General features: G+C 57.7%; 120 protein-coding genes, 6 tRNA genes and 1 pseudogene (1 of these 127 running past the window's edge). 42 read left to right on the top strand and 85 right to left on the bottom strand.

The genetic code is table 11. The features are described 5' to 3' along the window. Positions 1-360: the 3' portion of a PilZ domain-containing protein gene (locus RBQ93_RS04605; protein ID WP_320370846.1), read on the top strand. It extends 333 nt beyond the left edge of the window; only the last 360 of its 693 coding nucleotides appear in the window; its start codon lies beyond the left edge, outside the window; it ends in the stop codon at positions 358-360. Between the two features lie 18 nt (positions 361-378). Here RBQ93_RS04605 and RBQ93_RS04600 read toward each other — a convergent pair whose 3' ends face one another. Genes RBQ93_RS04600 through RBQ93_RS04590 form a run of 3 tightly spaced genes read right to left on the bottom strand, consistent with a single transcriptional unit; the run spans position 379 to position 2,512 of the window. After that, entirely contained in the window at positions 379-1,938 is a 1,560-nt protein-coding gene (locus RBQ93_RS04600; RefSeq protein WP_320370845.1) for an ABC1 kinase family protein, read from the bottom strand. A 13-nt stretch (positions 1,939-1,951) separates the two neighbouring features. After that, positions 1,952-2,245, bottom strand: a complete 294-nt coding sequence (locus tag RBQ93_RS04595) for a hypothetical protein (RefSeq protein WP_320370844.1) — start codon at positions 2,243-2,245, stop codon at positions 1,952-1,954. A gap of 15 nt (positions 2,246-2,260) precedes the next feature. Then, complete coding sequence (locus RBQ93_RS04590) at positions 2,261-2,512, bottom strand: hypothetical protein (protein ID WP_320370843.1); 252 nt, start codon at positions 2,510-2,512, stop codon at positions 2,261-2,263. A gap of 84 nt (positions 2,513-2,596) precedes the next feature. On the opposite strand from RBQ93_RS04590, the gene RBQ93_RS04585 reads away from it, so the two are divergent. Further along, positions 2,597-3,508, top strand: coding sequence for a MerR family transcriptional regulator (locus RBQ93_RS04585; RefSeq protein WP_320370842.1), 912 nt, complete (start codon positions 2,597-2,599; stop codon positions 3,506-3,508). Between the two features lie 109 nt (positions 3,509-3,617). Next, the gene (locus RBQ93_RS04580) at positions 3,618-4,733 is read left to right on the top strand and encodes an SPFH domain-containing protein (protein ID WP_320370841.1); all 1,116 of its coding nucleotides are present in this window, start codon (positions 3,618-3,620) and stop codon (positions 4,731-4,733) included. A 40-nt stretch (positions 4,734-4,773) separates the two neighbouring features. On the opposite strand, the gene RBQ93_RS04575 is transcribed toward RBQ93_RS04580, so the two are convergent. Continuing rightward, on the bottom strand, positions 4,774-5,370 hold the full coding sequence (locus RBQ93_RS04575) for a 50S ribosomal protein L11 methyltransferase (RefSeq protein ID WP_320370840.1): 597 nt from the start codon (positions 5,368-5,370) through the stop codon (positions 4,774-4,776). Positions 5,371-5,471: 101 nt separating this feature from the next. Here RBQ93_RS04575 and RBQ93_RS04570 point away from each other — a divergent pair, with 101 nt between their 5' ends. Together RBQ93_RS04570 and RBQ93_RS04565 are read left to right on the top strand one after the other, a co-directional pair. Next, the gene (locus RBQ93_RS04570; protein WP_320370839.1) at positions 5,472-6,662 is read left to right on the top strand and encodes a Xaa-Pro peptidase family protein; all 1,191 of its coding nucleotides are present in this window, start codon (positions 5,472-5,474) and stop codon (positions 6,660-6,662) included. Between the two features lie 149 nt (positions 6,663-6,811). Next, positions 6,812-8,134, top strand: coding sequence for a citrate (Si)-synthase (locus RBQ93_RS04565; protein ID WP_320370838.1), 1,323 nt, complete (start codon positions 6,812-6,814; stop codon positions 8,132-8,134). A gap of 156 nt (positions 8,135-8,290) precedes the next feature. Here the strand turns inward: RBQ93_RS04565 and RBQ93_RS04560 are convergent, their stop codons facing one another. Both RBQ93_RS04560 and RBQ93_RS04555 read right to left on the bottom strand, forming a co-directional pair. Continuing rightward, positions 8,291-9,658, bottom strand: coding sequence for a sigma-54 dependent transcriptional regulator (locus RBQ93_RS04560; protein WP_320370837.1), 1,368 nt, complete (start codon positions 9,656-9,658; stop codon positions 8,291-8,293). Between the two features lie 16 nt (positions 9,659-9,674). Continuing rightward, positions 9,675-11,900, bottom strand: coding sequence for a sensor histidine kinase (locus RBQ93_RS04555; RefSeq protein ID WP_320370836.1), 2,226 nt, complete (start codon positions 11,898-11,900; stop codon positions 9,675-9,677). Between the two features lie 128 nt (positions 11,901-12,028). Here RBQ93_RS04555 and RBQ93_RS04550 point away from each other — a divergent pair, with 128 nt between their 5' ends. Continuing rightward, entirely contained in the window at positions 12,029-12,481 is a 453-nt protein-coding gene (locus RBQ93_RS04550; protein WP_320370835.1) for a YaaR family protein, read from the top strand. 90 nt (positions 12,482-12,571) lie between these two features. Here RBQ93_RS04550 and rplQ read toward each other — a convergent pair. The 52 genes and pseudogenes from rplQ to RBQ93_RS04290 all read right to left on the bottom strand — a co-directional run. After that, a pseudogene (rplQ, locus tag RBQ93_RS04545) lies at positions 12,572-12,952 on the bottom strand (50S ribosomal protein L17); the annotation flags it as partial. Positions 12,953-12,996: 44 nt separating this feature from the next. Next, on the bottom strand, positions 12,997-14,019 hold the full coding sequence (locus tag RBQ93_RS04540; RefSeq protein ID WP_320370834.1) for a DNA-directed RNA polymerase subunit alpha: 1,023 nt from the start codon (positions 14,017-14,019) through the stop codon (positions 12,997-12,999). A gap of 73 nt (positions 14,020-14,092) precedes the next feature. Beyond that, entirely contained in the window at positions 14,093-14,719 is a 627-nt protein-coding gene (gene rpsD / locus RBQ93_RS04535; protein ID WP_320370833.1) for a 30S ribosomal protein S4, read from the bottom strand. A gap of 43 nt (positions 14,720-14,762) precedes the next feature. Then, positions 14,763-15,155, bottom strand: coding sequence for a 30S ribosomal protein S11 (gene rpsK / locus RBQ93_RS04530; RefSeq protein ID WP_320370832.1), 393 nt, complete (start codon positions 15,153-15,155; stop codon positions 14,763-14,765). A 30-nt stretch (positions 15,156-15,185) separates the two neighbouring features. Further along, positions 15,186-15,554: a 30S ribosomal protein S13 gene (gene rpsM / locus RBQ93_RS04525; RefSeq protein ID WP_320370831.1), complete on the bottom strand. Its 369-nt coding sequence runs from the start codon at positions 15,552-15,554 to the stop codon at positions 15,186-15,188. Positions 15,555-15,572: 18 nt separating this feature from the next. Next, on the bottom strand, positions 15,573-15,686 hold the full coding sequence (rpmJ, locus tag RBQ93_RS04520; protein WP_320370830.1) for a 50S ribosomal protein L36: 114 nt from the start codon (positions 15,684-15,686) through the stop codon (positions 15,573-15,575). 23 nt (positions 15,687-15,709) lie between these two features. Continuing rightward, positions 15,710-16,459, bottom strand: coding sequence for a type I methionyl aminopeptidase (gene map, locus RBQ93_RS04515; protein ID WP_320370829.1), 750 nt, complete (start codon positions 16,457-16,459; stop codon positions 15,710-15,712). Between the two features lies 1 nt (position 16,460). Then, positions 16,461-17,105: an adenylate kinase gene (locus RBQ93_RS04510; RefSeq protein WP_320370828.1), complete on the bottom strand. Its 645-nt coding sequence runs from the start codon at positions 17,103-17,105 to the stop codon at positions 16,461-16,463. Between the two features lie 10 nt (positions 17,106-17,115). Then, positions 17,116-18,429 carry a preprotein translocase subunit SecY gene (secY, locus tag RBQ93_RS04505; protein ID WP_320370827.1) on the bottom strand — a complete coding sequence of 438 codons (1,314 nt, stop codon included), beginning with the start codon at positions 18,427-18,429 and terminating at the stop codon, positions 17,116-17,118. Next, entirely contained in the window at positions 18,423-18,872 is a 450-nt protein-coding gene (gene rplO, locus RBQ93_RS04500; RefSeq protein ID WP_320370826.1) for a 50S ribosomal protein L15, read from the bottom strand. The genes secY and rplO overlap by 7 nt, the downstream gene beginning before the upstream one ends. Positions 18,873-18,887: 15 nt before the next feature. Beyond that, complete coding sequence (gene rpmD / locus RBQ93_RS04495) at positions 18,888-19,064, bottom strand: 50S ribosomal protein L30 (protein WP_320370825.1); 177 nt, start codon at positions 19,062-19,064, stop codon at positions 18,888-18,890. Positions 19,065-19,100: 36 nt separating this feature from the next. Then, a complete protein-coding gene (gene rpsE / locus RBQ93_RS04490) occupies positions 19,101-19,589 on the bottom strand; it encodes a 30S ribosomal protein S5 (RefSeq protein ID WP_320370824.1) in 489 nt (162 codons plus the stop codon). A gap of 26 nt (positions 19,590-19,615) precedes the next feature. After that, on the bottom strand, positions 19,616-19,984 hold the full coding sequence (gene rplR / locus RBQ93_RS04485) for a 50S ribosomal protein L18 (protein ID WP_320370823.1): 369 nt from the start codon (positions 19,982-19,984) through the stop codon (positions 19,616-19,618). A gap of 25 nt (positions 19,985-20,009) precedes the next feature. Continuing rightward, a complete protein-coding gene (gene rplF / locus RBQ93_RS04480; RefSeq protein WP_320370822.1) occupies positions 20,010-20,549 on the bottom strand; it encodes a 50S ribosomal protein L6 in 540 nt (179 codons plus the stop codon). A 33-nt stretch (positions 20,550-20,582) separates the two neighbouring features. Next, positions 20,583-20,981 (bottom strand): 30S ribosomal protein S8, encoded by a 399-nt coding sequence (rpsH, locus tag RBQ93_RS04475; RefSeq protein WP_320370821.1) that lies wholly within the window; start codon positions 20,979-20,981, stop codon positions 20,583-20,585. A gap of 27 nt (positions 20,982-21,008) precedes the next feature. After that, positions 21,009-21,194, bottom strand: a complete 186-nt coding sequence (locus tag RBQ93_RS04470; protein ID WP_320370820.1) for a type Z 30S ribosomal protein S14 — start codon at positions 21,192-21,194, stop codon at positions 21,009-21,011. A gap of 30 nt (positions 21,195-21,224) precedes the next feature. After that, positions 21,225-21,764, bottom strand: coding sequence for a 50S ribosomal protein L5 (gene rplE, locus RBQ93_RS04465; RefSeq protein ID WP_320370819.1), 540 nt, complete (start codon positions 21,762-21,764; stop codon positions 21,225-21,227). A 17-nt stretch (positions 21,765-21,781) separates the two neighbouring features. Beyond that, entirely contained in the window at positions 21,782-22,108 is a 327-nt protein-coding gene (rplX, locus tag RBQ93_RS04460) for a 50S ribosomal protein L24 (protein WP_320370818.1), read from the bottom strand. A gap of 19 nt (positions 22,109-22,127) precedes the next feature. Then, a complete protein-coding gene (gene rplN / locus RBQ93_RS04455; RefSeq protein ID WP_320370817.1) occupies positions 22,128-22,496 on the bottom strand; it encodes a 50S ribosomal protein L14 in 369 nt (122 codons plus the stop codon). Positions 22,497-22,519: 23 nt separating this feature from the next. Continuing rightward, positions 22,520-22,777 carry a 30S ribosomal protein S17 gene (rpsQ, locus tag RBQ93_RS04450; protein WP_320370816.1) on the bottom strand — a complete coding sequence of 86 codons (258 nt, stop codon included), beginning with the start codon at positions 22,775-22,777 and terminating at the stop codon, positions 22,520-22,522. A gap of 7 nt (positions 22,778-22,784) precedes the next feature. Next, a complete protein-coding gene (gene rpmC, locus RBQ93_RS04445) occupies positions 22,785-22,973 on the bottom strand; it encodes a 50S ribosomal protein L29 (protein ID WP_320370815.1) in 189 nt (62 codons plus the stop codon). Then, positions 22,963-23,385, bottom strand: coding sequence for a 50S ribosomal protein L16 (gene rplP, locus RBQ93_RS04440; protein ID WP_320370814.1), 423 nt, complete (start codon positions 23,383-23,385; stop codon positions 22,963-22,965). The genes rpmC and rplP overlap by 11 nt, the downstream gene beginning before the upstream one ends. Positions 23,386-23,403: 18 nt before the next feature. Continuing rightward, complete coding sequence (gene rpsC, locus RBQ93_RS04435) at positions 23,404-24,036, bottom strand: 30S ribosomal protein S3 (RefSeq protein ID WP_320370813.1); 633 nt, start codon at positions 24,034-24,036, stop codon at positions 23,404-23,406. A 15-nt stretch (positions 24,037-24,051) separates the two neighbouring features. Next, on the bottom strand, positions 24,052-24,393 hold the full coding sequence (gene rplV, locus RBQ93_RS04430; protein ID WP_320370812.1) for a 50S ribosomal protein L22: 342 nt from the start codon (positions 24,391-24,393) through the stop codon (positions 24,052-24,054). Positions 24,394-24,408: 15 nt separating this feature from the next. Then, positions 24,409-24,687, bottom strand: coding sequence for a 30S ribosomal protein S19 (rpsS, locus tag RBQ93_RS04425; protein WP_320370811.1), 279 nt, complete (start codon positions 24,685-24,687; stop codon positions 24,409-24,411). Positions 24,688-24,708: 21 nt separating this feature from the next. Further along, a complete protein-coding gene (gene rplB / locus RBQ93_RS04420) occupies positions 24,709-25,533 on the bottom strand; it encodes a 50S ribosomal protein L2 (protein ID WP_320370810.1) in 825 nt (274 codons plus the stop codon). Positions 25,534-25,566: 33 nt separating this feature from the next. Continuing rightward, positions 25,567-25,848, bottom strand: coding sequence for a 50S ribosomal protein L23 (gene rplW, locus RBQ93_RS04415; RefSeq protein WP_320370809.1), 282 nt, complete (start codon positions 25,846-25,848; stop codon positions 25,567-25,569). Then, positions 25,845-26,468, bottom strand: a complete 624-nt coding sequence (gene rplD / locus RBQ93_RS04410) for a 50S ribosomal protein L4 (RefSeq protein ID WP_320370808.1) — start codon at positions 26,466-26,468, stop codon at positions 25,845-25,847. Before rplD ends, rplW begins: the two co-directional genes overlap by 4 nt. Before the next feature lie 20 nt (positions 26,469-26,488). Beyond that, positions 26,489-27,124 (bottom strand): 50S ribosomal protein L3, encoded by a 636-nt coding sequence (rplC, locus tag RBQ93_RS04405; protein WP_320370807.1) that lies wholly within the window; start codon positions 27,122-27,124, stop codon positions 26,489-26,491. Between the two features lie 29 nt (positions 27,125-27,153). Then, positions 27,154-27,462 carry a 30S ribosomal protein S10 gene (gene rpsJ / locus RBQ93_RS04400; RefSeq protein ID WP_320370806.1) on the bottom strand — a complete coding sequence of 103 codons (309 nt, stop codon included), beginning with the start codon at positions 27,460-27,462 and terminating at the stop codon, positions 27,154-27,156. A gap of 18 nt (positions 27,463-27,480) precedes the next feature. Continuing rightward, on the bottom strand, positions 27,481-28,671 hold the full coding sequence (gene tuf / locus RBQ93_RS04395) for an elongation factor Tu (protein ID WP_320370792.1): 1,191 nt from the start codon (positions 28,669-28,671) through the stop codon (positions 27,481-27,483). Positions 28,672-28,707: 36 nt separating this feature from the next. After that, positions 28,708-30,783, bottom strand: a complete 2,076-nt coding sequence (gene fusA, locus RBQ93_RS04390) for an elongation factor G (protein ID WP_320370805.1) — start codon at positions 30,781-30,783, stop codon at positions 28,708-28,710. Positions 30,784-30,809: 26 nt separating this feature from the next. Next, positions 30,810-31,280: a 30S ribosomal protein S7 gene (gene rpsG / locus RBQ93_RS04385; RefSeq protein WP_320370804.1), complete on the bottom strand. Its 471-nt coding sequence runs from the start codon at positions 31,278-31,280 to the stop codon at positions 30,810-30,812. Between the two features lie 36 nt (positions 31,281-31,316). Further along, positions 31,317-31,688, bottom strand: a complete 372-nt coding sequence (gene rpsL / locus RBQ93_RS04380; protein WP_320370803.1) for a 30S ribosomal protein S12 — start codon at positions 31,686-31,688, stop codon at positions 31,317-31,319. A 425-nt stretch (positions 31,689-32,113) separates the two neighbouring features. After that, complete coding sequence (gene rpoC, locus RBQ93_RS04375) at positions 32,114-36,280, bottom strand: DNA-directed RNA polymerase subunit beta' (protein WP_320370802.1); 4,167 nt, start codon at positions 36,278-36,280, stop codon at positions 32,114-32,116. Between the two features lie 75 nt (positions 36,281-36,355). Continuing rightward, positions 36,356-40,840: a DNA-directed RNA polymerase subunit beta gene (rpoB, locus tag RBQ93_RS04370; protein WP_320370801.1), complete on the bottom strand. Its 4,485-nt coding sequence runs from the start codon at positions 40,838-40,840 to the stop codon at positions 36,356-36,358. Positions 40,841-41,003: 163 nt separating this feature from the next. Continuing rightward, the gene (gene rplL, locus RBQ93_RS04365) at positions 41,004-41,387 is read right to left on the bottom strand and encodes a 50S ribosomal protein L7/L12 (protein WP_320370800.1); all 384 of its coding nucleotides are present in this window, start codon (positions 41,385-41,387) and stop codon (positions 41,004-41,006) included. Positions 41,388-41,461: 74 nt separating this feature from the next. After that, positions 41,462-41,986 carry a 50S ribosomal protein L10 gene (gene rplJ, locus RBQ93_RS04360; RefSeq protein WP_320370799.1) on the bottom strand — a complete coding sequence of 175 codons (525 nt, stop codon included), beginning with the start codon at positions 41,984-41,986 and terminating at the stop codon, positions 41,462-41,464. A gap of 159 nt (positions 41,987-42,145) precedes the next feature. Continuing rightward, complete coding sequence (gene rplA, locus RBQ93_RS04355) at positions 42,146-42,847, bottom strand: 50S ribosomal protein L1 (RefSeq protein WP_320370798.1); 702 nt, start codon at positions 42,845-42,847, stop codon at positions 42,146-42,148. Positions 42,848-42,892: 45 nt separating this feature from the next. Then, positions 42,893-43,318 carry a 50S ribosomal protein L11 gene (gene rplK, locus RBQ93_RS04350; protein WP_320370796.1) on the bottom strand — a complete coding sequence of 142 codons (426 nt, stop codon included), beginning with the start codon at positions 43,316-43,318 and terminating at the stop codon, positions 42,893-42,895. Positions 43,319-43,364: 46 nt separating this feature from the next. Then, complete coding sequence (nusG, locus tag RBQ93_RS04345) at positions 43,365-43,892, bottom strand: transcription termination/antitermination protein NusG (RefSeq protein WP_320370795.1); 528 nt, start codon at positions 43,890-43,892, stop codon at positions 43,365-43,367. Positions 43,893-43,905: 13 nt separating this feature from the next. Then, the gene (secE, locus tag RBQ93_RS04340) at positions 43,906-44,088 is read right to left on the bottom strand and encodes a preprotein translocase subunit SecE (RefSeq protein WP_320370794.1); all 183 of its coding nucleotides are present in this window, start codon (positions 44,086-44,088) and stop codon (positions 43,906-43,908) included. Between the two features lie 75 nt (positions 44,089-44,163). Then, positions 44,164-44,240: transfer RNA gene (locus tag RBQ93_RS04335), tRNA-Trp, on the bottom strand. A 19-nt stretch (positions 44,241-44,259) separates the two neighbouring features. Continuing rightward, positions 44,260-44,409: a 50S ribosomal protein L33 gene (gene rpmG, locus RBQ93_RS04330; RefSeq protein WP_320370793.1), complete on the bottom strand. Its 150-nt coding sequence runs from the start codon at positions 44,407-44,409 to the stop codon at positions 44,260-44,262. A 72-nt stretch (positions 44,410-44,481) separates the two neighbouring features. After that, complete coding sequence (tuf, locus tag RBQ93_RS04325) at positions 44,482-45,672, bottom strand: elongation factor Tu (RefSeq protein WP_320370792.1); 1,191 nt, start codon at positions 45,670-45,672, stop codon at positions 44,482-44,484. Between the two features lie 80 nt (positions 45,673-45,752). Continuing rightward, positions 45,753-45,828: transfer RNA gene (locus RBQ93_RS04320), tRNA-Thr, on the bottom strand. A 19-nt stretch (positions 45,829-45,847) separates the two neighbouring features. After that, a tRNA-Gly gene (locus RBQ93_RS04315) sits at positions 45,848-45,924 on the bottom strand. 112 nt (positions 45,925-46,036) lie between these two features. Continuing rightward, positions 46,037-46,122: transfer RNA gene (locus RBQ93_RS04310), tRNA-Tyr, on the bottom strand. Between the two features lie 26 nt (positions 46,123-46,148). Next, a tRNA-Thr gene (locus RBQ93_RS04305) sits at positions 46,149-46,224 on the bottom strand. A gap of 143 nt (positions 46,225-46,367) precedes the next feature. Then, entirely contained in the window at positions 46,368-47,222 is an 855-nt protein-coding gene (gene rpoH / locus RBQ93_RS04300; RefSeq protein WP_320370791.1) for an RNA polymerase sigma factor RpoH, read from the bottom strand. 168 nt (positions 47,223-47,390) lie between these two features. After that, positions 47,391-48,257, bottom strand: a complete 867-nt coding sequence (locus RBQ93_RS04295; RefSeq protein ID WP_320370790.1) for an NAD(P)-dependent oxidoreductase — start codon at positions 48,255-48,257, stop codon at positions 47,391-47,393. Positions 48,258-48,388: 131 nt separating this feature from the next. Next, positions 48,389-49,045 carry an endonuclease III gene (locus RBQ93_RS04290; protein ID WP_320370879.1) on the bottom strand — a complete coding sequence of 219 codons (657 nt, stop codon included), beginning with the start codon at positions 49,043-49,045 and terminating at the stop codon, positions 48,389-48,391. Between the two features lie 94 nt (positions 49,046-49,139). On the opposite strand from RBQ93_RS04290, the gene RBQ93_RS04285 reads away from it, so the two are divergent. Further along, complete coding sequence (locus tag RBQ93_RS04285) at positions 49,140-50,012, top strand: PHP domain-containing protein (protein ID WP_320370789.1); 873 nt, start codon at positions 49,140-49,142, stop codon at positions 50,010-50,012. Position 50,013: 1 nt separating this feature from the next. Here the strand turns inward: RBQ93_RS04285 and RBQ93_RS04280 are convergent, their stop codons facing one another. Further along, the gene (locus RBQ93_RS04280; protein WP_320370788.1) at positions 50,014-50,841 is read right to left on the bottom strand and encodes a cytidylate kinase family protein; all 828 of its coding nucleotides are present in this window, start codon (positions 50,839-50,841) and stop codon (positions 50,014-50,016) included. A 120-nt stretch (positions 50,842-50,961) separates the two neighbouring features. Between RBQ93_RS04280 and RBQ93_RS04275 the strand changes: the two genes are divergently transcribed. Further along, positions 50,962-51,543 carry a methyltransferase family protein gene (locus RBQ93_RS04275; protein WP_320370787.1) on the top strand — a complete coding sequence of 194 codons (582 nt, stop codon included), beginning with the start codon at positions 50,962-50,964 and terminating at the stop codon, positions 51,541-51,543. Here RBQ93_RS04275 and RBQ93_RS04270 read toward each other — a convergent pair. Genes RBQ93_RS04270 through nadC form a run of 8 tightly spaced genes read right to left on the bottom strand, consistent with a single transcriptional unit; the run spans position 51,530 to position 59,745 of the window. Next, entirely contained in the window at positions 51,530-52,216 is a 687-nt protein-coding gene (locus RBQ93_RS04270) for an MgtC/SapB family protein (protein ID WP_320370786.1), read from the bottom strand. The two genes, RBQ93_RS04275 and RBQ93_RS04270, sit on opposite strands and share 14 nt — an antisense overlap. Beyond that, positions 52,197-53,018, bottom strand: coding sequence for a hypothetical protein (locus RBQ93_RS04265; protein ID WP_320370785.1), 822 nt, complete (start codon positions 53,016-53,018; stop codon positions 52,197-52,199). Before RBQ93_RS04265 ends, RBQ93_RS04270 begins: the two co-directional genes overlap by 20 nt. A 28-nt stretch (positions 53,019-53,046) precedes the next feature. Beyond that, complete coding sequence (locus tag RBQ93_RS04260) at positions 53,047-53,961, bottom strand: hypothetical protein (RefSeq protein ID WP_320370784.1); 915 nt, start codon at positions 53,959-53,961, stop codon at positions 53,047-53,049. An 11-nt stretch (positions 53,962-53,972) separates the two neighbouring features. After that, positions 53,973-54,968 carry an SPOR domain-containing protein gene (locus RBQ93_RS04255; RefSeq protein WP_320370783.1) on the bottom strand — a complete coding sequence of 332 codons (996 nt, stop codon included), beginning with the start codon at positions 54,966-54,968 and terminating at the stop codon, positions 53,973-53,975. Between the two features lie 34 nt (positions 54,969-55,002). Further along, positions 55,003-57,087 carry an elongation factor G gene (gene fusA / locus RBQ93_RS04250; RefSeq protein WP_320370782.1) on the bottom strand — a complete coding sequence of 695 codons (2,085 nt, stop codon included), beginning with the start codon at positions 57,085-57,087 and terminating at the stop codon, positions 55,003-55,005. A gap of 49 nt (positions 57,088-57,136) precedes the next feature. Further along, positions 57,137-57,901, bottom strand: coding sequence for a type III pantothenate kinase (locus RBQ93_RS04245; protein ID WP_320370781.1), 765 nt, complete (start codon positions 57,899-57,901; stop codon positions 57,137-57,139). 21 nt (positions 57,902-57,922) lie between these two features. Next, entirely contained in the window at positions 57,923-58,906 is a 984-nt protein-coding gene (locus tag RBQ93_RS04240; protein ID WP_320370780.1) for a biotin--[acetyl-CoA-carboxylase] ligase, read from the bottom strand. 8 nt (positions 58,907-58,914) lie between these two features. After that, the gene (gene nadC, locus RBQ93_RS04235) at positions 58,915-59,745 is read right to left on the bottom strand and encodes a carboxylating nicotinate-nucleotide diphosphorylase (protein WP_320370779.1); all 831 of its coding nucleotides are present in this window, start codon (positions 59,743-59,745) and stop codon (positions 58,915-58,917) included. A 198-nt stretch (positions 59,746-59,943) separates the two neighbouring features. Here nadC and RBQ93_RS04230 point away from each other — a divergent pair, with 198 nt between their 5' ends. Further along, positions 59,944-60,951 carry a cytochrome c3 family protein gene (locus RBQ93_RS04230; RefSeq protein ID WP_320370778.1) on the top strand — a complete coding sequence of 336 codons (1,008 nt, stop codon included), beginning with the start codon at positions 59,944-59,946 and terminating at the stop codon, positions 60,949-60,951. Positions 60,952-61,040: 89 nt separating this feature from the next. Here RBQ93_RS04230 and RBQ93_RS04225 read toward each other — a convergent pair whose 3' ends face one another. The 7 genes from RBQ93_RS04225 to RBQ93_RS04195 form a co-directional block, all read right to left on the bottom strand. Next, positions 61,041-61,961 (bottom strand): diguanylate cyclase, encoded by a 921-nt coding sequence (locus RBQ93_RS04225; RefSeq protein WP_320370777.1) that lies wholly within the window; start codon positions 61,959-61,961, stop codon positions 61,041-61,043. Next, complete coding sequence (locus tag RBQ93_RS04220; protein ID WP_320370776.1) at positions 61,945-62,805, bottom strand: HDOD domain-containing protein; 861 nt, start codon at positions 62,803-62,805, stop codon at positions 61,945-61,947. The genes RBQ93_RS04225 and RBQ93_RS04220 overlap by 17 nt, the downstream gene beginning before the upstream one ends. Continuing rightward, complete coding sequence (locus RBQ93_RS04215) at positions 62,786-63,124, bottom strand: hypothetical protein (protein ID WP_320370775.1); 339 nt, start codon at positions 63,122-63,124, stop codon at positions 62,786-62,788. The genes RBQ93_RS04220 and RBQ93_RS04215 overlap by 20 nt, the downstream gene beginning before the upstream one ends. 82 nt (positions 63,125-63,206) lie before the next feature. Beyond that, positions 63,207-64,760 (bottom strand): 4Fe-4S binding protein, encoded by a 1,554-nt coding sequence (locus RBQ93_RS04210; protein ID WP_320370774.1) that lies wholly within the window; start codon positions 64,758-64,760, stop codon positions 63,207-63,209. Further along, entirely contained in the window at positions 64,757-65,680 is a 924-nt protein-coding gene (locus RBQ93_RS04205) for a DMT family transporter (RefSeq protein WP_320370773.1), read from the bottom strand. Before RBQ93_RS04205 ends, RBQ93_RS04210 begins: the two co-directional genes overlap by 4 nt. A gap of 78 nt (positions 65,681-65,758) precedes the next feature. Next, positions 65,759-66,037, bottom strand: coding sequence for a cupin domain-containing protein (locus RBQ93_RS04200; protein ID WP_320370772.1), 279 nt, complete (start codon positions 66,035-66,037; stop codon positions 65,759-65,761). After that, positions 66,037-66,390 (bottom strand): cupin domain-containing protein, encoded by a 354-nt coding sequence (locus RBQ93_RS04195; RefSeq protein WP_320370771.1) that lies wholly within the window; start codon positions 66,388-66,390, stop codon positions 66,037-66,039. Before RBQ93_RS04195 ends, RBQ93_RS04200 begins: the two co-directional genes overlap by 1 nt. A gap of 115 nt (positions 66,391-66,505) precedes the next feature. Here RBQ93_RS04195 and RBQ93_RS04190 point away from each other — a divergent pair, with 115 nt between their 5' ends. Then, the gene (locus RBQ93_RS04190) at positions 66,506-67,222 is read left to right on the top strand and encodes a GGDEF domain-containing protein (protein WP_320370770.1); all 717 of its coding nucleotides are present in this window, start codon (positions 66,506-66,508) and stop codon (positions 67,220-67,222) included. A gap of 9 nt (positions 67,223-67,231) precedes the next feature. Here RBQ93_RS04190 and RBQ93_RS04185 read toward each other — a convergent pair whose 3' ends face one another. The 6 genes from RBQ93_RS04185 to RBQ93_RS04160 all read right to left on the bottom strand — a co-directional run bounded on the left by RBQ93_RS04185 (position 67,232) and on the right by RBQ93_RS04160 (position 73,623). Continuing rightward, on the bottom strand, positions 67,232-67,861 hold the full coding sequence (locus tag RBQ93_RS04185; protein ID WP_320370769.1) for an arylesterase: 630 nt from the start codon (positions 67,859-67,861) through the stop codon (positions 67,232-67,234). Continuing rightward, positions 67,851-69,350 carry an alpha-amylase gene (locus RBQ93_RS04180; protein WP_320370768.1) on the bottom strand — a complete coding sequence of 500 codons (1,500 nt, stop codon included), beginning with the start codon at positions 69,348-69,350 and terminating at the stop codon, positions 67,851-67,853. Before RBQ93_RS04180 ends, RBQ93_RS04185 begins: the two co-directional genes overlap by 11 nt. Positions 69,351-69,383: 33 nt before the next feature. Then, the gene (locus tag RBQ93_RS04175) at positions 69,384-70,265 is read right to left on the bottom strand and encodes a DUF362 domain-containing protein (RefSeq protein WP_320370767.1); all 882 of its coding nucleotides are present in this window, start codon (positions 70,263-70,265) and stop codon (positions 69,384-69,386) included. Positions 70,266-70,394: 129 nt separating this feature from the next. Then, positions 70,395-71,300, bottom strand: coding sequence for a hypothetical protein (locus RBQ93_RS04170; protein ID WP_320370766.1), 906 nt, complete (start codon positions 71,298-71,300; stop codon positions 70,395-70,397). A gap of 36 nt (positions 71,301-71,336) precedes the next feature. Continuing rightward, positions 71,337-72,542, bottom strand: a complete 1,206-nt coding sequence (locus RBQ93_RS04165) for an S-layer homology domain-containing protein (RefSeq protein WP_320370765.1) — start codon at positions 72,540-72,542, stop codon at positions 71,337-71,339. A 124-nt stretch (positions 72,543-72,666) separates the two neighbouring features. Beyond that, on the bottom strand, positions 72,667-73,623 hold the full coding sequence (locus tag RBQ93_RS04160; protein ID WP_320370764.1) for an ROK family protein: 957 nt from the start codon (positions 73,621-73,623) through the stop codon (positions 72,667-72,669). A 181-nt stretch (positions 73,624-73,804) separates the two neighbouring features. Here RBQ93_RS04160 and RBQ93_RS04155 point away from each other — a divergent pair, with 181 nt between their 5' ends. The 3 genes from RBQ93_RS04155 (at position 73,805) to RBQ93_RS04145 (ending at position 77,992) form a co-directional block, all read left to right on the top strand. Then, positions 73,805-76,063, top strand: a complete 2,259-nt coding sequence (locus RBQ93_RS04155) for an NADP-dependent malic enzyme (protein ID WP_320370763.1) — start codon at positions 73,805-73,807, stop codon at positions 76,061-76,063. Between the two features lie 161 nt (positions 76,064-76,224). Then, positions 76,225-77,184, top strand: a complete 960-nt coding sequence (locus RBQ93_RS04150; protein ID WP_320370762.1) for a GTPase-activating protein — start codon at positions 76,225-76,227, stop codon at positions 77,182-77,184. A 31-nt stretch (positions 77,185-77,215) separates the two neighbouring features. Then, on the top strand, positions 77,216-77,992 hold the full coding sequence (locus RBQ93_RS04145) for a hypothetical protein (RefSeq protein WP_320370761.1): 777 nt from the start codon (positions 77,216-77,218) through the stop codon (positions 77,990-77,992). Between the two features lie 93 nt (positions 77,993-78,085). Here the strand turns inward: RBQ93_RS04145 and RBQ93_RS04140 are convergent, their stop codons facing one another. Further along, positions 78,086-79,930, bottom strand: coding sequence for a tetratricopeptide repeat protein (locus RBQ93_RS04140; protein WP_320370760.1), 1,845 nt, complete (start codon positions 79,928-79,930; stop codon positions 78,086-78,088). 229 nt (positions 79,931-80,159) lie between these two features. Here RBQ93_RS04140 and RBQ93_RS04135 point away from each other — a divergent pair, with 229 nt between their 5' ends. From RBQ93_RS04135 to RBQ93_RS04105, 7 genes are all read left to right on the top strand, one after another. Beyond that, positions 80,160-81,116, top strand: a complete 957-nt coding sequence (locus RBQ93_RS04135) for a GTPase-activating protein (protein WP_320370759.1) — start codon at positions 80,160-80,162, stop codon at positions 81,114-81,116. Between the two features lie 28 nt (positions 81,117-81,144). Beyond that, positions 81,145-81,885, top strand: coding sequence for an RNA methyltransferase (locus RBQ93_RS04130; RefSeq protein ID WP_320370758.1), 741 nt, complete (start codon positions 81,145-81,147; stop codon positions 81,883-81,885). Then, entirely contained in the window at positions 81,882-82,169 is a 288-nt protein-coding gene (locus tag RBQ93_RS04125; RefSeq protein ID WP_320370757.1) for a SemiSWEET transporter, read from the top strand. The genes RBQ93_RS04130 and RBQ93_RS04125 overlap by 4 nt, the downstream gene beginning before the upstream one ends. 48 nt (positions 82,170-82,217) lie before the next feature. After that, the gene (locus tag RBQ93_RS04120; protein WP_320370756.1) at positions 82,218-83,330 is read left to right on the top strand and encodes a hypothetical protein; all 1,113 of its coding nucleotides are present in this window, start codon (positions 82,218-82,220) and stop codon (positions 83,328-83,330) included. 30 nt (positions 83,331-83,360) lie between these two features. Further along, the gene (locus RBQ93_RS04115; RefSeq protein ID WP_320370755.1) at positions 83,361-84,488 is read left to right on the top strand and encodes a hypothetical protein; all 1,128 of its coding nucleotides are present in this window, start codon (positions 83,361-83,363) and stop codon (positions 84,486-84,488) included. Positions 84,489-84,559: 71 nt separating this feature from the next. Continuing rightward, complete coding sequence (locus RBQ93_RS04110) at positions 84,560-86,158, top strand: hypothetical protein (protein WP_320370754.1); 1,599 nt, start codon at positions 84,560-84,562, stop codon at positions 86,156-86,158. A 54-nt stretch (positions 86,159-86,212) separates the two neighbouring features. Then, positions 86,213-87,061 carry a hypothetical protein gene (locus tag RBQ93_RS04105; protein WP_320370753.1) on the top strand — a complete coding sequence of 283 codons (849 nt, stop codon included), beginning with the start codon at positions 86,213-86,215 and terminating at the stop codon, positions 87,059-87,061. 56 nt (positions 87,062-87,117) lie between these two features. On the opposite strand, the gene ruvA is transcribed toward RBQ93_RS04105, so the two are convergent. From ruvA to RBQ93_RS04085, 4 genes are read right to left on the bottom strand one after another with little or no spacing between them, the layout of a single operon-like run. Then, the gene (ruvA, locus tag RBQ93_RS04100) at positions 87,118-87,717 is read right to left on the bottom strand and encodes a Holliday junction branch migration protein RuvA (RefSeq protein ID WP_320370752.1); all 600 of its coding nucleotides are present in this window, start codon (positions 87,715-87,717) and stop codon (positions 87,118-87,120) included. Beyond that, entirely contained in the window at positions 87,714-88,250 is a 537-nt protein-coding gene (ruvC, locus tag RBQ93_RS04095) for a crossover junction endodeoxyribonuclease RuvC (RefSeq protein ID WP_320370751.1), read from the bottom strand. The genes ruvA and ruvC overlap by 4 nt, the downstream gene beginning before the upstream one ends. Further along, positions 88,251-88,718, bottom strand: a complete 468-nt coding sequence (gene msrA, locus RBQ93_RS04090) for a peptide-methionine (S)-S-oxide reductase MsrA (RefSeq protein WP_320370750.1) — start codon at positions 88,716-88,718, stop codon at positions 88,251-88,253. It abuts the gene before it with no gap. A 44-nt stretch (positions 88,719-88,762) separates the two neighbouring features. Then, positions 88,763-89,506 (bottom strand): YebC/PmpR family DNA-binding transcriptional regulator, encoded by a 744-nt coding sequence (locus RBQ93_RS04085; RefSeq protein WP_320370749.1) that lies wholly within the window; start codon positions 89,504-89,506, stop codon positions 88,763-88,765. 169 nt (positions 89,507-89,675) lie between these two features. Here RBQ93_RS04085 and RBQ93_RS04080 point away from each other — a divergent pair, with 169 nt between their 5' ends. The 22 genes from RBQ93_RS04080 to RBQ93_RS03975 all read left to right on the top strand — a co-directional run bounded on the left by RBQ93_RS04080 (position 89,676) and on the right by RBQ93_RS03975 (position 113,752). Beyond that, a complete protein-coding gene (locus RBQ93_RS04080; RefSeq protein WP_320370748.1) occupies positions 89,676-90,050 on the top strand; it encodes a hypothetical protein in 375 nt (124 codons plus the stop codon). 51 nt (positions 90,051-90,101) lie between these two features. Continuing rightward, a tRNA-Cys gene (locus tag RBQ93_RS04075) sits at positions 90,102-90,176 on the top strand. A 100-nt stretch (positions 90,177-90,276) separates the two neighbouring features. After that, a complete protein-coding gene (gene rnr / locus RBQ93_RS04070) occupies positions 90,277-92,511 on the top strand; it encodes a ribonuclease R (protein WP_320370747.1) in 2,235 nt (744 codons plus the stop codon). 62 nt (positions 92,512-92,573) lie between these two features. Next, positions 92,574-93,431 carry a twin-arginine translocase subunit TatC gene (tatC, locus tag RBQ93_RS04065; RefSeq protein ID WP_320370746.1) on the top strand — a complete coding sequence of 286 codons (858 nt, stop codon included), beginning with the start codon at positions 92,574-92,576 and terminating at the stop codon, positions 93,429-93,431. A gap of 96 nt (positions 93,432-93,527) precedes the next feature. Beyond that, positions 93,528-93,932, top strand: coding sequence for an Rrf2 family transcriptional regulator (locus RBQ93_RS04060; RefSeq protein WP_320370745.1), 405 nt, complete (start codon positions 93,528-93,530; stop codon positions 93,930-93,932). 351 nt (positions 93,933-94,283) lie between these two features. After that, positions 94,284-94,928, top strand: coding sequence for a transglycosylase SLT domain-containing protein (locus RBQ93_RS04055; RefSeq protein ID WP_320370744.1), 645 nt, complete (start codon positions 94,284-94,286; stop codon positions 94,926-94,928). Positions 94,929-95,179: 251 nt separating this feature from the next. Beyond that, positions 95,180-97,339 carry a methyl-accepting chemotaxis protein gene (locus tag RBQ93_RS04050; protein WP_320370743.1) on the top strand — a complete coding sequence of 720 codons (2,160 nt, stop codon included), beginning with the start codon at positions 95,180-95,182 and terminating at the stop codon, positions 97,337-97,339. After that, complete coding sequence (gene trpA / locus RBQ93_RS04045; protein ID WP_320370742.1) at positions 97,336-98,142, top strand: tryptophan synthase subunit alpha; 807 nt, start codon at positions 97,336-97,338, stop codon at positions 98,140-98,142. The genes RBQ93_RS04050 and trpA overlap by 4 nt, the downstream gene beginning before the upstream one ends. Before the next feature lie 19 nt (positions 98,143-98,161). Beyond that, the gene (gene accD, locus RBQ93_RS04040) at positions 98,162-99,010 is read left to right on the top strand and encodes an acetyl-CoA carboxylase, carboxyltransferase subunit beta (RefSeq protein WP_320370741.1); all 849 of its coding nucleotides are present in this window, start codon (positions 98,162-98,164) and stop codon (positions 99,008-99,010) included. Between the two features lie 3 nt (positions 99,011-99,013). After that, positions 99,014-100,300 carry a folylpolyglutamate synthase/dihydrofolate synthase family protein gene (locus RBQ93_RS04035; RefSeq protein WP_320370740.1) on the top strand — a complete coding sequence of 429 codons (1,287 nt, stop codon included), beginning with the start codon at positions 99,014-99,016 and terminating at the stop codon, positions 100,298-100,300. Positions 100,301-100,336: 36 nt separating this feature from the next. Next, positions 100,337-102,412, top strand: coding sequence for an LPS-assembly protein LptD (locus RBQ93_RS04030; protein WP_320370739.1), 2,076 nt, complete (start codon positions 100,337-100,339; stop codon positions 102,410-102,412). A gap of 11 nt (positions 102,413-102,423) precedes the next feature. Next, positions 102,424-103,740 (top strand): radical SAM protein, encoded by a 1,317-nt coding sequence (locus RBQ93_RS04025; RefSeq protein WP_320370738.1) that lies wholly within the window; start codon positions 102,424-102,426, stop codon positions 103,738-103,740. Then, positions 103,725-104,942 (top strand): radical SAM family heme chaperone HemW, encoded by a 1,218-nt coding sequence (gene hemW, locus RBQ93_RS04020; protein WP_320370737.1) that lies wholly within the window; start codon positions 103,725-103,727, stop codon positions 104,940-104,942. Before RBQ93_RS04025 ends, hemW begins: the two co-directional genes overlap by 16 nt. Positions 104,943-104,963: 21 nt before the next feature. Then, a complete protein-coding gene (locus RBQ93_RS04015; protein ID WP_320370736.1) occupies positions 104,964-105,869 on the top strand; it encodes an AEC family transporter in 906 nt (301 codons plus the stop codon). A 135-nt stretch (positions 105,870-106,004) separates the two neighbouring features. Beyond that, positions 106,005-106,472, top strand: coding sequence for a 6,7-dimethyl-8-ribityllumazine synthase (gene ribE, locus RBQ93_RS04010; protein ID WP_320370735.1), 468 nt, complete (start codon positions 106,005-106,007; stop codon positions 106,470-106,472). Continuing rightward, positions 106,472-106,894 carry a transcription antitermination factor NusB gene (nusB, locus tag RBQ93_RS04005; RefSeq protein ID WP_320370734.1) on the top strand — a complete coding sequence of 141 codons (423 nt, stop codon included), beginning with the start codon at positions 106,472-106,474 and terminating at the stop codon, positions 106,892-106,894. The genes ribE and nusB overlap by 1 nt, the downstream gene beginning before the upstream one ends. Before the next feature lie 5 nt (positions 106,895-106,899). Then, the gene (locus tag RBQ93_RS04000; protein ID WP_320370733.1) at positions 106,900-108,219 is read left to right on the top strand and encodes a homoserine dehydrogenase; all 1,320 of its coding nucleotides are present in this window, start codon (positions 106,900-106,902) and stop codon (positions 108,217-108,219) included. Positions 108,220-108,305: 86 nt separating this feature from the next. Then, positions 108,306-109,661 carry a TrpB-like pyridoxal phosphate-dependent enzyme gene (locus tag RBQ93_RS03995; RefSeq protein WP_320370732.1) on the top strand — a complete coding sequence of 452 codons (1,356 nt, stop codon included), beginning with the start codon at positions 108,306-108,308 and terminating at the stop codon, positions 109,659-109,661. An 11-nt stretch (positions 109,662-109,672) separates the two neighbouring features. Then, positions 109,673-110,287 (top strand): phosphoribosylanthranilate isomerase, encoded by a 615-nt coding sequence (locus RBQ93_RS03990; protein WP_320370731.1) that lies wholly within the window; start codon positions 109,673-109,675, stop codon positions 110,285-110,287. A gap of 2 nt (positions 110,288-110,289) precedes the next feature. Further along, positions 110,290-111,480: a tryptophan synthase subunit beta gene (trpB, locus tag RBQ93_RS03985; protein WP_320370730.1), complete on the top strand. Its 1,191-nt coding sequence runs from the start codon at positions 110,290-110,292 to the stop codon at positions 111,478-111,480. Positions 111,481-111,738: 258 nt separating this feature from the next. Next, complete coding sequence (gene pta, locus RBQ93_RS03980) at positions 111,739-112,740, top strand: phosphate acetyltransferase (protein ID WP_320370729.1); 1,002 nt, start codon at positions 111,739-111,741, stop codon at positions 112,738-112,740. A gap of 400 nt (positions 112,741-113,140) precedes the next feature. After that, positions 113,141-113,752 (top strand): hypothetical protein, encoded by a 612-nt coding sequence (locus tag RBQ93_RS03975; RefSeq protein WP_320370728.1) that lies wholly within the window; start codon positions 113,141-113,143, stop codon positions 113,750-113,752. The last annotated feature ends 130 nt before the right edge of the window (positions 113,753-113,882 follow it).

The following is a 113,882-nucleotide window of genomic DNA, read 5'->3' as shown; positions in this document are numbered from 1 at the left end:
TGCAGCAGCTTTGAGCCCCGTCAACTGCGCCGAAACCGCCGTCGCGACATCATCATGGCCGCCCAGCTCCACGGACCTGATTCCAGCGACCGGACCTTCACCCTCAATCTTTCCTGGGGAGGATTCTTTCTCCTGCACACCTTTCCGGAGCGTTTTACCATCGGCGAGCCGCTTGACATCTACCTGCCTGAGGCTGAGCTGCTGGTGCCGACCACCATCCGCTGGCTGCGGCCATGGGGTGAGCGCCACTTGTCGGGACTCGGACTGGCATTCGACCGGGTCGACGATCAACTGCACGAAGCCCTGACCATCCTGCTTAAATCAGACCCTGCTAACGACCGGGACCGACTGGTGGCATAACCGGCAGCTCCCACAACCCTATCTTTTCCACCAGATCAGCTTGACCGCCGCCAACCCCAGACAGCCCAACGATAGCCAGCCTGCCAACGGGTGCGGCATGTCACGCAGATAAAAGGCCGTCGCCACCAGCAGACCAATCCAGGCCAGCTGCCGCAACCACTGCTGCAGGGGGCGCAGCAGGAGCCGACGATCGTCCTCCGCCAGATGGACCACCAGATCACCCTGCTGCAAGGTATCCACCAGATGCCGAGCCTTTACCAGGGTCAAGGGCAATTGGGCCAGCTCGTGGGTAACCACCCCCCAGACGCTGTCCCGTTCGCCCAGGGCACGGGTCAGGTTGGCCCGCAAGACCGGCAGCACATCCTTGACGCCGTTATAATTTTCTATGTAGCTGGTGCCTAGCCCCTCAATGATCGAGCTGGCCCGCATGACGTAGATGATCTCCTGGGGCAGCTTAAAGGGGTAGTCCTTCAGCGTGTCCATAACACCGAAGGCCAGTTCCTGCATACTGGTGGCGCTCAACTGGTCATTGTCAAAGATGCGGAACATCTCCTCGGCCAGGCCGGTCAGCTCATCCTGGGGGGCGCTGTCAGTGATGATGCCCAGCTTACGGGTGGCCTGCACCAGCAGCTCGAAGTCACGTTCATAGGCCGCCTTGACCGTATTGATCATGGCCAGCCGGGTGGCGTTAGGAATCCGGCTGACCATGCCGAAATCCAGCAGCACCAGCGTCCCATCCGGCGCAACCAGCAGGTTGCCGGGGTGCGGATCGGCATGAAAAAAGCCCTTGACCAGCATCTGTTCGGTGTAGAACAGCACCAGCCGTTCCATCAGGGCCGGAAACGACACCTCCAGACGGGCCAGCTGCTCCTGATCGTCAAACCGCACCCCCTGCTCAAAGCTCATCACCAGGGCATCACGGCTGCTGCACTCCGGATAGGGAACCGGCATTCTGACACCGCTATCGGGATAGGCCTGACGGAACCGTTCCAGGTTGGACAACTCGGCCTGCATGTCGACTTCCTGCACAATAGTCCGCCGGAAGGCCTGCAGCACCGCCTCGATGGAGTTGCGGGTATACTCGGAAAAAAGCGGATGCAGAATTGCCAGAAACCAGCCCAGCAGGCGTATATCCTCCCGCACCACCCGCTCAATACCGTTACGGCGTAACTTTACCGCGACCTGCCGACCGTCCTGCAACACGGCACGATGCACCTGACCGATGGAGGCACAGGCCAAAGGTTGCTGTTCAAAACTGCTGAAACAGTCACCGGCTCCGAACGCCCTGGCAAACACCTGCCTGAAATCGCCGGCCGCCATGGCAGGCAAACGGTCATGCAGATACCGTAGCGGCTCCAGGTAACTGCTGTCGAAAAAATCGGAACGGGTGGCCAACACCTGAGCCAGCTTGATAAAACTGGCGCCCAGCTGTTCAATGGCCGTCACCAGCTGGTTCGGCTTGAGCGGTTCTATGCCGAGCCAGCTGGCCCGCTTTCTGATCAGCAGGAAGACCGTCAGCAACACCCTGAACACCCGATACACCCGCACCGGATGGTACTGACGCATAAGCACGAGCACGAACGGCACCGGTTTAGGATTGTCCCTGACGTTGTCTGGCTAACTCCTCCCGCAGGGCATCCAGATCAGCCTTGCTGGCCAGACCCAACTCATCGATGGCCTCTTTAAGCAATTGCTTGACCTCTTCTTTCAGCCTGCCACGCTCCTCACTACCCTTGGCCACGGCCTGATCGAAAAACTCGCGGGCCTTGCGTTCATTCTCCTCTTTGAGTCCCTTGGCTGACTCTCCGGCCTGCTCCAGCTTTTCCTTGGCCATCAAGGCGCTGCCCAATCCGAAATAAAACAGTTGCTCCAGTTTGTCTTTCATCGCTCATACTCCTTTCTATGCAGTAGCGCTTGCCGACAGCTCAGCCAATACCGCTTCATGTGCCGCAACCGAGGCATCCAGCCCCGCATTGCCGATATCACCGCGTCCGGTCCAATCGTTGCCCTGCCTGACATACAGATATTTCAGGGTCTGCCGGATATGCCGCTCTGTCTTGTCTGGTGCCAGACGGGCCATCTCAAGCAGCGCTGCATACACCGACATGTAGGTATCATCATACCGCTCATTAAGGTAATTCGTCATTGACATAGCGCTCAACTCCAGCTTTGCTCTAGACAGTAATTTTCTTTAATGCTAGTTTTGCTCAAAATATTTATTTTGTCTAGGACAAATATGCGCCATCTGTATTCCATATCTGACGTTGAACAACAAACCGGCATTGGACGCGACACCTTGCGCGTCTGGGAGCGACGCTACGGCTTTCCAACGCCGCAGCGTAATCAGCGGGGCGAACGGGAGTACAGCCGTGAACAACTGGAACGGCTATGTCTGATCAAACAGTTGCTGGACAACGGCCAACGCCCCGGCAAACTGCTGTTGCTCAACCTGCCACACCTGCAACAACTGGCACAGCAGTCCAAACCGAAGCAGTCATTAAGTGCCGATGTCGAACAGATGCTGAACCTTCTGGCTACAACCGACAGCAGTATCGTGCGGGAGAGACTGAAACAGCTGCTGCACCAGCATGGTTTACGCCATTTCCTGACCGAGTTGGTGGCCCCCCTGAATCAGGCTGTCGGCGAGGCCTGGTTTCACGGCAGGCTGGGTGTACTGGAAGAGCACCGCTACGTGGAAGAGCTGCGCTCATTGCTGGCCGTCACCACACAGTCACTCGCCGTTCCCCGGACCGGACTGCGGGCCCTGCTGACGACCCTGCCTGGCGAACAGCACGGCGTCGGGCTACTGATGGCAGCCTGCATCCTGGAGCTGGAAGGGGTTGAAGTGCTACAACTCGGTGTACAGACGCCACTGGAGGAGATTCGACGTGGCGCCGTTGAAAACCACTGCCGACTGGTGGGCATATCCTGCAGCAGCTACCTGCAACGCCGTGCCACAGCCTCTCAGCTGGTTCGCCTGCGGGGTATGCTGCCCAAGGAGATCGCCTTGTGGGCCGGCGGCAGCGGCGCACAGGGGGTCACCGCGCTACCGGACAGCATCCAGCTGTTTCACGATCTGCAGCAGATACCGGCTGCGGTCACTAAACTCAGCACTCACGTCACGCCAGCGGCAGCAAGCCCGGACTGACGGTTCGCGCATCACTGTCCAGCGATCAGCCGCTTGCATTGTGCTGAAAACCGTCTACACTTAAGGCCCGCGCAGCAAAGAATTCACTCGAACCAGGAGGCACCGACAGATGGCATTGTGGGACAAACTCAAAGGCGAGCTGATCGATATCATCCAATGGCTGGACGACAGCAACGACACCCTGCTGTATCGCTTCCCCCGCTATAATAACGAGATCAAATACAACGCCAAACTGGTGGTGCGCGAAGGCCAGATGGCGGTCTTCATCAACGAGGGCCAGATCGCCGACGTCTTCGGTCCCGGCACCTACACGCTGACCACCCGTAACCTGCCGGTGCTGGCCACCCTCAAAGGCTGGAAATACGGTTTTGAATCCCCTTTCAAAGCCGAGGTCTATTTCTGCTCAACCCGCCAGTTCACCAACCTGAAATGGGGCACTCCTGGCCCCTGCACCATGCGGGACCCCGAGTTCGGCGCCGTGCGGGTAACCGCCTTCGGCCTTTACGCCATGAAGATCAAGGACCCAACGGTCTTCATCCGTGAGATCGCCGGCACCGACAGCGACTTCAGCATCGACGAAATTCAGGAAAACCTGAAGGGCAAGATCGGTCTGCGGATCAAGGAGCTGTTGCCGGAGTTGCAGATCCCGGTGATCGAACTGGAGAGCAAGGTGGTTACCTTGGGCAAGATGCTTCAGGAACGGATTGCCCCGGCCTTTGAGGGCTTCGGCATCAGTCTGACCGAGGTACAGGTGCAGGATGTGGGACTACCGGAAGAGGTGGAACGGGCCATTGACAAGGCAGGCGCCATGCGGGTCATCGGCAACCTGCAGACCTTTACCCAGTATGAGACCGCCAACGCCATCAAGGATGCCGCCAACAACCCGGGCGGGCTGGCCGCTGCCGGCGCCGGTGTGGGAATCGGGCTCGGGATAGGCGGGCAGATGGCAGGTGCCATGGGCAGCATGGCCACTTCACAGCCACAGCAGGCAGCGGGTATGACCCCGCCACCACTGCCTGAGCAGGTACAGCTGTTTGTGGCCCTGGACGGAAAGCAGGCCGGGCCCTTTGAGCTGCCAACCCTGCAGCAGATGGTCCAGGCCGGACAGCTGACCCGTGAAACGCTGGTATGGAAACAAGGTATGGATGCCTGGTCTGCCGCCGGCAACCTGACTGAACTAGCCTCCTTGTTCGCCAGTGCGCCACCGCCGCTGACAACAGCCTGATTGTCCCAGGCATCGACGCAGCGTCTACCGGAAGAGTTGGTTAGGGTCTGCTCAGGAGGTAGGTGACGAAGTCTTCGCCGATGCGGCTGTCGCTTATCCGGCAGCCAAGGGAGGTGTAGCGCTGCACAATATCGAACTTGTCCTGCAGTGGGATGCCAGACAACAACAGCTGCCCGCCGCTGCGGGTCATGGCCACCAGCTGGTCGGCCAGCGGCAGCAGGATGTCGATATAGATGTTGGCCAGCACCAGGTCAAAGCTACGGTCTGCAACAGCTGAAAGCTCTCCGCACACTGACTGCACCCGGTCTTCCAAGCCGTTCAGCACAGCATTTTCAGCGCAGGAACGGGCTGCGGCATGTTCCAGATCAACCGCTGCCACGGCGGCTGCCCCCAAACGGGCTGCAGCAATGGCCAGAATGCCGGTGCCGCTGCCAAGATCCAACACGCGGCTGCCCTGCAAAAATGGTATGGCAGGCAATAGCTCAAGGCAGGAGGCGGTGGTTTCATGGTCACCGGAGCCGAAGGCGCCCTGCCTGCCCAGCAGGATCGGAATGCCACAGGGCTGCGGGGCTGGATCGCCGGCCGGAATGATGGTAAAGAGACCGATATTGAATGGTTTAAAGATACGTCCTGACATGGACCGGCACCCTAGCCGGTTCCAGCTGCGAGGTCAAGCGTCTGATCTTTCTGCCAGCAATCAGGACCGGGAATTTTTCATAGAAAGGACCACTGCCCGCCATGCGCCTGACCCCCGCCGTAGAACTTGAATACCGCTGCAAACGCCTGCAGGATTTGATGGCCGAAAACGACCTGGATGCAGCAATCATTACCCAGAATGCCGACCTGTTCTATTTTACCGGCACCGTGCAGAACGGCTGCTTGTACCTGCCGGCCCAGGGCCAACCGCTCTACCTGGTGCGCCGTGATGCGGCCAGGGCGCGGATGGAATCAGGACTGAAAGAGGTGCTGGCCTTCAGTTCCCCCAAGGATATCCCCGGTCTGGTGGCCAGCTTTGGCTACCCTGAGCCGAAACGGATCGGCATGGAATTCGACGTGTTGCCGGTTGGCCTGTTCGAACGCTACCGCAAGGTCTGGCCAACGGCCGACTTTACCGATGTCACACCGCTGATCCGCCAGGTACGGATGATCAAGAGCCACTATGAGATTCACCTGATGCAGGACGCTGCCGACCAGGTCGACAAAGTCTACCAGCGGGCCAAGGAGGTAATCCGGGCCGGCATGACCGATCTGGAACTGGCGGCCGAGCTGGAGTATGTCGCCCGCAAGCATGGCCACCTGGGCCTGATCCGGATGCGGGTCTACAATGGCGAGATGTTTTTCGGCCACACCTTCTCCGGCTGCGACAGTGCCGTACCGGCCTACACCGACACCCCCTTCGGCGGCGTAGGACCTTCCCCCTGCTTTGGTCAGGGTGCCAGCTACAAACCGATCGAGCGCAACGAACCGATCATCATCGATTTTGCCGGCAATATGGACGGTTACTTGGTGGACCAGACCCGGGTCTTTGCCATCGGCTGCCTGTCGGACCGCCTACGTAAAGGGTTCGACGACATGCTTAAGGTACAGGACCTGATGAAGCAACTGGCGGTTGAAGGGATCGCCTGGGGCGAGCTTTACGAACGCTGCCACGACCTGGCCTGCGAGATGGGCTACGCCGACAGCTTTATGGGCGCCAAGGGTTCCCAGGTCTCCTTCATCGGACATGGCCTGGGGGTAGAAATCGACGAATACCCGTTTATCGCACGGGGCTTTATGGAGCAAACCCTGCAGATCGGCATGGCCTGGGCCTTTGAACCCAAAGTCGTCTTTCCCGGCGAGGGTGCGGTTGGCATCGAAAACACCTTCTACCTGAGCAACGAGGGGCTCAAACAGCTGACCCGTTCTGATGACGCCTTGGTCATTTTATAATCATGTTTGAGCGTTAAAAAAATCTGTTGTAATTGGCTCGTGGCGGTGCTATAAGGGGCCACAATTTTGTATACAGTATTTCAAAACCGTTCGTGTAAACCCAGTGCAGATGATGCAAAATGCACTATCATCCTGAAAGGAGAAGAAGCATGGCTCTGAAGGAAACTCTCAAGCAGAAGATTGAAGAGCACCGTCCCCGTACCACCCGTCTGGTGAAGGAATTTGGCAAGGTTAAGATCGACGAGGTTACCATCGATCAGTGCATCGGCGGCGCCCGCGACATCCGTTGCATGGTAACCGACATCTCCTACCTTGATCCCCAGGAAGGTATCCGTTTCCGCGGCAAGACCATCCCCGAGACCTTCGAGGCGCTGCCCAAGGCTCCCAACTCAAAGTATCCGACTGTTGAGTCCTTCTGGTACTTCCTGCTGACCGGCGACGTACCGACCGATGCCCAAGTGGCCGAAGTCGCTGCCGAGTGGAAGACCCGCCAGCAAGTGCCGCAGTATGTTTTCGACGCCATTCGCGCCCTGCCCCGCGACAGCCATCCGATGGTCATGCTGTCCGTTGCTCTGCTGACACTGCAGAAGGACTCCAAGTTTGCCGGTTTCTACAACTCCGGCAAGTTCAACAAGATGACCGCATGGGAGTACGTGTACGAAGATGCCAGCGATATCGTGGCTCGTATCCCGATCATCGCTGCCTTCATTTACAACCTGAAATACCGTAACGACAAGCAGATTGCCATCGACCCGAGCCTGGACATGGGCGCCAACTTCGCCCACATGATCGGCCAGAAGGAAGAGTACAAGGACGTTGCCCGTATGTACTTCATCCTGCACTCCGACCACGAGTCCGGCAACGTGTCGGCCCACACCACTCACCTGGTGCATTCCGCCCTGTCCGACCCGTACTATGCCTACTCTGCTGGCCTGAACGGTCTGGCTGGCCCGCTGCACGGCCTGGCCAACCAGGAAGTGCTGGACTGGACCCTGAAGTTCCAGGAGAAGTACTGCAAAGATGTAGAGCCTACCGAAGAGCTGATCAAAGCTGCTCTGTGGGATACCCTCAATGCCGGTCAGGTCATCCCCGGCTACGGCCACGCCGTTCTGCGCAAGACCGACCCGCGCTACACCTCGCAGCGTGAGTTCTGTCTGAACACCCCGGGCCTGAACGAGTACCCGCTGTTCAAGGTTATCGCCAAGATCTTCGAAGTTGCTCCTGGCGTTCTGACCGAGCACGGCAAGACCAAGAACCCCTGGCCGAACGTCGACGCACAGTCCGGCGTTATCCAGATGTACTACGGCCTGACCGAGTACGACTTCTACACCGTGCTGTTCGGTGTAGGCCGCGCTCTGGGCTGCATGGCTAACATCACTTGGGACCGCGGCCTGGGCTATGCCCTCGAGCGTCCGAAGTCGGTTACCACTGCTATGCTGGAGAAGTGGGCTGAGGCTGGCGGCCGCAACTAAGCACCGCCTGCAGCACCTGAAACACCAAGGGGGATGCGATTTCGCATCCCCCTTTTTTTCGTTCCTCACTCACCACCTGACACACCCAAATAAATGGGGCAGCTGTTACCCGCTGCCCCCGGTGGTGTTATGTATTCTCTCCTGCTCCAACCAGTCTCAGTTGTGTTCCGCAGGGTTCAGCCCATACTGCAGCAGCTTGCGCTGCAACTGGGTCCGTTCCAGATCGATGGCTCGGGCGGTTGCATCAATATCCCAGCGGTGCAGCGCAAGCTGTTCCTGCAGGAATTGACGCTCAAACCGTTCCTTGGCGCTATGGAAGCTGGTAAGGCCATCCGCACTGCCTCGCTCGGACAAGGGGGTGACGCCAGTCTGCAGTAAAGGAATATCCTCCGCCGTTATCACCGCCTGACTGGACATGATCAGAGCCCGCTCGACGGTATTTTTCAACTCTCTGGCGTTACCGGGCCAACCATACTCCCTGAAGAGGCTTAAGGCCCGTTCATCAAACTGCCGGGCTGCGCCACCTTCCCGGCGTTGAAACTGGGCGCTGAAATGCCGCACCAGGTGTTGGATATCATCACGTCTCTCTCGCAGCGGCGGCACCATCAGCGGCACCACATTCAGCAGCTGAAACAGGTCGTTGTTAAACAGGCCGCGCTCCACAAGCTCAACCAGCCTGGCCGAGGTAGCGGCGAGCACCCGTGCATTGACGCGAACCGTACGGATACCGCCAGGACGCTCAAACTGATGTTCCCGCAGGATATGCAGCAAGACACCCTGTAGCTTGTGGGGCATCTCGTGAATCTCATCCAGAAAGATGGTGCCACCGTCGGCAAGGTCGAGCTTGCCGTTTCGCTGGCTGCTGCCGTCGCTGCCGGTCACTTTTTCATAGCCGAACAGCTCCCCCTCCAGTAATTCACCGGGGATGGCTGAGCAGTTGACCACGATAAAGGGCTTGGCGCTGCGTGGACTGTGGTGATGGATGGAACGAGCCACCACCTCCTTGCCGACGCCAGCCTCGCCACAGATCAGAACCGGGGTGGCGGTTGGCGCAACACGTTGCACCTGTTCACGCAGCTGCTGAACAGCCGCCGAAGAGCCGACCAACTCATGATCCTGATGAGAAGACAGACGCAGGGCCTCGTTTTCCCTGCGCAACTCCTGATAATTCAAGGCATTGGCAATGGTGATCAAGACCTTGTCCAGGGAGAACGGCTTCTCCACGAAGTCGTAGGCACCCAGCTTGGTGGCCTTGACTGCGGTCTCGATGGTGCCGTGACCGGACATCATCACCACGGTCAAGTCAGGCATCAGAGCCTTTAGTTGTTCCAGAGTCTGCAAGCCGTCAAGACCGGGCATCCAGATATCCAGCAGCACCAGGTCCGGCATCTCTTCTCGGGCCAACTCGATGGCGTCGCTACCGTTGTCAGCCGTCAGCACCTGGTAACCTTCATCTTCCAGAATACCGGACAGCGAACGCCGGATATCCTCTTGGTCATCCACAATCAGTATCAGATCAGACATGGGTCACACTCCTCGGTCAGGCCGACTGGACGGCCGGCAGTTCGATCACAAAACAGGCCCCCTGAGGGCGATTATCGCGCACACGGATAAAGCCGTTGTGGTCACTGATAATGCTGGCAACAATGGCCAGCCCCAGTCCAGTACCGTGTTTTTTGGTGGAGATATAGGGTTCAAAGATGCGCGCCTTCATTTCAGCCGGAATACCGGGACCCGTATCGGCGATGCTGCAGGACGCCATGCGTAGCTCGGCGTCGTAGCGGGTCGTGATAGTCACGCTGCCCTTGCCATCCATGGCAGACACGGCGTTTTCAAACAGATTGATCAACACACGCTTGATCTGATCACGGTCCAGCTTGATCGGAGGCAACTGTTCGTCAGGGGCAAAGGAAAAGCTGACCTGGCGATGGGCCTCCTGATAGAGCGTCAAGGTCTCACGCACAAGACCGTTCAGATCATTAGGGGTTGGCTGAACCGCCGGCATGCGGGCAAAATTTGAAAACTCGTTGACCAGCACCTTCAGTTCATCCACCGACTTGCTGATCATGGCGGTGCATTCATCAAAGACAAGCCCCTCCGGGTCGTTGTTGAACCGCTCCAGAAAACGCTTGCGCAACCGCTGTGCAGATAGCTGGATAGGTGTCAACGGGTTCTTTATCTCATGGGCAATCCGTCGGGCCACCTCGCGCCATGCCGCCATCCGCTGACCTTTCATCATCTGGGTCAGATCGTCAAGCACCAGCACCGATCCAAGAAACTCGCCCTGCTCATCCCGCAGCATTGTCAGGTTCATCTGCAGCACCCGTCGCTCACCACGCATCTCCAAGCCGATCTGACGGGTCATGGAATCCTGGCGGGTCACCGCCATATCGCGTAACGATTCCATAACAATATCCAGATGTGCATCCCGCAACACATCCCTGAAGTTTTTGCCCAGCACCGCCGAGGTGTCGATGTGCAGCAGACGTTCGGCAGACTTGTTGATAGTGGTCACCGCACCGACCTGATCAACTGAGATGACGCCGGCTGCCACGTTCCGCAGCACGATCTCCATATAGCGACGCCGGGATTCTATCTCATGGTTGATGCGGGTCAGCTCTTCGTTGGAACTGTTCAGCGCCCGCTGCTTGGCGCGCAGATCGGCTGCCATGCGGTTGAACGAACGCACCAGCATACCGATCTCGTCATCCCCCTCGGCGTCGATCCGAACGTCCAGATCCCCCTCGGCCACGGCACGGGTCCCCTCCACCAACTCCTGGATCGGCTTGGTCATGCTGTTGGCCAGATAAATGCCGATCCAGAAAGACAAAAAGACAATTACCGAGGCGATCAGAAACAAGGTCAGCAGATACCCACTGGTGATCGGACTTTTCAACAGCTTCAGGCGCCTGAACTCCTGATACGAAGATGAGATTTCCTGCATCTTGCTGACCAGCGAATGGGGCACGTAGTAGTTAACCACCACCACCCCGACCACATCTCGATCGTTGTAGGTTGAGTAGATCGGCACGATGCCGCGAATCAGATCGGCCTTGCCCGCCGAGTTGACCTTGGTCAGCTCTTTTCCGGCCAAGGCCTGTTTGATATCTTCAGAGTTAGGGCTGGTATTCTCAGCACGGGGCACCTCAGGGTTGGAGGCGCGGACCAGCTCCTCCCGTTGCGACGAAAAGACCTCTACGATGCCCAGGTTATATTCTTTCTGTTTTTCACGTACAAACGACTTCAGGCGCGGCAGACTGTCATCATTTAACAGTCGTTCGCGCTGGATCACCTCGCTGAGACGGCGGGCAAACAGTAGTGCGTTGCTTGCGGACGTCTTGTAGTAGGTCTGCGCCACCTCCAGGGATTCGTTGAGCGATGTCTCCACCTGCACGTTGAACCAGTTTTGCACGCTATTGGTGATAAAGCTGGCCGAGGCGAAGAACAACAACATAGTGGGGACAAGCGAGAGACCGACGAAGGAGATAACCAATTTGGTGCGCAGGCGCTTTGCCAGGGGGTTAGAGCGGTTTTCTACCAGTAATTTTACAATATTGCGGCTGATCAGGTAGACCAGCAGCACCACCAGCAGAATGATAACATTGATCATCCCGAAGATAACCACGTTGCTGGAAAGCGGCGCGTTTGAACTCAACTGTGTCAGGCGTATTTCAACACCAGTCAGCAGCACGATCAGCAGGATCGCCAGGACGATTATTGACGCTTCACGTACCCGTTTTTTGCGCTCTTGGCCACTCAACTGCATGCCGTATATCACCCCGCACCCACCTGCTGATATTGCTGCCAACAGTAGCACATCAGGATTGCCTTGCAAACCGTAAAGCGGCTGATATACTGTCTTCGCAGCGACCAAACAGTAGCAAGGACCCCTTGATGAAGATCCGCGACGCGACTCTGGATCAGCTCAGAAAAAACAGCACCCCGACTCCTTCCGCACGCAAAGCCGGCAGTGGCCTGCTTTCGCTCTTTTCCTCCGAACTCACGTCAGTACAGGCTGAAAATGTTGCCTATGATCGAGATATCAGCGACCTGCGCACCGAGATAGATGCTGCTGGACAGATGCTCGAACGCGAGCCGACCGTACCTAACTTCAAACGTTTCCGAGAACTTTTGAGCCGCTTGGCGAAACGGGTTTCAAACGAAGCCTACCGGCTTGAAAAAATTGGCGGCACGCCGATGAACCCGCGCTACTATGAGATAATCACCGTGATCGACAAGGAGGCTGACAAACTCTACCAGTTGATCATCAGTGAACAGAAGGACCGCATGGCCATCACCGCATCGGTGATCGGCATCAAGGGTCTGGTGGTAGATCTGGTAACCTGACGCAAACACGCGGATGCCACAGATCACAAAAAAAGAGCCCGACAGCTGTTGCTGACGGGCTCTTTCGATTGCAATGAAATGGTGTTAGGCGGCTTTATTCGCCTTGGGAGTCAACTCTTCCTCAACCAGTTCGATCACCGACAGCGGCGCTGCGTCACCCAGACGTTGCCCCAGCTTGATGATCCGGGTGTAACCACCTTGACGGTCCTTATAACGGGGAGCGATGGTGCTGAACAACTTGGTCACCACCGACTTCTCACGAATATAGGCTGCAGCCTGACGCATGGCATGCAGATCGCCGCGCTTGCCGAGGGTAATCATCTTCTCGGCAACCGAACGGATCTCCTTGGCCTTGGCATCGGTGGTCACCACACGCTCATGATTGAGCAGCGAAGTTACCATATTCCTGAACATTGCAATCCGGTGGCTGGTGGTACGGCCAAGCCTTCTGCCTGCTTTATTGTGACGCATCGGTTCTTCCTTTCTGCTGTTGGTACGTACTGTAGGTCACAGACCTATTCTTCGTCCTTCTGCTCACCGCGCAGACGCTTGATCACTTCGGGGTCAGGAAAAGTATCCAGACGCATACCGAAGGTAAGGCCCATCTCGGTCAGGATATCTTTAATTTCGTTCAGTGATTTGCGGCCAAAGTTCTGGGTCTTGAGCATCTCCGCCTCGGTCTTCGAGACCAGTTCGCCGATCAGTTTGATACCGGCATTCTTGAGGCAGTTTGCGGAACGGACCGATAACTCCAACTCATCAACCGTACGGTACAGATTCTCGTTGACCTTGGACTCGTCGTCGGCTGATTCCTCGAGAAGCTGCGGCTCAGACTCTTCATCGAAGTTGATGAAGATGGTCAACTGCTCCTTGACGATCTTGGCGCCGAACGCAACGGCATCCTCAGGCTTGACACTACCATCGGTCCATATTTCCATGGTCAGCTTATCGTAATCGGTCATCTGACCAACCCGAGCATTGGAGACCACGAAGTTCACCTTGATGATCGGCGAGAAGATGGCGTCGATCGGAATCGTACCCACCGGGGCCTTCTCATCACGGTTACGATCGGCAGACACATAGCCCTTGCCCATCTTGACCGTCATCTCCACCTCAAACACGGCATCTTTGCCGCAGGTGGCGATGTGGTGATCAGGATTCATGATCTCCACATTGTGCGGAACCATGATATCAGCAGCCTTGATAACGCCGTCACCTTTGTGAATGATCCGGATGGTGGCCTGATCAGCACCGTGTAGACGCAGGCGAACACCTTTCAGATTCAGAATGATATCGGTTACGTCCTCGGTAACGCCAGGGACGGAAGAGAATTCATGTTGTACGCCTTTGATACGAACTGCAGTTATGGCCGCACCCTGCAGCGATGAAAGCAGTACGCGCCGCAGGGAGTTGCCCAGGGTAGTACCAAAGCCGCGCTCAAAAGGTTCTGCGTAAAACTTGCCGTAGGTGGCAGTAAGGGTATCTTTCTCAACCTGGAGTTGTTTCGGTTTGATCAGATCACGCCAGTTTTTATACATTTATGTCCTCCCCTCGAGGGGTCATACCATGATTTTTTCGCGATCTTCGTACGCCAGCAGACGCTACCGCGACTTACTTGGAGTACAGTTCTACAATCAGCTGCTCCTGGATCGGCGTCACGATATCTTCGCGAACCGGCAGCGACTTGACTGAACCTTTGAAGGCATCACGATCCAGTTCCAGCCACTGAGGTACCCCGCGACGAACAACGGCATCAAGCGCGTCGCTGATGGCTGCAACGGTACGGCTCTTCTCACGCAGTTCGACCAGATCACCAGCCTTGACCTGCATGGAGGGGATGGTAGCCTTACGACCGTTCAGGGTGAAATGGCCGTGACGCACCAGCTGACGTGACTCAGCGCGGGACGACGCGAAACCAAGGCGATAGACAACGTTATCAAGACGGCGCTCCAACAGCGACAGCAGGTTAGCGCCGGTAACACCCTTCATACGATCGGCACGACCAAAGTAGCTGCGGAACTGCTTCTCAAGCAGGCCGTACAGACGCTTGACCTTCTGCTTCTCACGCAACTGCACACCGTAATCGGAAGTCTTCGAACGGCCTTGGCCATGCTGACCCGGGGGGTAATTGCGGCGCTTCAGGGCGCATTTGTCGGTGTAGCAGCGGTCCCCTTTCAGGAACAGCTCCATGTTTTCTCTTCTGCACAAACGGCAGGATGGTCCAGTATACCTAGCCAAGGCAACCTCCTCTTACAGTATCAGGCAAAGGGTAGCGTATGAATTAAACTCTTCTGCGCTTGGGGGGACGGCAGCCGTTATGGGGAATCGGCGTCACGTCGCGAATAAAGCTGATCGAAAACCCGGTAGCCTGCAGCGCGCGCAGGGCGGATTCGCGGCCGGAGCCGGGCCCTTTGACAAACACTTCCAGGTTGCGCATACCATGCTCTTGGGCCTTGCGTGCACAATCCTCTGCAGCCACCTGGGCAGCAAACGGCGTGCTCTTACGGGAGCCTTTAAAGCCTTTGGCGCCGGCAGTGGACCAAGCCACCACGTTGCCGACGGGGTCGGTAATGGTGATGATGGTATTGTTAAACGTTGCCTGAATATGGGCTACGCCATTGGTAATGTTCTTTTTTTCTTTTTTCTTCCTGACTACCTTCTTGGGAGCAGCCATGCTTCCTCCAGATTTACATTCAGTGGTTAATTACTTCTTCTTGCCGGCAACAGTACGGGCCGGACCTTTACGGGTACGGGCATTGGTCTTGGTACGCTGACCGTTGCACGGCAGGCCCTTACGATGACGCAGGCCGCGATAGCAGCCAAGGTCCATCAGGCGCTTGATATTCATTGACACTTCACGCCGCAGGTCACCTTCTACCTTGGCGGTCTTGTCGATTTCGTCCCGCAGCTTACCGATTTCTGCCTCGGTGAGCTTGTCAGTACGTGTGCTGCCATCTACCTTAGTAGAGGCAAGGATATTTTGCGCGGTGGTCCGCCCGATCCCGTAGATGTAGGTCAGGGCGATCTCTATACGCTTGTTCTTTGGTAGGTCAACACCTGCAATACGTGCCACTGCTCGTCCTCCCCTTGGTTAACCTTGACGTTGAGAATGCTTAGGAGTATCGCAGATGATCCGCACCACTCCCTTACGCTTGATAATCTTGCACTTATCGCAGATCTTCTTGACAGACGCCCGAACTTTCATGTGCATTCACCTTTCAACCACGCCTAGGCCAGGCGTGTCAGTATTTCCGGTCCATGTTCCGTCACTGCGACGGTGTGTTCAAAATGTGCCGACAGCGAACCATCTGCCGTCACTGCTGTCCAGCCATCCTGTAAAACCTTGACGGCATAGGTGCCACAATTAACCATCGGTTCTATGGCCAGTACCATGCCTGGCTTCAATGAGATGCCACGACCGGCCACGCCATAATTAGGAACCTGAGGATCTTCGTGCAGTTGCTTGCCGATACCGTGGCCAACAAAATCCCGCACTATCGAATAGCCGCGAGCTTCTACATGCCTCTGCACGGCACTGGATATATCGTACAGCCTACCGCCAGCCACCGCCTGCTCGATGCCACAATACAGTGACTCTTCAGTGGCAGTCATCAAAGCTCTTGCCGTATCGCTTATGGCGCCTACCGGCAAGGTTATCGCGGAATCACCATAAAATTCGTCGTACAGCACGCCAAAATCGATACTCAGTATATCGCCTTCCTTGAGCGGAGTGGCGTTTGGCATGCCGTGAATCACCCGATCGTTGGGCGAACAGCAGAGGGCATACGGATAACCTGCATACCCTTTAAAGGCCGGAACAGCCTTGTGTTTTTTCGTCTCGCGGATGGCCAGCTCTTCAAGCTCTAGCGTGGTCACACCAGGCTTGACCGATTCGCGCAACAGTCCGAGAATTTCAGCGACTATCCTACAGGGAACCCGCATCCTTTCAATCTCGCGCGGGGATTTGAGGACAATCACGCTACCCTGCCAATGCTGCCGTTATGCGCTGCTGAACCTCAGCTATCGGCCCCATACCAGGGATAGTCCTCAGCAACTGCTGAGAACGATAGTACTCTTTGAGTGGAGCAGTCTGCTGCTCATAGACAGCCAAACGATTACGCACCGTCTGCTCACGATCATCATCGCGCTGAACCAGTGCAACACCACAGACATCACAAACATCAACCCGCTTGGGTGCATCGTAGGTTACGTGATAGCCCTTGCCACAATCAGGGCAGGATCGACGACCGGAGAGACGCTTGACGATCTCCTCGTTATCAACCTCAAGAGAGACCACGTGCTCTATCGAACGACCGCAACGCTGCAGAATTTCAGCCAAGGCATCGGCCTGCGGAATCGTGCGCGGAAAACCGTCCAACACGAAACCACTACGGCAATCATCCTGAGCAAGACGCTCCTCAACGATACCGAGCACAATCTCATCTGACACCAGACCGCCCTGCTGCATGATTTCCTGAGCCTTCAATCCAAGCGGCGTCTGCTGCCTTACAGCTACCCGCAGCATGTCACCCGTGGAAATCTGGGGGATCTTGTACGACTCCACCAAAAACTGTGCCTGGGTACCTTTGCCAGCACCTGGCGGTCCGAAGAGGATCAGGTTCATAGACATACCCTTATCGACGCCCACGAATCCGAACACCCTTAAGGAACCCTTCGTAGTTCCTGGTGATCAGATGGGACTCTATCTGCGAAACCGTGTCCATACCAACACCAACAGCAATCAAGAGTGAAGTGCCGCCAAAATAAAAAGGCAGATTCATCTTGAAGCCATCAATCAGTATGGTCGGAAACACACAGACCAGCGAAATATAGATCGAGCCAGCAAAGGTCAGCTTGGTCAGGACGCTGTCCATGTACTCTGACGTCTCTTTACCGGGACGGATGCCAGGGATATAGCCACCGTGCCGCTTGATGTTTTCAGCCACATCTACTGGGTTAAAGGTGACAGCCGTGTAGAAATAGCAGAAGAAGACGATGAAGGCAACATAAAAAATATTGTACATCCAATGCCCCGGCGACAACATCTTAGCAACTTGCTGTACTGCCGGCACGTTGATGAAATTAGCCACCGTTGCTGGAAACATGATGATCGAAGAGGCAAAGATCGGCGGTATGACGCCGGCCATATTCACCTTGAGCGGCAAATGCGATGTCTGAGGACTGAAGGTCTTCAGACCGGTGACCCGTTTGGCATAATGGATCGGCAAACGACGTTGACCACGCTCTACAAAGACAATTGCCGCCACAACTGCTGCCATCAGTGCACCGACGAACAGTACGGTGAACAGAGACAAGTTGCCGCTATTGATCAGTTTGCCGGTATTACCCAAGGCAGCCGGAATACGTGCCACGATGCCGGCAAAAATGATCATTGAGATACCGTTGCCGATGCCGCGCTCAGTCATCTGCTCACCAAGCCACATGATAAAAGCGGTGCCTGCTGTCAGCGTGATGATGGTCATCAGACGAAACGACCAGCCCGGGCTGGGAACCACCAGCTCACCGGCCGGGCCACGCATACTCTCAAGGCCAATGGCAATACCTGCACCCTGCACCATGCTCAGCACGACAGTGCCGTAACGGGTGTACTGGGTTATTTTCTTGCGACCAGCCTCGCCCTCCTTGGAGAGCTTTTCAATGGCCGGTACTACCACCGTCAACAGCTGAAAAATAATCGATGAAGAAATGTAAGGCATGATGCCTAAGGCAAAGACAGACATCCGCTCCAGCGCGCCACCGGAAAACATATCAAACAGACCGAGCAGGGTACCCTGGGCCTGTTTGAAGAAATGAGACAGCGCAACCGAATCAATCCCCGGAGTCGGGATATGGCATCCCACCCGGTAAATCGCCAGCATCCCGAGAGTAAAGAGCACACGCTTCTTCAACTCCGGGATGCGGAAGATGTTCTGAAAAGCCTCTAGCATGCGCCGAGTTCCTCGACGGAGCCACCGGCAGCCTTAATCTTTTCAATAGCAGCCTTGCTGAACTTGTCAGCCTTGATGGTCAACGCCTTGGCGATATCACCATTTGCCAGCACCTTAACCGGCAGACAGGACTTCTTCAGCAGGCCTTTGGCATCCATGGCGTCACGGTCAACGCAGGCGCCGTCCTCGAAGACATCCAACTGGCTCAGGTTGATCAACACGTATTCAGCGCGGGCCAACGGACGGAAGCCTCGTTTGGGCAGTCGACGCTGCAGAGGCATCTGACCACCCTCAAAACCGGGCTTTACACTGCCGCCGGAGCGAGCCTTCTGACCTTTGTGACCTTTGGTGGCGGTTTTACCATGGCCGGAGCCGATGCCGCGACCGATACGTTTTCTATCTTTTGTGGACCCCAGAGCGGGCCGCAGAGTGTTCAGTTCCATGGGGGTCTCCGTTAGTTACTTAACCTTCAGCATGTGGCTAATCTTAGTGACCATACCCCGTATCTCGGGGGTGTCCTGCAGAGTAACCGTCTGATGCAGTTTGCGCAGACCAAGGCCACGCACGACTGCACACTGTTTTTTTGAGGCACTGATAGTGCTCTTTACCAGGGTAATTTCCAGCATGTTGCTCATGGCATCTGTTCCTTGTTCAGGGATTCAGCGGGGCGACTATTCAGCAATGCCGCGCCGCGCAGTGAGCTCTTCAGGGGTCTTCAGCAGACGCAGGCCTTCAAAAGCCGCTTTGACCACGTTATGGGGGTTGTTGGACCCCAGACATTTGGACAGGATGTTGTTGACACCTGCCGCTTCAAAGATGGCTCGGGCAGCGCCACCGGCGATGACGCCGGTACCGGGAGAAGCAGGTTTCATCAGGATACGACCAGCACCGAAACGACCGATGATTTCATATGGTATCGTTTGCCCCTGGTTGACCGGTACCTTGATCATATTTTTCTTTGCCTGCTCAACACCCTTGCGGATCGCCTCGGGCACTTCATTCGCCTTGCCCAGACCGTATCCGACATGACCATTGGCATCACCCACCACTACCAGCGCCGAAAAGCTGAAACGACGGCCACCTTTAACAACTTTGGCAACGCGGCTGATGTGGACGACCCGATCAGTCAGGTTTAATTCGTTCGGATTAATCCTGCTCACTACCGACCTCCCTGATGAGTAAAAACTTAGAATTGCAGACCGGCTTCACGCGCAGCGTCGGCGAGAGCCTGAATGCGACCATGATACAGGAACCCGTTACGGTCAAAGACCACGCAACGGATATCCTTTGCCAGGGCAGCCTTGGCAATTGCCGTACCCACCGCTGCAGCGGAACCCTTGTTACCGGTATGGCTGCCGGCAACGGCAACACCATCTGTCAAGGTCGAGGCTGCAGCCAGGGTTACCCCTTTGGTATCGTCAACCAGCTGCGCATAGATATGGTTGGCGCTCTTGAATACGTTCAGGCGCGGGCGCTCTGCATTGCCCTTGATCTTCTTACGGACCCTGACCTGACGCTTGAGACGCGTAACGGTTTTTTGTGCTGTCTTTCCCACGGTATGCTCCTTACCTTACAGGTGGCTATTTCTTGCCAGTCTTACCGGCTTTGCGCAGGATCGTCTCGGTGGCGTACTTGATACCCTTGCCCTTGTACGGCTCAGGACCACGGAACGAGCGGATCTTGGCAGCTGTATGACCCACCAGCTCCTTGTCGATCCCCTTGACCGAGAGCTTGGTCATCTTGTCGATATCTACCGTAATACCCTCAGGCAGTGCATAGACCACCGGATGGGAGTATCCCAGACTCAGGTGCAGGTCAGTGCCCTTGAGCTCGGCACGATAGCCGACGCCGTTGATCTCAAGGTCAGTCTGGTAGCCGTTGGTCACACCGATTACCATGTTGTTAACCAGGGTGCGGGTCAGACCGTGGGCTGCACGGGATGCAATAGAATCATCGGGACGCTCGACGGCGACCTGATTGTCCTTGATGACAACGGAGACGGCAGGCATGATCTGACGGCTCAACTGGCCTTTGGGGCCTTTAACGGTAATGACCGAGTCAGCTAAGGTGACCGTCACTCCTTTAGGTACTTCAATCGGCAATTTCCCGATGCGTGACATTGCTGTGGCTCCTTTACAGAACGGTTGCGTCGATTACCAAACGGTGCAGAGCAGCTCGCCGCCGATACCGGCCTGACGTGCAGCAGCATCAGTCATAATCCCCTGCGACGTGGAGAGGATCGCGATCCCGAGACCGTTTTTGACGGTCGGAATTGACTCAGCGTTCACATACGAACGGCTGCCCGGCTTGCTGGCCCGGGTGATTTCGTTGATCACCGGCTCTTTTTCGTCAATGAACTTCAGGTAAACCCTCAGTACACCCTGACGATTATCGGCGATAACCTTGTAGTTTTTAATATAGCCTTCCTGCTTCAACACCTGGGCGATGTTCACCTTGACGTTGGAGGAAGGGATATCGACCTTTTGCAGCTTGACCATGTTCGCATTGCGAATCCGGGTCAGCATGTCGGCGATGGGATCAGTCATTGACATCGAGACGCACTCCTTCTGGACTCAGCCTTACCAGCTGGACTTGATAACGCCGGGGATCTGACCGGCAGATGCATATTTGCGCAGACAGATACGGCACATCTGGAATTTCCGGTAGTATGCCTTGGGCCGTCCGCAGACCGGACAGCGATTGTGCTGGCGGACCTGGAACTTCGGCGTGCGCTGCGATTTGTTGATCATCGAGACCTTTGCCACGAAATCCTCCCGTTGGTTCTCGTTCTTCTATTAGTTCCTGAAGGGCATCCCGAAATGCTTGAGGAGCGCCTTGCCTTCTTCATCGGTCTTGGCCGAGGTCACGATGGTGACGTTCATGCCCTTGATCTTGTCGATCTGATCGTAGTTGATCTCGGGGAAGATCAGCTGCTCCTTGATACCCAGGGTATAGTTGCCCTGACCGTCAAAGGCCTTGCCGGAAACCCCTTTAAAGTCACGCACCCGAGCCAGGGCAACGTTCATCAGGCGGTCAAGAAACTCGTACATGCGATCACGACGCAGGGTCACCATGCAACCGATCGGCATACCTTCGCGCAGCTTGAAGCTGGCGATGGATTTCTTGGCCTTGGTGATGACCGCTTTCTGGCCGGTAATGGCGGACAGTTCTGCAGCGGCGGAGTCAAGGATCTTGACGTTCTGGATCGCCTCGCCCAGGCCCATGTTGACAACAATCTTCTCGATGCGCGGGACTTCCATCAAGTTCTTGTAGTTAAACTCGGTCCGCAGCTTCGGGACGATCTCGTTCTGGTATGTCTCTTTCAATCTGGCCATTGGTCTGGTTCCTCCGATTATTTCTCCAGAGAGATGCCGCACTTCACGCAGGTACGCTGCTTGTCGCCATTTTCCAGCACCGTAACTTTAGTGCGGACCGGCTTGGCACACTTGGAGCAGTACAGTTGGACATTGGAGATGTGAATGGCTGCCTCTTTCTCAACAATGCCACCAGGCTCGTTGCCACGAGCACGCACATGGCGCTTGACCATGTTGAGACCCTCGACAATCACCCCGTCCTTCTTGGGCAGAACCTTCTGTACCGTACCGGTTTTGGTCTTCTCTTTACCGGTAATGACCATTACCGTATCGCCCTTGGCTACATGGAACTTTTGAGCTTGCATCTGTATCTCCAGTTAACGTTTAAAGTACTTCAGGAGCGAGGGAAATGATCTTCATGTACTTCTTGGCACGCAGTTCCCGTGCGACCGGCCCGAAGATACGGGTACCGACCGGCTCCTTGGCGTTGTTAATAACGACGCCGGAATTATCATCGAAGCGGATGTAGGAACCGTCGGCACGGCCGAGCTCCTTGGCGGTACGAACTACTACCGCCTTAACCACATCGCCCTTCTTGACTTTCGAGTTGGGCAGTGCCTCGCGGACTGAACAAACGACGATATCGCCAACCCCTGCATATTTGCGCTTTGAGCCGCCGAGTACCTTGATGCAGAAAAGCTTCTTCGCACCGGAGTTATCGGCAACATCAAGTATGGTTTGCATCTGAATCATGCTCGTATCCTCTCTGGGGGCTGCTAGGCAGCGCTTTCAAGAATCTGGCGCAGCGTCCAGCGCTTGTCCTTGCTTAAGGGACGGCACTCTTCGATCTGTACCTTGTCGCCGGCCTTGCAGCTGTTCTGTTCGTCGTGAACCTTATACTTTACGCTCCGCTTGATGTACTTATTGTAGAGCGGATGTTTCACCAGGCGGTCAACCTTCACGACCACGGTCTTTTCCATCTTGTCGCTGACGACAACACCGGTCTGTGTCCGTCTGTTTCCTTGCTCACCCATGACCGTACTAACCCCTGCTTTCTGTAAGAATGGTATTGATCCGGGCGATGTCGCGGCGGATCTGGCCAAGCTTGGCAGTGTTCTCAAGGCGGCCGGTGTTCATCTGAAACTTCAGGTTGAATAGCTCCTGAGTCAGTTCGGCACGCTTCTTCTGCAGCTCAGCACCATTTAATTTACGGATATCATTAGGCTTCATTCTGAGCCTCCCGAATGATGAACTTGGTGGAGAGGGGCAGTTTATGGGCAGCCAGACGGAACGCCTCACGTGCAATCTCTTCGGTAACCCCTTCCATCTCATACAGGACCATGCCCGGCTTAACCACGCAGACCCAGGAATCAGGCGAACCTTTACCTTTACCCATCCGGGTCTCGGCAGGTTTTGCAGTCAACGGCTTGTCCGGGAACATCCGGATCCAGATCTTACCACCCCGCTTGATGTAGCGGGTCATGGCGATACGGGCAGCCTCGATCTGGCGGGAATCGATCCAGCCACACTCGGTGGCCTGCAGGGCAAACTCGCCAAAGGCGATGGTTACCTTGCGACAGGCGGCGCCAGTCATCCGCCCTTTCATCTGTTTTCTATGCTTAACCCTTTTCGGCATTAACATGTGACATGCACCTCAAGCTTATTGTCCGGGAAGTACTTCGCCCTTGAAGATCAGAACCTTGACACCGATGATGCCATAGGTCGTCTTGGCTTCGGCGAAACCATAATCGATATCTGCCCGCAGGGTGTGCAGCGGTACCCGGCCTTCGCGGTACCACTCGGTGCGGGACATTTCAGCACCACCAAGACGGCCTGAACAGGTGATACGAATACCTTTGGCGCCGAACTTGAGGGTGGAGGTCACGCTCTTCTTCATGGCGCGACGGAAGGCAATCCGGCGCTCCAGTTGCAGGGCTACGTTTTCAGCCACCAACTGGGCATCAAGCTCAGGCTTGCGCACTTCGTTGATGTTGATGAAGACCTCTTTAGTGGTGATGCCAGCCAGGTCCTTCTTCAGCTGCTCCACCTCAACGCCCTTTTTGCCGATAATCAAGCCTGGACGAGCGGCATGGATGTTGATCTTGGTCTTGTTGGCAGCGCGCTCAATCTCGATCTTCGAGATGCCGGCGCTGTACAGACGCTTCTTCAAAAACTGGCGAATCTTGAGGTCCTCGTGGAGGTTCTTGGCATAATCTGCCTCAGCGTACCATTTCGAGTCCCAGGTCTTGATGACGCCGAGTCTGAAACCTATCGGATTTACTTTCTGTCCCAAGACTACACCTCCGCCTTATCGCGTTTTCGTATCAGACAGCACCACGGAAATGTGGCTGGTCGGCTTGCGGATCTTACTGGCACGGCCCATGGCGCGGGGTACAAAGCGCTTCAGAACGGCACCGCCATCCACATAAATTGTTTTGACAAACAGCTTGTCCACATCGCTGACGCCCTTTTGCTCGGCATTGGCCACCGCAGACTTGAGCAGCTTCTGGATGATCTGGGCCGACGAATTAGGGAGAAAGCCGAGGGTATTCAGGGCATCCTGAATCCCCTTGCCGCGTACCAGGTCGGCTACCAGCCGGGCCTTACGCGGTGACAGGCGTGCTAAGGTCAATTTGGCACTGGATTCCATTCCATCACTCCTTTATTACTTCTTAACCTTGCTTTTCTTATCGGCCGCGTGGCCGTGAAAGGTCCGGGTGGGGGAAAATTCACCCAGCTTGTGACCAACCATGTTTTCCGTAACAAACACCGGCATGAATTTTTTGCCGTTATGTACGGCGAAGTTCAGCCCGATGAAGTCAGGGGTGATGGTGGAACGACGAGACCAGGTCTTGATGATTTTCTTGGAGTTGGGGCCTTCGGCCACCACCTTCTTCATCAGATGCTCATCGACAAAAGGACCTTTTTTAATTGAACGTGCCATAGGGTACGAGCCTCTTTAATGTTATTTCGTACGTTTTTTCACAATGAAGCGGTCTGACGTCTTGTTGGTACGGGTCTTGTAGCCCTTGGTCGGGATACCCCACGGGGTAACCGGATGACGACCACCGGAAGTACGACCCTCACCACCACCATGGGGGTGATCGACCGGGTTCATGGCCACACCACGAACCTTAGGACGCTTGCCCAACCAACGTGCACGACCGGCTTTACCCAGATTGACGTTTTCGTGGTCGATGTTGCCAACCTGACCGATGGTAGCGTAGCAATCCTGCAGGATCAAACGCACTTCACCGGAAGGCAGCTTCACCTGGGAGTACTTGCCCTCTTTGGACATCAGTTGGGCGAAGGTACCGGCACTACGGGCCAGTTGAGCACCCTTGCCGATCTTCAGCTCGATATTATGGATGATAGTACCCAGCGGTATCGAACGCAGCGGCAGGGAGTTACCCGGCTTGATATCGGCCTCAGGGCCGCTCAGTACTGTATCGCCGACCTTCAGGTCAAGCGGTGCCAGGATGTAGCGCTTCTCGCCATCGATGTAATGCAGCAGAGCAATACGTGCGCTGCGGTACGGGTCATACTCGATGGTGGCAACCTTGGCAGGAATACCGCGCTTATCACGACGGAAGTCGATGATGCGGTACTTCTGCTTGTGTCCGCCGCCCTGATGACGGGAGGTAACGCGACCGAAGCTGTTACGGCCACCGGTCTTCTTCAGTTTTACCAGCAGGGACTTCTCCGGCGTTGTGGAGGTAATCTCCTCAAACGTCGAACAGGTCTGATGTCTGCGCCCCGCGGATGTGGGCTTATAGCTCTTTATTGCCATGCCTGAACCCCAATTCAGTAATGAGTTAGTCCGTTACACTTCGAAAAAGTCGACGGTCTGGCCTTCTTGCAGCGTGATATAGGCCTTCTTCCAGTTCTGCCGCTTGCCGTAGGTACGGCCGAAGCGCTTGACCTTGCCGGCAACGTTTACGGTGCGCACACCGGTAACATTTACCTTGAACAGGGTCTCAACCGCCTGCTTGATCTCAATCTTGTTGGCATCGCGATCAACCACCAGGGTGATGGCGTTGACTGCGGCACCCATGGAAGTCTTCTCGGTCACGTGGGGCCGTTTAATGATCGAATAGATTTTCATTGCTGCAGTGCTCCTTCCACGAGACGAACAGCGGACTCGGTGAGGACGAGATGCTTATACTTGAGCATATCGAAGATATTGAGACCGTCAGCCTTGAGCAGCTTTACGTACGGTACGTTGCGCGAAGAAAGCTGCAGGTTGGCCGAGGGCTCGTCGGTGATGATCAGTGAGCGCTCCAGGTCAAACTTCTTCATGAAGCCGGAGAAATCCTTAGTGGAAATCCGCTCGAAATCCAGCTTGTCCAGCACGGTGATCCGGTTGCTCTGCAGCTGCATGGAGAGCATGGAGCGCAGGGCGGCCTTACGTGCCTTTTTGTTGATGCTCAGGGCATAGGTCTTCGGCTGAGGACCGAACACGGTACCACCGCCAGGATACTGGGGGGCACGTGAACAACCTTGACGTGCATTACCGGTACCTTTTTGCTTGAACGGCTTTCTGCCGCCGCCGGAAACCTCGCCACGGGTCTTGGTCTTAACGGTGCCCGCGCGACGATTAGCCAGCTGGATCTTGAGGGCCTGGTGAATCAGAGGCTCTTTGACCTCGGCAGCGAAGATCTGCTCATTCAGCTGCACTTCACCGACCTGCTCACGGTTCATGTTATAGAGTGCTATGGTAGGCATACGTCACTACTCCGGTCTGATTACTTGATTGCTTTAACGCTGTTTTTGATCACAACGACGTTGTTGGTGCCGCCGGGGATCGCCCCTTTGATCAACAACAGGTTCTGGTCGGCATCGACACGCACCACCTGCAGGCGCTGAATGGTTACCCGCTCATTACCTAACTGACCGGGCATCTTCTTGTTTTTGAAGACCCGCGACGGCGTTGCCGAGCAGCCAATGGAACCCGGGGCACGGTGAAAGCGGGAACCGTGGGAAGCACGGCCACCCTTGAAGTTGTGGCGTTTGATGACACCCTGGAAACCTTTGCCAATGCTGGTGCCGGTCACGTCAATCAGGTCGCCGGCTTCAAACTGAGCAACGGTTAATGCATCGCCGATGTTCAACTCTGCCGCCTGCTCCATCTTCAGCTCACGCAGGTGGCGGAACACGCCCTGGCCAGCCTTGACACAGTGACCACGCTCAGCGGCGTTTGCCTTAGCAGCAACAACGGTCTCGAAGCCTACCTGCACGGCGCTGTAGCCATCAGTGGGCTCAGATTTTTTTTGCAGGACGACACAGGGACCGGCCTGGACTACCGTAACCGGTACGCGGGTGCCATCTTCGAGGAAGATCTGGGTCATACCCAGTTTTATTCCAATAATCCCTTTGTTCATGACAGACAATCCTATCTGGATGTTTTCGGTTACAGCTTGATCTCAACGTCGACGCCGGCAGACAGGTCAAGCTTCATCAGGGCGTCTACGGTCTGCTGAGTCGGATCGAGAATATCGATCAGCCGCTTGTGGGTCCGGATCTCGAACTGGTCGCGGGACTTCTTGTCAACGTGGGGTCCACGCAGCACGCAGTACTTGTTGATTACGGTCGGCAGCGGAATCGGGCCGGCAACCCGGGCACCGGTACGCTTGGCAGTATCAACGATCTCAGTCACGGATACGTCAAGTAACTTGTGGTCATAAGCCTTAAGGCGGATTCTTATCTTCTGGCTCTGCATCGGTTCCTCGCTTGATCCTTACTCGATAATTGCGCTAACGACGCCGGCGCCGACGGTACGGCCACCCTCGCGAATCGCGAAACGAAGGCCTTCGTCCATGGCGATCGGGGTGATCAGATTGACGGTCATGGCAACGTTGTCACCAGGCATCACCATCTCGGTGCCGGCAGGCAGTTCGGCCACACCGGTCACGTCGGTGGTACGGAAGTAAAACTGCGGACGATAGCCGTTGAAGAACGGGGTGTGACGACCGCCTTCTTCCTTGGTCAGGATGTAGGCCTCGGCCTTGAATTTGGTGTGCGGGGTGATGCTGCCCGGCTTGGCAAGCACCTGGCCACGCTCAACGTCTTCACGCTTGACACCACGCAGCAGGGCACCGATGTTGTCGCCGGCCTGACCTTGGTCAAGCAGCTTGCGGAACATCTCAACGCCGGTGACGGTGGTCTTGGCGGTAGCCTTGATACCGACGATCTCGACTTCTTCACCAACCTTGACGATGCCGCGCTCGACACGACCGGTGGCAACGGTACCACGACCGGAGATGGAGAAGACGTCTTCAACCGGCATCAGGAACGGCTTATCAATGGCACGCTCAGGATCGGGGAAGTAGGAGTCAACGGCTTCCATCAGCTTGAGGACGGATTCTTCACCCAGTTCGTCTTTGTCGCCATTCAGCGCCTTCAAAGCGGAACCCTTGACGATCGGAATGTCGTCGCCGGGGAAGTCGTAGCTGGAGAGCAGTTCGCGAATCTCGAGCTCGACCAACTCCAGCAGCTCGGCGTCGTCTACCATGTCGGCCTTGTTCAGGAACACGACGATGTAGGGAACGCCAACCTGACGGGCAAGCAGGATGTGCTCACGGGTCTGGGGCATGGGGCCGTCAGCGGCTGACACAACCAGAATCGCGCCGTCCATCTGGGCTGCACCGGTGATCATGTTCTTGACGTAGTCGGCGTGGCCCGGACAGTCAACGTGGGCATAGTGACGCTTGTCGGTCTCATATTCAACGTGCGAGGTGGCGATGGTGATACCACGCTCACGCTCTTCAGGGGCGTTGTCGATCTGGTCATACCCCTTGAATTCGGCACCACCACGCTGGGAAAGAATCTTAGTGATCGCTGCGGTCAGCGTAGTCTTACCGTGGTCAACGTGACCGATCGTTCCAATATTTACGTGCGGCTTCGTACGCTCAAATTTCGCCTTGGCCATGGCCTCGCTCCTCCTCGTTTCTCAGACGCTTAATTGTTAGCCTTTAACTTTAGCTACGATCTCTTCAGACACCGACTTAGGAACCGGCTCATAGTGATCGAAGGTCATCGTATAGTTTGCGCGCCCCTGGGTAGCGGAACGCAGGTCGGTGGCATAACCGAACATGTTGGCCAGTGGCACCATGGCACTAACCACCTGGGCGCCGGCACGGGAATCCATCCCCATGATCCGACCGCGGCGGGAGTTCAGATCGCCAATCACATCGCCCATGTACTCTTCCGGAACCACCACCTCAACCGACATGATCGGCTCAAGCAGGATCGGCGCAGCCTTCTGACAGCCTTCCTTGAAGCCCATGGAACCGGCGATCTTAAAGGCCATCTCCGAGGAGTCAACCTCGTGATACGAACCGTCGATCAGAGTAACCTTGACATCAACCACCGGGAACCCAGCCATCACACCATTATCGAGGGCTTCCTGAATACCCTTGTCAACGGCAGGAATATATTCACGGGGGACAACGCCGCCCTTGATGGCATCAACAAACTCATAGCCCTTGCCCGGCTCTTGCGGCTCAAGCTCCAGCCAGACGTGACCATATTGACCACGACCACCTGATTGACGCACGAACTTGCCTTCAACCTTGACCTTCTTGCTGATGGTCTCGCGGTAGGCAACCTGGGGCTTGCCCACGTTGGCCTCAACCTTGAACTCACGCATCAGACGGTCAACGATGATCTCCAGGTGCAACTCGCCCATGCCGGCAATGATGGTCTGAGCGGTCTCTTCGTTGGTGAAGGTGCGGAAAGACGGGTCTTCGCTGGCCAGCTTCTGCAGCGACATACCCAGCTTCTCCTGGTCTGCCTTGGTTTTAGGCTCGATGGCGATGGAGATAACCGGCTCAGGGAACTCGATCGACTCGAGAATAACCGCCTTACCCTCATCACACAACGTATCACCAGTCGTCGTATACTTGAGGCCAACCGCAGCGGCGATATCGCCAGCGTAGACTTCCTTGATCTCTTCACGCTTGTTGGCGTGCATCTTCAGCAGGCGGCCGATCCGCTCCTTCTTACCCTTGGTGGCGTTATAGACATAGGAGCCGGACTGAAGCACACCAGAATAGACACGAATGAAGGTCAGCTGACCAACAAAGGGGTCGGTCATGATCTTGAAGCCCAGGGCAGAGAACGGCTCACTGTCGTCGGCCTTACGCTCAACCTCTTCACCGCTTTCATCCACACCCTTGATAGCGGGGATATCAAGCGGAGACGGCATATAATCAACCACAGCATTCAACAGGTTCTGTACACCCTTATTCTTGAATGAAGAACCGCACACAACCGGTATAATAGAGATATTGATAGTGCTGGTACGGATGGCGGCCTTGATCTCGGCCTCAGTCAGCGCCTCGCCGGCCAGATACTTCTCCATCAAAGCGTCATCGTGACTGGATATCTCTTCGATCAGCTTGTCGCGCCACTCCTGAGCTTCATCCAGCAAGTCACCAGCCAATTCTTCCTCACGGTAGGAGGCACCCAATGTATCCTCATCCCAGATGATGGCCTTCATGGTAACCAGATCAACGACACCCTTAAAGTGCTCCTCTTTGCCAACCGGAATCTGAATCGGAACCGGGTTAGCCTTGAGGCGGTCCTTGATCATCTGGACGCCACGGAAAAAATCGGCGCCAACGCGATCCATCTTGTTGATAAAGGCGATACGCGGAACACAATACTTATCGGCTTGACGCCACACGGTCTCGGATTGGGGCTCGACGCCACCGACCGAACAGAACACCGCTACAGCACCATCCAGCACACGCAGCGAACGCTCTACCTCGATGGTGAAGTCCACGTGGCCCGGAGTATCAATGATGTTGATACGGTGATCATTCCACGAACAGGTAGTGGCAGCAGAGGTGATGGTAATGCCACGCTCCTGCTCCTGCTCCATCCAGTCCATGGTAGCGGTACCTTCATGCACTTCACCGATTTTATGAGAAACACCGGTGTAGTACAGAATACGCTCTGTGGTAGTGGTCTTACCGGCATCGATATGGGCCATAATGCCGATATTACGATATTTATCAAGCGGTGACAGACGAGACACGAACTAATCCTCCAGCGTAATGACGCTTACCAGCGGTAGTGGGCAAAGGCGCGGTTGGCCTCGGCCATCTTGTGGGTGTCTTCCCGCTTCTTCACGGCAGCACCACGATTATTGAAGGCATCCAGAATCTCGCCAGCCATCTTTTCAGTCATGGTCTTCTCTGAACGGGCAACTGAATACTTGATCAGCCAGCGCATGGCCAGCGACACACGTCGATCGGCACGCACCTCAACCGGAACCTGATAGGTAGAACCACCCACCCGGCGCGACTTCACCTCAAGAGTAGGCTTGATGTTATCAAGACACTTCTTGAGCGCCTTGACCGCCTCTTCGCCCGTCTTGTCGGCAACAATATCAAGGGCACGATACAGAATAGACTCGGCCACACTCTTCTTACCACCGACCATCAAGATGTTGATCAGTTTGGCAACGGTCTTGTCATTATATTTGGGATCCGGCAGGATGACCCGCTTGGGGACTTCACGTCTCCTCGGCATAAGCTACCTCTCTCGCTTGACTGAATATCTTTATAGTTACTTGGGCCGCTTGGCGCCGTACTTGGAACGAGCCTGCTTACGGTCCTTAACACCCACCGAATCCAGGGTTCCCCGCACGATATGATAACGAACACCCGGCAAGTCCTTTACCCGGCCGCCACGAATCAGCACCACCGAGTGCTCCTGCAGGTTGTGACCAACACCAGGGATATAAGAACTCACCTCGATACCATTGGTCAGGCGCACACGAGCCACCTTACGCAACGCGGAGTTCGGCTTCTTAGGGGTCGTGGTGTACACCCTGGTACAGACCCCGCGCTTCTGGGGGCAACTTTTCAAGGCAGGGGAGTCCGACTTTGACTTCTTCTTCTCTCTCCCCAGGCGGATCAGCTGATTGATCGTTGGCATACCAGTACCTATCTCCCGACTTAAAAAATCCTCGGCGCCAAAAGACGCGAATTGCGAACCTAACAAAGCCCGACAAGACTTGTCAACACATTTTTAACAGACAACAATAATTTGCACAGCAGCGCAACTAAAGGCGCCTGCTGCCAAACCCCTTATACTGCCTATGTCCTACTACGGGTCGACCTGATGACGTCGCTTCCTGGTGGGGGATGGAATAGGTGTAGGGCCGGAATCAATACCGACAGCTCCATCCACAGACTTCTTACTGCTTTGAGTGCACGCGGCACATTACGTCATCGGTCTTGCAAAGAGACGCTGAAGATAGATGTTAGCCTGCAGCTTGTCAACAACTTTTTCGCAGGCGAGCATTTTTCTGTGGGAGGGGGTACGCCCCTCCCACAGAAAATCAGATGCATGGCTAGAGATTACGCAGCTTCTTGCTCATCATGTTGCTCATCATCACGCTGCTGCGGTTCATCTACAACCCCTTCAGACTGAAGTTCAGGCTCATCAAGTTGCAGCCGCAGATGACGATACCGTGCCAGACCGGTGCCGGCTGGAATCAGACGGCCCATAATCACGTTTTCCTTAAGTCCGCGCAGGAAGTCAATCTTACCCTCAATGGCGGCCTGGGTCAGCACCTTGGTGGTCTCTTGGAAGGAGGCCGCCGAGATGAACGACTCCGTTGAGAGCGAGGCCTTGGTGATACCCAGCAGCAGAGGCTCTGCAATAGCTGGCCGCTTGTCTGCGGCAAAGGCCTTCTCGTTCTCTTCTTCAAAGACCCAGCGCTCAACCTGGTCGTCGATCAGCAGGTTGGTGTCGCCAACCTCCTTGATCCGAACACGGCGCAGCATCTGGCGCACAATAACCTCAATATGCTTGTCGTTAATCTTCACGCCCTGCAGACGGTAGACTTCCTGCACCTCGTCCACCAGATACTTGGCCAGCTCCTTGACGCCCAACACCCGCAGGATGTCATGGGGGTTGGAGGAGCCATCCATCAGCGGTTCGCCGGCCTTGACGTAATCTCCCTCGTGAACGCTGATGTGCTTGCCCTTCGGAATCAGGTACTCTTTCGGCTCGCCCATTTCCGGGGTCACGATTACCTTACGTTTGCCTTTGGAGTCCTTACCAAAGTTGACGCGGCCGTCGATCTCGGTGATCACGGCAAAATCCTTCGGCTTGCGAGCCTCAAACAGCTCGGCAACCCGTGGCAGACCGCCGGTGATATCCTTGGTCTTGGTGGTTTCGCGCGGGATCTTGGCGATAACGTCACCGGCGCTGACCATGGTGTCTTCCATTACGTTGATCAGGGCCCCCACCGGCAGGAAGTAACGGCCGATGGTTCCACCACCTTCGGCGCCATCTTTGATGGCGATACGGGGACGCTTGTCGGAATCCTTGGTCTCGACGACCTCTTTGCGGGAAAGGCCGGTAACTTCGTCCAGCTTTTCCTCCATGGTCACGCCTTCGAGGATGTCGCCGAACTTCACGCGACCGGCAACCTCGGTCAGGATCGGCATGGTGTAGGGGTCCCATTCGGCCAGTACATCACCGGCCTTGACCGCCCCCTCAGGCGCGATCTTCAGCTTGGCGCCGTAGACCACACCGTAGCGTTCACGCTCACGACCGGTTTCGTCCACCACGGCGATCTCGCCGTTACGGTTCATGACAATATGGAACCCTTCGGCGTTGACAACGGTATTCAGGTTAATGAACTTCAGCTTACCTTCATAGCGAGCCTCCAACGAGGTCTGCTCAGCAGCCCGGGAAGCAGTACCACCGATGTGGAAGGTACGCATGGTCAGCTGGGTGCCCGGCTCACCGATCGACTGGGCCGCGATAACACCAACCGCCTCGCCCATATTGACGATATGACCACGGGCCAGGTCACGACCGTAACACTTAGCGCAGATACCGCGACGGCTCTGGCAGGTCAACACGGAACGGATCTTGATCTTCTCCAGGCCGGCATCCTCGATCTTCTTAACCAGGGTTTCATCGATATCCTGGTTGGCTTCCACCAGCACATCACCGGTCACCGGATCAAGGATATCATCCAGGGCCACCCGGCCGAGGATCCGGTCGCCGATCTGCTCGATCACCTCGCCGCCTTCGGTCAGCGAAGAGACAATCAGTCCGTCCAGCGTACCGCAATCGTCCTCAGTGATGATCGCATCCTGGGCCACATCCACCAGACGACGGGTCAGATAACCGGAGTTGGCGGTCTTGAGCGCGGTATCGGCCAGACCTTTCCGGGCACCGTGGGTCGAGATGAAGTACTGCAACACGGTCAGACCTTCGCGGAAGTTGGCGGTGATCGGCGTCTCGATAATCTCGCCTGACGGCTTGGCCATCAGGCCCCGCATACCGGCCAGCTGACGAATCTGCTGGGCGGAGCCCCGGGCACCGGAGTCAGCCATCATGTGGATGGCGTTGAAGGAGGGGATTTCCTGCTCCTTGCCATCACGATCCACCACAATCTCCTTGGAGAGGTTACCCAGCATCTCCTTGGCGATCTCTTCTGTTGCCTTGGCCCAGATGTCGATCACCTTGTTGTAACGCTCACCGTCGGTGATCAGACCTTCGGTATACTGATTCTGGATCTCCTGCACCTCTTCGTTGGCCCTCTCGATGATGGCCGGTTTCCCTTCCGGGATGACCATGTCGTCGATGCAGATCGAGATACCGGCCAGGTTGGCGTAGCGGAAACCGGTTTCCTTCAGGCGGTCAGCCAGGATGACGGTCTCCTTGTTGCCTGCCAGACGATAACAGACGTCGATCAGGTTGGAGAGCTCCTTCTTGTTCATCACCTTGTTTATGGTGCTGAACGGCACCTGCGACGGCAGCACCTCGCGCAGGATCACGCGGCCGACCGTGGTTTCGGTCAGCAAGGTCGGACAGTCGGCATCGGCGGGTATATCCTTGACACGCACCTTGATCCGGGCCTGCATATCGACTTCACCGTGGTCAAAGGCGATACGGACCTCCTCCGGGGAGGCGAAGACGTGGCCTTCTCCCTTAGCGCCGATCCGGTCGCGGGTCATATAGTAGGTACCCAACACCATATCCTGGGACGGCACAATAATCGGCTTGCCGTGGGCAGGAGACAGGATGTTGTTGGTGGACATCATAAGTACGCGGGTTTCAACCTGGCTCTCAACCGACAGCGGCAGGTGAACAGCCATCTGGTCACCGTCGAAGTCGGCGTTGAAGGCGGTACAAACCAGCGGGTGGAGCTGAATCGCCTTGCCCTCGATCAACACCGGTTCAAAGGCCTGAATACCAAGACGGTGCAGGGTCGGTGCGCGGTTCAGCATCACCGGGTGTTCCTTGATCACCTCTTCCAGCACGTCCCACACCTCGGGACGTTCCTTCTCCACCATCTTCTTGGCGCTCTTGATAGTGGTAACGTAGCCGCGCTCCTCAAGCTTGTTGTAGATGAACGGCTTGAACAGTTCCAGGGCCATCTTTTTGGGCAGGCCGCACTGGTGCAGGCGCAGCTCAGGACCGACAACGATAACCGAACGGCCGGAATAGTCGACCCGCTTACCGAGCAGGTTCTGACGGAAACGGCCCGACTTGCCTTTGAGCATGTCGGACAGCGATTTGAGCGGCCGCTTGTTGGGGCCGGCAATGGCGCGACCGCGACGACCGTTATCGAACAGGGCGTCCACCGCCTCCTGTAGCATCCGCTTCTCGTTACGGATAATCACCTCAGGGGCCTGCAGGTCGCACAGCCGCTTCAAACGGTTGTTACGGTTGATCACCCGACGGTAGAGGTCGTTCAGATCAGAGGTGGCGAAACGACCGCCATCCAACGGCACCAGTGGGCGCAGTTCCGGCGGCAGCACCGGAATACACTCAAGGATCATCCACTCCGGGCGGTTGCCGGACTGTTTGAAGGCCTCCACCACCTTGAGACGCTTGGCAACCTTCTTGCGTTTGGCCTCGCTGGTGGACTCGGTCATCTCCTGACGCAGCTGCACCGCCAGCTCGTCCAGCTCCAACGCCCGCAGACATTCACGAATCGCCTCGGCCCCCATACCGCCTTCAAAGGCGTCAATGCCGTACTCTTCCTTGGCCTTAAGGAACTTGTCCTCCGACATGACCTCGCAGAACTTGAGCGGGGTCAGGCCGGGAGAGGTAACCACAAAGGCCTCGAAGTACAGCACCCGCTCCAGGTCTTTCAGCGAGATATCCAGCAGGTTACCGATCCGGGACGGCAACGACTTGAGGAACCAGATGTGAGCGACAGGGGTGGCCAGATCGATATGACCGAGCCGCTCACGGCGGACCTTGGAGGGGATTACCTCAACGCCGCACTTTTCGCAGACGATGCCGCGGTGCTTCATTCGTTTATATTTACCGCAGTTGCACTCATAATCCTTGGTGGGACCAAAGATCTTGGCGCAGAACAAACCGTCACGCTCTGGCTTGAAGGTCCGGTAGTTAATAGTCTCCGGCTTCTTTACCTCGCCATAGGAACGCTCGCGGATCTTCTCCGGTGAGGAGATGGAGATCCGGATTGCGGAAAAATGCAGGGGATCTTTCGGTTTATCGAAGAAGCTGCCAGTGAAATAATCTTCCACGGTCTTTCCTCCAGTAGAATCGTCTCGTATATCAAAGGGGCTACAAACCTAGCCCGGTACAGTGGGGCTGATCCCCTACTCTTCGCCCTCAAGCAGCTCCACATCCAGACAGAGTGACTGGAGTTCCTTGATCAGGACGTTGAAGGATTCGGGCAGGCCCGGCTCCAGGGTATGCTTGCCCTTGACGATCGCCTCGTACATCCGGGTACGGCCAGAGACGTCGTCCGACTTGACCGTCAGGAATTCCTGCAGCGCGTAAGAAGCGCCGTAGGCCTCCATGGCCCAGACCTCCATCTCACCCAGACGCTGACCACCGAACTGTGCCTTACCACCCAGCGGCTGCTGGGTAACCAGGGAGTACGGACCGATGGAACGGGCGTGGATCTTATCATCGACCAGGTGGTGCAGCTTGAGCATGTACATCACGCCTACGGTGACATTGTGCTTGAACCGCTCGCCGGTGCGCCCGTCGTACAGAGTTACCTGACCATTGGTGGCAAAGCCGGCCGTGGTCAACAGTTCCTTGATTTTCTCCTCACCAGCACCTTCGAAGACCGGCGAGGCCATCGGCACACCGCGGGACAGACGACGGGCAACCAGCAACAGCTGATCACGATCCATCTTATCCAGCAGCGCATTAAACTCCTTGCTATCGTAAGCACTCCGGATCAGCTTTTTCAGGTTATCCTCGGAGGTCTGTTCATCAAGCATCTGCTGAATCTTCCAGCCGATCCCCTTGGCAGCCCAACCCAGGTGGGTCTCCAGAATCTGGCCCACGTTCATACGAGAAGGAACACCCAGCGGATTCAACACGATCTCCACCGGACGGCCGTCCTCCATGTAGGGCATATCCTCTTCCGGCAGGATTCGGGAGACGACACCCTTGTTACCGTGACGGCCGGCCATCTTGTCACCCACCATCAGCTTACGCTTGATGGCGACATAGACCTTGACCATCTTGATCACGCCCGGCGGCAGATCGTCGCCACGACGCAACTTCTGGATCTTGTCGTCGAAGACGGCCCGGATCAACTCCACCTGCTCGGCCAGCTTCTTGAGCACCTCAGCCACCTTCTCCTCGCCTTCGGCAACGGAGATGGTAGCCCAGCGATCCATCGGCAGTGAGTCAAGCAGTTCCTCAGTGATCTTCTTGCCCTTGGCAAGCACCGTCACCCCTTTGCTGTCCTCCACCTTGGCTTCGGCAAGTTTACCCACCAGCAGGCGTTTGATCTTGCCCTTGGCCGATTCGCGAATAATGCGAATCTCGTCCTGCTCATCCTTTCGAAGCTTTTCCTCTTCAGCCTTCTCGATCAACTCGGTACGGGCGTCCTTATCGTTACCTTTGCGGGAGAATACCTTGGCGCCGATCACGGTGCCTTCCACGCCAGGAGGCACGGTAAGCGAGGTGTCACGCACATCGCCGGCCTTTTCGCCAAAGATGGCCCGCAGCAGCTTCTCTTCAGGTGAAAGCTGGGTCTCACCTTTAGGGGTGATCTTGCCCACCAGAATATCGCCCGGCTTGACCTCGGCACCGATCCGGATAATACCGGACTCGTCCAGGTCCTTCAGCGCCTCATCGCCCAGGTTAGGGATGTCGGCGGTGATCTCTTCCTTGCCCAGCTTGGTATCGCGGGAGACACACTCAAACTCTTCGATGTGGATCGAGGTGTAGCGGTCGTCCTTAACCATCCGCTCCGAAACCAGGATCGAGTCTTCGAAGTTGTAACCGCCCCACGGCATGAAGGCCACCACGATATTCTGGCCCAGGGCCAGTTCACCCATATCAGTGGAGGGACCGTCGGCGATTACGTCGCCGCGCTTGACCTTGTCGCCCACCTTGACCACCGGTTTCTGGTTGATACAGGTGTTCTGGTTTGAACGGGAGAACTTGACCAGGTTATAGATATCCACCCCGGTGCCGGTCTCGTCATGTTCCTCTTCATCGATCTTGACTACGATCCGGCCAGCATCGACGGCATCAACCACACCATTATGACGGGCAATCACCGATACACCGGAGTCGCGAGCCACGATCCGCTCCATGCCGGTACCGACCAACGGCGAATCGGCGCGCAACAGGGGCACTGCCTGACGTTGCATGTTGGAACCCATCAAGGCCCGGTTGGCGTCGTCGTTCTCCAGGAACGGAATCAAGGCAGCCGCCACTGAAACGAGCTGCATCGGCGCCACGTCCATCAGCTCAATCTCGTCACGCTGCACCAGCACAAATTCGCCGCTCTTCCGTGCAGAAACGTAATCGTTGATCAGCCGGCCATCCTTATCCACCTCGGCGTTGGCCTGGGCAATGGCGTGGCCTTCCTCTTCCAGAGCGGAGAAGAACTTGACCTCGTTAGTCACCACCCCTTCGCGCACCACGCGGTAGGGGGTTTCCACAAAGCCATGTTCGTTAATACGGGCGTAGGTGGAAAGCGAGGCAATCAGGCCGATGTTGGGACCTTCAGGAGTTTCAATCGGACAGACGCGCCCGTAGTGGGTCGGGTGTACGTCCCGCACCTCAAAGCCGGCACGCTCCCGGGTCAGACCACCTGGTCCCAGGGCCGACAGACGCCGCTTGTGGGTCACCTCGGAGAGAGGGTTGGTCTGATCCATGAACTGGGAAAGCTGGGATGATCCAAAGAACTCCTTAACCACCGCTGAAACCGGCTTGGAGTTAATCAGGTCATGGGGCATCAGGTTTTCGACCTCTTGCAGCGACATACGCTCCTTGATGGCCCGCTCCATCCGCACCAGACCGATCCGGTACTGGTTTTCCAGCAACTCGCCCACAGCACGAACGCGACGATTGCCCAGGTGGTCAATATCGTCGATGGCGCCATGGCCGTTTTTGAGTTCAATCAGGTAACGCACGATCTCGAGGATATCGTTACGATTGCAACGTTGAACTTCGCCCTCGAAGGCGTCTTCCAGCACCAGCCGATTGCGACGCAGTGCTTCAATGCGGCGACGGTTCTCATCGAAAACACCTTGATCGAGCTGCTCTATCAGGCGCTGGGTTGCAGCGGTCAGCTCAACCCCCGCACAAAGTTCGCGTTGAAAGAACTCGGCATCGGCAACTGCAGTGTTTAATTCATCACACAGTTGCTCTTTGAGTCGTTCCGGCACCGGTTGCGAAAGATCGAGCTTCTTGAGCGCCTTCACCAGATCAGACGTCAACCGCCCCTGCAGCGCTACTTCAAGGGCAGTTTTGCCTTTCAGAAGACGCTCCACAAAGGTTTCTGCCTGCAACAAATCGGTCGGTGCAATCATGGTCGGTGCGTTCAGCACCATACAATCAGTCCAGACCTTCAGGCCCAGCTTGTAGTTCAGCTTGAGACGCCCCACTGCTGAAAGGTCATAGCGCTCAGGATTGAAAAACAGGTTATCAAACAGGGCCAGTGAACTCTTGAGTGTCGGCGGATCACCCGGACGCAGACGACGATAGATCTCGATCAGCGCCTCGTCGGTGCTGTTAACTTTATCGGCCAGCAACGTATCGCGGAACGAAGAGGTGACATTCAAGCCGTCTATATACAGCAGACGGAAGCTGACCACGCCCTTGACCCGTAACTCGTCGTACTTGTCGGCAGTCAGCTCCTGGTTACATTCCAGCAGGATCTCGCCGGTGGTGGGGTCAACGATATCGGCAGAGGCATAGCGGCCAACGATCTGTTCAAAGGTGGTTGGCACCGTGCTGATGCCGTGATCCTGCAGCTTCTTAATGGAGGCCTTGGTGAATTTGCGATTGGCCTTGACGATCACTTCGCCCTTTTGGTCAACCACATCCACTGGAGCTTTTTGCAGAGTCAGCAATTCAGGATCGATGTTTTTACGCAGGTCACCGTCGCTGATGAAGATCTCTTCACTGCGGTAATAATAGTTCAGCAGCTGCTCGACCGAGTACCCCAATGCCTTGAGCAGCACCGTGGCCGGCATCTTGCGTCGACGGTCGATCCTGACAAACAGGATATCCTTGTGGTCGAACTCAAAATCGAGCCAGGAACCGCGATACGGGATCACGCGGGCTGAGTAGAGTACCTTGCCGCTGGAGTGGGTCTTGCCCTTGTCGTGGTCAAAAAAGACACCTGGTGAGCGGTGCAGCTGGCTGACGATGACCCGCTCGGTACCGTTGATGATAAAGGTACCGTTCTCAGTCATCAGAGGAATCTCGCCGAAGTAAACCTCCTGCTCCTTGATATCCTTGATGCCGCGCACACCAGACTCTTTACCTGAGTCCCAGATCACCAGACGGACCTTGACCTTCATCGGAGCGGCAAAGGTCATACCACGCTGGTGACACTCCTCAACGTCATACTTTGGCTTGCTGAGGGTATAGGAGACATATTCAAGCGAAGCGGTCTCACTGAAATCCTTGATCGGGAAGACGCTCTTGAAGACGGCCTCAAGACCGATCGCGGCACGATCTTCAGGGGCAACCTCAGCTTGGAGGAAACGCCGGTAGGAATGTTTCTGGATATCAATCAGGTTAGGAATATCGATGATATTCTTGATCTTGGCAAAATTTTTGCGCAGCAGATGGTTATTGGCAATCGAGTAGGCCATACCTTCTCCTTCGGCGAGTATCAAAAGAACGACCAGCCACCGTCAACCAGCTAATATAACTGATTTATTCGGCGCTCAGCCCTAAATAAGCAACAACGAAAACAGGACAAGCCAAGGCCGCGCTGAGGCGACCTTGGCTTCCTGCAGGTATTGGACTGCGCTACTATTTGATTTCTACTTCTGCGCCAGCTTCAACCAGTTGCTTCTGGGCTTCTTCAGCTTCAGCCTTGGATACACCGGTCTTGACCGGGTTAGGAGCGCCGTCAACCAGGTCCTTGGCTTCTTTCAGACCCAGGCTGGTCAGGGCACGAACAACCTTAATCACGTTGATCTTGTTGGCGCCACCGCTCTTCAGAATGACGTCAAACTCGGTCTTCTCTTCTGCGGCCTCAGCAGCGCCGCCTGCAGCAGGGGCTGCAGCAACGGCAACCGGAGCAGCAGCGGAAACGCCGAACTTCTCTTCCAGCTCTTTCACCAGCTCAGCCAGATCCAGAACAGTCATCTTCTCAATAAATGCAACTACATCAGCTTTGGTAATCTCAGCCATGATATCCTCCGAATGAAAGTAATTCTTAGTATGTGGTTACGTACTACTACAAACAGGCACACAGTCGTGTGCGATTAGTTGCCAGCCTTTTGCACCCTGATGGCATCCAGCACCCGCACCAGCGAACCAGGCAGTGCAGCCAGTACGCCAACAAAGTTGGTGGCAGGAGCCTGCATGGAGCCCAGCATCTTGGCGAGAAGAACCTCTCGCGAGGGCAGATCGGCCAAGGCTTGAATCTGAGCTACGTCGAGCAGTTTGCCTGAAAGCACTCCAGCCTTGAGCACAAAAGCGCCTTGGGGATCCTTGGCAAACTTGGAGAGTACCTTGGCAGCACCGACTGGATCGTCATACGAAATAGCCACTGCTGTAGGCCCGGCCAGGTAAGGGGCCAGACAGGTCATGTCAGTGTCCTGAGCTGCCAGGTCGAACAGGGTATTCTTGAATACCTTGTACTCAACCGATGCAGCACGGAGCTCATTACGCAGGGTAGTAGCCTTCCCCACCGTCATGCCGCGGAAGTCTGCCAAGAAAACAGCCTTGGCCTGCTTCAGCTTGTCATGCATCTGCGCGACTTGTTGTTGCTTATTTTCCTTGTTCAAGCGTCGTCCTCCTTTCTTTTGGTATCTGGGGTTAGTCCCCGGCCAAAGTCAGGAAGCGCCGGATATAATTCCGTGCGAAACCCAAGTCTCGGCAGGCAGTGCTAGCTACTTTATGCCTGAATGGCACCTGCTGTCTGTGACTTTGGCAAAAACTGTATGTTAAAACTGCGACGTGACGTCGCTGATGTCCAGGTTGATGCCAGGACCCATCGTGGATGACAGGGAGATCTTCTTGATGTAGGTTCCCTTGGCAGCAGACGGCTTGGCCTTGACCAGAGCCTCAACGATGGCCAGGATATTGCCCTGCAACTTGTCGGCATCAAAAGAAACCTTACCGACCGGAGCGTGGACGATACCAGCCTTCTCAACCCGGAACTCCACCTTGCCGGCCTTGGATTCCTTAACCGCCTTACCTACTTCGAAGGTGACGGTGCCGACCTTCGGGTTCGGCATCAGACCACGGGGACCGAGCAACTTACCGATCTTGCCGACCACACCCATCATATCCGGGGTAGCGATGGCGGTATCGAAGTCGAACCAGCCTTCCTGGATCTTGGCTACCAGGTCGTCACCACCGACATAATCGGCGCCGGCCTCCTGAGCCTCTTTCTCCTTCTCGCCCTTGGCAAAGACCAGCACGCGAACATTTTTGCCCAGGCCGTTCGGCAGCACGACGGCACCACGCACCATCTGGTCGGCATGACGGGGGTCAACACCCAACTTGACGGCAACGTCAACAGTCTCGTCGAATTTGGCATAGGCCGCATCCTTGACGACATCAACCGCAGCCTTGAGAGGATACACCTTGGTACGGTCAATTTGCTGCATGGCAGCACTATGCTTTTTGGCACTCTTTGACATGGTTCACTTTCTCCTGCTGAACTCTGAATCTGCTATAGCGTAAAACTACTCGACAATATCAATACCCATGGAACGAGCGGTACCCTCAACGGTCCGCATGGCAGCCTCAACCGAGGCAGCGTTCAGATCGGGCATCTTCTTTTTGGCAATCTCCTCAACCTGGGACTTGGTCAGCTTGCCAACCTTATTCTTGTTTGGAACGCTGGAACCCTTGTCGAGATTGATCGCCTTCTTGATCAGCACCGGAACAGGCGGAGTCTTGGTGATAAAGGAGAAGGAACGGTCGGCATAGACCGTGATGACCACCGGGGTGATGGTACCTTCATCTGCCTGGGTCTTGGCGTTAAAGGCCTTGCAGAATTCCATGATATTAACGCCGTGCTGACCAAGAGCCGGACCGATCGGCGGCGAGGGGTTAGCCTTACCTGCCGGAATTTGCAGCTTTATGTAGCCGGTGATCTTCTTCGCCATGATAACACTCCTTTAGACAATCACCGTCCCGCTGGGACGGCATGAATCAACACTTTTCTACTTGCATGAACTCCAGCTCAACCGGGGTTGCACGACCGAAAATGGTCACCGTAACCCGCAGCTTGCCTTTATCCGGCTTCACATCCTCCACCACTCCGGTAAAGTTCAGGAAGGGACCATCAACCACACGCACGGTCTCACCAACCTCAAACTCAATCTTGGGGCGAGGCTTTTCTGCCCCCTCTTCCATCCGGCGGGAAATCTTGTTGATCTCTTCATCCGCAATCGGGAACGGGGTATTGCCACCAACAAAACCGGTCACCTTGGAAGTTTCCTTCACAATGTGCCACGTCTCGTCGTTCAGCTCCATCTTCACCAGAATGTAGCCTGGGAAAAATTTACGCGAGGAGGTTTTCTTCTCACCCTTCTTCAGCTCGACAACCGTTTCTGAAGGGATCAGAATCTCGCCAAAATACTCTTCAACGCCCTCGTTTTTGATGCGCTCAAGCAGATTCAGGCGGACTTTATTTTCATATCCGGAGTAGGTATGCACCCCGTACCACTTCTGGCTCATACGTAACGTCCCGTCAACCCAGTATCAGGCGCATCAGCTTGGCGAGCACCACGTCACACAGACCGAGATAGAACGAGATAAGGAAAATAATCACGATCACGACACCAGTCGTGGCCATGGTCTCCTTACGGGTCGGCCAGGTCACCTTGCCGAGCTCTATCTGAACTGATTCTAGAAACGTCTTGACGTTTTGCACAACATTCTCCTGATGGCCTACACTGCTTTAACCTGTGCCGATCATCACGGCGATCATCCGCACAGGGAAGAAAAGTGGCAGGCCAGGAGGGATTCGAACCCCCAACATCCGGTTTTGGAGACCGGCGCTCTAGCCGTTAGAGCTACTGGCCTGCAAACAGTATCAACCCGCCTACTTGGTTTCTTTGTGGGGGGTGTGCTTGCGGCAGAAACGGCAGTACTTGCTGAACTCAAGCTTTTCGGGCTTGGTCTTCTTGTTCTTGGTGGTGGTGTAGTTGCGCTGCTTGCACTCGGTGCAGGCGAGGGTCACTATGTCTCTCATCGCTCATCCTTTTTAAGACAGACAGGCACCGTCACTTCGTGCAGCGACGGTGCCTGCAGGGACTTTGAAGTCTTACTCGATAATTGCGCTAACGACGCCGGCGCCTACGGTACGGCCACCCTCGCGAATCGCGAAACGAAGGCCTTCGTCCATGGCGATCGGGGTGATCAGATTGACGGTCATGGCAACGTTGTCACCAGGCATCACCATCTCGGTGCCGGCAGGCAGTTCGGCCACACCGGTCACGTCGGTGGTACGGAAGTAAAACTGCGGACGATAGCCGTTGAAGAACGGGGTGTGACGACCGCCTTCTTCCTTGGTCAGGATGTAGGCCTCGGCCTTGAATTTGGTGTGCGGGGTGATGCTGCCCGGCTTGGCAAGCACCTGGCCACGCTCAACGTCTTCACGCTTGACACCACGCAGCAGGGCACCGATGTTGTCGCCGGCCTGACCTTGGTCAAGCAGCTTGCGGAACATCTCAACGCCGGTGACGGTGGTCTTGGCGGTAGCCTTGATACCGACGATCTCGACTTCTTCACCAACCTTGACGATGCCGCGCTCGACACGACCGGTGGCAACGGTACCACGACCGGAGATGGAGAAGACGTCTTCAACCGGCATCAGGAACGGCTTATCAATGGCACGCTCAGGATCGGGGAAGTAGGAGTCAACGGCTTCCATCAGCTTGAGGACGGATTCTTCACCCAGTTCGTCTTTGTCGCCATTCAGCGCCTTCAAAGCGGAACCCTTGACGATCGGAATGTCGTCGCCGGGGAAGTCGTAGCTGGAGAGCAGTTCGCGAATCTCGAGCTCGACCAACTCCAGCAGCTCGGCGTCGTCTACCATGTCGGCCTTGTTCAGGAACACGACGATGTAGGGAACGCCAACCTGACGGGCAAGCAGGATGTGCTCACGGGTCTGGGGCATGGGGCCGTCAGCGGCTGACACAACCAGAATCGCGCCGTCCATCTGGGCTGCACCGGTGATCATGTTCTTGACGTAGTCGGCGTGGCCCGGACAGTCAACGTGGGCATAGTGACGCTTGTCGGTCTCATATTCAACGTGCGAGGTGGCGATGGTGATACCACGCTCACGCTCTTCAGGGGCGTTGTCGATCTGGTCATACCCCTTGAATTCGGCACCACCACGCTGGGAAAGAATCTTAGTGATCGCTGCGGTCAGCGTAGTCTTACCGTGGTCAACGTGACCGATCGTTCCAATATTTACGTGCGGCTTCGTACGCTCAAATTTCGCCTTGGCCATGGCCTCGGACCTCCTTCTCGGGGGTGTGTTAGGTTTTTATGTACAGACTACCTGGTTAATGCAGACGGGTGCAGATTTCATGGAGCCCACATCCGGACTCGAACCGGAGACCTCTTCCTTACCAAGGAAGTGCTCTACCTCCTGAGCTATGTGGGCACATTAAAACCTAGAATTTTGGAGCGGGAAACGGGACTCGAACCCGCGACCCTCAGCTTGGAAGGCTGACGCTCTAGCCAACTGAGCTACTCCCGCACCGAAACCTATGAAGTACTTCTTGTGAACAGCTTCTGCACTCTCCTGACCAGTCCCGACGACCCAAAGGGTCTCCTGGATCAAAAAGAACAGAGGCTGTCCGATGACTGTATGGTGGAGGGAGGAGGATTCGAACCTCCGAAGTCGTCCGACGACAGATTTACAGTCTGTTCCCTTTGGCCACTCGGGAATCCCTCCAAGGCAGAAAAACGTCACATGCTAGCTGGAGCTGGCGATGGGACTCGAACCCGCAACCTGCTGATTACAAGTCAGCTGCTCTACCAATTGAGCTACGCCAGCAAATCTTGGCCAAGCGTGGAATTTGATTGTCTACTGCATCACGGGAAAGATGTCAAGCAATTTTTATCAAACAAAAACACAAACGGCGCCCAGCCCAGCGGGGCGCCATACAAACATCTACACAATTCTGTTTCCCAAATATATCAGATAAGCTGTGCCTTAACCACAGGCGCCAACGCAGCACGCACCTTGCGCAAAGCGTTTTCCTCAATCTGCCGCACCCGTTCGCGGGAGATGCCGAAATGATCAGCTATCTCTTGTAGCGTCAGCGGCTCATCGGCTGTAATGCGCCGATCAACCACAAAACGCTCCTTTTCCCCCAGTCCGGCAACAACGGCAGCTACATGACGACGCAACTGTGCTTGCTCCTGATATTCGGCCAACCGCTCCTCCTGGTTCGGCTGCTGATCAGCCAGCCCATCCAGCACGGTCAACCCCTCCCCTGTCCGCAGTTCAGCGTCTAGCGACAGCTCGCCCTGCAGACGCACGCCCATTTCAGCCACCTCGGCCTCATCCACCTCAAGCGACTGAGCCATGGCCGGGAGATCATCATCACCACCAGTCATAGTGCGGATGGCATGCTGCGTCTGCTTAAACTTGAAAAACAACTTGCGTTGGGCCTGAGTAGTCCCTATTTTCAGCAAGCTCCAGGTTGAAATGATGTAATTCTGAATATAGGCCCGGATCCACCAGACTGCGTAGGAAATCAGTCGCACCCCTCGATGGGGATTGAACTTTTTGACGGCCATCATCAAACCGATGTTACCTTCCTGGATCAGATCAAGCATACGCATACCGTAATTACGATATTCGTTGGCCACCTTGACCACAAATCGCAAGTTAGACGTAATCAACGCCTGAGCAGCATCAAGATCCTGGTGATCATACAGGCGCAACGCCAAGTGATGCTCATCCTGCTCAGTCAACACCGGAAACTTTCTAATCTCCGCCAGATATATCGACAAATTGTCACTGACTACCGGAAGCGCTGCATGCATGGCATTAGCTCCTCTTTGTTAGCACTCTACAGACTAGACTGCTAAAATATAGCAACAACCGATAATCATTGCAAGGGGATATAACGAAAACGCGACCGATAGATTTGGGACAACACAAAGGGCGCCACACGGGCGCCCTTTGAAGGGATTTCAAGAACGTCTACTCGACTATTTGCGCAACACCTTGATGACAGCCGAAAAATCCTCTTCACCAAAACCGGCTTCAACGCCCTGTTCATACACCCGGGAAACAGCTTCAGCAGCAGGCAGATGGAGTCCTACCAGACGGGCGGCATTCATGACCAGATGCATTTGATCGTTCACATATTTGAGCGCCAGGGAGCGGGTAAAATCGCCGCGACACATTGATCGCCCCTTGAGATGGAACAGGGGCGATGCCACGCCACGGGTGTCCAGCACCTCCAGAATCTTGTCGGCATTGAACCCCATTTTCTCGCCAAAGACTAACCCTTCGGCCAGTACCTGCACCAGCGCAGCCTGCACCAGATTGACAATAAACTTCATCTTGGTGGCATCACCAATCTGGCCAACTCGAATGGTGTTAAGACCAAAGCACGAAAACGGCTCGCGGCAGCGACCGATCACCGCCGGGTCGCCACCAACGATAATCGTCAAAAGTCCGTTTGCAGCATGTTCCCTGCTACCCCAGACCGGCGCATCAAGGAAAAGACAGCGTTTTTTGGATGCCTCTTCAGCCATGCGAAGCGTGGTTTCTAGGGAGGGGCTTCCCATATCGGCAACAATGGTGCCCGCCTCAAGCCCAGTCAGGATGCCGCTCTCACCGAAAAAGATCGGCCCCAGCATATCGGTCTCGGTCATGATAATGATCACCAGATCCTTGCCTCGGGACGCCTCTGCTGCCGTAGCAGCGGCAGTGGCCCCCATGGCAACCACTTCGGCCACCTTGTCGGCGTTGGGATCATAGACCGTCAATTCATAATCACCCTTGGTGAGATTTGCTGCCATGTGCTGGCCAACTGTTCCAAGGCCGATAAAACCTATCTTGCGCAACATATCGCGTTTCCTCCAGTCATTAAAATCAAATACTGTTATCCATTTCAGACTGCTGCTAGTAATACACGGAATCAGGGGTGCTGGCAACTAGGTTTTTCGGTTCAGCTTACCAATAAAACAACGTCCACAAACTAACGGGTTCGTCCCACACCGACCCGATCACACCAGCCAGAAAGCTTACAATATGAGCAGTACGGCGAAACCGGCACACAACGATTCTGGCCGTAACTGACCAGCAGGTCGTTGATCTCGATCCAATACTCCTGTGGCAGACAAGCACGAAGCGCCGCCTCGGTCTGATCTGGCGTCCTGGTGGCCACATACCCCCACCGATTCATGATGCGGTGGACATGAATATCGACACAGATGCCTGGTTTGCCATACCCCAGCGTCACCACCAGGTTGGCGGTCTTTCGGCCTACCCCCTTCAGGGTTAACAGCTGGTCGATCTGGTCTGGCACACGACCACCAAAGCGCTCCACCAAGGCGCCAGACATCTCCCTGATCTGCCGGGCCTTGGTACGATAGAATCCAGCAGGATAGATCAGGGTGGCGATCTCTTCTACAGACAGGGCCAGCATGGCCTGCGGCGTGCTGGCTCTCTGGAACAGGCGAGTCGAGGCTTCGGCGGTGACTGCATCCTTGGTGCGCAACGAGATTACACAAGACACCAACACGGTAAACGGGCTACGTAATCGCTCCGCAATAACGGTTACCGAAGGTGTGGCCCACTGACGGCACTCAGAGCGTAATATTTCTATAAAACGGTGGATAGCGTCGTGCTGCATGGTCAACAGTGTAGCCCAAGAGGCGGTGCCCCGCAAGCTGGGTGCTTGCAATTTCTCAGCTGTCACGCCATGATTAATGCAAAGGATGTTATCTATGGGCTTTATTGATCTACACCTGCACTCAACCTGTTCTGATGGCCTGCTTACGCCAGAAGAGCTGGTTGCTGCCGCCTGTCAAGCCAAGCTGACCACCATCGCCCTCTGCGATCATGATACCGTCAGCGGGGTAGCGGCACTCCAACAAAGTGCTGCCGCAACAGGCATCAGCATCATCACGGGCGTCGAGCTTTCCGTCGCCTTTCGCGACCACGAAGACATCCATCTACTGGGCTATGGCATTGATATCAGTAATGCCGAACTGCTTAACAACCTGCATGCATTTGCCGTGCGAAGAGCCAACCGTAACCGCGAGATTATCGCCGTCATCAATACCAGGCTCAGCCAAGAGGGCAAGACCCCGCTGGAGGTGGCCGAGGTGGAAGCCCTGGCCGACGGCGTGATCGGTCGGCCCCATATCGGCCGGGCGCTGTTGGCCCGGGGGTATGTCCGCGATATGCAGCATGCCTTTGACCAGTACCTGGTGCCGTGCAACGTTCCCAAATTCTATTGGCCAATGGACGAAGCATTAAGCGCCATCCGTCGCGCAGGCGGTGTGGCGGTGCTGGCCCACCCCACCACCATCAGCCAAGATCTGCTGCTACTGACCGACCTGATAACCGAGTTGCAGATGTTGGGCTTGGACGGTATCGAGATTTACAATAGCCTTGCCAGCGAGGCCGACATGCTCTTTCTGCAGGGACTGGCGCGTCGACTCGATCTTCTGGTGACCGCCGGCTCAGACTTCCACGGTACATCAGCAGAAGACCAGATAGGAAAAGGGCGGGGGGGCATCCGTTTTTCCGACGCCCTGCTCCCGCCCCTCATGTCTCTTGCCGCCAAGCGTGCAAAGGCCCGGCAGGCAGCCTAGGTCAACATTTATCTTTGTAGGCCTTGTAGTTCACCACATGGAGATTTTCCTCAATCCTCCCTACCCCTTCCACGCTAGAGGCAACTCGCAAGGCGGCCAGCCGCTCCTGCTCCGAACCGATGTAGCCGGACAGTATCACAACACCGTCATCCACCTCGATCTGGAAGGGGCGATACTCCAACTCCTCTGACCGCAACAAGGCGGTTTCAATCCGCTTTACCAGGATGGCATTTTTTATAATCGCTTCTGCCCACTGTTCTGCCTCTTTCAGCTGTGGGTCCTTGACAGCCGCCACAACGATATCAACAATGGCGGCCTGGGAAAGCCGCGACGTATTGAAGGTCAGATCGTAGCCGAGCGGATCGTTCCAGTCGCGATCGAAGTAGAAATGAATGAACCCACCCCGTTGATGGTCGCTACGGCGGATCAACTCCTGGGCAAGATCGGGATCAATCCATTCGCGCTCCGCAAAACGCTCCACCCGTTCTTCAAAATCTGCCACGAACCGTAACCGCAACAGGTTCCCGCAGCCTTCCAAAAGGTCCTGAGCGCCACGGCCATAGAGGATAACGTTGCCTTTTTGGGCAAAATCGAGCAGCATCAACTCAATACTGTTCAGGAAAGCGGCCCGCTCACGATCTTCGACGGTATTGTAGGATGGCGGTTTTTCGTCAACCATCTGCATCATTTCCACAGCAAGCCCATACTGTTTGGCACAGCTGGCCAAGTATGGTCCGTCCACCAGCGTATACTTAAGCTTTTTTGCCAGCTCTTGGGCTATAAAATAGGCGCCAGTACCCATTTCACGAGAAATTGTGATAATCGCCATCTAAAGAAGCACCTCCGGATAATCTGCTCACCACAACCTGCTGCACGCTACCACGTTCCGCTTGTCTGCACAAGTCAGCAATGCTAGGGTTCTGCAACTGCCACTGCAAGGAGAGGCCTGATGCCGGACAGCATCGATTTTACCCTGCGCTTTCTGATGTTCGCCCTGCTGCACTCGCTACTGGCCATCCCCCGGGTCAAAGAGAGGCTGCGTCACCTGCCCTGGTATCGACTGGCCTACAACCTGCTCTCGCTGCTCCTGCTCGGTTGGATGATGATGGCCTGGCAATCAACCCACGTGCTGTACCTGGTTCCCGGTATCGGCAACCTGTTGATGCAGGCATTGCAACTCCTGTCATTGCTGGCTATGCTGCTTTGTCTGCGGCAGACCGGCCTAAGCAATTTTCTCGGTCTGCAGCGCGAAGAAAACAGCGAAGAAGAGCTGTGTACCGACGGATGCTATGCCCTGGTTCGTCATCCCCTCTACCTGCTGAGCATCCTGTTTTTTCTGCTGAACCCGGTTATGACAACCCGCTGGCTGACGCTCACCATCCTGGGCACCGCCTATATGCTGCTTGGTGCCAAGCTGGAAGAGCGGCGCCTGCTGCTCAAGCACGGTGAACGCTATGCCCGCTACCAGCGTGTCGTTCCATTCTTACTGCCACACATCCGTCGAAATCCCACAACCATCAGCGCAAACTGATGTTACGAACACCCTCTACACCTGACAACAGATCCAGCAGACGGCACGAGGCGCTGCGTGTTGCGATCCTCAGCTGAAATTCAAAACGGATCGTGGCCGTATCCAGTTGGCGCTCCAGCGCTGTCTTTATCAAACTGGCACCACAATCTATCATGATCTGCTCAATGCGCTCAAACTGCCCGGGCAGGTCGTTGCTGACCACGGTCACCTGCTGGTAGGTGTCCTTGTTGAGCATACCTTCAACCTGTTTCAACACCAACAGGCTGATCATGGCTATTGCCGTTACCACCAGCGAGATGGCAAACATACCTGCTCCGCAGGCAACGCCGATCGCCGCAGCCACCCACAGGCAGGCGGCGGTGGTCAGGCCTCGAACAGAACCTTTTTCCCTTATGATCGCTCCAGCACCGAGAAAACCGATACCGGTCACAACCTGGGCCGCTACACGACCGGGATCGACCCCCACCGGTGCGGAACCGCTCAAGTTGCCATAGGTCTTATAAAAGCCGATCGAAACGGCCACGAACAAGGCTGCCCCCAGGGAGACCAGTAAATGCGTTCGAAAGCCGGCCGGCCGGCCATGCAACTCCCGTTCAAGACCGATCAAACCTCCCAACAGTGAGGCCAGCAACAGCCTGATGACGGTATCAAGATCAAACGCCGGGGGTGCCATGACCAACCTCCTCCAGATCGAGCGTAACCCGCAACGTAAAGTGCCGGCATTGCCCGTCCACTTGTACGGTCAGCGGCAGCTGCACAATACTGGGCTGACCAACCTGAACAGCCGGCAGTTGCAGAGACGCCGGCTGGACGCTGACCGGTTCTGGCACAACTGCAGCTTCAGGCTCTTCGGCTGCGGGCGAAGAGATCTCCTCTGAAAGGTCTTTGGGAACCGTATGAGTCAGCCGCAGTTGCTGCACAACCGCTTGCGACAAGCTGGCCAAGGCCTGCACCACGCCCTCTCCGGTTATCGTCGAGCTGCGCACTGCGGGGAACTGCGCCAGATCATCACCCCAACCGGCTGCAACTTGCTGCTCTAGTTGCTCGGCCTTGTTTGCAATCAGGATACAGGGAAGCTGCCGCAGATCACGGCCATGACCGGCCAGTACCGCCCGTAGCGACCGCAGCGCCTGCTGAGTTGCAGCATCTTGCTCCTTCCCCGCCTCAGCCACCAAAGCCAGGCCGTCCACACCTTTCAGCACCATCTTCCAGGTGCCCGGATTGGTGACCTGACCAGACAGGGTATAGAGATGTAATCTGACCTGATAGCCGTTCAGTATGGCATGCTCGAAGGGAAGATAATCGAAAAACAGCAGGGTATCCCCTGCGGCCGGCATCGATTTAAGCGGTCCACACAGGTTTGGCTTGATCCGCTGATGGATGTAGCGAAACAGGCTGCCCTTGCCTGTGGAGGCGGGGCCGTAATACACAATCTTGGCGTTGATTTCACGCTTGGCGTGGTTGATGACGGCCATGGGGGAAGGGACTCCGCTCGGAGGATAGCTACTTTTTCTTGTTCAACAGCATCCGCTTGGCCTGGGTGACGATCACTGAGGAGACGTTACGACTCTTGGCGTACCCGGCCAAATCCTTTTCGTTCATGGTGCCCAGATAGCGCAATGCGTTGGCCAATGGCGTCTTGGGGTTCTCGATCAGCGCCTTGCGGATCGGATAATTTTTCACCCACTCCTTGTTGGCGCAGATCAGGCGCATGACCTCATCATTGGGCGAACCGGACTTGATGATCGTCAACACCTCTGATTCAGTAATGCGAGGATTTTTGATAACGGCGCTGCTGACCAGTTTATTGGCGTCTTTGACCAGTATCTTGCGCCACTCCTTGTCACCGGTCAGCCCCATCTTGATCTTCTCGCTGATCCCCAACGTCTGGGCGAGGGCATACTTGCTGAGGTACTCCTCGCCCTCCTGCTCGTCCAGATGTGGCTTTTCACCCTCATCATCGGCTACGGCAGGCTCATCATCAGGCGGCAAACCAGACAGCGACTGGTCTGGCACGTCTTCCGTTTCATCCTCTTCACCTGGTTCCTGGGCAGACGTCTCGGACGCAAGCAGTTCCCTAGTTGCATGTGCCAACTCCGGAAACGCCAGCAGCCTTTCGCGGACCGGCGGGCTGCTACCGTGGGCCAACGCAAGGTCATGCAGCAACGCCGGATGAAAGCTCCCCTGGTCCAACGCTTCGCAGACCACGGTCTGATCAAGGGCTTGCCAGCTGACGGACGTCCGTTCACGAACCTGTGGATCAGTATCCTTGCTCAGACAAAACAGCAGCATGACCTGCTCACGGGGCGAAAGGCCCGTTTGCCCCTCCGCCCCGCGCAGACGCACATCCAGCGGAGTACCTGGCCTGATAAAGGCCGCTACTGCCGCTGGAATGGTTATCTTGACCGCTTCAGACATGGTGTGAAACGCTACTCCAAAACCGGCGTACCGATACCTGCCTGCTTCAGCTTCTTCAGGGTCGATTCTGCAAACGTACGGTCGGTATAGGTGCCTGCGGTCAGCTTGCGTGAAGGCACCCCCACCTGACTCTTCTGGATGCTGACCTTGATACCGGCGGCGGCCAGACGCTGTTGCTCGGCCTGGGCGCTTGCCAGCTGGGCATAGGAACCGGCAAAGACTTCATGTTTGCCAGACCGCTGGAGGGCAAATCCGTCGCCAGCGGTACGCTTCAGCAGCTCGACCGCCTGCAGCGCCATGTCGCGGTCGGCGTAGTCGGCGTACTTCAGTCGATGCATGGTGGTCATGTGGCGCTGCCCGCTGGTCATGACCGGCGTCAACCCGGCCGCTTTCACCCGTGCCATGTCAGCAGCCAGCTTCTCTTCCAGCACATAATTGCCCACCACCACGGTCCAAGGGCCACCTCTTTTGGCTGAAACCACTGGTTTTGGGGCCGGCTTGGGTGCTGGCGCCTTTTTAACGGTCGCCGTGGGCACGGCAGCCACTTTTGGTGCTGCCGGTTTTGTATCGGCAACAGGCTTTTTGGCCGCAGGCTTGACTGCAGGGGCCACTGGTTTAGCCACAGGGGCTGCAGGCTTGACCGCTGCCGGCTTGCTTGCCGGTTGCGGGGCTACCGCTGCAGCTGATGGCTTGGCTGCATCTGCAGCAGGCAGAGCCGGAGCTGCAGCAGGCACAGCTGATGTCGCAGGGGCGACATTAGCCTGCACAGCAGACGACATCTGCGCCTGCACACCGTCACGAGCAGGCAGTGGCTGTTTGACCACCTGCGGCACCGGCGGCGGAGCGACTGGTTGTTCCTGCGGCCTGATCAGTCCGGTAAAAAAGTACAGGTAGCCGAAGCCGCCCAGCAACAGCAGCAACAGCACCAGCAGCAAGGTCTGACGCCCCTTGTCCTGGCCCTGGTGAGCTGCATCACCCTTTGATCCCGCATCAAACTTGAAATCCATACCTTACCTCCACGTTAATAAGCAGTTACATGCATCACTCTTTTTTTGCTGCAGCCGCTTCAGCGATTACCTTCTGCGCCAGATGGGTGGGTACCTCTTCGTAGTGTGAAAATTCAGTGCTGAACAGACCGCGGTCACTGGTCATCGACTTGAGGTCATTGGAGTAAGCCAGCACTTCAGACATCGGCACCACCGCCTTGATCATCTGGGAATTTGCCTTGGGCTCCACCCCCACCACCTTACCACGGCGCGAGTTCAGGTCGCCGATCACGTCGCCCATATTCTCGTCCGGCACGGTAACGGACAGGTTGACGATCGGCTCTAGCAGTACCGGTTTGCACTGTTCCATGGCCTTTTTGAAGGCCATGGAACCAGCCACCTTGAAGGCCATTTCCGACGAATCCACCGTATGGAATGAACCATCATACAGTGCAACCCTGAAATCCACCACCGGATAACCGGCCAAGAATCCGTCGGCTGCAGCTTCCTGTATGCCCTTGTCCACCGCCGGGATGTATTGACGTGGGATCACCCCACCAACAATCTTGTCATCAAAGACATAGCCTTCACCGCGACCGGTGGGCGAGAGTTCAATCCAGCAGTCACCATACTGGCCCTTGCCACCGGACTGCTTCTTGTATTTCCCCTGCACCTTGGCAGTGCCGCGAATGGTCTCAAAGTACGGTACCTTGGGGGTCTTCAGCAGCACCTCCACATTGAACTTGCGCTTCATCTTCTCTACGATCACGTCCAGGTGCACCTGCCCCAGGCCGGAGATGATGAACTCCTTGGTCTGGGGATCGCGGTGCGACTCCAGGGTCGGCTCCTCCTCGATCATCCGGTGCAGCGCATTGTGAATCTTGTCCTCGTCGGCCTTGGTCTTGGGTTCAATGGCGTAGGAAATCACCGGCAGCAGCTGCTTGGCCGGTTCATACACGATCGGATTAGTGGGATCGCACAGGGTATCGCCGGTGACGGTCTCCTTCAGCTTGGCAACCGCCACGATATCGCCGGCAAAGGCCTGCTTGACCGGCTTCTGTTTCTTGCCTTCCAGTTCATAGATCTGACCGATCCGCTCCTCAACCCCCTTGGTGGCATTGTAGATGGTGGAATCGGAGTTGAGGGTACCTGAGTAAATTCTGAAAATGGTGATCTTGCCGGTATAAGGGTCGGAGGTGGTCTTGAAGACCAGTGCCGAGAACGGTTCCTTCTCGTCCGGTCCCCGCTCGATCAGCTCATTATTTTTGGGGTTGCTGCCCACCGCCTTGGTACGGTCAAGCGGCGATGGCAGGAAGTCGCAGACCGCCCGCAGTAGCTGCTTGACGCCCACATTCAGGGTAGCAGAACCACACAACACTGGGGTGAAGGTATTGCGCATGGTACCGACCCGCAGACCGTCCAGGATCTCCTCTTCGGTCAACTCGCCGGCCTCCAGATATTTCTCGGTCAGGGCATCGTAGGCCTCGGCCACGATCTCAACCATATGCTCCCGCAACCGTTGGGCCTCTTCCAGGTAGTCAGCCGGGATGGCAATCTCCTCGCAGGTGCCGGAGCCATCTTTGGCGTATTTGCAGGCCTTCATCCGGATCAGGTCCACCACCCCTTCAAAGGCCTCTTCAGCACCGATCGGCATCTGGATCGCAACACCGCGTGCCTTCAGGCTTTTCTCCATATCGTCGATGGCCCGCAGGAAATTGGCCCGCTCTTTGTCCATCTTGTTGACAAAGGCGATACGGGGGATCTCGAACTCATTGGCCCACTCCCAGACCTCCTCGGTCTGGACCTTGACGCCGGAGATGGCGGAAAGGATCACCACTACGCAGTCCAAGGCCCGCATACAGGCACGGGTATCACCGATGAAATCGCCATAACCGGGGGTATCCACAAAATGGATCGAATGCCCGTCCCACTCGCAGTGATCAAAGGCCGACGAGATCGAGATCTTACGCTTGATCTCTTCTGGCTCATAATCCATGGCGGTGGTGCCGTCGTCCACCCGGCCCAGGCGATCGATCATGCCGGTGTTGAACAGGATCGCCTCGGCCAGCGAGGTCTTGCCGGCCCCACCGTGTGCCACAACTCCCAGGTTACGGATCTTCTCGGTTGGATACGTCCCCATGCGCTGCCTCCTTATCCTCGTTGGTAGATGTATGGACAACTGCCAGGATTTACCGGTTACGTTCGTACAGGATCCTCAAGCCCTCCAGGGTCAAAAATTCATCAACTGCTTCAATACTTTTCGATTCAACGGCGATCAGTGACGCCAGTCCGCCGGTGGCGATCACCTTGGGCTGGTCACGGCTTTCTGCCTTGATCCGTTCCACAATGCCATCCACCAACCCCACGTAGCCGTAAAAGATACCGGCCTGCATCGAATTAACGGTGTTCTTGGCAATGGCCTGGGGTGGACGACAGATATCCACCCGGGGCAGCTTGCTGGCCCGCTGGAACAGTGCCTCCAGGGAAATCGCCAGGCCAGGGGCGATGGCGCCGCCGCAGTACTCGCCATGAGCATTGACGTAGTCAAAGGTCGTGGCCGTGCCGAAATCAACGATGATCAGGGCACAACGGTACTGCTCATAACCGGCCACGGCGTTAACGATCCGATCGGCCCCCACCTCGCGGGGGTTATCGTACTGGATCTGCATGCCGGTCTTGATACCGGGCCCGACCACATACGGCGTGAGGGAAAAGAAGTCGCGGCAGAGGGTTTCCAGGACACCGGTCAGGGGTGGCACCACCGAGGAGATGATGATGGCCTTGATCTGGCTGAAGCTGATGCCAGCCAGAGAAAACAGGTCATGAAACAGGATACCGTACTCATCGGAGGTGCGGGCCTTGTCAGTGGAGACGCGCCAGTGCCTGAGCAGCTGTTGGCCGTCATAAATACCCAGCACGATATTACTGTTGCCGACATCAATAACCAGGAGCAATCGCGTTTCTCCTTCCCTGCATTAAACCACGCTCACATCGCCACTCATGATCCGCTCCAACCTACCATCCGGCAGACGAAGTAGCAGTGCGCCATCATGATCAATACCGGCAAAGGGCCCCTGCAGCGTCTGGTTGGCGACCGTTACCGCCACCTGACGGCCAAAGGCGTTGCAACGCCGGGCCCACTCGTCGCGCACCGGACCGAACCCCGAGGCACAAAAGCGCGCATACTCCTGATCCAGGTTCGACAACAACCGCGCCGCAAACGTCACACGTGATACCGGACGCCCGGACGCCACAGCCAGCGACGTGGCAGGGGTTCGCAAATCATCAGGGAACTGGTCGGCAGTCATGTTCAGGTTGACGCCAATCCCCAGGATAACAAAAGCGACCCGGTCGGTCTCAGCGCTCATCTCATTCAGCAGACCCGCCACCTTGCGGTTATCCAGCAAAAGATCGTTGGGCCACTTGATGGCGGGTTGCATACTGGTCAGTTCTTCAATGGTGCGCGCCACGGCAACGGCCGAAAGGAAGGTCAGCTGCGGCGCCTCATAGGGAGGAAGTTCTGGTCGCAACACCACCGACAGATACAGGTTGACCCCGCCCGGCGAGACCCACTGGCGCCCCAGACGGCCCTTGCCGGCGGTTTGCCGTTCAGCCAGCACCGTCGTCCCTTCGACAGCACCGGCTTCAGCCAGACGAAACGCCTCGAGGTTGGTGGAGCCAACCTCATCCAGGCAGACAAGCCGCTGTCCGATCAGGCAGGTCGATGACAACCCGACTGCCAGCTGATCAGCACTCAGCAGGTCAGGTCGGGTCACCAGACGGTAGCCCTGGGAGGGCAGCGCCTCTATACCGTAGCCGGCGTCCCTCAAGACGGCAATCCGTTTCCAGACCGCCGTCCGTGAAACCCCCAGAGTGCGGGAGAGTTGCTCTCCGGAAACGAAGCCAGCGGCCTGTTCCAAAAGACGCAGTAGATCGCTTTGTGCAAGCCGAGACGCCATAAACCCCGCTAATCCAGCAGCATCGAGATATCCGCTGCCTTGGGAGAGTGCGTCAGGGCACCCACTGAGATAATATCCACACCGGTTTCGGCAATGGCCCGCACCGTTTCGAGATTGACACCACCGGAGGCCTCCACCAGTGCCCTGCCATTGATCATCGCCACACAGTCACGCATGGTGGCGCAGTCCATGTTGTCCAACATGATGATATCGGCACCGGCGGCAAGCGCTTCCTGCACCTGCGCCACCGACTCGGTCTCTACCTCGATCTTGAGCGTATGGGGAATGTAGGATCGTGCGCGACTGACCGCCGCACTGATACCGCCAGCTGCCGCGATATGATTTTCCTTGATCAGAATCCCGTCGTACAGGCCGGTGCGGTGATTGATGCCGCCCCCCACCCGGACGGCATATTTTTCCAGCATGCGTAGACCGGGGGTGGTCTTGCGCGTGTCCACAATGCGGGCACGGGTGCCGGACACCGCAGCGACGTAGTTTGAGGTCAGCGTGGCGATACCGCACATCCGTTGCAGCAGATTGAGCGCCACCCGCTCAGCCTGCAGCAGCGAAGCGGCATCACCGCTGATGCGGGCGATAACAGCGCCCGCTTGCAGCCGCGCACCGTCTAGCGCCAAGGCCTCAAAGCCGACAGCAGGGTCAAGCAGGGTAAAAACCCGCTCCGCAACCTGCAGTCCTGCAAGCATAAACGGTTCCTTGGCAATCAACCGGGCAGTGGCAGGCCGCTGATCGGGCACACAGGCCTGGGTGGTCAGGTCGCCGGTATGGATATCTTCCTTGAGGGCGTGGCGGATCAGGTCATCAAGGTCAAGGGTAAGCATCAAAAAGCGCCTTCCTTCTAGGAGAGTGGCACCTCTATACCACAGCTGTACCCCCCTCGCAACCGATTCAATCCTCTCTTTCAGGCTGACGCAAGGGTGTATACCAATTGTATACAATTATCAATTGACAACCGAGGCCTTCACCCTTACACTACCCCGATTCAAAAGCCATATCATCCAGTTTTAAGGGGGATTTCGATGAACGGCCGGATTATTACCTTCGTTGTTGCAGCCCTGGTCATGCTGACGACCGCCACTGTGCAGGCCAAAGATGTCAAGTATAGCTTTGGCAATGCACCGTCTGTCACCTTCAGCCACGACAGCCACCTGGCCAAAAACAGGGATTGCAAGACCTGCCACAGCGCCATCTTTGACCTGTCCAAACACCGCAGCTACACCATGGCCGAGATGGAGAAGGGTAAATCCTGCGGTGCCTGCCACAACGGCAAGAAGGCCTTCAGCGTCGCTACAGAGAAAGACTGTCTGCGTTGCCACCGTGCCGTTCCCAGCGCCAGCGTCTACAAGATCTCGGCCGGAGACGCCACCTTCAGCCACGACTCCCACGTCAACGCCAAGGGCTTTGGCTGCAAGAGTTGTCACAATGCTGGCCCCCAACGCCGCGGCGTCACCATGGCGGCCATGGAAAAGGGCAAATCCTGCGGTTCCTGCCATAACGGCAAAATGGCCTTTACCGTGGCCGCCAACTGTGGTTCCTGCCACCGCGGTCTGCAGACAAAAACCCTCAAATACAAATCAAAAGCGGTTAACGATGCCGTGTTCAGCCACGACTTCCACAGCCAGGTGTACAAGTGCAACGACTGCCACACCAAGAAATTTGATTACCGTCAGGGTTCCCGCAAGGCCACCATGGCCGAGATGGAAAAGGGCAAGTCCTGCGGCAGCTGCCACGACGGCAAGACCGCCTTCGCCGCCAGCGGTGATTGCAACAAGTGTCACGTCGGTTACAAGCCGGCCAACCTGACCTTTAAAAACAGCCGCGGTACGCTTGTAGGCTACTTCAGCCACGATTTCCATACCGCTGCCTTCCAGTGCAACGACTGCCACACCAAGCTCTACCCCTACGGCGGTGGCAAGCGGACCACCATGGCCGAAATGGAGAAGGGCAAATCATGCGGCGCCTGCCACGATGGCAAAACCGCCTTTGCCACCAGCAGCAGCTGCGCCAAGTGCCACAAAAAACCATAACGCAATAACGTTCGCACCAGCACATAAAAGGCGTCACCCGGATCGGGTGACGCCTTTTGCTTTTTGCATAACCAATGTCGCTGTGGAGTCTAATGCAGCTTGCGGCGGTCCATCACGTAGCTGCTGGCGCTATTCTTTTTGGCAAGCTTCTTCAGTTCTGCCGCCACCTCAGCCACCCGTGCCGCATGGGTCAGGTCGGCGCAATCCATCGGCACAATCGCGATTGATATCGCCAACAACGGAATCTGTTCTTCCTCGCCTTTACGGTTATGGGCCAGGTAGTAGCCCTGCTGCTTGATCTGCTCATCAAACAGGGTCTGCACAATCCGGTCAAAGTGATCGATCACGGTCTTGCAGACCTGCTCGGCCCGCTCACGTGGCACGATGAAGACAAAGTCGTCTCCTCCCACATGGCCACAGAAACCACCGCCGGTCTCGCGCACGGTGTTGGACATGATGCGCGCCAACATCCTGATCACCTCGTCGCCATGGGAAAAGCCGTAGACGTCGTTGTAGGGCTTGAAGTGGTTGATATCCACATAGCAAACCGTCAAGGGCCAACCCATCGACTCCTCAATGGCCCGTTGAATGGAGGTATTACCCGGCAGGCGTGTCAGGGGATTGTTGTCGAAGATACGCTTGAGCCGTGTCAACGAGAGGGTGATCCGGCTGAATAGCTCATTGAAGTTGATCGGCAGGGAAATAAAGTCGTCCAGCGGAAAGTCGTCCCACGACTCCTGTTCAGAACTGAGCGGAAAGATACCGATGATCGGGATCGGACTGAAAAAGCTGTCGCTGCGCAGGGTCAGCAGCAGATCACGACAGCCGGTGCAAGGCGAAGAGAAGTCGACGATGATCAGGTCGGGCGGGTCAGAATAAAAGACGCCCAGAGCCGCCGAGGTCTTGTCGACCACCGTCACCTGGTAGCCTTTACTCTGCAGGCGCAGTTGCAGCAGCGCAACCGCTGACTGGTCGCTTGATATCAGTGCAATCCTAGGCTTCGGTGGCATCGGCGATCTGCATCTCCAGACTGAAGTTCTTGACCTCGATCAGCTTGTCTTCCAGCTCGGCAACAATATCTTCCACCAGCTTCTCATCCAGCTTGAGTACCTCCCAGGCCAAGGGATCGATCATCGGCACGTACGGGTCGCCACTGTCACCAAAGGCACTGGCCTTGATCAGTACATCGGCGAAGTGCACCACCGCAGCCTTGACGCGATGCGAATCCGACTTGATCAGATTGTGATGGAACGAGATCGGCTCCGACAGTTTGTCCGGCAGGTACCAGCTCTTGGCAAGCCAGCCACCAACTTCGGCGTGGTCGGTATCCAGAATCTGGCGCTCCGCCTCCAGAATATACAGCTCGTCGGTTTCGATCGCATGGCGGATATCGAGCATCTCGTCGGTACACTTAAGACCGATGATCACCTTGCCGATGTCGTGCAGCAGGCCGGCGGTGGCGATCTCCTCCACCTCCGGTATGCCCAGTTTTTTGGCGGTGATGTTGGCGGCAGTGGCCACCCCCAATGAGTGTTCCCACAGCCCGATGCTGTTCTTCTCCATGATCTCGAAGATCGATGATGACAGGGCCAGGGATTTGACCACATTGACCCCCAGCAGGATCATGGCGTTGCTGATGGTGGAAACACGGTAGAAACCGTAGGAGGGGGAGTTGGCCAGCCGCAGGATGCGGGCCGACAGCACCTGATCGGACGCAACGATGCGCGCCATCTCCTGCACTGAGGCCTTGTCGTTTTCAGACAGTGAATTCAGCTTGGTAATGACACCGGGCAGCGTCGGCAGCGTCTTGGTGTCCATGATGATCCGCTTGAGGTCACTCCGCCGTTCGTCCACCGTCTTCTCCCATCATGGTTGTGATATGCTTGCGGTACACGTCCAGCAATACCTGATTATACCGGTTGGCGCCTGTCTTTGAGAAACGTCGCTCCAGATCGGCCAACTGCTCTTCCAACGAACGCTCGCCCTCCTGTTGCACCGGGTGCCCTTCCACGTAGATCGACTGTACGCCCAGGTGGGCCAGGCGACCGATCAGGCTATCAGTCAGCGTCGTGCCCTTGCCACAAATCGGGATGCCGGCCGGGCTGTCGTTCCGGAATACGTCCCGGGCCAGCACCATTTCGGCTTCCGCCAGGTTAAGTGGTATTTTTTGCATGCCTACTCCCGTATCTGCATAGAAAACCTAGCGTCGTATATAGAAACAAAGCGCCACTAATGTCAAATCGCAATTCCAGCCACTATCTGCCGCCGTAGGGATCGCTCCAAACGGCATCAACCGGCGGCAGCTCCAGCGGTCGCCGGTCCTTCACCCGGAAAACCTCAATGCCGGCCTTGGTCTCAAGCGGACAGACATGCTCGCAGATGCCGCAACCGTTGCAGCGTTCTTCCACCACCCAAGGCATCCGCACCGTCTTTAGGGTACCATCGTCTTGGCGAACCGCAACCGGCCGGGAGCGAATCGCCTTATCAGCTATCGGGCAATGTTCTTCGCAGACGATGCAATCAATCCCCCTTGCAAAGGGCAGACAATGGTTCCGGTCAAAGACCGCCTTGCCGATTACCTCACGTTTTTTCTGCTCCACAGGCAGATTGGGTATGGCCCCGGTGGGGCAGACCTGGCCACAGAGGGTGCAGTTGTATTCACAGTAGCCCAGGCGCGGGATCAGCTGCGGTGTGTAGACCGCCGCCAGCCCACCCTCCAGCACGGCTGGATAGAGGGCGTTCTTCAGGCAGACCTTCATGCACTCGCCGCAACGAACACAGGCCGCCATGAATGCCGTTTCGTCGTGCACTCCGGGCGGACGCAAGAAACGGGTCTGCTGATCACTCCGTTTGAAACGGGCCACCGCCGGCAGCGTAACCCCGATGGCCAGTCCGCCCAAGAGCAGCCGGCGCTGGGGCCACTGCACCTCTTGCTGTGTCGCTGGTGAGGACAGCACAAAACGGGTGCGCTGGTGAGGACAAAACTCAAGGCAATCCATGCAGAGCACACAATCTGCCTTGTGTAGCTGTGTATCCTGAAAGGCGGTCGGACAGTGGGCCTGGCAGTTGCGACAATCACTGCAAAGGCGGTCTGGAACCCGCATGAACGGTGCAACCCGGGCCAGTACTCCCAACAAGGTCCCCAGTGGACAGAGGTTACGACACCAGTTGCGGGTCTCGAACCGCTCCAGCCAGATGATCAGCAGCAACAGCCCGGCAGAAAGAGCGGACAGGGGGTAAAAGGCATCACGGAACGGCAGCAGGTAGTCCCGCAGCAGACTGTAGGCCGGGGCCAACAGATCACGCTGCTCCCCCAGCAGACCGTACAACTCGACCCAGCCCTGCCGGAACGCAAAGCCGAACAGCGGATAGAAGAAAAAACCTAAGGCCCGTACCAGCAGAGCAATCGGGTCAAACAAGCCAGCCAGGTTGAGATTGAACAACGAACTGATCAATAACGGCAGCAGCAGCCAGTACTTGAGCCGTCCCTGCAACCAGCGTAGCGGCCCTGTCTTGGCCATCCTGGTCGTAACCAGATCCAGCAGCGTCCCCAGCGGGCAGATCCAGCCACAGAAAAAACGGCCCAACAGCAGCGTTGCCACCACCGTCAGCAGTGCTGGCAACAGCAACCAGGTCCACTGTTTGACAGCCAGCAGGTAACTGGCCAGCAACAGCGGATCGGCCCTGAAAAAGCTGTTGACCGCAGCGTTGATCGTATCACTGCCACGGTAGTCGGTCTGCACAAACAGCACCACAAACAACGCCAAAAACAGGTACTGGCTGATGCGGGACGGTCGCAGCCGCTTCATGGCGCTCCTCCTCCCCGATACCGCGCCACCAGGCGGCGCTCAACGGCAAACCGCACTAACAACGGAATGGTCACGGCTGAAAAGATCAGACCGCAGCCCAGCCACTCGTGCAGCGTGAGCCGTTCGCCCAGCACAAGAAAGCCGGCCGCCAGACTCCAGACCGGGTCGAGGGTGTAGATCAGACCGGCCTGGGTAGGGGTAACATACCGTTGGTACCTGTTCTGCAGGGTAAAGCAGAAGATGGTCGGGAAAATGGCGCAATACACAACCGCGCCGATCCCCTGCAATGACACGCTGAAGGCCTGGGTCGGCAACAACATCGTAGCGGTGCCGGCCCACAGGGAGACCACCCCGAACTGCACCAGCGAGACCAGATACACATCTTCATCCTTGAGCACCTTGGAAACACTCAGGATATGGACGGCGATCAGCAAGGCGCACAGGGTCGAGAACAGATCTCCCCGGTTGAAGCCCTCACCGCCGCCGCTGGCCAGCAGGGCGATCCCCAGACAGGCCAGAATGATGCCCAGCAGATTGATCTTGCCGATCCGGTCACGCCAGACAATGCGCGAAATCAGCGGAATAAACAGCACAAACAGATTATTGATCACGCCAGCCCGGGAGATACTGGTACCCTGAATGCCGAACACAAAGGTCAGGTTGGTGATTCCCAGCGCCGTACCGACGATCAGACCACGTTTAAAGGTCACCAGATCGAGCCGGTGCAGGCGGGGCAGGCAAGCCAGGGCCAACAGCGCGGTGGCCAGTGAAAAGCGGAACAGCACGAAGTACGGCGGGGGGATCTCGCGCAGACCGATCTTGGTGAACAGGAAACTGCCACCCCAGAAAAAGGTGGTCAGTATCAACATAAGGAGCACCCGTCGCTGGGACGGGCGTATCTCATCGGTCACGGCGTTCATGCCTCACCATCATTGAAAACGGGTACCGCAGGAGCACATCATGTCGGGCGGGACCACGGTACCATCGCGCCAGCATGGCTAGCCGATCCGGTACTGCTTGCGCAGCGGCTGCAGTACCTCCCACTGACAACTCATACCGGCCGGAAAGACCACCAGATCACCGACGCCGATCTCCACCGGCGCTCCGCCATCCGCAGGCGTCACCACCGCCTGCCCCTCCAGCAGGTAGCAGACCTCTCGCTGGTCGTACTGCCAGGGAAACTGCGCAACCTCGCAACTCCAGACTGCCCAATCCTTCACCCCCAGCTTTTCCAGCCGTTCATCTGCCGGCTGTTGTTCAACCATGATCGGCAACATCACACCTCCTTCTCCTGTTTCCAGTGTACTGCCAGCCAGACCGTCTCCTGCTCCGGCGCGGTCCAAACCACGCGATGACGACAATGGGCCGGCAGATGCAACCAGTCACCCGGCTCCAGACGACGGGCAGCGCCCTCGTCAGCCAATTGTAATTCTGCGCCACCGGTCAGCAGGAGCACCCACTCATCGCGTTCTTGATCGTACCACACACCTTCAGGCGTAACCTGCCCCCGGGAGACGATTCGTTCAATCTGCATACTGCCCGGCTGCTCCAACAACACCTGAAAAACTTCAGCCTGTTGCGCATCGGGTAGATTTGCCAGCAGATTGCCGCTTCTGATGTCGCAACGCACGGTAACCTCGAGTGATTTTTCTGGCAGCAGGCACCCCTGCAGCATCAAGACGGTTGTAATCTGCGAAATCTACAGTACAATAGGGCGCATTGTAAGCAGTCAAGGAGTTGATCAGATGACCAGAAACGATCGCGCAATCGTGAGTTGCCTTGAGGACCTTGAAACAACTCGCTTTGAACAACTTATGGCAGATGAGCGTTTCAAAGACAACCCCTTGCTGCCCGAGTTGAGCCAGCTGCACGAGTTGTACCGCACACTGGCCCAACGCGCCGAGCGGCTGGCCAAGGAAAAGAGCCGCCTTGAAACACAGCTGGGTAACATGAACCGCTCACTGGACCTGGCCACCCGGATCGATGCCATGACCGGCCTGGCCAACCGGCGAGCCATTATGGAAAAAATCGATCAGGAGTTCAGCCGGGCCCAGCGTCATCAACGGTCAACCTCCATCGTCCTGGCCGACCTGGACAACTTCAAACAGGTAAACGATCGCTACGGCTACAATACCGGCGACGATCTGCTGGTTGAGGTGGCCCGGGTACTGCGCAGCTGCGTCCGCAGTGAAGATATCTGTGCCCGCTGGGGCGGCGAGGAGTTTCTGCTGCTGCTGCCGGAAACACCGCTGGAGGGCGCCTTGTCGGTGGCCAACAAGATTCGTGAATCGATTGCCATGACCGTCTTTTCTGCCAATCGACACGGCATAAAACTGACTGCCAGCCTGGGCGTTTGCGAATATCAGGCCGACCAAAACATCCTTGAGTCGATCAAACGCGCCGACCAAGCCCTGTATCAGGCCAAACAGGCCGGCAAGAACCGTGCAATGGTGGCTCCGTGATACGCTCCCCTAGGGCAACGCACCGGCCTTCCTGAGCCGCACAGCCAACGCCTCAGCCATCTGCTGGTAGCCGGCAGCATTAGGATGGATCGTATCCGACTTAAGTGAGCGATCCGCCAAGATACGAACTAGGACCTTACCCTCATACGGAATACCGGCCTCTCTGGCAATGTCGTCGTACCATCCCGGCACCTCCAGCCCCAACCCCAGGCGTGGCACACCGATCAGCACTACCCCAATCCCCCGCTCACGCAGCAGCCCCACCATGGCGCGCAGATGCTGTTCGGCCTTTGCAGGGTCAAGCCGCTGCAAAAAATCGTTACCACCGAGACACAGCAGTACCAGTGCCGGCTGTTCCTGTTCCAGCAGCTGCGGCAGCCGCGCCAGGCCAGCCGCAGTCACCTCACCCGGCACCCCCGCATTAACCACCCGACGGCCGATCAACCGGCTCAGCACCGCCGGATAGCTGGAGTCCGGGTCAGCCCCGGTCCCGGCGGTCAGGCTATCACCAAAGGCCACGACTACTGCATCGGGAGTCAGCGGCGTCAGCTGCGGCGACGAGGAACAACCGGCGCCGAGCAGCAGCACGCCCAGGGCAGTGAGAACCACCAACCGGATCAAAACGGGCTTAGCCTTCACGAACGTCCTCCTCCCGCGGCAGCCAGACCGACACGGAACAGCCTTTGCACAGAAACTCACCCCAGCCCTGTTGATTGGTGATCACCGCTGCGCTGATGTGACCGGTCACGTCACGATAGACCGTCCCCGGCTGCCCAACCTCCATCCACTTGCGGCCATCATCACCATTGCTGATCAGCACCGCCATCCCGCCAGGATGCTCATTATCTCCCAGCCGTGTCCAGCCGATGGTGGCCGGGTGATCAAAATAGTCGTACTGCGGTCCATAGGCATGACTACGCCGTGCAGACAGAAAACGATCCAAGAGAAAGCGGTGCGAAGACAGCACGATCCGATGCTGTTTTCCGTCGCGGCCCTGGTCCTGATATTCGGCGCCGTAGTAATCCGCATAGAACAGACAGGGATACCCCTCCTGCCGCAACAGTATCAGGGCGTAGGCCAGGGGCTTGAACCAGGGTTCCACCACCGACTCCAGCGCCTGCAACGGCTGGGAATCGTGGTTCTCCACAAAGGTCACGGCATGGCCGGGGCGGGCCCGCATCACGCTGCCGTCCAGAATACGTCGCAGGTCAAACTCATGTCCGGCCCGGCTGGCGCGATGAAAATTGTAGTGCAGCGGCACATCGAAGACCGCCATCCGCCCACCCACGTCATCGATGTACCACAGCAGGGTCGACAGGCTGTTGACCCAGTATTCACCGACAACAAACAGGTCACGTCCGGCGTGCTGCTCCAGCTGGTCCAGCCATTCAGGAAAAAACCAGGCCGCAATATGCTTGATGGCATCCAACCGGAAACCATCGACACCGGTTGTATCCAGATACCAACGCCCCCAGCGGGCCAGCTCCTCCCGCACCTCGGGGTGCTGGCAGTCGAGATCGCAGCCCATCAGATAGGCAAAATTGCCGAACTCCAGTGAAACCTCGTCGTCAAAACGTTTGCCATCCAACAGGTAGACCGTATCCCGTTCCTCCGGATGTAGCTGGTCGTAGTCAACGGCGTCGAAATGCTGCCAGCGCCACTGGAACGGAGAGTGGCGTCCCTGTCGCCCGGGAAAACTGAAACCGGTGTAGGCCTGAATCTCCCGTGACGCGCCTTTGGGATGGATGCGGTCTCCCCGTGCATAGGGGGTGGCACGGCAGACCTCAACCTGATCGCCCCCCATACGGTGGTTCAAGACGGCATCGGCATATACCTGCAGCCCAGCCTGCCGCAGCCGCTGCAGGGCCTGCAGATACTCGACTCTGGTGCCATACTTGGTCCGCACCGAGCCCTTTTGATCAAACTCTCCCAGGTCATACAGGTCGTAAACCCCGTAACCGACATCAACGCCACCACCAATCCCCTTATAGGCAGGCGGTAACCAGAACGCCGTGACCCCGGCCTGGCTCAACTCATCGGCCCGTTGCGCCACCTCACGCCACAGTGAACCATCTGCCGGGAGGTACCAGTGAAAATACTGCATCATCACGCCATTCAGGTCGGACATCGGCTCGCCTCCCCGCTACCATGCAATCCTGCTTCAGGCCTTGATCACCTGTACCCGCCGGAGATCCATCTCACCCAGCCCCCGACGTGCAGCGGCCACCGTGGTCGGTATATCAGCCGGTCGCATGCCGAACAGGGTGGTGGCGTAGGCGTCGGCAGCCACAATATCTCGGGAGGCAACAACGGTATTGAGCACCCGTACATCCGCCAAGCTACCGCCCTGGGGGCCGTGGGCAGTAAGGATACGGGTGGCATCGATCACGGTCAGGTGACTCTTCAGCACGCTGTTGACATCGGCCAGGGCAACCTCCAGATTGCGATGGGTGTAACCACGGTTGCCTCCCATCACCCCCATGATGTTCTTTAATCCCAAGGTGAGCCGGGAGAGTCCATGATGCTTGGCGATCGGCACGTTGATGAAGACATTGGCGTTCAGGGCCTCGTCGTACAGTTCCCACTCTTTCAGAAACTGCCCGTTCAGCAGCACCTTCCTGAACCGCTCCGGTTCGATCTGCTTGACCTCGACCCCTTTCATCCCCTTCAGCGCCAGCTGGATACCGCTGTTGATATAGCAACGCCGGGGATCGTTGCAGGTATGGTCAAACACCTTGACCCGTCTGGCACCTGCAGCCAGGCACTCTTCCGCCAGCGCCCGTACCACCAGTGGATGGGTGTTGGCGGCGAATTCAGGAGCGCGGTCCCAGCCCATGTTGGGCTTCAGTACCACCACGTCACCCCGCTTGACAAAGGCACCCATCCCACCCAAGGCAGCCACTGCCCGCCGGGTGATGGCAGCATAGTCACCCCCCTCAGCCACCGCCACCGTTGAGCCGCTTCCGGCCAGGGCCTGGCGGCCCAATAGTGAGCCGGCTACCAGGCTAGCGGCTGTGCCTTTCAGAAACGTTCGTCGATCCATGGACACCTCCCAAACTCTGACGTAGTAGAAGTGTACGGCAGACCGAAACTTTTGCAAGCCACGCAAAGGCCCCGTAACTGACGTCACGGGGCCTTGTTTGAAACCGTTGAGAAGAAAGGGAAACGCTTACTACTTCAACACAAAGGCCACCCGTGCATCGGCCATGAAGCCATTGGCCTGATTGGCGGCAAAGATCTGCAGGGCGGTCTCCTCTGACACCTGCAGGTCTGAAGCGCTGACGATACCCGAGGCCAACACCACCAACGGGTTCTTGACGCCCCGCTTGCCCAAGGCAGCCCGCGCCTTGTCGACACTGTTGGTGTACTCGCCGCAGCCCTGCTCCACCAGCACCTTCTGGCTGATCTTGGCCGGATCGTAGAGCACCTCACCCTTGGGATTGAAGATCCGGTTGATCAGGGCCGGCCGGAAGGCGTAAGCGGTGGCGTCAATGATCAGGCCGTCGTAAGGCAACTCCGGCGCAACAGCAACAGGCGCCTCAACCGGGGGGACGAAAGCGGGCGTATCGAGCTGCTGCACAATCTTGGGCTCGGTCAGAATCTTCTCATACATCACGCTGGCAAAACTCTTGGGACCGGTCATCCCCACCTTGAGGATCACCAGTGCCGTCTCCTCCGCCGGGTTCCACTCCTGCACCACCACTTGCGAACCACGCACAAAACCGGCCACTACCGTCTTGATCTCGTCAGAGCCCAGTTCGGAATCCAGCACCGAGGTTTCGCTGACCACGGCCACGCCGTGCAACAACTCGGCCAGGGCGCGCTGGGCCTTAACCTTGGCGGCGGTTATGGCGGTCAGACGTTTCTGGGCGCCGCTGGTCCCTTTTTTACCGACCCCTTCACCCATCACCAGGATAGTATCCTGCTTGAAGGCCTGTTCCGTCGTCACCGTAATGGTCTGCTTGGTCTCTATCAGATATTTGCGGGCAACCTTGTACTTAAGGTCCACCTCTTCGGCCTGGGCCATGCCTGCCATACCCACCAACGCCAGCCCCATCAGCAACAGTCTCATCTTCATACCTGCCTCCTCACGCTACGGTAGTCTTCACTCAAGTTAGTAGATATTGATCTTTTGCTGCAGCATCCGGATCGCCAGGATCGCCTCGGCGCCGTCCACCGGCTCGGCGACACGAAATTCACCGGAAAGATCACCTTCCATAATACCACGGCTGGTCATGTTCAGCACAGCGTTGTAGTAGGGCGAGGTGGCCTTCACATCCGGGAACGGCGAACGATCCTGTCCGAAAAAGGCGGTGGCCAGTTTTTCATTGCCGGTCAGTTTGATCAGCACATCCTCCAGAATAAAGGCCATTTCACCCCGGGTGACACTATCATCCGGCTTGAACAGGTAGGCCTTGGTGGTCTGGTCGAATTTGGGCTCCAGTCCGCGCACCTTCCACTTCATAGTGGTCAGCACCTCATCACGGAAGGGGTGGGTCAGGACATCGGCGGGGGTGAATTCGGCCTTCATGGCAGCCAGTTGCGACTTGGCCGGGATGCGGCCGGCAAACAGTTGCTCAACCTTGAGCTCGTCCACCAACAGTGCGGTCAGATCCCCCCGGGAGACGCTGTCCTTAACGGCAATCTTGCGCCCCACATCGCCCACCGTGATCCCCCCCAAGGCCCGCAGGATCTTTGAGGTCTTTTTCCAGGCCTGATCAGCCGGGGCGTTCCATTTGCCCATCTTGCGGCTATCAAGGGTTTCACGGAATTTGTCCTCCGCCTTGCGGAACGTATAGGCCTCAAGGTAGGCCAGGCCCATGAAATAAGAGGCCGCCTCCTTGCCCTGGTAATAAGGCAACAGCTTTTCATCCACCGACACCTTGAGCGCCTTGGCGTAGAACTGCTCGGCAGACTCAAGCCATCCCTGACCTTTCAAGGCAGTTGCCACCCGCAGGCTGGCCAGCAAGAATTCGAAACGGTCGTTGTCATTGTCGATCTGGTCATCGGCCCGCTCAAGAAATTCGCGAGCCTGACGGGCCTCGACGTCACGATAGCGAGGGTCGCTCAGTCCCTTGGCACGCAGGGCGGCCACCATCGCCTTGCCTCCGTAGGCTGCCGAAAATTCGTCATCGCAGTACACGGCGCGATCGAACTTTTCCATGGCCAGTTCAAGCTTACCAGCCTCCAACGCCTCCATCCCCCGCAGATAGTGGTGAGCAGGGTTATCCTCCGGTGCTGTACAGCGGGCCACTTTTTGGGAACAACCGGTTGCCGCCACCAGCAGCACAGCCATCACAAACAACCATGCACGTTTCATAGGACACTCCTTTGACCAACCGAAAATTCATGTCCGGATGCAACCGGACGTTGCAACAGATGACGCAGAGCCTACATAAGTTACGGTATCACCATTCAGCAGAATGTAAACAAGTCTGCCTGAGTCATGCCTCCCCAGCCAGCAGCGCTGCCCCCAGCAGGCCTGCGTCATCTCCCAATGCAGCCTGCCGAACACCCACCCCGGCAAGGATTTGAGCGAAGGTGCGCCGTTGCAACTCCTCCACCAGCGGCACCTGAAACAGGTCAAAACTGGCGGAGACGCCACCGCCAATCACGATACCATCCAGATTAAGCACGTTCAGCAGACCGGCCACAGCGATACCCAGATGCCGGCCAAGCTGGCAAAAGAGCTGGTGAGCATCATGATCGCCTTCCCGCGCCAACTGCGCCAGTTCGGCCGCCTCAAGTCCGCCGCTCAGGCGACGCAGTGCTGTGGCCGACACATACTGTTCCAGGCAGCCCCGGTTACCGCAGGGGCAGGGAAAGCCCTCAGGTTCCACGGTCACGTGACCGAACTCCGCAGCAAAGCCGTTGCTGCCCTCCCACAACCGGCGGTTCAATATCAGGCCGCTTCCCAAACCGGTGCCGATGGTGATGACCATCATCGAATCAAGTCCTTGCCCCGCGCCATACCGAGCCTCTCCCAGGGCGATCAGATTGGCATCGTTGGCGCAGCGCACCGGAAGCTTCAGCTGGCTCTCCAACTGCTCGCGCAGCCCCAACCCTTCCAGAGCGGGCATATTGACCGACGAATGGACCACACCATGACGATCGATCAGGCCCGGCACACCGACCCCCACGCCACCAACCGATAGACCATGGGCATCAGCCGTTGCCATCAAACCGCTCACCCCCTGCTGCAGGCGATCTAAAAACGGCTCACGCCCTTCATGGATCATGCTGAGCATGCGGAAGCGCTGTAACACCTCCCCGCCTGAGCTTATCAGAGCCCCACGCAGATTAGTGCCACCTATATCAATACCAATAAAGCTGTGTAACTTCTCTGCCACCAAACGTCTCCCCGTAACCAGCAGATGTGAACTGCAATTGTAATCCAGCATCAGCAGAGTCGCAACCATCGGAGGCCTAAATGAGACTATTTTTTTACCAGCGAGTGATTGCTCTTGACAGGGTAGACATGATCGGCATAGTGTTCTTTAGTTTTATTAAATAAACCTGCAATTTTCTTGATTAAATCAACAAGTTTTTTACCTGCACTAAATTCTGGAGGCGAGCTAACAGATGGCAAAGACCAAAGGCGCACTTGAATACCATTCCATGGGTCGTAAGGGCAAAATCGAAGTTGTCTCCACCAAGCCCTGCCTGACCGCAGAAGATTTGTCCCTGGCTTACTCGCCCGGCGTAGCCGATCCCTGCCTGGAAATCGAAAAAAACCCCGATGACGTCTACAAGTATACTGCCAAGGGCAACCTGGTGGCGGTGATTTCCAACGGCACCGCCGTACTGGGCCTGGGTAACCTGGGCGCCCTGGCCAGCAAGCCGGTCATGGAAGGCAAGGGGATTCTGTTCAAGCGTTTTGCCGACATTGATGTCTTCGACATCGAGCTCAACACCGAAAACCCGGATGAGATCATCAAGGCCTGCCAGTTGTTGGAACCGACCTTTGGCGGCATCAACCTGGAGGATATCAAGGCGCCGGAGTGTTTCTACATCGAGGAAGAGCTGAAAAAAACCATGCAGATTCCAGTCTTTCATGACGACCAGCATGGCACCGCCATTATCTCCTCGGCTGCCCTGATCAATGCCCTGAAACTGGTCGGCAAAAAGATCGAGGATATCCGGATCGTGGTCAATGGTGCCGGCGCCTCGGCCAACTCCTGCGCCAAGTTGGCGATTGCGCTGGGGGTCAAGCCCAACAACATGATCATGTGCGACACCAAAGGGGTCATCTACAAGGGTCGTACCGAGGGCATGAACCCTTATAAGGCCCTGTTTGCCGCCGACACCCCCTTCCGCACCCTGGAAGAGGCAGCCAAGGGGGCCGACGTACTGTTCGGTCTCTCCGCCCAGGGGGCCTTCACCCCTGACATGGTGCGCAGCATGGCACCCAACCCGATCATCTTCGCCATGGCCAATCCCGATCCGGAGATCACCCCGGATGAGGCGCTGGCCGCCCGTGGCGACGTGATCATTGCCACCGGCCGTTCCGACTACCCCAACCAGGTTAACAACGTACTGGGCTTTCCGTTCATCTTCCGCGGCGCCCTCGATGTGCGGGCAAAATGCATCAATGAAGAGATGAAGCTGGCAGCGGTGCATGCCTTGGCAAAACTGGCCCGTGAAGAGGTGCCCGACTCGGTCAGCAAGGCCTACGGCAATGTCAAATTTTCCTTTGGTCGCGATTACATCATCCCCAAGCCGTTCGACCCCCGGGTGCTGCTGCATGTGGCCCCGGCCATTGCCCAGGCCGCCATGGACACCGGCGTTGCCCGCCAACCGATCGCAGACATGGCCAAATACATCGAACACCTCGAATCGACCCAGGGCAAGTCGAAAGAGATCATGCGGATGATCATCAACAAGGCCAAAAGTGACCCGAAACGGATCGTGTTCCCCGAGGGGGACAACGAGAAGATTCTGCGCGCGGCCCAACTGCTGGTGGATGAGGGGATTGCCTCCCCGATCCTGATCGGCAATAGTATCAAGATTCGCAACAAAATCGACGAACTGGGACTCAATCTGGATGACATCCAGATCGTCGACACCGAAAACTCAAAATATACGGAACCCTACTCGCAGGAGCTGTACCGCCTGCGGCAGCGCAAGGGTATTACCGAGAGTGAGGCACGCCGTATCATGCGGCGCAAATCCCGCAACCATTTCGGCGCCATGATGGTACGGATGGGAGACGCCGACGCCATGCTGTCAGGCATCGACGCCCACTACCCTGACACTATCAGACCGGCACTGGAGGTTGTTGGAAAACGTGAAAATCTTGCCTCGGTGCATGGCATGTATATGATGGTCTTCAAGAAAGGCATCTACTTCCTGGCTGACACCACCGTTGAGATCGAACCCTCTCCCGAAGAGCTGGCAGAGACCGCCATCCTGGCGGCCGAAAACGTCAAGGTGTTCGGTGTTGAGCCACGGGTAGCGATGCTCTCCTTCTCCAACTTCGGTTCGGTGCAGCACCCCCACTCCGAAAAGGTGCGCCAGGCCGTCCAGATCGTAAAGGAGCGGGCGCCAAATCTGATTGTTGATGGCGAGATGCAGGCCGATACCGCCGTGGTACAGGAGCTGCTCGACCACTACTCGTTTTCAAAACTGAGCTCCCCGGCCAATATCCTGATCTTCCCGGATCTGGATGCCGGCAACATCGCCTACAAGCTGCTGGCCCGTCTGGGCGGCGCCGAGGCGATCGGACCGATCCTGATGGGGATGAATAAACCGGTCCACGTCCTGCAACGCGGTGATGATGTGAATGAAATCGTCAACATGGCCGCCATTGCCGTTGTCGACGCCCAACAAATACGCGCCTGATATCCCTCCAACCTGCCGGGGGCCCTTACCCCGTCCCCGGCAGGCCTTTGCTACGCCTCCTCCATACCAAATATTTTTTTGACAGCACCGCTGTGCTGCTCTATTGTTACCACGTTGTGCTCAACGGTAACATCAACTGATACCAAGCAGGAGGCGCTTCCATGTTTCAGCTCCCAAAGGGCAATCCCCTTTTTGAAAATCTGGCAGTCACCAAGCTGAAGCTGACCGATGTAGTCACCAAACTGGCCAACGGAAGCTTCAGCGGCTATGCCAGTTTTACCTTTCCCGGCGCGACCGGCATCCTGGTCTTTGAAGCAGGCAAGCTGATCACCACCTTTTACAAAACAACACAGGGACAGCCATTAAGCGACTTCGAAGCCATGACCGCCCTGGCTGAACAGATGGCAAACAGTGGCACCGGCACCATGGACGTCTATCGCCTTTCCAAGGACCTCACCATGTGCGTCAACTCGTTGCTGCAGGGTGAGGTGCTCTATCGCTCCCAGGAGTTGGTCCTGATCGACATCAAGAACCTGCTGGAGCGGATCAAGAACGAACGGATGAACGGTTGCCTGCGTATCTACACCGATGAAAAGTCAGCCATGATTTTTTACAAGGAAGGCAACCCGCTGGGCTTCTTCCATGATGGCTCGCAGGACATCGACTCCTCGCCGGGCGAGTCCCATCAACTAGCCCAGGACCCGAAAGCCAAACTCGACCTGTACACCTCCGTCAGCGCAGATGAGCTGATGGCCCACGACTTGCTGGATGTGATCAATGTGGCCAAGATCTGGGATGCTGCCGTGGCACGCAAGCAGGCGGAGTTGGAGCGCATGAACCGCGAGCTGGCCGAGAAAGACCGGATGCTGTCCCTCAATCTGCTCAATGATCTGGAAAACCAGATCCGCAACGTCTATGTCGAGTATGTCGGCACCGTGGGTCGCGGGATCATTGACAAGGAACTGACGACGGCAGGCGGTAATACGTGTCTGCAGGATCCAGAGCGTTCGGAACAGTTTGTGGCTGCCCTGGAAAAGGCGGCCAAACTGCTGATTAACGTCAAAAAGATCACCGAGATGAAAGAAAAGATCAACGCCCTACTGACACAAGCACGGGCCTAGAACTACAGTTTCTGTACCAACGGGGGATATGATGGAACTAGTGCTGGAGCAACTGCAAGGGATTCCCACAATCTACCTTATTCAGCTCGTTTTCTGGCTCCTGGCCGGTGTGATCAGCTTTATCTTCAGTCTCGGCAACGCGCGGATCTGGACCAGTATCTCGATGGGCTTCTTCCTGATCCTGGTCAGCCAGTTCTACCTGCTGAACAAGCTCTTCTATACCCCCACTGTGGCTACCTTTACCTATATCACCGGCACCGTTGCCATCATGTTGATCACCCACGGTTTTCTTGAATACTACGTCTTTTGCCGCACCTTCGAGATCACCGGCCGCAAACAGACGGTCTACCTGAGCACCATGCTGCTGTTGCTGCTGTCATGGGTCTTCCTGAGCATCAACCCTGAACCGAGCATGTTCACCGTGCGCAATGTCAAGATGGTGGAAAATGCCATCTGGGTCTTCCTGACCCTGATGAACCTGGAGATCATCCGCAAGATATACTTCTCCATCAGGGACTCGGCCATTGCCAAGGCCTTTATCTGCTTCGGCGTGGTGTTTGTGCTGATCTTCCTCTGGAAGGGTTCGGAGCTCTACCTGCAGGTCTTCCAGTGGGACCGCCTATGGGGCAACATCGCCTTTCAGCTTGATCTTGATGAACTTGAATTCGACCATGCCATCAAGCTGGACGACTCGGAAGACTACTGGCGACGGATCAGCTTTGCCCGCCAGGTGTATGATTATGCCGGTATGCTGGCAGCCATGGCGGTATCTGGAACCTTTGCCTTCCTGTACCGTCTACTCAAGTAACCACGCCTCTCCGTTACAACAAAATGCCCCGCCCACCGCAACCGGTGACGGGGCCTTTTTTCGTTTCAAAGCACCAGATGCTGGGCCGTTACATCATTTCAGTTCGAAATCAAGCAGGTCATCCTCATCAAAATCAAACCCGTCGCTACCATCGCCCGCCTGCTGAAGGCGCGTCTTCACATCACGAAAAGCAGGATTGGCAGCCTCTATCTCGCCGTACATCCGGGCGGCATCACTGGCACGACCACAGGCCTCACAGGTTAGCGCCAATTCGTATTTGATGGCGCTGGTCTCTTCCAATGAGAGCCCCGGCGCTGCCAGCAGCGACTGCAATGCACTTTCCGCCCGCGCAAAATCACCCTTGTCACGCAGACAGGCCCCCTGCTGGATCAGGCACTCCACCCGCCGTGCTGGGTCGTCTGCCGCCTGCCGAAATTCGGTGAGCGCCTCATCAAAGAGCCCCATCTCGCGAAAGGCCATGCCCAAGTCATAGTGTGACTGCGAGTCGCCGCTTTCAAGGCCAGCTCCGTACTTGACCTTGCCCGGCGCGGTATCGACACTGTCGAAGATATCGCTGACCGTATCAAACCAGTTTTCGGTACTGACCGTCTGCACAGCTGAAGCAGGGGGGGCCGGCGCATCATCATCAAGGTCCAGCTCGATCTCGATCTCGTAAAGCTCATTGGCCGGCTGCGACGGGGCCACTTTCGGCTCTGCGGTTTCCGGAGCAGCTGGCTGCGGCACGGTCGCTTGCGGCTGCTGAGGCACAGCCTCCGGCTCCATCTCAAGCGGCAGATCAAACTCGACTTCCGGCTCTGCAGCCGGTGCGGCCGCTGGCTGCTCCTGCTGCGCCGGTTGCTGTCTTTTAGAGCCAGACAACGAGGCCAGTGACGATATCTTTGCCGCGAACTGGTCGGCCGCCTCATGTTCACCACAGGCCCGGCAGGCACGAATCAAGCCTTTGATAACACGCACATCGATCGGGAGCAGCTTTTCAAGCTCCAGATACAGCTCTTTCAGGCGCGGAGCGGCGTTGGCGGCAATAAAGGACTTTTCAGCCGCTTCCAACTGCAGCACCACGGCTTCAGCGTCCTGCTCAAGCAGCTGGCAGCGGATTAACTGCTCACGGGGAGCCAGTTCGGCGGGGAAAAACTTGATAAAATGCTGACAGGTGGCCTTGAGCTTGCCGCTGTTGTCAAGACGGTCATAGGCCAGCAACAGTAATTTCCAAACCCACAGTTGTTGCGGGTCAGACTTCAGCAGGGAGTGCAACAGCTGAGCAGCCTGTTCTCCGTTGCCTTCATCAATCTGCTGCTCAAGCACAACACGGGCCACGTCGCCCTTATCCGGAAACAGCTGGCTGACACGTTGCACCAGCCGCCGGAATGAGGCTTCGTCACGACGTTCCGCCACCAGTCCGGCCAACGCGGTAAACACCTGGTAGGCTTCATCAAGGCGGCCCAGCTGGTGCAGCACCTCGGCCAGCTTGAGTCGAATATTGACATTCTGGGGATCGGTCTTCTGCATCGACTGCAGGACAGTGACCGCTTCGGCCATGTTTTCAGTACGTTCGAAGTACTCAAAGGCCTTTTTGTACTCGGCCATGGCCTGAGCCACCAGACCATGCTGCTCGTTCAGCGAGGCCAGGGTCAGGGTAATCGTTATATCATCGGGAAACAGCTTTTCGATCTGCTTGTAGACGGCAATCGCCTTGAGGTAAAAGCCGTTAGTGGCCAATGCCTTTCCCACCGCAAGAAACTCGGTGCGTGCGTCCTCGAGCCGGTTTACGCGAATGAGCAGCTCAGCCAGGCGCTGACGGACCCGCTGATCCTGAGGATCAAGCGCCAGCGCCTCCTGATATATCTTGATCGCCTTGTCCGTCAGCCCTTTTTGTAAAAGCTTCTGGGCCTCGGCCAGCAATTTTTCTTTTTTGCTCACAGACACTCCCGACAATGCGCGGATAGCAAGGGGGCTGTCGCACCCGCCCGCTTATCACGCAAAGAGTCATAAAATAATTTAATACATGGTTATTGTCAAGTTTACACGCTGCGTTATACGCTCTGCTACGACTGGGCAAACCCTTTGACATGCCCTGCGAAATACAGTACTCAATAGCCTGCATCGTGACTGCGCAGCTTATGTACAATTCAGGAGGATGGCAGTAACCATGTTGATCCTGCCGCGGTCCAACCCGCTCTACGAAAAGATTCCAACCAACCAGGCAAAACTACCTGACATGCTGAACAAGATGGCCAGCGGCGGCTTTACCGGCTACCTCAGCTATCTGTCGCCAACGGCAGAAGCCTATGCACTCTTTGCAAAAGGGTCCCTGATCAGCATCCTGCTGCTGGAGGGACAGCGACGCAAAACCGGCTTTGACGGCATTGCGGCCCTGTGTGAACTGGCACTGCGCCACGAGGGAGTGTTCAACATCTACCGCATGACGACCGATGTCGTGATGTGCACCCACGCACTGCTGCATGGCGAGCAGGTCCTGCAGCCCCAGGAGGTGCGCACGGTCGACCTCAAGGCGGTGCTGGAGCGGATGAAGCTGCAGACCCTGAACGGCACCGTGCTGTTTGCAGCCGCTGAACGCAGCGCCATGATTTTCTACAAACAGAGCCTACCGATCGGTTTTTACCATGACGGAGCCCGTGAGGTGGAGACCTCAGCCCTGGAATCGCAACGAGTTGCGGCCCTGCCCGGCGCCACGATCGAGATTCGCAGCAGTCCCCCCGTAACCGATCTGATGCTGCACAACCTGCTGGAGATGGTGAACATCGATCGCCTCTGGGACTCCGCCCAGAAACGGACCGCAACCCAACCGACTCCCGCGGTCGCCGCTCCCCCTGCCGAGGAAAGCACAGACCACCAGGCGCCGTTGCAGGAGATGGTTGATGACCTGAGCGAGATCGCGCTTGCCTACCTGAGCCGACAGGGGTCCCCAATGCTGGAACGCCTGCTGACAGCGGCAGGAGGCAGCACGGTACTGCTTGACGCTGGCAAAACAGCGGCGTTGCTTGCCGATGTTGCCAAGGAAGGTCTGACCATCGACCCCGAGGCCAAGATAGATGAGATGGTCGATCTGATGCAGTCCGAGATTGCCGGTCGGCTTTCTGTCTAGGATCTGCGTACTGCCGCAGGAGCAATCGATGAACACGCTGTTTGACACTATCGTGGTGGTGCTGGTGGAACCACAATCGCCCGGCAATATCGGCATGGTCTGCCGCGCCATGAAAAATATGGGGCTGACCCGCCTGCGACTGGTGGCCGGCTGCGACCACCAGCATCCCGATGCCATTATGTTCGCTGTTTCCGCCCGTGATCTACTCGACCGTGCTGAGTGCTACCCAACCCTGGCAGCGGCCCTGGCCGACACCACCATTTCCGTCGGCACCACCCGCCGCACCGGCAAGTATCGCCAGGAGCTGCTGACGCCGCCCCAGGTGGCCACCACGCTGCAGCAGCGCGGCGACGGCATCGCTGCGCTGGTCTTCGGGCGCGAAGACCATGGCCTCTCGACCGAAGAACTCTCGCTGTGTACCCTCCAAGCCACCATCCCCTCCAATGACGACTGCGGTTCTCTTAACCTGGCCCAGGCGGTATTGATCTTCTGTTACGAACTTTTTGGCGTTGCCGATCACGGCCCTGCCTGCCAGCATCGCGAAACCGCCCCCTCAGGAGAGCAGGAAGCCTTTTTCACCCACCTTGAAGGTACACTGGCGCGCATCGGTTTCCTTAACCCTCAAAATCCGGCCCATATGATGCGCTATCTGCGCAGGATATTCTTTCGGGCCGGCCTCGACAGCCACGAGGTTTCCATGCTGCGCGGCATGCTCTCCCAGATTGATTGGGCAGCCGGAGGCTTTGACGGCCGAAAGAAATCGTTGTGAGCGCCACCTGGATCGGCCTGATAGCGGGACTTTTGACCAGCATTGCCAGCGTGCCGCAGGTGGTCAAGACCTGGCGCAGCCGCCATGCCCGTGATCTCTCTATCTGGCAGCCGTTGCTGCTCTCGGTGGGGGTTGCATTGTGGCTGATCTACGGTATGCTGATTGGCGATATCCCTTTAATCTTGGCAAACATTACCCCATTACTCTGCAATCTGGCTCTGACCGTCATGAAGACTCGATTTAAAGACAACGATCCCCCGCCAGTTCCAGACTGCGGTCACTGACGGTTGTAGACCACTAACGACAAACCCGACAGACAGGGAGGTTCGAACATGCAACGAATACTGGTACTGGCAGCAGGCCTGCTGCTGATGGCGGTCACCACGGCAACCGCCAACCCGATCACGGTCACCGGCGAGGGAGACAGCAAGGAGCACGCCCTGTCCGCAGCGTTGCGCCAGGCGGTCGAACAGGGGGTCGGCACCCTGATCAAGTCTGAAACCACCGTGGTTGATTCAGCCCTGGTGGATGACAAGATATATTCCCGCAGCAAGGGCTATGTCAAAAGCTACAAGATCCTCAGAGAGCAGAAGACCGACGAAGGGGTGGCGCTTACCGTTTCCGCCCTGGTGGACACCAGGGTCCTGAAGGAAGATATGGCCGATGTGCTGAAAATCCTCGGGGCCAGTACGGCAGTCAACAACCCGCGCATCCTGGTGGCATTCAGCACCAAGGACAAAGACCGTATCTTCAGCGACAAGGAGTTTACGGAAGAGGTCTACAACGGCATCGTTGAGTCCCTGACCGATCAGCAGTTCCGGGTGGTGGACAAGGCCGCTGCCGAGCAGTTCGGCAGACAGGTGAGCGACACCCACGCGGTCGACGTTGACCTGAACAAGGCAGCAGCCTACGGGCGCAAGTACCATGCCGAGTACACCCTTTATTACAACGTCAGCGGCGTGGTCCGCGAGGGCGCCGTGGGCAAGAGCGTACTGCTCAACATCAAGACCCAGCTGATCGACAATACCCGTGCCCAGGTCATCACCAGCAAGAAGATCGAGCAAAGCGGCATGGGCCAGACCGTTGACCAGGCCCTTGAAAAAGCAGGCCGCGAAGGCGGCAAGAAGATCGTCACCCCGATGATCGACGTGCTGCAGCAGGAATGGATGGACATGCAGCAGAACGGCGCCTTCTACACCATCGTCATCGACGGACTGGACGACCCGGAGCTGATCGCCCAGTTCACCGAGATGTTCGAGAAGTTCCCCCTGGCCAGCCAGGCCCGTGAGGTTGAATCCGGCGGCGGTATCACCACCTTCGAGGCCCGCTACAAGGGCAAGCGGGACCGGCTGGACCGCGATGTGCTGCGAACCGCCAGGGAGCTGGGCTGGGTCCTTAAAAAAGTCAGAGCTGAAGGCGCACGCAGCACCTGGAAACTGCTGTAAGCGATCGAAGATGCAACCAAGGAGGGTATGATGAAACGCATAGTGCTGGTGTTGTTTGCCCTTGGCCTGCTACTGGCGCCGCTGCTGGCGGCAGCCGAAGTCCGTACCTACACCGAAATGGTTACCGTCGCGGTGGAGGATGACGAGTATACCGCCCGCAAAAAGGCTGAACAGCGGGCCCGAGAACAGGCCCTCGAACACTACCTGCGGGATGTCTATCCCGACCGGGCCGCTACCCTCAACCTGACCGGCGACGAGCAGTATATCCGCGACCTGGAGATACTGGAAAGCACTGTCAGCGGGTTCTTCGGCAAGGAACTGCAGGCCAAGATCAGGGTCACCATCAACGAGGAGGCAGTACGTGCCTACCTGAAGCGCCAAGGCGCCGTCACCGGCAGGAATGAGGAACGGCGCATTGTGGTGATGCTGATCCCCGGCAAGATGGATTCCGGCGACGCGCCCTTCGTGCTGGACAACGTACGGGCTGAGGTGCGACGCAGCCTGACCGCGGCCGAGTACACGGTGATCGACTCCGACGACGAGGTGGTACAGCAGGCCCTGACCGAAGAGGCCGATTACAACAAGATGGTCAAGCATATCAACAGTATCGCCGAAAAACTGGCCGACCGTGGTGAATGGCTGGTGCTGGGCAAGGTGGATGTGGACGTGAGCCAGGACGGCAGCATGAAGTCCTACCACGCCCTGATGACCGGCAAGACCGTCAGCCTGGCCAGCCGTGACCTGCTGTGGGAAGGCAACGTGGATGGCCTGGCGCGGGTACGGGCCACCGAATCCCCCAAGGCGGCCCTACGCCTTGCTGCCGTCAATGGCGGCAAGCAGTTTGCCAAGGAAGTAACCACCGCCCTGAACACCAAGACCCTCACCCAGGAACGGCGCGGCGCACGCTATGAAGTGGTTATGCCCACTGCGGGCAACTACAAGCTGGAACGCAAACTGATCAAGCTGTTTAACGACGAGATCGCCGGACTCAAGAACGTCAGCCAGAAAGGCCGTGGCAAGGGCGATCTGGTGCTTGATCTGTACTATGTCGGCAAGATCAGCGATCTGGTTGACCTGCTGCTCGATACCTTCGAGAAAGATCAGCAGCTGCAACGCTGGAACCCGCAGATTGACGGCAACAAGGTTATCTTCAAGTAATTAAAACCCTCGTGCCCCGGCCGGGATGGCTGGGGCACGGCACCAACTACCTGTCGCAGGAACGATTTGCTATGGCTGCACACCAGACAACGCTCTGCATAAAAACTGTTGTACTGCTGTGCGGACTGCTGCTGGCGCTCCAACTCAGCGGGTGCGCCACAGCCACCTCCGGCCTGGAATGCGGTGTTGAATCACTGAACCCGACGGTCATGGGCGCCGTCGATTCCTTTGAAAGCGCAGCCCTGGCCATCAAACTCTCCAACCAGGTATTGCTGGAGATGCCGATCAGCGAACAGGACAGCTGGCCCGACAAACTGTACGGCGCACCGTCCGGCAGCGGTATGCTCAAAATGGGACTGTCACTGCTGGGCGCCTCACAGGGGGTGGCCGTACCGTTTGAGATCGATTCCACAACCGGCCTACCCCGCCCCACCAGCGCACTGTACCTGTTTCTCAAGGAACGGGAGCAGATGCTCAGCAAAGAGGCCAGCCGCGAAGATCTGCTCTTTTTCCGTACCCAATCACCGCGAGTAATCGCCCGCGAAATTCCGTTCCACCGTCGACAACCCACCACTGCCCTGATTGACGAACATGTCTACCGCAACCCGTTGATGGCCTTTGGCGTCGTCACCGCCAACCGTGAGGAGATGGTCAGGGTCCAGCAGGATCTGGATCTGCTGGCGCAAGGCTTTAAGCAGTGCGATGCCTGGGTGCACGCATCGCGTGAAGGTGATATCAAGCCGGCCGCCTGCCGCGACCCGGCGCTCACCTCAGCTGCCCTTGGGGCGCGCATCAAAAAGGCATCCTATTCGCCTGATCAGCCTACTCCAGGTATCGCGTCAGAGGTGCCGATTGATGACCAACAGCCGGTGGTCAGTCCACCGCGCGACCTGCGCGATGCCCTTAACGACAATAACTCCAACCGTTCGGGGCGTAAAACGTCGTCAAGCACGCTCAAGAACAAAAAGACAGCCTCTGCGCCAGCCAGGGCAAGAACCAACCACAGAGGCACCAAGCAGACAACAGCCGCAAACAAGCGCAAACAGTCGCAGCCTCCCCAAGAGACAAGTCGGGGGATAATCTACGTCAGCGAACAGGACCGCCAGCTGTCGGAAAAAGGCGAAGAGCTGGCCACCATGCGCCAGAATTACGGCAAACTGGCCAGCCGTGTTTACGATGCTGCCGTGGCTGGCGCTGATTTCAGCGTCGCCGCCCTGGTCAAGATCGGCTGCGCCATCGTTAATGGCGCACGGGCCTTACCCAACATTGAAGAGGAATTCAAGGGGGCTCGGGGCGTCTACAACCTGGTGCTGGTGACGTCACGGGTCAAGATGATCATCAGCGCCTTTGGCTACTACAAGAATAACCTCGGGCTCCAGTATACCGCCTACACCGCCATGTACCAGCAGATCAAGGGTACCTACCCGGAGCTCAAAGACGATGACCCGAGTGCAAAAACCAAAACGGCCCAGGCGCTGCAGCGCATCCAGCTGGCAACGGCTGAACTGCAGCTGCTAGAGCCCAAGCTGCAGCTGCTGGCCCAGGGCCAGTTGAACCAGTTTAGTGATGACGATTTGGCGCGTCTGCAACGACTGGCTGCGCTCTACCCGGACCAGCACGAGCTTCGCGACGACCTGCTGCTGGCCTGGTCTAATGTCTATGCCGATTAAACGACGGTACCCCACCGGGTATCGCCGTCTCCATCACCGTGTTTGGAGGGCCTGATGCAACAGATATCCTACCTTAAACTGAGCCTGACCGTTCTTTTTGCTGCCTTGATTGCCGGCTGCGCAGCTACGCCCGCCGTGGTCTATGTCAAGGAGGCCCAACAGGTCACCACCCAGGCCCTGGAGCCGGTCATGCTGGAATCGTCCGAACTGGAGGCCGACCTCAAGCTGCCCAGGTTCAGCAACTACTTTACAGCGGACCAGGCTGACGACTTCATGCGGATCATCCAGACCGAAATCGCCAACACCAGACGCTTCACCCGGGTGCTGCTCAACGCGTCGGAAGGCGACACGTACATCATCCAGCCTCGCCTGGACCGGATCGACGAACTGGTCACGCCGATCGCCGCCGACCCGACCCGCAACCGCCTGACGGTCAAGGCCCGCACCCGCCTGGACGTGCTGCTGGTCAACCAGCGCAACCAGAAGGAACTGGTCAAGTCGTTCTACGACGAGCGCCGGATCGAGCAGCGGATCTCCAAAAAGATTCCGATCACCCGCGAGCTGAAGCAGGACTACGTGCTGCGGGCGGTCACCATCTCGTTCCGCGCAGCATCAGACCAGTTGGGCAACGCCTTCAACCCCAGCTATGAGATCGGCACCATCAGCCGTATCAACGGCAGGATCGCCTATGTCCAGATCAACACCTCCAAGCTGCGCAAGGTTCCAAAGAAACAGCAGGCGATCGAGGTGATCGATGACGACAATCAGGTGTTGGCCAGCCTGGGGGAACTGCAGATCGAGGATGGTACCGTGTCGGGCAGATTTTTTGAAAAGGGTGGGGCAGCCATCAAGGAAGGGCAAAAAGTCAGGGCACGGATCAACGCCATGCTGCTTGATCAGTAACCCACGCAAGCAGCAACGGACAGACCAGAGGGGGAGGCTGATTGCCTCCCCCTCTGTTATTTCATCAACACCTTCAGGGCCTGTTTCAGCAACTCTTCCACCGAGCCGCCGGTTGCGGCATTCACCTCGGCCAAAGCCTTTTTGACCTGCGCTTCCTTATAGCCAAGATTGAGCAGCGCCGAGGTCACGTCATCCAGCAGACCCGTTGCCGGCAGGGTCCGTCCCACCGCTTCGGCCGGGCTGGCACCGGTATCCAGCTTGCCGACCTTGTCCCGCAGTTCCACCACCAGCCGCTCGGCGGTCTTTTTACCGATGCCGGGAATGGCTGACAGCTTGTGCAGATCGCCCTGCTGCAAGGCCGCTGAAAGGTGTGGAGGCTGGATGTTGGAGAGGATATCCCGGGCCAGCTTGGGACCGATACCGGACACCGAGATCAGCAGCTGAAAAAACCCCTTTTCGGTGCGGGTGCGGAAGCCGTACAGCTGGATGGCATCCTCACGTACACTGGTGTGGATGTGCAGGCTGACGGTGCCTTCTTCCGGCAGCTCGTAATAGGTGGAAAAGGGGATCATCACCCGGTAACCGACGCCGTTGACATCGACAATCAGGTGATCCGGGGATTTGTGGGCGATCTGCCCGGTCAACAGTGCAATCATGGTCGGTAGTTCCTCCAGGAACCGGTGCGACGGGAAGTTAGCACCGCAGGGCCGGTCTGTTGTCGCAGACTATGGGAATTGATGTGGCAGACCGCCACCGCCAGGGCGTCAGAGGCATCGGCCTGGGCCACCTCAGGCAGCCCCAGCAGGGCCTTGACCATCTTCTGCACCTGTTCCTTGCCTGCCCTGCCCTGCCCCACCACCGCCTGCTTGACCTGCGAGGCGGTATATTCGGCCACCGGCAGGCCGGCATGCACCGCAGCAGCGATGGCGGCGCCCCGCGCCTGGCCGAGCTTGAGGGCCGCACGGACGTTTTCAGAGACATAGACATCCTCGATGGCCACCGCATCGGGACGGTACTGGGCGATCACCCGGCTGAGTCCTTCGAAGATCAGCCGCAGGCGTTCCGGAAAGTCAGCGGCCTTGTCGGTGAAGATGGCGCCGTTGTCCAGATGCAGCAGACGGCTGCCCTGCTGTTCAACAAAACCATAACCGGTAATACGGGAACCGGGGTCGATGCCGAGTACTCTCACCTAGAAGCCACATCCCCCACTGTTTTTTTGCAGATATTTCTGGTGATAGGCTTCTGCTTCCCAAAAGGCAGCAGCCGGCAGGATTTCCGTCACCACCGAACGCCGGTAACGGCCGGAAGCGTCAAGGGCGTCCCGCGACTCCTCAGCCTGACGACGCTGGTGCTCTGAATGGTAAAAGATCGCCGAGCGGTACTGGCTGCCGACGTCCGGCCCCTGTTGGTTGAGCTGGGTCGGGTCATGGGCCTGCCAGAAGACCTTCAGCAACTGCTCGTAACTGATGGTAGCCGGGTCAAAGGTGACTTCCACCGCCTCAGCATGGCCGGTGCTGCCGCTGCAGACCTGCTGATAGGTGGGCTGCTCCAGATGGCCGCCGGTGTAGCCGACCCGTGTGGCCGTCACACCGGGCAGATCGTACAAGGATTCTTCCACACCCCAGAAACAACCGGCAGCAAAGGTCGCCTTTTCCATAGCATCGCCTCCAAACAGTACGGGGCCCTCAAGGCCCCGTTCCATCACATCATCTTTTCCATCTCATCCGCTGAAATATCGAAGTTGGCGTAGACGTTCTGGACATCGTCGTTGTCCTCCAGCTTGTCCATCAACTTGAGCATGCTCTCGGCCTGCTTACCCTCCAAGGGGACCATGGTCTGCGGAATCATAGTGATCTCGGCGTTCTGGCATTTGAAGCCCTTGGCTTCCAGCGCCTCACGCACCTCGATGAACGTGGCAGGGTCGGTCGTCACCTCGAACTGTTCGTCGGCCTCGGCCACATCATCGGCCCCGGCCTCCAATGCCGCCTCGAACAACTGATCAAAATCGACGCTGCGGTCATAGACGATCAAGCCCTTCTTGTCGAACATCCAGGCCACACAACCGGTCTCGCCCATGTTGCCGTTGGCCTTGGTGAAGACGCTGCGCACCTCGGATACCGTGCGGTTGCGGTTGTCGGTCATCACCTCCACCAGCACCGCCACCCCGCCGGGACCGTAGCCTTCATAGACGATCTCCTCGTAGGTGACCCCCTCCATGCCGCCGGCTCCCTTTTTGATGGCACGCTCGATATTGTCTTTGGGCATGTTCTCGCCCTTGGCCTTGTCAATGGCGGTCCGCAGACGGGGGTTGGCTGCCGGGTCACCACCGCCCAGCTTGGCGGCGATGGAAATTTCCTTGATCAGCTTGGTAAAGATCTTGCCGCGCTTGGCGTCAGCAGCCCCTTTTTTGTGCTTGATGGTACTCCATTTATTATGGCCCGACATTCCCTGCTCCTTGCGATAAAATCTGACGCTGCCCTGTCGGACAGAAGGTAATTTTTTTAGCATGCGCTCCCAACGGCTGTCCAGAGCTAAAATACGCCGGCAAGGCTGGACAGACAGTCCGCATCCTGCTAATCTTGCGACATTACCGCCTGCACAAGGGATCACAACTATGCTCCGTCAGTCAAAGATCTGCCTCCTGCTACTGGGCATCAGCCTGCACCTGTTGCTAAGCGGTTGTTCGGCGATCCCGATCAGCACCGAGTTGGGCGATCCGCCACCGATCCTGTCGCAGGATGAGCTGTTACGACCCTACGTCACCCTGGGCAGGATCACCATCGTACGCGAGGTCTATTTTACCGACTACGCCATTGAACCGAACCTCCAACAATGGGGTATGCAAGCCCTGCGGACAGAGGCTGACAAAATGGATGCCGATGCCGTAATCCTGCCGGAGATCACCAGTCGGGCCATCACCATTGTCATGTTTCCCGCCTTTCCTGCCAGCGAATACCGTGCCAGCGGCGTGGCGATCAAGTTTAAATAGTATTGACAAAACAACCGAGGAAAACGTATATAAACAATTCTTCACAATAACGGCGACGTAGCCAAGTGGTAAGGCAGAGGTCTGCAAAACCTTTATTCAGCGGTTCAAATCCGCTCGTCGCCTCCATAAGATCAAGGGGTTAGCCAAAACGGCCAACCCCTTTTTTGTTTTTGTGCTATAACCCGTACCAACATCAAATTCCCTGCCTGAGCATGAGAGGCCCTGCATGCAACTTTCCCAAAAAGAGATTCTCAACCTGTTGGCCCATGACGAGCAACCGCTGCACTTTGCCGGCCTGCTGCGGGCCTTTGGTGGACGCCATATCAAGAATGAACTAAAACGCCTGCTGGATGACCTGATCGCCAGTGGTGAGTTGGTCCGCCTGCGGGGCAACCGCTACAGCCTGCCAGGGGCGGAGACCAGCGGCACTGTACACGGCAGCATCTCGGTACACCGTGATGGGTACGGCTTTGTCGCACCGGAAGGCGGCGGCGATGATATCTTCGTGCCGGCCAAGACCGTTGGCGGCGCACTGCATGGCGACAAGGTCTCGCTGCGCACCGAAAAGAGTCGCATGGGACGCGGCAAACTGGAGGGGCGGGTGGTGGCGGTGCTGGAACGGGCCAACAGCCGGATAGTGGGCCGCCTGGAAGAAAACCGCCGCGGGGCGATCCTGGTGCCGGAGGATATCCGCATCGGCACCTTCTTCGCCATCCCTGCCAAGGCGAAAGCCAACGCCGTAGATGGCCAGCAGGTGGTGATTGAGGTCACCTCTTGGCCGGTTGGGGGACGACCGCCCGAGGGCAAGGTGATCGAGGTGTTGGGCTGGCCCGACGATCCCCAGGTGGAGGTGCAGACCATCATCCGCCGTTTTGACCTGCCGCACCGGTTCGAAGCGGCCACCCTGGCCGAGGCGGAGGCCGTACCGGCCCTGGTCGGCAAAGACGACCTGAAGGACCGGGTGGACCTGCGCAAACTGCCGACAGTGACCATCGACGGCGAGACTGCCAAGGATTTCGACGATGCGGTCTCGTTGCGCGCCGAGGGTGACAACTGGCGGCTGTGGGTCTCGATCGCCGACGTGTCACACTATGTCAAGCCCGGCTCGCAGCTCGATCAGGAGGCCTACCTGCGCGGCACCTCGGTCTATTTCCCGGACCGCTGCATCCCGATGCTACCGGAACGGCTCAGTAACGGCATCTGCTCCCTCAACCCCCACGTCGACCGACTGACCATGACCGCCGAGATGCTGTTCAATCAGGCCGGACAGATGGTGGAATCACGCTGCTACCCCAGCGTGATCAACAGCGACGCTCGCCTGACCTACACCCTGGTCAAGCAGGTGATCGTGGATGGCGACGAAAAGGCACTTGGAGAGCATCGGGCACTGGCGCCAATGCTGCTGCAGATGAAGGAACTGGCCCTGATACTGATGGCGATGCGCCGTACGCGGGGCAGCATCGACTTCGACCTGCCGGAGCCGGAGATCATCATCGGCTTGACCGGCCAGACCGAGGCGATCATCAAGAGCGAGCGCAACCTGGCCCACCAACTGATCGAGGAGTTCATGCTGGCCGCCAACGAGGCGGTGGCACGCTTTGTCACCGATCAGCAGCTGCCGTTCATCTACCGGATTCATGAACAGCCGGACCCGGCCCGGCTGGCCGACTTTCGCGACTTCATCCTGCCCTTCGGCTTCACCCTTGAACTGCAGGGGGATAAGGTGGCTCCCCGCGCCTTGCAGCAACTGATCGCCGAGGCTGAGGGCAAGCCTGAGGAACGGATGGTCAACTACGGCCTGCTGCGCTGCATGAAGCAGGCCCGCTATGCCGCCATTAATCTAGGCCACTTCGGACTGGCCTCCGCCTGCTACACCCACTTCACCTCGCCAATCCGTCGCTACCCTGACCTGATCGTCCATCGGCTGTTACGACTGGCCCTGGCCCATGCCGAAGGCAGCCTGAGTAAGCAACAGCAACGGGAACTGGACCGGATCGGCGCTAGCCTGTCCGAGGCGGCCGAGCATACCAGCAAGCGGGAACGGGTGGCCATGGAAGCCGAACGGGACATCGTGGAACTGAAGAAGCTGCAGTTCATGCAGAGTAGGATCGGCCAGGAGTTTGACGGTTTCATCGCCGGGGTGGCCGGTTTCGGCTGCTTTGTTGAACTGACTGAGGTCTTTGTGGAAGGACTGGTGCATGTCTCCACCCTGGCGGACGACCTGTACCGTTTTGAAGAAAAAGATCATGCCCTGGTGGGCCGGCGCGGCAAGGTGTTACGGATCGGCGACCCGGTGCGGGTGCGGGTGGTGGCGGTCAATCCCCAGGCCCGGAGGATCGAATTCGTGCTGGTGACCCACGCGCCGGCCCGCCATGACGCCCCGAAACCGCGACCAACCGCCGAAGAATTCCCACGTGTACCAATCAAAGGCAAACGCCCCAAACTGATCGGTCGTCGCTAGTTGCAGAGCGTTGCCGGCTGTGATAGCCTGCCGCTGGCTCTATCTTACCCTGCGGAGTAACCATGTCAGAAGAACCATCCAAGGTCTTGCCGTTTATTGAACATCTGGTTGAGCTGCGCCGCCGTCTGATCATCATCGTAGTGACGGTCTTTATCGGCATGGGCTTTGCCTGGAACCTGTCGGACGAAATCCTGGTCTACATGGAAAAGCCGCTGACCGGCATCACCTACATCGATGCGGCCAAGCACCGCATCTACCGCTACCTGCAGACCAACTACCCGGCCATCTACCAGCGGGCAGACCTGGAAAAAGAACTCAACAAACCACGCAAACAGCATGCCCTCAACTACACCAAGCCGCTGGAGCCGTTCTTCATCCAGTGCAAGATCTCGGTTATTGCCGGCTTTGTGCTGGCGCTGCCGGTGGTATTCTACCAGCTGTGGTCCTTTGTGGCCCCGGGCCTGACCCGCCGCGAACGTAAGCTGGTGATCCCATTCATGCTGACCGGAACCCTCGCCTTCTGTATGGGCGCGTTGTTCTTCCTGACCACCATCTGGCCGTTCATCATCAATTTTTCACTTTCCTACGAAACCGAGGGACTGCGCAGCTGGCTCTCCCTGTCGGCCTATGTTGATTTCTGTCTGCGGCTGATCCTGATGTTCGGCCTGATCGCCGAACTGCCGGTGCTGACCTTACTACTGTCCCGTTTCGGCCTGGTCAGCTACCAGTTTCTGGCCCCCAAACGAAAGTACGCCCTGCTGCTGAGTTCCATTGTGGCTGCCTTTCACTCCGATCTGGTGACCATGTTCGTGATCATGATCCCGATGTATATGATGTATGAGGTCAGCGTCTGGGTGGCCCTGATCTTTGGCAAGAAGAAAGCCGCCCCACCTGCCACCCCCGAACCTGAAGCGGCCTAAAATACCAGGGAACATGCCGGGGCGCTAACCGGACTTGACAGGTCTTTTAAGGACAGGCTATAAAGAGACTATCACAGTCCTTTTTAGGAGCCCTCCATGATGGAGCTGACCCGCAAGGGTGATTACGCCATACGCGGCATTGTCTATCTGGCCGGCCAACCACTGGACAAGATATCCCTGTTGTCCGATATCGCAGCGGCGGTTGATGTGCCCCAGACCTTCCTGGCCAAGATATTTCAGCAGTTCAGCAAATCAGGCATCGTCAAGTCGTATCGTGGCACCGGCGGTGGTTTTATGCTGGCCCGTGCGCCGGAGCAGATCACCCTGCTGGAGGTGGTGGAGGCGGTGGAAGGGCCGATCACACCCAACCGTTGCGTGGTGGCGCCTGGGGAGTGCGAGCGGGACAGCTTCTGTACCGTTCACCCGGTCTGGGAACAGGTTAAACTACAGATCCGCCAGCTGTTGGCCGGCATAACCCTCAAGGATCTGGCAAGCAACTGAAACACCTCTTTCCCCGCACAAATAAAACAGCTTTTCAGAAATACAACAGACATAACATCTCAATTTTATTATTAAAATTAATTTTTTCCTTGACCTTTGCTGTGCAAGTCTGCTAAACAAGCGTCACCTTCCGAAACAAACCGGAAGCAGCCAAAGTCCCGCGCTCGTCACGGGACTTTTGTCGTTTCGGCACCCCAGGTGTCACTATCCCGTTTTTACGAAAGGAGCAACCGCCGGACCTCCAGCGTACACCTCATGACAACGGACCCACTGGTCCGGCACCAATCTGTCCAGCCTTCCCTACTCTTTACTATGCCAAAACCAATCATTCGACAAAAGATCAGCTGTGTGATGGCCGTCATCACACTCTTCTGGCTGCCGGTGCTGTTCATGGCCTGCAGCGGCGACACCGCACCCAAGGCATCACATGCGGCCCTAGACAATAACCTCCAAGAGACCTCCCTGGAAAAAGAGGTCCGCACCCTGATGGAAAAGGGGATCAGCCTGGAGGAGCGCAAACAACAGGTGCCGGTCATCAAGCAAACCTTTGCACGCCTGACCACACCCGAGCGCGCCCGTAACCTGGCCGCACTCTGCTATCTGAAAACCCTTGGCACCCCTTTCAGCCCGCTGGATCTGGCTGAGATCGCCCTGGCCGAAACCGGTGGCCATCGCCTTTCTTCCAAGGCCACCTCCTCAATGGGGGCCATGGGTGTCTGGCAACTGATGCCCCGCGAGGCCCGCAACCACGGCTACTCTCCCTCAGAAATGCGCAACGACGAAAAATGCGCCGAGGCAGCGGTTCGTACCCTGCTGAGCAAGCTCACCGTGGCCAACGGCAATATGGACAAGGCCAAAAAATTCTACTGCGGCACCGGCCCCCAGGCCGAGGCCTACCTGCGCAAGATACGCTCCATCCGCAGCTCACTCACGGCTGAGATCAAGCGTTCAAACGCCCAGTTTGCCATGAACGACAAGGATTCGGCAGTACAGTAACCGCACCGGTACGCAATACAGACTGAACCTGCAGCACGCCCCTGAGGGATGGTGGACACCCACCGTCCCTCAGTCCATTTTGGGCAACAACCACCAATCTCACATAAAAGCTGCACACCGGTTATAACCACCCCAAAAGGCTGCAAAACCGGCCGTCCGTCCCCCCTTTTCACTTGCCCTGCATACAAGCGCTCTGCTATAGTTTGCCGTCTTTAAGCACGGATAAGCAGCCCTGAAAGGAGAGCAGCGCAGTGCAAGAAACCCACACTGCCAAGAAATGTTCCGGCCTGACCCTGCGAACCAGGATGTTCCTGCTTTCGTTGGTCTCCTTTACCGCCATTCTGGTCGTCATCGTGCTGGGCGTACTGCTGTTGAATGAGGTCCGAATCAACGGAGCACCTTACAAGACCATCCGCAATAGCAAGGATGCCCTTGAAAAGATCGCCCTGCTCAAATCCGATATCTACCAGCTGCAGGGAGAGGCGCTGTCGTACATGCATGAGCGCGACCATGCCGCTGCCCAGACCTTGCTTCAAAAAATCCAGGATCACACCGACGATATCGTCTTCAAGTATGAAGATGTGCTGGAACTGATCGAATCCCCCCAGAAGCGGGAGGCGATCATCAAGGCTGAAGCAATCTGGGATGATTACCGGCACACCCTGCTGGATGAGATCATCCCCAGCGTTCAGCGCGGTCAGCATGCCCAGGCAGAAACACTGACTGCCGGCATTCAGGCCCAACGTTTCAGCTCTTTCAGCTCAATCATCGCCACCATGGTGGACACCCTGCGCAGAGACGTCTACCAGATCGAAAAAACCATCGCCGAAACCACCCGCAGCAAGATGATGACCACCGGCGCCATCACCTTTGTACTGATCCTACTGATAACGGTACTCTCAATTGTGATCACCGAGTCGGTCACCAGACCGATCCGACAGTGTGTCGAATTCGCCAAGTCGGTGGCTGCAGGCCGACTGACCAGCCGTCTCGAACTGAAGGCCTGCGGCGAGGTGGGCGAACTGGCCAACGCCATGAACGTCATGGCTGAAAACCTGCACAACATCGCCTCACGCCTCAATGCGGCCACCGCAGAACTGACCAGCATCGACCAGAACATCGAAAAGGCTGCCCGCCAGGTAGTGGGGGCAACCCACATTCAGGAGCAGGCAGTCAGCGACAGCAGCCGCACCGTGATCCAGCTCAACGATTCGGTGAAAGACATTTCGCAGGGGGTGGATCAACTCTCGGGCTCGGCGGCTGAAACCTCCTCATCGATCCTGCAGATGGCCGCCAGCATCGAAGAGGTGGCGGTCAATACCGACAAGCTCGGGCAGGCCGTGGATGAGGTCAGCTCTTCGGTGATCGAGATGGCCGCCTCCATTAAGGGAATCGGCACCAACATCGTCAATCTGCTGGATGCCTCCACTACCACCGCCTCGTCGGTGGCCGAAATGGATGCCACCATCCGCCAGGTCGAAAAGAACGCCATGGAGACCGCCGCCATCTCGGAAACCGTCAAGAGTGACGCCGCCAACGGCCTCAAAACCGTGCAGGAGACCATCGTCGGTATGCAGGAAATCCGCCGGGCAGCCCACACCACCGCCGAGGTGGTGGAACACCTTTCCCTGCGGGCCAACGACATTGGCGCTATCCTGTCGGTGATCGACGAAGTGGCTGAGCAGACCAACCTGCTGGCCTTGAACGCAGCCATTATCGCTGCCCAGGCGGGCGAGCACGGTAAAGGCTTTGCCGTAGTGGCTGACGAGATCAAGGAACTGGCGGAACGGACCTCCTCCTCCACCCGCGAGATCGCCGCAGTGGTAACCGGTGTCCAGGAAGACACCGGTCGGGCGGTGGCTGCCATCAACCAGGCAGAACTGGCCATCTCTGCCGGCGAAGAGCTGTCCGAGCGTTCTGGAGCAGCCCTTGAGCAGATCGTGCAGGGTGTGCAGCAGGCCGGACTGCAGATCAGCGCCATTGCCCGGGCCACGGTTGAACAGGCCAAGGGCAGCCAAAGCATCCGCATCGCCATGGAACAGGTGGAAGAAATGGTGGAGCAGATGGCCTCCTCGGCCCGCGAACATGGCAAGGGCAGCGAGCTGATCACCACCGCCGTGGAACGGATGCGGGAAATGACCTCCCAGGTACGCAGCTCCACCCGCGAACAGAGCAGGGCCAGTGCCCTGATCGCCCGTGCTACCGAGGACGTCAACGTCATGATCGGTCAGATCCGCGAATCGTGCCACTCCCAGACCGACTACAGCCAGGCCATCGACCGGATGGTGGACAACATCCGTCAGTCGTCCCAGGCCAGTTCCCAGGCAGCCCGGGTCATGGACAGCGCCGTTGCCGGTCTGTCCCGTCAGATTGACCTGTTGGACAAAGAGATGGCAGGATTCCAGCTATGACCGACCGTATTCAACAGCGCTTCAAACAACTACAGGCTGCCAGACAACCGGCCCTGGTGACCTTCATCACGGCCGGTGACCCGGATCTGGCCACCACCGCCCGCCTCCTGCCGCTATTGGAGCAGTCCGGGGCCGATATCATTGAACTGGGCATCCCCTTTTCCGACCCGATGGCCGACGGACCAACCATCCAGCGGGCCTCGGAACGCGCCCTGGCCTCCGGCACCACCTTGACCAAGGTCCTGGAGATGGTACGCCAGGTCAGGACACAGGTACGCGTACCGATCATCCTGATGGGCTACAGTAACCCGATCTACGCCTACGGCTGGCAGCGCTTTGCTACTGACGCGGCAGCAGCCGGCGTGGACGGCCTGCTGCTGGTGGATCTGCCGCCGGAAGAGGCCCACGAACTGCTACCGGCAGCCACGGCCGTCGGCCTGAAGGTGATCTTCCTGCTGACCCCCACCTCTGATCAGGCGCGCATCAGCCAGGTATCGCGCTTCGGCAGCGGCTTCCTGTACTATGTGACCGTAACCGGGGTGACCGGCGCGCGGGAGGCGGTGGCCAGCTCTCTGGCCGGTGATCTGGCACGGATACGGCAGCAGATCAAACTGCCGGTGGTGGCCGGCTTCGGCATCTCCACGCCCCAGCAGGCTGCCCAGGTGGCTGGCCTGGCCGACGGTGTGGTGGTGGGCAGCGCCATCGTCAAGCTGTTCGAACAGCACCAGGGCGATCAGTTGGTGGACCAGGTATGCCAACTGGTGCGTTCGCTCAAACATGGCATGACTACAACAACCCATTAATCATCAAGCGAGGTTTTCCATGAGCTGGTTTAGACGCGACAAGACAGGGCTGGAAAAGGCCAACACCAAGAACGTCAAGGTGCCGGAAGGACTCTGGACCAAGTGCCAGGGCTGCAGCGAATCGATCCTCACCAAGGAGATCGCCGACAACCAGCAGGTCTGCCCCAAGTGCGGCCACCACTACCGGATCGCGCCCCGCAAGCGACTCCAACTGCTGTTCGACGGGGGTTCATGGCAGGAGTTCGACGCCAACATCACCTCGGTTGACTTCCTGCAGTTCAAGGATTCCAAAAGCTACCAGGAGCGGATTGACACCGCCGTTGCCAAGGGCGGCTCCCGTGATGCCGTGATCTGCGTTGAAGGCGCCATCGAAGGGATCGCCACCCAGGTGGCCATCTTCGACTTCTCCTTCATGGGCGGCAGCATGGGCAGCGTGGTGGGCGAAAAGATCACCCGTTCCATCGAACGCGGCCTGAAAAAGAAGCAGCCGGTGATCGTGATCTCTGCCTCCGGCGGCGCACGGATGCAGGAGTCGATCCTGTCGCTGATGCAGATGGCCAAGACCTCGGCCGCCCTGGCCAAACTGAAAAAGGCCGGCCTGCCGTTCATCTCGATCCTGACCGACCCCACCACCGGCGGCGTGACCGCCAGCTTTGCCATGCTGGGCGATCTGAACATCGCCGAACCCAAGGCCTTAATCGGCTTTGCCGGTCCACGCGTGATCGAGCAGACCATCCGCCAGAAGCTGCCGGAGGGCTTCCAACGCTCGGAGTACCTGCTGGACCACGGCATGGTGGATATGATCATCCCGCGCCAGCAGATGCGCACCACGCTGGGCCAGGTACTGGCCATGCTGACCGGCCGGTAGCCGATGGCGGTCTCCACCGCCCTGGCCGAACTGTTCGGCCGTCGGCGCTTTGCGATCCAGCCGGGAACGGAGCGGATCAAGGCCCTGCTGACACGATTGGGAAACCCGGAACGACGTTTCCAGTCGATCCATGTGGTCGGCACCAACGGCAAGGGGTCCAGCGCCTGCTTTCTGGCCTCCATCTTGACTGCAGCAGGCCATCGTAGCGGCCTGTTTACGTCACCCCACCTGATCAGGTACACAGAACGGTTCCGGCTTGACGGCCAGGAAATACCGCAGCAGCGCCTCGATCAGCTTATAACTGACCTGCTGCAGGTTGCCGGACCGGAGGACACCTTTTTTGAGCTGACCACCGCCCTGGCCTGTTGCTGGTTTGCCGAATGCGGTGCCCAACTGGTGGTGTTCGAGGCCGGCATGGGGGGACAGGCCGATGCAACAGCCGCCGTACCCGCCCTGGCGACCCTGATCACGCCAATCGCCCTGGATCACCAACAGTGGCTGGGTACCAGCCTGGCCGCCATAGCTGCTGAAAAAGCCGCCATTGCTGAGGCCGATTCCCCGCTCATCTGCGCCCCCCAGCAGCCTGAGGCGCTGGATGCTATTATTCGACGCTGCCGCAGTACCAACAACCGCCTGCTGCTGGCCGAACGGGATTTCAGCGCACGCTGGGGTGTTGACAACGCCCTGAACTACCGCAGCCAGCACACCGATATCAACGGCCTTATACCCGGCATTCCGGGCCGCTATCAGCTCTGGAACGCCGCCTGCGCCCTGGCCACTGCTGAACAGCTGACAGCCATGGGCTGCGCTGTTTCCAGGTCAGCCTTGATGAATGGGCTTGCGGCTGCACACTGGCCCGGCAGGCTGGAACGGTTTTCGCTGGCGGACAATGTCGAACTGCTGCTGGACGGCGCCCACAACCCGGCTGGCGCGGCCGCCCTTGCAGAGAGCCTGCAGCATGACCAAGCTGGCCGCAGGATTATCCTGGTGCTGGGGGTGATGGCCGACAAGGAGTTGACAGGGCTGTTGCCCCCCCTGCTGCCCCTGGCCGACGAGATCATCACCGTGGCGCCTGATCAGGAGCGGGCGTTGGGGGCAGACCAGTTGGCTGCACAGTGTGCGCATTATGGGCGCAGTGCACAACCTGCCGGTTCAGTCGAAGCGGGGATCGCTAAGGCGCAAGGCCTGGCCCGGCCCGGCAACCTGATCGTCGTGGCCGGTTCACTGTTCACTGTGGGCGAAGCCCGGGCAGCCCTGACCAGCCAGACCTGCTGCGCGGTACGGGGCTAACGCCTGCCTACTCCAAGAAACGAGTCGCTATCCACGATGAAACAGATCATATCCCAGATACTGATGGTGCTGCTGCTGTCACCGGCGTTGCTGTCGGCTGCCGAGATGTCGGGTGCCGAAGGCATGGTGATCAAGGCTGACCGGATGGACCACGACGTTGCCAGCGATCTGTTGACCGCCAGCGGCAAGGTTGAGATGACCTGGCAGGGGATGACCATGACCGCTGACCAGGCCACCCTTGACCGCCAGAACAGGATGCTGGTTGCTACCGGCAACGTAATCATGGTCAAGGCCGGCGATACCCTGTCCGGCGACCGCCTGATCATGGACACCGAAACCGGTCGCTCTGAGATGGAAAACGGTCACATCTTCATGAGCCAGGGCAACTTTCGCGCAGACGGCGCGCAGATTGCCCGGCTGGGTGACGATCAGTACGCACTGCATCAGGGAGAGTTCACCACCTGCGACGCCGAGGTGCCCAGCTGGAAGTTCGGCGCCACCGACTTCGATGTCACGGTCGAGGAATATGCCACCGGCAGCAATGTGGTCTTTTATGTCAAGAACGTGCCGGTCTTCTACTTTCCCTACCTGATCCTGCCGGTCAAGCGTGAGCGCCAGTCAGGCTTCCTGTTCCCCAGCTTCGGTAGCTCCACCAAGCGGGGCACCTTCATTGAAATCCCCTTCTACTGGGCCATCTCCCCCTCCCAGAAAGCCACCTTCAACCTGGACATCCAGACCAAACGGGGGGTCGGTCTGGGCACCGACTATCGCTACCTGCGCTCCCGTACCAGTACCGGTTCTGCCGGCGGCTACATCATCTACGATAACAACGAAGACAAGGTCCGCGGACAGCTGGTTCAGTATCACCGCGAACAGCTGCCGGACAACCTGTCTCTGATCACCAGCATCAACCTGACCAGTGATGAGACCTACCTGCGAGACTACGCCGACAAAAACGGCGACTACAACCGCCAGTACTACGATTCACGCGTGGTGGCCACCAAGTCCTGGGATCACTGGCTGACTGCCGCCCAGGCGATCTATACCCAGGACTTTGCCAGCGGCAGCAACGCCACTACCCTGCAACGACTGCCTGAACTGTTGGTCTACGGGGTGCGTCAACCGCTGCCCTACCTGCCGCTGCAGCTCGATCTTGACCTGATCGCCACCAACTACTACCGCAAAAACGGGATGCAGGGTCAGCGTGCCGTGCTGACGCCCCAGCTGATCAGCAACCAGGCATTGTTTGGCGGACGCCTCAACGCACGGCTGAGTGCCGGCGCACAGCTGCGAGCCTACAACGTCGAAGAGGCGCCGGCAGCAACCGAGGATCAGGCCCTGGTGGCCGTGCCGGAACTGAACGCCGAACTGGCCAGTTCCTTCACTAGCACCTTTGACGGCGACCTGCTGGGTTTCAAACGCATGCGCCACGAGCTGGCGCCGTCCGTGGCCTACCGCTACGTGGTCGATCGCGACCAGCAGCAGTATCCGCTGTTCGACCAGAACGACCGTTTCCTGCACCAGAATCTGGTCTACCTCTCGCTGGCCAGCCACCTGGGCGGCAAGCTGGAGGACGACAACGGCGGCGCCCACTACCGGCACCTGCAAACCCTGCGGTTGAAGCAAGGCTACAGCTTCAGCGGTGACCGCCCTGACCTGCTGACCCTGGCAGTCGACGACCAGCGCCCCTGGTCAAACCTGACCCTTGAGAGCGAAACCTGGCTACACCGCAGCTTCCGCCTGCTGGCCGATGCCGGTTACAACCATTACGACCAACGCTTCACCAGCACCGCCCTGGGCGGGGACTACAACGACGGCCGTGGCAACAGCATCGGCGCCAGCTACCGCTGGGCCGACCAACAGGTAGAGTACCTGGAGGGACGAGTCACCACCACCCTGCTGCGGCCGGTCTACCTGAGCTACATCCAGCGTTACTCCTTTGACCGCAAGGACTTTCTGGAGCAGGAGTTGGATATCGAGTACCGACACCAGTGCTGGAGCGTCTTTGCCAGCTACCAGGAACGGCTCGGCAATCGCTCTTTTACCATCAACTTCAACCTGGCCGGCCTGTTCAACAGCGGCGGTTCCAGAACCAGATCCCTCGGACGTTAGGAGACCACCCGGTGAAGAAGAATCTGCCGCGCCTGGTCTACGCCGATGCTCAAGGCCAGATCTACGACCACCCGCACCTGACCATGGCCGGTATGAGCGGGCCAGAAGCGGTGCTGCCCGAAACGGTTGAACTGATACCGCTGCCGGAAGGCAGCCGTCTGTTCACCATTCCCGACACCCCGCCCATCGCCTGGGACCAGCGCACCAAGCGCTTCAGCACCGTTGACAAGGCTCCCGGCCTGCGGGGTAGACCCCAGGCGGTGTCGGCCTTCATGGCACCGGGCTATGCCCGCACCCTGCTGCCGGCCTGCGACTACCGCCAAAAAAGCGTCCATCTGCCACTCTGGTCCTACACCGCCGTGGGCTGGGATGAGGAGCGCGACTGCTTTGTGGTGGCCGCCAGCCAGGTGGACACCAACCAGAACTGGAATCCTGACAACTACGATGACCGGCTGCTGGACCCGCTGGTCCGGCAGCGTTTGGCGGAACTGCCCAACAACCGGCTGCTGGAGCAGCTGGCCCGCTGTGCCATCGACTACCACTGCTTTGCCGCCAAAAACCTCTTCTTCCGCCGTTGGGAGGCGCCGCTGCCCACCTCGCCGGCCTGCAACTCGGCCTGCCTGGGCTGCATCTCCTTGCAGGCTTCGGAGTGCTGCCCCTCCAATCACGACCGGATCAGCTTTGTGCCCACCCCGGAAGAGTTGGTGGAGGTGGCCCTGCCCCACCTGGAGCAGGCCCCGGAGCCGATCGTCTCCTTTGGTCAGGGCTGTGAGGGGGACCCGATCCTGCAGGCCCCCACCATCGCCGAGGCGACCCGTCGGCTTAAACGTGCAACCAGCCGGGGCACGATCAACTTTAACTCCAACGGCTCACTGCCGGATCGTGTGCAGGAGCTGTGCGACGCCGGCATGGACTCCTTCCGCTTCTCGCTCAATTCAGTGTTGGAAGAACGCTACAACGCCTACTACCGGCCCAAGGGCTACCGCTTCAGCAGTGTGCTGCAATCGCTGCAGATCGCCAAGCAGGCGGGCCGCTTCACCATGATCAACTACCTGATCTCACCCGGCGCCAGCGATGCCCCCGAAGAGGTTGAGGCCCTGCTGCGCTTTGTGGCCGAGACCGGGGTCGATATGATCCAGCTGCGCAACCTGTCCATCGACCCGGATTACTACAACCGGGCCATCGGTATCACTCGGCGCGGTATCGGTATCTATCGCCTGCTGCAGCGGCTCAAGCAGGAATTCCCGCGACTGCAGTTCGGCTACTACAACCGCACCAAGGAAAACTTCTTCCCACCCGGCTTTGAAAACGGTTGGCCGATTCGCTAGTCCGGAGCAGTTCAGCAGAGATCGACGCGAACCAGGCGTCGTCCAGGGAGACCGCCCTGACAGCTTTTACCCGACTCTACCTGCATATCCCGTGGTGCCTGAGCAAGTGCGGCTACTGCGCCTTTTTTTCAGCACCCGGCACTGCGGAACAGCGCGAGGAGACCATCCTGCTGCTGCTGCGGGAGATGGAACTGGCCGCCAAACACTACGCTGGCGGACCGCTGACCTCAGTCTATCTGGGGGGCGGCACGCCGTCACTGTTGACGCCGCACCAGGTTCAACGACTGCTTGAGCGCTCAAAACAACTCTGGAGCCATCAACCGACGTGTGAGGTAACGCTGGAGGCAAACCCCGGCACCGCCACGGCAGAGTCCCTGGCCGGTTTTCATCAGGCCGGAATCAACCGCCTCTCGCTGGGTATACAGAGCCTGAATGACCGCACCTTGCAGCTCTTGGAGCGGCCCCACAACGCAGCACAGGCACGGACAGCCTATGCCGAAGCACGTGCAGCCGGTTTCCGCAACATCAGTCTGGACCTGATCTGTGGCCTGCCATACCAGAGTGCAGAAGGCTGGCAGCATCAGTTGCAGCAGGTGATCGAACTGGCCCCCGAGCATCTCTCGATCTACAGCCTGTCCATCGAAGAGGGGACACCCTTCAGCCGGCGCTATAGCGACGACAGCCCGGAACTACCCGACGACGACCAGACTGCCGCCATGTTGGAACTGGCCGATCAGCTGCTGACAACGGCCGGGCATGAACATTACGAGATCGCCAACTTCGCCCGTCCAGGCCACCGCTCAGACCACAACAGCGGTTACTGGCTGCGGGACGGCTACCTGGGTCTGGGGCCTTCGGCCCATTCACTGCTGCTCCAAGGATGGGGACTGCGCTGCAGTAATCCCAGTGACTATCAGCAATGGGCAGCCCGAATCACCGCCGACCAGCTGGCACACCACGATCCGGAGCAGCTTTCCAGGCAGCAGGCCCTTGCCGAGCAACTCTTTCTCGGGCTGAGGATGGCCGACGGCATCTCACCGCAGGTCTGCCGCGAGCTATACGGCGCCCAGGCATGGCAGCCCCACGAAAAAACCATCGCTGAGCTGCTGAAGACCGGCCTGCTGGAAGAACGTGGCGAACGGATCGCCCTGACGCAGCGCGGCATGCTGTTGTCAAATCAGGTATTTGTCAGGTTTATTTGATCCAAGCCCACAGGAGGGGCCATGGCCAACATCATTCTGCTGATCGTCTGTCTGGTGGCAGGCCTGATTCTGCGTTGGACCGGCCGCTTTCCGGACAATACTCCGGCCAGCCTGAACGGTTTCGTAATCCATATCTCGCTGCCGGCTGCCGCCATCCTGCATATTCATAGTCTGCAGCTGGATGCCTCAATGGTGGTGGCACCGCTGATGGCCTGGCTGCTGTTCGGTGGAGCCTGGCTGTTCTTCCACCTTGCCGGCAAACTGTTCTCCCTGCCACAACGGACCATCGGCGCCCTGGTGCTGGTGGGGGGACTAGGCAACACCTCCTTCGTCGGCCTGCCGATGATCGAGGCCTACTACGGTCGTGAATGGCTGGGGGTCGGCATCCTGGCCGACCAGTTAGGCACCTTCATGACCCTGGCCACACTGGGCATCCTGGCGGCCACCGTCTACTCCTCGGGCAGCGCCTCACCCCGGCAGATGGCGCAAAAGATCATCTTCTTCCCACCGTTCCAGGCCCTGATCCTGGCCATCATCCTGCGGCCGGTACCCTTTCCGGACTGGACCGTGGCGGTACTGCGCAAGCTGTCCGACACCATCACCCCCCTGGCCCTGGCCTCGGTGGGCTTTCAGCTGCGTTTTACCAGTCTCACCGGGTTGCGGGCCCGCCTGGCACTGGGTCTGGGCTATAAAATGCTGCTGGGTCCGTTGCTGATTGCCGCTGTCTATCTGGGCCTGCTTGGGCTGCGCGGTACGGCGATCCAGGTCACCATCTTCGAGGCCGCCATGGCGCCGATGATCACCGCCGGTATCATCGCCATGGACCACGATCTGGACCCGCAGCTGGTCACCATGATGCTGGGGATCGGTATCCCGCTCTCCTTTGCCACCCTGCCGCTGTGGGCCATGCTGCTACGCGCCTTCTGATACGCCGGCAGACCAAGTGCCGCCCTTGGCCACACAAGCTGCGCTAAAAACAGTTCAAACCGCGTTGCAGCTATGCTATACAAATACACTTTGAATGAATCACAGGCTTTTTTCAGTCTGTCTGGGAGGAAATCTATGCCAACCGTTATCGAGGGTAATCTCGACGCCAAGGGCCTCAAGTGCGGCATCGTCGTCAGCCGCTTCAACAGCTTCATCTGCGAGCGCCTGCTGGAAGGGGCCATCGACGCCCTGGTGCGCCACGGCGGCAGCGATGCCGATATTACGGTGGCCCGTGTGCCGGGCGCCTTTGAGATCCCGCTGGCGGCCCAGACCATGGCGGCCACCAAAAAGTTCGACGCCGTGATCTGCCTGGGTGCTGTGATCCGTGGCTCCACCCCCCATTTCGACTATGTGGCATCCGAGGTCTCCAAGGGCGTGGCATCGGTCTCGCTGGAAAGCGGTGTGCCGATCGCCTTTGGCGTACTGACCACCGACACCATCGAGCAGGCTGTGGAACGGGCCGGCACCAAGGCCGGCAACAAGGGCTTTGAGGCTGCCGTCACCGCCATCGAAACTGCCAACCTGTTGAAGGCGCTCAAATAATGGGCCTGCGACGGGAAGGGCGCGAACTGGCCCTGCAGATGTTATATGCCCAGGACTCCCAGAAGAGTGAGCTGCGCGAGACCCTGCGTGGTTTCCGCGATGGCGTCGAGGCGGTGCAACGGGTGCGTGAATTCGCCGAAGGGCTGGTGCTGGGCGTACAGCAGCACCAGACTGAGATCGACGAGGCGATCAAGGCCCGTTCCAAAAACTGGTCCCTGTCGCGCATGCCGCGGGTCGATCTGAACATCATGCGGCTGGCTACCTTTGAGCTGCTGTTCCGCAGCGACATACCCAAGAAGGTCAGCATCAACGAGGCGATCGAGATCGCCAAAAAATACGGTGACAAGGAGTCGCCCGCCTTTGTGAACGGCATCCTGGATGAGATGGTGCCCTGCGACAAACAGGAAGAGCGGAGCGAATAGCTGCAATGAGTGAAATCAAGGTTGGTCTGATCGGATTCGGCAACATCGGCGCCGGCGTAGTGCGCCTGCTCAAGGACAATGCGGCGGTCATCCGCCAGAAGACAGGCACCGGCATCGTGCTGAAGCGGATTGCCGACCTGGATATCACCAGTGATCGCGGTGTAACGGTAGATCCGGACATCCTGACCAACGACGTCAACCAGATCTTCAACGATCCCGAGATCAGCATCGTGATCGAGCTGATCGGCGGCTATGAACCGGCCAAGACCTTTGTCCTCAAGGCGATCGCAGCCGGCAAGCATGTGGTCACTGCCAACAAGGCGCTGTTGGCCCTGCATGGCGACGAGATCTACGCCGCAGCCGCCGCCAAGGGGGTGGAGGTGCAGTACGAGGCCGCCGTGGGTGGCGGCATCCCGGTGCTGTCGGCAATCAAAGGCAACCTGGCGAGCAACCGCTTTAACGCCGTGTTCGGCATCATGAACGGCACCTGCAACTACATCCTGACCCGCATGACCCAGGAAGGGGCCGACTTCAGCGACGTGCTGCAGAGCGCCAAGGAGCTGGGCTACGCCGAACCGGACCCCACCTTTGACATCGAAGGCACCGACACCGCCCACAAGCTGGCGGTACTGGCCTCACTCTGTTTCGGCACCCGCATCGATTTCAACGCCATCTACACCGAAGGGATCACCGGTATCTCCGGCATCGATATCCGCTTTGCCGAACAGTTCGGCTACCGGATCAAACTGCTGGCCATCGGCAAGCGGACCGACGACGGACAAGTGGAGGTGCGGGTACACCCCACCATGATTCCCCAGCATAACCCTCTAGCCGATGTGAACGGCGTCTTCAACGCCATCCGCCTGACCGGCGATTTTGTGGGACCGGTGATGTTTTACGGCCGCGGCGCCGGCCAGAACCCCACCGCCAGCGCCATCGTCGGCGACCTGATCGAGATCAGCCGCAGCATCACGGCCGGCGTCCAGACCCGCCGCGCTGCGCCGCTGGGCTTTTTGGACAACAGCATCACCAGCCTGCCACTCAGGCCGATGGACGAGATCGTCACCAGCTTCATGCTCAGGTTTACGGCGCTGGACCAATCGGGCGTGCTGGCCGGCATCGCCGGCGTGCTGGGCAAAAACGGCATCAGCATCGAATCGATGGTGCAAACCGCCCGCCACAATGGCGGCCAGGCGGTACCAATCGTGATCATGACCCACGAGGCCCGCGAAGGCGCCATCCGGGCTGCTCTGGCCGAGATCGACCGTTTTGATTTTATTGCCGAGCCGAGCCGGTTGATCCGCATTGAAGATAATCTGGAATAGAAACGGTCTTTTCCGCCCTGGCACCGTCAGCTGGCACCAGAACGGAAAAATCCTCGTTTCTTTTTTTATGAGGAGGCATCACGTTGATGAAAACCAAAATACTGCTGCCTGAAGACAAGATACCGACCCGTTGGTATAACATCATCCCCGACCTGCCCGGCCCGCTGGAGCCGGTCATCTCGCCCCGCACCTTCCAGCCGGTAACCCCGGAGGAGCTGTTGGCCATCTTCCCGCCCGCCATCCTGGAGCAGGAGGTATCCACCCAGCGCTGGATCGATATCCCCGAGCCGGTACGCGAGATATACAAGCTCTGGCGGCCGTCGCCGATGTTCCGTGCCCATCGCCTGGAACAGGCTCTGGGTACCCCGGCCAAGATATACTACAAGTACGAAGGGGTCTCACCGGCCGGCTCTCACAAGCCAAATTCTGCCATACCCCAAGCCTACTACAACAAACAGGCCGGTATCCGCCGCCTGGCCACCGAGACCGGCGCCGGCCAATGGGGCAGTTCCCTGGCCCTGGCCTGCAGCATGTTCGGCCTGGAATGCACCATCTACATGGTCAAGGTCTCCTACTTTCAGAAGCCGTACCGCAAGTCGATGATGCAGCTGTGGGGCGCCACGGTGCATCCCTCGCCGTCTGACCAGACCAATGCCGGACGCGCCGCCCTGGCCGAGAATCCCGATTCCAATGGCAGTCTGGGGCTGGCCATCTCTGAAGCGGTGGAGGATGCCGCCACCCACAGTGACACCAACTACGCCCTGGGTAGCGTATTGAACCACGTCTGTATGCACCAGAGTGTGATCGGCCTGGAGGCGATCGAGCAGTTCAAGCTGGTCAATGACTACCCCGATGTGGTGATCGCCTGCTGCGGCGGCGGCTCCAACTTCGCCGGGATTGCCTTCCCGTTCCTGGCCGACAAAGCGGCTGGCAAGCAGGTGCGCTGCCTGGCAGTGGAACCGGCCTCCTGCCCTACCCTGACCAAAGGGGTCTACGACTTCGACTACGGTGACACCGCCAAGCTGGGGCCGATCGCCAAGATGTATACCCTGGGCCATGACTTCATGCCGCCCGGTATCCATGCCGGTGGCCTGCGCTACCACGGCGAGTCGCCGCTGGTCTCCCAGCTGTACGCCGCCGGGCTGATCGAGGCCCGTTCCCTGATGCAGACCGCCTGCTTCGAAGGGGCGATCATGTTTGCCAAGCACGAAGGGATCGTACCGGCCCCCGAATCGTCCCATGCGGTGCGGGCCGCCATCGACGAGGCACTGCTGGCCAAGGAAGAGGGCAAGGAGCGGACCATCCTGTTCAACCTTTCCGGTCACGGCTTTATGGATATGACCGCCTACGACAACTACCTGTCCGGCAAGCTTGATGACTACGAATACCCGCTGGAGATGGTGCAGGAGTCGCTCAAGCACCTGCCCAAGGTGGAGCTGTAAGCAGCGCCCCCATGACCAGGGTCAAGATCTGCGGCATAACCAGCCTGGAAGACGCCCTGACTGCCGTTGACGCCGGGGCCGACGCCCTGGGGTTCGTCTTCTTCAGGGAGTCGCCGCGGCATATCTTTCCTGAACAGGCAGCCCGCATCATCCAGCAGCTGCCACCCTTCGTGCAGGTGGTGGGGCTTTTTGTAAATGAAGAGACCACTGCAATCAACGAGATCGCCGACCTCTGCCGGCTGGACCTGGTGCAGCTGCATGGCGATGAGCCGGCCGACTACTGCTGCCAGATCAGGCGCCGTGTATTGAAGGCCTTCCGGGTGCGCTCCCTTACCTGTCTCGAGCCGATCAGCGAATACCCGGTGGCCGGTTACCTGCTGGACACCTTCTCCCCCTCCTTCTACGGCGGCACCGGTACCAGCTTCAATTGGGAGATCGCGTCCGAGGCGGTCAGACGCCACCAACGGATCATCCTGGCCGGGGGCCTGACCCCGGACAACGTGGCCGAGGCGGTCCGTCGGGTACATCCCTGGGCGGTGGATGTCTCCAGCGGAGTAGAAAGTGCGCCGGGCAAAAAAGATGCGGACAAGGTGCGCCGGTTCATCTGCAATGCAAAGGAAGCCTGACCATGAAACAACCCGATAAACGCGGCCATTTCGGCATCTACGGCGGGCGCTACGTGCCCGAGACCTTGATGCCGGCCTTACAAGAGCTGGAAGATGCCTATGCCCACTACAAGAACGACCGCGAATTCAAGCAGGAGCTAGACTACTATCTGCGTGAATACGTCGGCCGCCCCTCGCCGCTCTATTTGGCCGAAAAACTGACCAGACAACTGGGCGGGGCCAAGATCTACCTCAAGCGGGAAGACCTGAACCACACCGGCGCCCACAAGGTCAACAACACCATCGGCCAGGGGCTTTTGGCCAAACGGATGGGCAAGCAGCGGGTGATCGCCGAGACCGGCGCCGGCCAGCATGGCGTGGCCACCGCCACCATCGCTGCCCTGTTCGGCATGCAGTGCGAGGTGTTCATGGGCTCCGAGGATATCCGCCGCCAGGCGTTGAACGTCTTTCGGATGAAACTGCTGGGGGCCACCGTTACGCCGGTCAATGCCGGCACTGCCACCCTGAAAGATGCCATGAACGAGGCGCTGCGCGACTGGGTCACCAACATCGCCAACACCTTCTATGTGATCGGCACCGTGGCCGGGCCCCACCCTTACCCGATGATGGTGCGCGACTTTCAGGCCGTGATCGGCCAGGAGGCTAAAAAACAGCACAAGAAACTGGAAGGACGGCTGCCGGACGTGCTGGTGGCCTGCGTGGGGGGCGGCAGCAACGCCATGGGGCTATTCTACCCCTTCCTGAAGGATACCGGCGTGCGGATGATCGGTGTCGAGGCGGCCGGCCACGGCATCGCCAGTGGGGCCCATGCCGCGCCGCTCTGCGCCGGCACACCGGGTATCCTGCATGGACAGCGCAGCTACCTGCTGCAGGACGCCGACGGCCAGGTGGCCAACGCCCATTCCATCTCGGCCGGCCTGGATTATCCCGGCGTCGGGCCGGAGCACGCCTGGTTGAAGGATACCGGCCGGGCCGAGTATGTCTCCGTCACCGACGACGAGGCTTTGGACGCCTTCCAGCGCCTGACCCGCGAAGAAGGGATCATGCCGGCCCTGGAGTCATCCCACGCCATCGCCCAGACCCTCAAGCTGGCCCCCACCCTGCCCAAGGATCAGACCATCGTGGTCTGTCTGTCAGGCCGGGGTGACAAGGATATCCACACCGTGGCTGATGCCTTGGGCGTCAAATTTTAATCAGGTTTTACATCCTGTTAAACCCTACTAAAGCCGCGTTTTACGCGGCTTTTTTTATTGACCGAGACCCCTTGTTCGAGTATTTATAAAAACTCGTTTTATTTATAAACCTGACAAGCGCAGATTCGCGATGATAAGCAGGCGGCAAGGAGATTACGACGCAGACGTATATGCCAATACGTCGAGGAGCAATCGACGCTGCCAACGAACTTAGCGCGTGAAGCGGCGCTTGTCGCACCAATACCAGGAGGGCGGATTATGCATCTTGTGGATCAGATCAAGGAAAAGGCCAAAAAGAACCTGCAGACCGTGGTACTGCCGGAGAGCTACGACGAGCGGATGCTGTATGCCGCCGAGAAGATCGTTAAAGAAGGCCTGGCCAAGCTGGTGATCCTGGGGGATCCGGCCAAGATCCAGACCGAGGCAGCAGCCAAGGGGATCAACCTGGCTGGCGTGGAACTGCTCAACCCGGCCGACTCGCCCAAGCTGGAGCAGTACGTGGCCGACTTTGTGGAGCTGCGCAAGTCCAAGGGGATGACCCCCGACGAGGCCCGCAAGCTCTTGACCGCCGAGGACAACCTGTACTACGCCGGCATGATGGTGCGGAACGGCGACGCAGGCGGCGAGGTGGCCGGCGCCACCGGCACCACCGGCAACGTGCTGAAGGCCGCCTTCCAGACCGTGGGACCGGCACCGGGCATCAAGACCGTCTCCTCCTACTTCTTCATGGTCACCAAGACCGAAAGCTTCGGCGAGAACGGCATCATCCTGTTCGCCGACTGTGCCGTCAACCCCAACCCCGATGCCCAGGCCCTGGCCGAGATCGCCGTGGCCACCGCCGGCAACTGCAAGGCCTTCCTGGATGTGGAAGCCCGGGTGGGAATGCTCTCCTTCTCCACCAAGGGCAGCGCCTCCCACGCCGATGTGGACAAGGTCACCAAGGCGGTGGAGATCGCCAAGGGCATCAAGCCCGATATCCAGATTGATGGCGAGCTGCAGGCCGATGCAGCCCTGCTGCCCAAGGTGGGCGAGAAGAAGGCCCCCGGCAGCCCGGTGGCGGGCAAGGCCAATGTGCTGATCTTCCCGGACCTGGATGCCGGCAACATCGCCTACAAGCTGGTGGAGCGGGTGGCTGGCGCCGAGGCGGTGGGCCCGATCATCCAGGGTCTGGCCAAGCCGGTCAACGACCTGTCCCGCGGCTGCTCGGTGGAGGATATCGTCAATGTGACGGCCATTACGGCGGTCCAGGCCGGGGCATAACTGGATAGGGTTCTTTTCCAGGCCAGCTACATAAACGCGCACATCACAAAAGCCGATCCTTCAAGGGTCGGCTTTTGTGTTTGGATTTCGTTGAATTAAATGGGCCAGGGATGTATATCACTCCTATTCACCCATCACCTTAACAGTTAATAGTTTTGCATGCTGTCCCCCAAATTGTACGAAATTGTCCACCATCCGATGACCAGTCCAGGCCAGAGGCTTGGCATAGACAACAGTACCGGAGGTAGCCATGAAACGAACACTGTCGGTTTTCCTTACCCATTCCCTACTGCTGTGCTGGCCCCTGATTGCAGGTGGGGGTGACATCCCTCCAGTCCCTCCGCCCGAATGCGTAGAATGCCCAACAGGGTACCACTGCGCCCAGAATCCGGGACGCTGCGTGGCCGATCCCAAGCCCCCCACGCATCATCCTGCCAAAGTCAGCCCGGACAAGACCGACGAGACGGATAAATCGGTCAACAAGAGCGCATTGACCATCGTCTGCGGCACCGAGGCCCAGATCGCCCGGGCAAAAGCAAAGAACCTGCAGGCGTCCGCGGCCACATGCCGACAGGATCTGGCCAATGGAGTCCCATACTGCACTGTGGACGTGACCTGGGCCGGCATGATGAGCCTGACTGCGGCTCAAGCCGACATCTTGGCCAGAGATCTGCTGACGTATGCACGAACACTAGACGACTATGACAATCGCGTCCAGGCACGCATCAATCAATTCACGGTCAATACCACGCACAGCACCTACACCTCCGAGAACCTGCGCTGCAGCAATGTCACCACCACCATCCAGAGCGATCGCGTGCTGGAGTGCCAGCGTAGATGCTACGTCCAGTACGGACTTCCGGCTCTCGATTGCTGGCGGGGCGACATCCGGGAGTTGGTGTTCGCGAACTGCTTCGCCACCAATGCACTTGCGTTGCGCGCCTGCAGTGAACAGTGCCCGCGATCAGACTATTCCACCATCCAGAATCCCATGTGGCAGCATCCACAGTAAATTAAGGTTCCTCGTCGTTTCAAGTGGGTTGAGGGTATAGCGAGTTGAATCTGAGCTTGCCTGCAATGATGTAGGCCATGGTAATCAGATTCTTGGGGTTGCGATATCCTCGTGCCCGCGCCTTGGCTGC

It is taken from the genome of Trichlorobacter sp., assembly GCF_034008105.1.
GTDB lineage: Bacteria > Desulfobacterota > Desulfuromonadia > Geobacterales > Pseudopelobacteraceae > Trichlorobacter.
The sequence above is the reverse complement of the archived record's forward strand: the minus strand, read 5'-3'. Positions and strand labels throughout refer to the sequence as shown.

Excerpts from the sequence above, each read along its gene's own strand:
- RBQ93_RS04030 (WP_320370739.1), top strand. The coding sequence starts at position 100,337 with ATGAAACAGATCATATCCCAGATACTGATGGTGCTGCTGCTGTCACCG.
- RBQ93_RS04285 (WP_320370789.1), top strand. The coding sequence starts at position 49,140 with ATGGGCTTTATTGATCTACACCTGCACTCAACCTGTTCTGATGGCCTG.
- RBQ93_RS04060 (WP_320370745.1), top strand. The coding sequence starts at position 93,528 with ATGATGGAGCTGACCCGCAAGGGTGATTACGCCATACGCGGCATTGTC.
- RBQ93_RS04260 (WP_320370784.1), bottom strand. The coding sequence starts at position 53,961 with ATGTCTGAAGCGGTCAAGATAACCATTCCAGCGGCAGTAGCGGCCTTT.
- rpsS (WP_320370811.1), bottom strand. The coding sequence starts at position 24,687 with ATGGCACGTTCAATTAAAAAAGGTCCTTTTGTCGATGAGCATCTGATG.
- RBQ93_RS04160 (WP_320370764.1), bottom strand. The coding sequence starts at position 73,623 with ATGCTGGATTACAATTGCAGTTCACATCTGCTGGTTACGGGGAGACGT.
- rplD (WP_320370808.1), bottom strand. The coding sequence starts at position 26,468 with ATGCCTACCATAGCACTCTATAACATGAACCGTGAGCAGGTCGGTGAA.
- nadC (WP_320370779.1), bottom strand. The coding sequence starts at position 59,745 with ATGCTTACCCTTGACCTTGATGACCTGATCCGCCACGCCCTCAAGGAA.
- RBQ93_RS04230 (WP_320370778.1), top strand. The coding sequence starts at position 59,944 with ATGAACGGCCGGATTATTACCTTCGTTGTTGCAGCCCTGGTCATGCTG.
- RBQ93_RS04580 (WP_320370841.1), top strand. The coding sequence starts at position 3,618 with ATGGCATTGTGGGACAAACTCAAAGGCGAGCTGATCGATATCATCCAA.
- rpsQ (WP_320370816.1), bottom strand. The coding sequence starts at position 22,777 with ATGGGTGAGCAAGGAAACAGACGGACACAGACCGGTGTTGTCGTCAGC.
- rpsG (WP_320370804.1), bottom strand. The coding sequence starts at position 31,280 with ATGCCGAGGAGACGTGAAGTCCCCAAGCGGGTCATCCTGCCGGATCCC.
- accD (WP_320370741.1), top strand. The coding sequence starts at position 98,162 with ATGAGCTGGTTTAGACGCGACAAGACAGGGCTGGAAAAGGCCAACACC.
- rplW (WP_320370809.1), bottom strand. The coding sequence starts at position 25,848 with ATGAAAATCTATTCGATCATTAAACGGCCCCACGTGACCGAGAAGACT.
- tatC (WP_320370746.1), top strand. The coding sequence starts at position 92,574 with ATGTCAGAAGAACCATCCAAGGTCTTGCCGTTTATTGAACATCTGGTT.
- rplF (WP_320370822.1), bottom strand. The coding sequence starts at position 20,549 with ATGTCACGCATCGGGAAATTGCCGATTGAAGTACCTAAAGGAGTGACG.
- RBQ93_RS04570 (WP_320370839.1), top strand. The coding sequence starts at position 5,472 with ATGCGCCTGACCCCCGCCGTAGAACTTGAATACCGCTGCAAACGCCTG.
- RBQ93_RS04290 (WP_320370879.1), bottom strand. The coding sequence starts at position 49,045 with ATGCAGCACGACGCTATCCACCGTTTTATAGAAATATTACGCTCTGAG.
- fusA (WP_320370782.1), bottom strand. The coding sequence starts at position 57,087 with ATGGGGACGTATCCAACCGAGAAGATCCGTAACCTGGGAGTTGTGGCA.
- rplK (WP_320370796.1), bottom strand. The coding sequence starts at position 43,318 with ATGGCGAAGAAGATCACCGGCTACATAAAGCTGCAAATTCCGGCAGGT.
- rplX (WP_320370818.1), bottom strand. The coding sequence starts at position 22,108 with ATGCAAGCTCAAAAGTTCCATGTAGCCAAGGGCGATACGGTAATGGTC.
- rplP (WP_320370814.1), bottom strand. The coding sequence starts at position 23,385 with ATGTTAATGCCGAAAAGGGTTAAGCATAGAAAACAGATGAAAGGGCGG.
- RBQ93_RS04080 (WP_320370748.1), top strand. The coding sequence starts at position 89,676 with ATGCTCCGTCAGTCAAAGATCTGCCTCCTGCTACTGGGCATCAGCCTG.
- tuf (WP_320370792.1), bottom strand. The coding sequence starts at position 28,671 with ATGGCCAAGGCGAAATTTGAGCGTACGAAGCCGCACGTAAATATTGGA.
- rplV (WP_320370812.1), bottom strand. The coding sequence starts at position 24,393 with ATGGAATCCAGTGCCAAATTGACCTTAGCACGCCTGTCACCGCGTAAG.
- RBQ93_RS04265 (WP_320370785.1), bottom strand. The coding sequence starts at position 53,018 with ATGGCCGTCATCAACCACGCCAAGCGTGAAATCAACGCCAAGATTGTG.
- nusG (WP_320370795.1), bottom strand. The coding sequence starts at position 43,892 with ATGAGCCAGAAGTGGTACGGGGTGCATACCTACTCCGGATATGAAAAT.
- RBQ93_RS04135 (WP_320370759.1), top strand. The coding sequence starts at position 80,160 with ATGTTGATCCTGCCGCGGTCCAACCCGCTCTACGAAAAGATTCCAACC.
- ribE (WP_320370735.1), top strand. The coding sequence starts at position 106,005 with ATGCCAACCGTTATCGAGGGTAATCTCGACGCCAAGGGCCTCAAGTGC.
- RBQ93_RS04085 (WP_320370749.1), bottom strand. The coding sequence starts at position 89,506 with ATGTCGGGCCATAATAAATGGAGTACCATCAAGCACAAAAAAGGGGCT.
- RBQ93_RS04565 (WP_320370838.1), top strand. The coding sequence starts at position 6,812 with ATGGCTCTGAAGGAAACTCTCAAGCAGAAGATTGAAGAGCACCGTCCC.
- rpmC (WP_320370815.1), bottom strand. The coding sequence starts at position 22,973 with ATGAAGCCTAATGATATCCGTAAATTAAATGGTGCTGAGCTGCAGAAG.
- RBQ93_RS04150 (WP_320370762.1), top strand. The coding sequence starts at position 76,225 with ATGTTTCAGCTCCCAAAGGGCAATCCCCTTTTTGAAAATCTGGCAGTC.
- RBQ93_RS04130 (WP_320370758.1), top strand. The coding sequence starts at position 81,145 with ATGAACACGCTGTTTGACACTATCGTGGTGGTGCTGGTGGAACCACAA.
- RBQ93_RS04550 (WP_320370835.1), top strand. The coding sequence starts at position 12,029 with ATGAAGATCCGCGACGCGACTCTGGATCAGCTCAGAAAAAACAGCACC.
- RBQ93_RS04110 (WP_320370754.1), top strand. The coding sequence starts at position 84,560 with ATGGCTGCACACCAGACAACGCTCTGCATAAAAACTGTTGTACTGCTG.
- RBQ93_RS04000 (WP_320370733.1), top strand. The coding sequence starts at position 106,900 with ATGAGTGAAATCAAGGTTGGTCTGATCGGATTCGGCAACATCGGCGCC.
- trpB (WP_320370730.1), top strand. The coding sequence starts at position 110,290 with ATGAAACAACCCGATAAACGCGGCCATTTCGGCATCTACGGCGGGCGC.
- RBQ93_RS04555 (WP_320370836.1), bottom strand. The coding sequence starts at position 11,900 with ATGCAGTTGAGTGGCCAAGAGCGCAAAAAACGGGTACGTGAAGCGTCA.
- rpmD (WP_320370825.1), bottom strand. The coding sequence starts at position 19,064 with ATGAGCAACATGCTGGAAATTACCCTGGTAAAGAGCACTATCAGTGCC.
- RBQ93_RS04280 (WP_320370788.1), bottom strand. The coding sequence starts at position 50,841 with ATGGCGATTATCACAATTTCTCGTGAAATGGGTACTGGCGCCTATTTT.
- rpoH (WP_320370791.1), bottom strand. The coding sequence starts at position 47,222 with ATGCATGCAGCGCTTCCGGTAGTCAGTGACAATTTGTCGATATATCTG.
- RBQ93_RS04585 (WP_320370842.1), top strand. The coding sequence starts at position 2,597 with ATGCGCCATCTGTATTCCATATCTGACGTTGAACAACAAACCGGCATT.
- RBQ93_RS04595 (WP_320370844.1), bottom strand. The coding sequence starts at position 2,245 with ATGAAAGACAAACTGGAGCAACTGTTTTATTTCGGATTGGGCAGCGCC.
- RBQ93_RS04200 (WP_320370772.1), bottom strand. The coding sequence starts at position 66,037 with ATGTTGCCGATCATGGTTGAACAACAGCCGGCAGATGAACGGCTGGAA.
- RBQ93_RS04210 (WP_320370774.1), bottom strand. The coding sequence starts at position 64,760 with ATGAAGCGGCTGCGACCGTCCCGCATCAGCCAGTACCTGTTTTTGGCG.
- rplO (WP_320370826.1), bottom strand. The coding sequence starts at position 18,872 with ATGGAACTGAACACTCTGCGGCCCGCTCTGGGGTCCACAAAAGATAGA.
- rpoB (WP_320370801.1), bottom strand. The coding sequence starts at position 40,840 with ATGGCCTACTCGATTGCCAATAACCATCTGCTGCGCAAAAATTTTGCC.
- RBQ93_RS04575 (WP_320370840.1), bottom strand. The coding sequence starts at position 5,370 with ATGTCAGGACGTATCTTTAAACCATTCAATATCGGTCTCTTTACCATC.
- rplL (WP_320370800.1), bottom strand. The coding sequence starts at position 41,387 with ATGGCTGAGATTACCAAAGCTGATGTAGTTGCATTTATTGAGAAGATG.
- RBQ93_RS04205 (WP_320370773.1), bottom strand. The coding sequence starts at position 65,680 with ATGAACGCCGTGACCGATGAGATACGCCCGTCCCAGCGACGGGTGCTC.
- RBQ93_RS03990 (WP_320370731.1), top strand. The coding sequence starts at position 109,673 with ATGACCAGGGTCAAGATCTGCGGCATAACCAGCCTGGAAGACGCCCTG.
- rplC (WP_320370807.1), bottom strand. The coding sequence starts at position 27,124 with ATGAACAAAGGGATTATTGGAATAAAACTGGGTATGACCCAGATCTTC.
- RBQ93_RS04180 (WP_320370768.1), bottom strand. The coding sequence starts at position 69,350 with ATGTCCGACCTGAATGGCGTGATGATGCAGTATTTTCACTGGTACCTC.
- rpsL (WP_320370803.1), bottom strand. The coding sequence starts at position 31,688 with ATGCCAACGATCAATCAGCTGATCCGCCTGGGGAGAGAGAAGAAGAAG.
- RBQ93_RS04240 (WP_320370780.1), bottom strand. The coding sequence starts at position 58,906 with ATGGCGTCTCGGCTTGCACAAAGCGATCTACTGCGTCTTTTGGAACAG.
- RBQ93_RS04155 (WP_320370763.1), top strand. The coding sequence starts at position 73,805 with ATGGCAAAGACCAAAGGCGCACTTGAATACCATTCCATGGGTCGTAAG.
- rpsJ (WP_320370806.1), bottom strand. The coding sequence starts at position 27,462 with ATGCAGAGCCAGAAGATAAGAATCCGCCTTAAGGCTTATGACCACAAG.
- RBQ93_RS04145 (WP_320370761.1), top strand. The coding sequence starts at position 77,216 with ATGGAACTAGTGCTGGAGCAACTGCAAGGGATTCCCACAATCTACCTT.
- pta (WP_320370729.1), top strand. The coding sequence starts at position 111,739 with ATGCATCTTGTGGATCAGATCAAGGAAAAGGCCAAAAAGAACCTGCAG.
- RBQ93_RS04270 (WP_320370786.1), bottom strand. The coding sequence starts at position 52,216 with ATGGCACCCCCGGCGTTTGATCTTGATACCGTCATCAGGCTGTTGCTG.
- RBQ93_RS04540 (WP_320370834.1), bottom strand. The coding sequence starts at position 14,019 with ATGTATAAAAACTGGCGTGATCTGATCAAACCGAAACAACTCCAGGTT.
- RBQ93_RS04175 (WP_320370767.1), bottom strand. The coding sequence starts at position 70,265 with ATGGATCGACGAACGTTTCTGAAAGGCACAGCCGCTAGCCTGGTAGCC.
- rplE (WP_320370819.1), bottom strand. The coding sequence starts at position 21,764 with ATGGCCAGATTGAAAGAGACATACCAGAACGAGATCGTCCCGAAGCTG.
- RBQ93_RS04035 (WP_320370740.1), top strand. The coding sequence starts at position 99,014 with ATGGCGGTCTCCACCGCCCTGGCCGAACTGTTCGGCCGTCGGCGCTTT.
- rnr (WP_320370747.1), top strand. The coding sequence starts at position 90,277 with ATGCAACTTTCCCAAAAAGAGATTCTCAACCTGTTGGCCCATGACGAG.
- RBQ93_RS04255 (WP_320370783.1), bottom strand. The coding sequence starts at position 54,968 with ATGGATTTCAAGTTTGATGCGGGATCAAAGGGTGATGCAGCTCACCAG.
- RBQ93_RS04225 (WP_320370777.1), bottom strand. The coding sequence starts at position 61,961 with ATGCCACCGAAGCCTAGGATTGCACTGATATCAAGCGACCAGTCAGCG.
- RBQ93_RS04295 (WP_320370790.1), bottom strand. The coding sequence starts at position 48,257 with ATGTTGCGCAAGATAGGTTTTATCGGCCTTGGAACAGTTGGCCAGCAC.
- RBQ93_RS04510 (WP_320370828.1), bottom strand. The coding sequence starts at position 17,105 with ATGAACCTGATCCTCTTCGGACCGCCAGGTGCTGGCAAAGGTACCCAG.
- RBQ93_RS04115 (WP_320370755.1), top strand. The coding sequence starts at position 83,361 with ATGAAACGCATAGTGCTGGTGTTGTTTGCCCTTGGCCTGCTACTGGCG.
- RBQ93_RS04190 (WP_320370770.1), top strand. The coding sequence starts at position 66,506 with ATGACCAGAAACGATCGCGCAATCGTGAGTTGCCTTGAGGACCTTGAA.
- RBQ93_RS04560 (WP_320370837.1), bottom strand. The coding sequence starts at position 9,658 with ATGTCTGATCTGATACTGATTGTGGATGACCAAGAGGATATCCGGCGT.
- RBQ93_RS04275 (WP_320370787.1), top strand. The coding sequence starts at position 50,962 with ATGCCGGACAGCATCGATTTTACCCTGCGCTTTCTGATGTTCGCCCTG.
- msrA (WP_320370750.1), bottom strand. The coding sequence starts at position 88,718 with ATGGAAAAGGCGACCTTTGCTGCCGGTTGTTTCTGGGGTGTGGAAGAA.
- rpsH (WP_320370821.1), bottom strand. The coding sequence starts at position 20,981 with ATGTCAATGACTGATCCCATCGCCGACATGCTGACCCGGATTCGCAAT.
- RBQ93_RS04165 (WP_320370765.1), bottom strand. The coding sequence starts at position 72,542 with ATGAAACGTGCATGGTTGTTTGTGATGGCTGTGCTGCTGGTGGCGGCA.
- rpmG (WP_320370793.1), bottom strand. The coding sequence starts at position 44,409 with ATGAGAGACATAGTGACCCTCGCCTGCACCGAGTGCAAGCAGCGCAAC.
- RBQ93_RS04170 (WP_320370766.1), bottom strand. The coding sequence starts at position 71,300 with ATGAAGATGAGACTGTTGCTGATGGGGCTGGCGTTGGTGGGTATGGCA.
- nusB (WP_320370734.1), top strand. The coding sequence starts at position 106,472 with ATGGGCCTGCGACGGGAAGGGCGCGAACTGGCCCTGCAGATGTTATAT.
- RBQ93_RS04055 (WP_320370744.1), top strand. The coding sequence starts at position 94,284 with ATGGCCGTCATCACACTCTTCTGGCTGCCGGTGCTGTTCATGGCCTGC.
- RBQ93_RS04590 (WP_320370843.1), bottom strand. The coding sequence starts at position 2,512 with ATGTCAATGACGAATTACCTTAATGAGCGGTATGATGATACCTACATG.
- RBQ93_RS03995 (WP_320370732.1), top strand. The coding sequence starts at position 108,306 with ATGAAAACCAAAATACTGCTGCCTGAAGACAAGATACCGACCCGTTGG.
- rplB (WP_320370810.1), bottom strand. The coding sequence starts at position 25,533 with ATGGCAATAAAGAGCTATAAGCCCACATCCGCGGGGCGCAGACATCAG.
- ruvA (WP_320370752.1), bottom strand. The coding sequence starts at position 87,717 with ATGATTGCACTGTTGACCGGGCAGATCGCCCACAAATCCCCGGATCAC.
- RBQ93_RS04120 (WP_320370756.1), top strand. The coding sequence starts at position 82,218 with ATGCAACGAATACTGGTACTGGCAGCAGGCCTGCTGCTGATGGCGGTC.
- rplN (WP_320370817.1), bottom strand. The coding sequence starts at position 22,496 with ATGATTCAGATGCAAACCATACTTGATGTTGCCGATAACTCCGGTGCG.
- rpmJ (WP_320370830.1), bottom strand. The coding sequence starts at position 15,686 with ATGAAAGTTCGGGCGTCTGTCAAGAAGATCTGCGATAAGTGCAAGATT.
- RBQ93_RS04215 (WP_320370775.1), bottom strand. The coding sequence starts at position 63,124 with ATGCAAAAAATACCACTTAACCTGGCGGAAGCCGAAATGGTGCTGGCC.
- rplA (WP_320370798.1), bottom strand. The coding sequence starts at position 42,847 with ATGTCAAAGAGTGCCAAAAAGCATAGTGCTGCCATGCAGCAAATTGAC.
- tuf (WP_320370792.1), bottom strand. The coding sequence starts at position 45,672 with ATGGCCAAGGCGAAATTTGAGCGTACGAAGCCGCACGTAAATATTGGA.
- trpA (WP_320370742.1), top strand. The coding sequence starts at position 97,336 with ATGACCGACCGTATTCAACAGCGCTTCAAACAACTACAGGCTGCCAGA.
- RBQ93_RS04015 (WP_320370736.1), top strand. The coding sequence starts at position 104,964 with ATGGCCAACATCATTCTGCTGATCGTCTGTCTGGTGGCAGGCCTGATT.
- rpsK (WP_320370832.1), bottom strand. The coding sequence starts at position 15,155 with ATGGCTGCTCCCAAGAAGGTAGTCAGGAAGAAAAAAGAAAAAAAGAAC.
- secY (WP_320370827.1), bottom strand. The coding sequence starts at position 18,429 with ATGCTAGAGGCTTTTCAGAACATCTTCCGCATCCCGGAGTTGAAGAAG.
- RBQ93_RS04105 (WP_320370753.1), top strand. The coding sequence starts at position 86,213 with ATGCAACAGATATCCTACCTTAAACTGAGCCTGACCGTTCTTTTTGCT.